The sequence below is a fragment of the Paenibacillus daejeonensis DSM 15491 genome, assembly GCF_000378385.1.
In the GTDB taxonomy this organism is placed as follows: Bacteria; Bacillota; Bacilli; order Paenibacillales; family Paenibacillaceae; genus Paenibacillus_D; species Paenibacillus_D daejeonensis.
In genome coordinates this window covers 461,371-576,192 of the sequence record NZ_KB899660.1, presented here as the reverse complement: position 1 = coordinate 576,192, position 114,822 = coordinate 461,371, and the positions used below count along the sequence as shown (strand labels likewise).

Sequence of the window (114,822 nt, the reverse complement as noted above, 5' to 3'; positions counted from 1 at the left end):
GGCATCCCTACGTTGCCTTGGGAACCTTGCGCTATCCAATGGCAGTGGGTGAGCAAGCGAGTGTAAAGGCCAAACTGGTGGCCACCGATCCGACATCCATTGACTATGCGCTGGGACACCGCGGCAGACTGGAGTATTACATGGAGGAAGATCTGATAGGAGCTGTGCCGCTCAAGGAGAGTCCTCCTCCCGAATCCCGTGCATCGGGGAGCAGGACGACCGATGCGGCTCAGACGGTATCCTCTAGCCGTCAACAGACGGAATCGTTCATGTTCTCGCTCTACCGTGTGCTGCTTAGCGTCTTCGGAGCGGGGGGAGAGCGATGGTAAACTGGATTTGGCTGCTGCTGATGACTATCAGTGTCGTATTCGCCGCTTTCACAGGCAAGCTGGAGGCTGTAACGCAGGCCGCTTTTGAAGGTGCCAAAACAGGTGTAACGGTCAGCTTCGGCCTCATAAGCGTGCTGGTGTTCTGGATGGGGATCATGCGGATTGGGGAGGACGCAGGCCTGCTGCGCAAGCTAGCGACGCTGCTTAGTCCACTCGTCCGCTTCCTCTTCCCTGATGTACCCAAGGGGCATCCCGCATTAGGATACATTATGACCAACATGAGCGCCAATATTTTGGGGTTGGGCAATGCTGCCACCCCAATGGGGATCAAGGCGATGCAGGAGCTGCAGAAGCTCAATCCCGACAAAGAAACAGCTACACCGGCCATGTGTACCCTGCTGGCGCTCAACACCTCCAGCATTACACTTGTTCCGACCACGCTGATTGCTATCCGTATGAATTATGGCTCTGCACATCCTGCGGAAATCGTAGGGACGACCTTGCTCGCTACAGCCATTGCAACGGTCGCCGCCATCCTGGCGGACCGTTGGTACCGCAAGCGAGCCATGCGGCCGCCAACCTTGACACACCAAGGAACAGACAAGCGGCCGCCGCATACGTCGGAAGGTGCCTCGATACCGCCGGCGGCCAATGGCACAGCTTCCTAGCAGCTCGATCAGGTGGGGGGGTAGCAGATGTATGATCTGATTACAACGTTATCGATTTGGCTTATTCCTGCTCTTATTGTATTTATTCCGCTATACGCAGCCTTTCGTAAAGTCCCCGTCTATGAGTCATTTGTAGATGGGGCCAAAGGAGGCTTTGATACTGCCATCGCCATTATTCCTCACCTGGTTGGGATGATGGTGGCAATCAACATGTTTCGCGCCTCCGGTGCAATGGAGCTGATGGTACAAGCGCTGCAGCCGCTCATGGCGGGCATCGGCATTCCGAGTGAAGTGCTGCCGCTAGGTATGCTTCGGCCGCTTACCGGAGCAGGTTCGCTGGCGTACACGACGCATCTAATTGAGAACTACGGGCCTGACTCCATGATCGGAAGAATTGCTTCAACCATTCAGGGCAGTACGGATACCACGTTATATGTACTCACGGTTTATTTTGGTGCTATCGGCATCCGCCGCACGCGATATGCCCTCAAGGTCGGACTGTTCTCGGATGTGGTGGGGTTTGTGGCCGCCGTCTTTATTTGTCTGTATATCTTCGGTTAGAAGCTAGGTAAACCGCAGGCTTTTGCCTCATGCGCATGCTTGTGCTTTGGCCAAGCTGTGGTATGATGTGAATGAGGTGAAACAATTGGAACGTTTACAGAAGATATTAGCCCAGGCGGGAGTCGCCTCCCGTCGCAAATGTGAAGAACTTATCCTCTCCGGTTCGGTCCAGGTCAATGGCGAAACGGTGACGACACTCGGTGTCAAGGCAGACCCGGCAGAGGACAGCATTACGGTGAACGGCAAACCGATCAAGAGCGAGAGCAAGCTCTACCTGATGCTTAACAAACCCAAAGGAGTCATCACAAGCGCCACGGACCCAAAAGGCCGCAAAGTGGTGGGTGATTATCTGCCGGGTATCAAAGAGCGTGTGTATCCCGTTGGACGATTGGATTACGATACCGAGGGGCTGCTGCTCCTTACGAATGATGGTGAATTTGCCAACCTGCTGACCCACCCCAAGCACCATGTGCCCAAGACCTATCTAGCCACAGTCAAAGGGGTACCACACGGTTCGCTCCTGGATAAACTGGCCAAAGGCATCCAACTCGAGGATGGCATGACCGCTCCTGCCCAGGTGGAATACCAGGATGTTGATGAGGAGAAGAAACAGGCTGTGATTACCATCACCATCCATGAAGGGCGCAACCGTCAGGTGCGTCGGATGTTCGAAGCAATCGGTCATCCGGTCACCCGTCTGAAGCGTGTGCGGTTCGGGGAGCTGGGGCTTCTCAACCTGCAGCGCGGCAAGTTCAGACATCTGTCACCTAAGGAGGTTCAGGAGCTTCTGGGACTGGCTCGCAAGTCACATAATGTTCATAAAAAGTGAACTCTGCCCCGGTTTTTAAAGTTCCGTTATTCGCTATAATGTAACTATCATGCATTGTAGCCTAGGTGGTGTATAGCGATGAGAAACTCGCGCAAGAAGATTCAAATTGTTGTTCTACTAGGCGTCTTGCTGATCGGCGGATATGCGATCGGCAAGACGCTGTTTGCAGATGATAACCCGATTCCACGTGCGGGTGACCGGGCGCCAGATTTTTCACTGCTCGGTGCGGACGGCGAGGTCCATCACTTGTCCGATTACAAGGGCAAGGCGTTGGTCATCAACTTTTGGGGGACGTTTTGTCCACCCTGCGTAAAGGAGATGCCCGAGTTCCAGAAGCAGCATGAGAAATGGGAGGATTCTGAGTTCGAGATCCTTGCTATTAATCTCAGCGAGACGGATCTGGTCGTGTCCAGCTTCCTGCGGCAATTTGATCTGGAGTACCCCATACTCCGGGATCAGAAGCGGGCGACGGAGCGGATGTATGGCCTCCGTTCCTATCCTACGACGTTCTTCGTGAAGCCGGATGGCAAGATCATGGAGGTATTCGTCGGAGGCATGACCGAGGAGCAGATCAATGAACGTGTCGAACGACTGCTTCAGACATAATGGAACAAGGAGGCCTCCACATTGATTCACAACACCAAATGCGAGTGCGGACATCAAAATTATGTGGGCACGGTGCTCTGCGAATCCTGCGGCAAACCACTTGGTGAGGACATGCACTCCCAAGAGCCGCTCGAGATGCGGTATGACGGCGTAGCCCGACGCTCGCAAAAAAGCAATCCCAATTGGATTGACCGGATCTGGAACTTTTTCTCATCGGTCAAAATTGCCGTCTATCTGATCATCATTACCTTGATAGGCTCGATCTTCGGAACCATTCTTCCCCAGGAAAATACGTTTATCAGCGGCAATCCCGCCGATTATTACGGTCCGAACCATGGCTGGTTTGGTGAAGTCTACTATCAGCTGGGCTTCTCCCGCACTTACGAATCCTGGTGGTTCATTACTCTGCTTGTCATGATCGGCACCTCGCTGGTCATCTGTAGTCTCGACCGAGTGCTCCCGCTCTACCGCGCACTCAAGAAACAACAGATCCGCAAGCATCTCAGCTTCATTACAAGACAAAAGGTTGTCTACACCCGGGAGCTGGATGTCCCGGGTGAAACATTTGCCCGCGAGATGGAAGGCCAACTGAAACGCAGACGTTTCCGTGTCCATCGTGACGGGGACGCCCTGCTGGCTGAGAAAAACCGTTTTAGCCGCTGGGGACCCTACATCAACCATATCGGCCTGATTATTTTCCTACTTGCCGTGCTGGCACGCAGTATCCCGGGTTGGTACATGGACGAGTACGTAACGATCCCCGAAGGGGAAACCGTCCCTATCGAGAATACGAATTACTACCTTAAGAATGAACAGTTCACGGTAGAGTATTATACCGATGATGAGATGCCTGCCGAGATGGCGGGCCAGCTCCGGGCCAAGCTGTATCAAACCAAAGCCGTACTCTATGAATGTACAGCCAATTGCCACGATCTTGTGGAGGAGCCGGTGCTGGAGGAAGTCAAACGACATGACATCATCGTTAATAGTCCGTTGACCTATCAGGGCTTGCATGCCTATCAGTTTGACTTTGACGATACACCCAAGCTCGCTGCAGTTGAACCATCCCTGATTAACAAAGAGACCGGCGAAAACTACGGCTCCTTCGATCTGCGGATGATCAACCCCGACCTGCATTATGAGGTGGGACCCTACGAGCTGGAGCTGCGTTCGCAATACATGGAGTTTGCCATCGGCGAAGACGGCAATCCAACCTCGCTTTCAAGAGATCCCAATGCCCCTGCTTTCTTTTTCATCATCAAAGGGCCGGGACTTGCAGAGGAAGGCGAGACCTATCTGTACTTTCCACGTCAAGTGGACAAGCAGCGCTTCAGTCAGGACCAAATCAACAGCCACATCTCCGATCGATTGGAGTTGTCCGTTGGTTCCATGGAGGGTGTGACGTTTGCGGGTGCAACGACATTCCTGAACATCCGCGTAGATACGGCAATGCCTTATGTATGGGTTGGAGCTGGGATTTCCATGTTGGGCTTGATTATGGGATTCTATTGGAATCACCGGCGCATCTGGCTGCGTGTCGATAACGGCAAATTGTCGCTGGGTGCACACACCAACAAGAATTGGTACGGCATGCGAGGTGATGTCGCCTCGGCCTTGAAGAAGGTAGGCATCGAGGTCGATCCGAAGTCACTGGATAACGGAGGGAAAAACTAGTGAACTGGGTAGAATTTAGCAGTGACGCGTTTATCGCAGCGTTTTTCTTGTATTGTTTTGGTTTCTTGTTCTATGTGATTGCTGTTGCCGGCAAAAAATGGAGCAACCGTGATCCGGAGCTCCATGCCAAGCGCTGGTCGAGGATCGCATTTGTCGTATCCGCTCTTGGCCTGGCAGCGCATCTGACCTTCTTCTTTACTCGATGGTTTGGCTCTGGCCAGATTCCAACGAGTAATATGTACGAATTCATGACGTTCCTTGGCATGGCAATTATGATTGCTTTTGTCATCGTCAATGCGATTTACCGCAAGCCGGTGCTCGGTATGTTTGCACTGCCACTGGTTGTGCTGATTGTTGCCTATGCATCGGTATTCCCGCAGGAGGTGCAGCCGCTTGTTCCGGCGCTGAACTCCATCTGGCTCAAGATTCACGTCACGACTGCAGCCCTTGGTGAAGCCTTCTTCGCCGTCGCGTTTGCATCCGGTCTGATGTATCTGCTTCGGGTCGTTGACTTTAAGGGTAAAAGCAAGAAAGCCCGTCGCGCACAGCGCTGGGTGGAATTCACTTTGTATGTCATCGTCGTCATCATTGCCTTTATCGCCACGGTCTTTATCTTCCGCGGGATGGGCTACCAAGCCAGCTTCACTCAGGAACTGGTCAATATTGATGCCAGAGGCGTAGAGACGACGACAGTCGAGAATGTAGATTACAGCATGCCGCCGATCTTCAAGCCTTACAACAGCGAAGTTGTAGAAATGGACAGCTTCCTTGGCTTGAACAAGCCGCTCTTGGAAACACCGGGCTGGATGGATGGCGTCAATGCGGGACGCAAATTGAATACCATTGCCTGGTCGATCCTGATGGGCTCCTTACTATATGGACTTCTGCGACTGGCGTTGCGCAAGCCGCTTGGTGCAATTATCCATCCGTTGATGGATGGCATTGATCCGGAGGATCTGGATGAGATAACGTATCGGGCGATTGCGATCGGTTTCCCTATCTTTACATTGGGAGCACTGATATTTGCGATGATTTGGGCTAACATAGCCTGGTCCAGATTCTGGGGCTGGGATCCCAAGGAAGTATGGGCACTGATTACTTGGCTGTTCTATAGTGCTTATCTTCACTTGCGATTGTCGCGGGGCTGGCAGGGACAGCCTTCGGCATGGCTGGCTGTTATCGGGTTTGTCATTGTCATGTTCACGCTGATTGGCGTCAATCTGGTTATTGCCGGCCTGCACTCCTATGCCGGTGTAAGCTAGATTCTACAACTGAAGCAGAGGGGAGAGGCGCAAGATGTCAGAGCAATTGCAGCGTATTCTAGTCGTAGATGATGAAGAACGAATTCGCCGTCTCTTAAAGATGTATCTTGAAAAAGAAGGCTATGTCATTGAAGAAGCAGAAGATGGGGAAAATGCGCTGCGCATGGCAACCTCTTCGGATTTCGATCTGGTGCTGCTCGATGTAATGCTGCCGGGAATCGACGGAATCGAGGTCTGTACCCGGCTCCGTCAGGTGAAATCCACGCCGGTTATCATGTTGACTGCCAAGGGAGAAGAGATGAACCGGGTGCAGGGCTTTGAGGTAGGCGCAGACGATTATGTCGTGAAGCCATTCAGCCCGCGTGAGGTGATCTACCGGGTCAAAGCCATTCTCCGTCGCTCTTCGGCAACGGCTTACCTGACCAAGGAAGCCAATTCAAGCAATAACATCGTATTTCCTCATCTCGTCATCGAGCATGATGCACACCGGGTGTCTGCTGGCGGTCAGGAGGTCAGCCTGACACCGAAGGAGTATGAGCTGCTTCACTATTTGGCAGTCTCCCCGGACAAGGTGTTTAGCCGGGAGGAGCTGCTGAAGGATGTGTGGAATTACGAGTTTTTCGGTGATTTGAGAACGGTCGATACCCACGTCAAACGGCTGCGTGAGAAACTGAACAAGGTATCGCCAGATGCTGCTGCCATGATTACAACCGTCTGGGGCGTTGGCTATAAACTTGAGGTACCGAAGTAAATGCTGCTCTGGAAAAGTGTAGTCGGCAAGCTCTGGATCACGATTATTCTATTGGTAGCCGTTGTGCTGCTCACCTTGGGGCTGTTCTTGCTCCTTTATGTGGATATTGAATTCGAGAACTCTCATGATATTAAAGTGCTCTTTAGTATCGTCGGGGTTATCGGTTTTCTATTGACGACGTTTTTTGCTTTCTTCCTGATCACGAAGATTACGCAGCCGCTGACACAGCTGAAAAAGGCAGCGGACTTGATTGCCCAGGGCGATTACCGCTCCCGGGTCCAGATTCGTTCCTCGGATGAGATTGGTGATCTGTCGCATACCTTTAACCATATGGCAGAGGAAGTCGATACCTTGATCAAGGATCTCTCGCATGAGAAGGATCACTTGTCGAGCGTGCTTCGGAGTATGGCGGATGCCGTCATCACCTTTGACGCTGCGGGCAAGGTGATCCTGACGAATCCACAGGGGCAGCGTCTGATGGAGCAGTGGAGCAATCTGGACTGGTCCAACGAATCAGCTACCTTCGTAACGTACGGAGATGTGCCTGCACCGCTCTATGATCTCTACCGCAGAGTAGTCAGGGAGGGGCATGATCAGAGCGCAAAGGTCAATGTGATGAACAGTGTCTGGTCTGTTGTCATGGCGCCTCTCAAGTCCAACAGTCATGTTCGCGGCGCGGTGGCAGTGATGCGGAATGTGACAGAGGAATTCAGACTGGAGAAGCTGCGTCGAGACTTCGTGGCCAATGTTTCTCATGAAATCAGAACGCCGCTGTCGATGCTGCAGGGCTATAGTGAGGCGTTGATGGATGATATCGCAGCTTCGCCGGAGGAACGGCAAGAGCTCGTGCAGGTTATCCATGACGAGTCATTGCGGATGGGCAGGCTGGTCAAGGACCTGCTCGATCTGGCCCGGATGGAAGCCGGTCATTTGCAGATGAACATGCAGCAGGTAGACGTGCAAGGCTTGATAACCCGAGTCCACCGCAAGTTTCAGGTTTATGCCAAGGAACAGGGCATTCGTCTGCATTATGAATGTCCGGACCAGCCTCTGGAGCTGAAGCTCGCGGACGAGGATCGCCTGGAGCAGGTGTTAACCAACCTGTTGGATAATGCACTCCGTCATACGCCGGAGGAAGCAGCAATTACCATTCAGGCCGAGACCGTCCGTCACGAGGGCAATCCCTACGTTCAACTAGTCGTGAAGGATGAAGGGCAAGGCATTCCAGCAGAGGATCTGCCCTTTATCTTTGAACGCTTCTACAAAGCTGACAAAGCCAGGACTAGAGCGACATCATCAGGCACGGGCCTGGGGCTCGCGATTGTCAAGAATATCGTAGAATCCCATCGCGGAACCATTCGCGTGGAGAGCACAGTGGGCGAAGGTACGGCATTTACCGTGCTGCTTCCTGTCGAAGCGCACTAACTCTTGTCTGAGGTTGGCGTCTAATCTTGTTGTACGTGAAACAATAAAACACGCGGTAGGCCCTAAGGTCTACCGCGTGTTTTGTTTATTGTTCATGTTCATAATGCAGAGATTAGAACAAAATGATTTCTTTCGCTTTGTTGATATCGGACAAATTGGCCAACTCATCGATGACGTTCTTAGTTGGGGCTTTGTCTACTGTAAGCACCATGATGGCTGCGCCGCCGACAAGCTCACGTCCAACCTGCATTGTAGCGATGTTCACATCGTTAGTGCCCAGCAGCGAGCCGACGCGACCGATAATGCCCGGCTTGTCATTATGGGAGATCAGAATCAGATTGCCGCTTGGCGTAACGTCCACCGGGAACTTATCAATTTGTACGATCCGCGAGCCATAGCCGCTTAATAGCGTGCCGGCCACATGGCGCTCTTTGTCCTTCGTCTTGAGCGTCACAGACACGAGGTTCGTGAAGCCTTTGGCTTCAGGCGACTTCTGTACGACGACGTTCACGCCGCGCAGCTTGGCCAGATGCATCGAGTTGACAATATTAACTTGTTCCAGTCCGAGATGGAAGGCAAGCACGCCTTTGACGATGTGACGCGTCAGCGGCTGGGTATCGACCTCTGCCAGTTCACCGGAGAAGCTGACCACGATCTCGGATACAGCGCCCTGGGATAACTGAGCGACAAAGCTGCCGAGCTTCTCGCCCAGCGAGAAGTAAGGCTGGAGTTTGTTGAGCAGCTCTCCCGGAATCGGCGGCATGTTGACTGCATTGGCGAATGGCTCGTTGCGCAGAATATGCAGCACTTGCTCAGATACGTCAATAGCCACGTTCTCCTGCGCCTCAACCGTGGAAGCGCCAAGATGCGGGGTCACGATAACCTTCGGATGCTTGAGGAACGGGTGGTCGTCTGCCGGAGGCTCGACTTCGAATACGTCGAATGCAGCACCCGCTACGATACCTTGATCAATCGCTTCAACCAGCGCCTGCTCATCAATAATGCCGCCGCGCGCACAGTTGATGATGCGCATGCCAGGCTTCATCACTTCGAATTGAGCTTTGCCAATCATATGACGCGTCTCTGGGGTCAGCGGAGTATGCACCGTCATGAAATCGGCATTACGCACAATCTCATCAATGGTTGCCAGCTTGATGCCGAGCTTCGCTGCGCGATCTTCTGTAAGGAACGGATCATATCCCATAATGTCCATACCGAATGCTTTGGCGCGTGCGGCAACTTCACTGCCGATCCGGCCCATGCCCATGACGCCGAGCGTTTTGTTGCGAAGTTCTACACCAAGGAACGATTTGCGGTCCCACACGCCATTGACGGTTTTCATGTAGGCTTGCGGAATATGACGGGCAAGGCTCATCATCATCGCAAACGTATGCTCGCAAGTCGTAATCGTGTTGCCGTCAGGCGCGTTAATAACGATAATACCACGTGCAGTAGCTGCCTGAAGATCAATATTGTCTACGCCGACACCGGCTCTGCCTACAACCTTGAGCTGCTTGCCCGCTTCCATAACCTTCTCGGTGACGCGTGTCTGACTGCGTACGAGGAGCGCATCATAGTCTCCGATGATGGCGATCAGCTCATCCTCGCTTAGGCCGGGCTTCTTGTCTACAGCCACATCGGCAGCCTCCACGAGCTGTTGAATTCCAAGATCGCTAATCGGATCCGATACTAGCACTTTGAACATGTGGGTTAAACCTCCTAATGATAATCACTTCTGTATACATTTGAAAAACCCCGGTACCCGGCACCGTGTGCAACTGCGGGACTAGGGTTGATTCCGCCGATTTTATAACCTCTACTATTTTATAGCAACCCGGTGGTAGATTGCAATGACAAAACTTGAACAAATAGCTGAATTTAAGTTATGATGCAAGCAAGCGACCGGGTTCGGACGCATAATAAAAGCCGTGCTGCCGCCTAAGGCGGACGGGCTGCGGCGTGAGGGAGAGAGAGACTTGAGCAACTGGGATACGATGGATGCTGCAGCCTTGAAGGAGCAATTGTCATCTGGCAAGCTGACTGCCGAGCAGATTATCGACGTGCGTGAGCCGGCAGAATGGGAGTATTACCATATCGACGGATCGCGACATGTGCCGATGAATACCATTCCAGGGCGTTTGGACGAGCTGGATGCGGAGCAGCCGTTATATATCGTTTGCGCGCACGGCGTACGTAGCGAGAAGGTGTGTCGTTACCTTGCCGAGCAGGGTTATGACAAGCTGACCAACATTGCAGGCGGCATGGCTGCAGTATCTGCACTAGAGGGGTTCCAGTACGATTAATGCGTCAGACCCGGGTGCGGACGCTTGGTATCAGGCGCCCGACTCGGGGAAGAAGAACGGGAGCTGCGGGAGCAGCTCTTCGCTGTATAGGGTAGATTTGCTAGCAGCAAAGTCTCCGCTGCGTACAGCCTTGGTTCCCAGAAGCAAGTCCACGACGGCTGTGACAGTCCGGATTTTCATACGGGCTGCCTCACCGGTTGCGATAAATTCATCGACACGAGTGCTCAGGTCTTGCGGATAATATACAGGCAGGATACTACGGGCAGCCAGCTGGTCTGCCATCAGCTTGTTCTTGATGGTGAGTGGCAGCTGCTTCCAGACACTGATCTCCATAACCTGGGGCATCTCGTAATTGGCCGGAATCTCCGTATTGACCGAAGCGCTCCATTTCAGCATGGCATCATAATATTCCTGTTGGGCAAGACTGGCATGCTGTACGGCTTGCTGATAAAAGGCATCCCCCGAAAGCTCCTTCAATAGAAGCTGGGCTTGCTTGTTGTCCGCTGCTGCAGCCATGCGGCCCGCAGTCTGTTCGAACAGTTTGAGACTTTTGAGCAAGTTGACCTGCCCTTGAGCAAGGAGCGGAGAGATGGCGGGCACTGCGGCTTCAGCCGCTTGGCTGTATTTCTTGGCTGCTAGCTTCTCCAGATCCTTGAAAGTGGATTTGGGCTGGGATGCCTGCTGAGACCGGATTCGGTTCAGGGCAGCCTGCCATTCATTCTGGAATTCACGATGAGGCAGAAATACGGTATGATAAAAGGATACGAGATCTTGCTGCTGGTAGGCAGTTACCGTACCGGCATCACCCTGCAGCAAGTTCATGGGCTGGTATTTGGTCTCCGTTTTCTCGGCACCCACCTTAACGCCGTAGAAAAAAGCAGCCACTGCCACTACGAGCATGAATAAAAAACCAAGACTGAACATCATTTCTGTGCGTGAAAGTCGTTTCTCCATCCGAAAATCTCCTTCATGTGCTATGTATGGTTCTATATTGTAAGCTGCATCGGTTACGGGATCAATAATAATCAACAGGCGGTTACTTATGAGAAAATTCAACTGGCGCAAGATTAAAATCAGACCGGTCTCGGCTGATCAGCTTGACGATCGAATGCTTTTGATTAATTTATACGTCTCGCAAGCCCTTATCTTTGTTATCGGTCTTGTATGGATTTTATTACAGCATCAGAATATAATTTCAGTATTGGCTCCTCCGTCAACCGCGGAATTCTTGCTGTGGGGATTCGGTCTGGCCGCAGTTGTCGTGATTGTTGATTTGACGATTTCCCGCTGGGTCCCGGAGGAAGCAGCGGACGACGGAGGCGTGAACAACAAAATCTTTCGCAATCGTCCAATCTGGCATATTGTTCTCATCTGCCTTGTTGTCTCGTTCTGCGAGGAGCTGTTGTTCCGTGGAGCGATTCAATTTGCCATCGGTCCCTATTGGACCAGTATCGTCTTTGCAGCAATCCATGTACGTTATCTGAAGCATTGGGTTCCGACCGGACTGGTATTCTGCATCAGTTACGGATTGGGCTGGATTTATATTCAGACCGGCACCCTGTGGGCGCCGATTGCCGCACACTTTGCAATTGATCTGGTGATGGGACTCATTATTCGCTATCGGAGGGAATCATGAGCAGAGTAGAGAAATACCGCAACAAAAAAACGAAACGAGGGCAGACGGAGCAGGAGACAGGTGCAACAGTGCAAGGCATGCCGTCCAGAAAATCCAAGTACCCCTCAAGCCGCAACAAGATGACACAGCTGTTCTACAGACTGCTAATCGTACTATTTGTGGCCTTGGTTGCTGTCTTGCTGTTCTACGGCAAGAACGCCCTCGACCAGGTGACATAATAAGAAAAGGTGATTAGATTGTGGTGGATTATAGGAGCGGCCGCGGCCGCTGCGGTTGGGATGGCCGCATGGATGGTGGTGGAGGCTTACCGGTGCAGGGTGATTCGGGAAGAGGTCCATTTGACCCGGCTGCCTCTTTCCTTTGATGGTCTGCGCCTGTTGTTTATTAGTGATATTCACCGTCGTACCATACCTGAGCGTCTGGTGAATGCTATCCTTGAGGCTGGCGGAGCAGACCTGGTCTGTATTGGTGGAGATCTCAAGGAAGGTGGCGTTCCTCTGGAGAGGAGCAGAGCGAATGTCCGAATGCTCAGCCGCATTGGTCCCGTGTATGCCGTATACGGCAATCATGATTATGATGAACCGAGAGGCCCGCTCGATGCCTTGCTGCGGGAAGAGGGCGTACGTCCGCTAGTGAATGAATTCATCATGTTAAGCCGCCCAGACGGCAGTCATATCAAGCTGTGCGGGTTGGATGATCCGATTACCGGAAGAGCCAGGCTGGCTCAGGCGCTACATAAAGGCCAAGGGAACGGCGAAGCTCCGTTCACCTTGCTGCTGTCGCATGATCCCAATATCCTAAGCCGGCTCAAGGGAGCAGATGTTGACCTTATTCTTGCCGGACATACCCATGGTGGGCAGATCACACTTCCGATATACGGACCTCTGCTTCGGTCTCCCGAGATTCTGACGTATTTGAGCGGCTGGCACGAGGCCGTGAACGAGCAAACGTCCCTCACCACTAGGCTCTATGTTAGCACGGGCTTCGGTACATCCAAATTGCCAATCCGATTTGGAGCCCCTGCCGAATCAAAGCTATTCATTCTGCGCTCGGCAGATCATCCGGGAGCTTAATCGTCTCTGGATTAATGAAGCCATAGCCCTCGGCGCTGAGTGTCGTGAGGAGATCATCCAGCGCATCAGCCGTCCAGGGCAGCTCATGCATGAGTATATTAGCCCCGGGATGGAGCTGTTCTATGACGTAGCGAATGACTTCGTCCGGTTTGTCTTTTGTGACGCTTTCCCAGTCCCGGGAGCCGTTGGACCATGTCATATAGAGCAACCCTTGCTCCGCAGCAATCGTTTTGACAGCATCACCGCCTGAACCGAAGGGCGGCCGGAAAAAGCGTGGCGCTTCGCCCGTCACGTCTCGCACGATCGTTTGCACAGCCTGGATTTGACGCTTTGCTTCGGCAGGGTCTGCCTTTCTCAGATCAATATGGTCCCACGAATGGTTGCCAATCGTCTGATCATGATCTGCAATGAGCTGCAAGAGCTCCGGATGCTGCTCCACACGGTATCCATTTACGAAGAAGATGGCTTTGGCCTCATGCTCATCCAGCGTGGCGAGCATTCGCTCCAGCAGCTCTTTTTCTTTGGGGCCATCGTCGAAGGTCAGCAGAACCGCCTTATCGTCGGTTGACTCACGCAAGGGTGTGAAGCGATACGTTGTAGCATTCATTTCATATAACAGCTCCAGCGGCTCCTCTGGCGGAGTGGACTGTGCCGGTTGTTCAGCGGGAGGCTCCGTCTCAGGCTGCTCGTCAGGTTCTTGTTCGCTTGGCTCATTCAGCTCACTCAGCTCTGCGTTGCTGTCAGCAGGCTGGGCCTGCGTTGCTTCCTGTTGTTCAGGCGGGTTGCTGTTGTCCGGACTCTCGTTCGTGCCGGTGGAATTGGAGCATCCGGAGAGCAGGGCCAGACTAATGAAGGTAGCTGCTGCCACTTGTCCATAACGGTACATGGTTATTTCCCCCATCCAGGCTAGATTCGTTCCTTATTGTACCATACCCGTTCATCCAGGTTTGGACTCGCTGCATGTCACGGCGCGGGTAAGGGCAAGCTACTTGGTGCAAGCCAACTGAGCGAAGGAGGAATTCGTATGAAATGGGGATCGTTAATCGCAGGCGGAGTGATCGGAATCGCTGCGGCGGCGGTAATCGCCAGACGCCGTCCGGGAGCATTGCATCTGGTAGGCGACGCGACCTGCGCACTCTGGAGAGGGATTCAGCATCGTGCGATGGCAAACATGTTCAAGAAGGATATTGCTGAGGAATTATCCACTTCAGCTCCAGCGCCCACCCGCACAGCTAATGGTGGCGCGTCTGCAGCAGGCATATCCACATTGGAACAACTGGTAGCCACAGATCCGGTAGCCCGTCGCGAAACGGAAAAGATTCTGGACGATAATGGCTTGAATCATCCTTAATTGACCGGGTCAGCATCGTCATCCGCTCTAAACCTAACCAAGGGGGAGAGCGGATGATTTATTTTTGTTCCCGGTAGTGCAATCCATAGTCAAAAATGATAACATAGTTACATATAATGATTTTGTTCACATATTATATGTTGCTTCATAATCTGTTATAACTTGATGCTGCAAAGGAGGATCCTGTCATGAAGATCGAGCGATTGAGTCAGGACAAGATCAGGATTTTCCTGACGTTCGACGACCTGCTGGAGCGTGGGATCCAGAAGGACGACATGTGGCGCGAAATTCCAAAGGTGCACGAACTGTTCAGTGAAATGATGGACCAAGCATACAGTGAATTAGGATTTGATGCCAGCGGCCCTCTGGCCGTCGAAGTATTTGCGCTGCCGGCGCAAGGGATGGTTGTGATTGTTACCAGAGGCAAGGCTGAGGCACAGATTCATGAGCGCGCAGACAGCGATGAAGACAATGATGAAGATGTCTATGAGATGGAGGTCACCCTCGAGCAAAGCGACGTCATGATGTATTCCTACCGGGATTTCGAAGATGTCATCTCTGTCAGCAAGCAGTTGCTGGCCGCAGAGCTCTCGGAGGATGGCCGACTTTATTCGTATAAAGGTCGATGGATTCTCGCTTTTGACCCCAGTGGTCTGGAAACGGCTCAGTATCACGCCATCATTGCTCTGCTGGCAGAGTATGGCGAGGCCACTTCCGTAACAGCGGCAGTGCTCGAAGAATACGGCAAGGTTGTGATTGCAGCCGGTGCCGTCCCAGAGATTTGCCGCCATTTTAAATAAAGAACAGAAAGAGCATCGACAGTCGCATGCCTGCTGTGAGATGCTCTTTTTGCTACCGTGCTGTCCTGCAGGATGAGCCGCATAGTTCATCCAGATCCCGCCCATATTAGAACCGTGTACCATAAGCGGTTACTGCAAACAGGGTGGTGTAATGGATGATAGCTGAGCACGAGGCAGTCGATGTGCTGAAATCAACACAGGTGGTAATTGAACAGGCGCTGCGCAAGCTCGGATATGGCGACGAGATGATTGAGCTGCTTAAAGAGCCGATGCGGATGATGACCGTCCGTATTCCGATTCGAATGGATAGCGGGGAAACCCAAGTGTTTACCGGCTTTCGAGCCCAGCACAATGATGCAGTCGGTCCGACCAAAGGGGGCGTTCGCTTCCATCCCGAGGTGAATGCGGATGAAGTGAAGGCTCTTTCAATCTGGATGAGCCTGAAATGCGGCATTGCCGATCTTCCCTATGGCGGAGGTAAAGGCGGCATTATCTGCGATCCAAGAGGCATGTCCTTTCGGGAGCTGGAACGTCTGAGTCGGGGCTATGTGCGAGCAATCAGTCAGCTGGTCGGACCTACCAAAGATATCCCTGCGCCGGATGTCATGACGAACTCACAGATTATGGCGTGGATGCTGGATGAATACAGCCGCATTCGCGAGTTCGATTCACCCGGATTCATTACGGGCAAGCCATTGGTGCTGGGTGGCTCACGCGGGAGAGAAACCGCCACCGCCCGCGGCGTTGCCATTATGATCCACGAAGCACTGCGGACGCGGGGAGTCGCTCTGCATGATGCACGCGTCATTATTCAAGGGTTCGGCAATGCCGGCAGCTTTCTTGCCAAATTCATGCATGAGGCAGGGGCAAGCGTGGTAGGGATATCTGACGTGCATGGCGCATTGTATAATGAAGAGGGTCTCGACATTGAACATTTGCTTGATCGCAGAGATTCGTTCGGGGCTGTAACCAATTTGTTCACTAGTACGATCAGCAACGCCGAACTGCTGGAGAAACCATGCGATGTATTGGTCCCTGCTGCGACACAGAACCAGATCACAGCGGAGAATGCACCACGGATTCAAGCGGGAATCGTCGTCGAGGCAGCCAATGGACCAACGACGTTGGAGGCGACGGAAATCTTGACCAAACGCGGTGTATTAATTGTACCCGATGTGTTAGCGAGCAGTGGCGGTGTCATTGTTTCCTACTTCGAGTGGGTGCAGAACAACCAGGGTTATTACTGGAGCGAGGCTGAAGTGGACCACAAGCTCCGAGAAATGATGATTGCCGGTTATCAGCAGGTCTATGAGCTTCATCTCAGTCGGGCAGTCGATATGCGGCTAGCTGCGTATATGACCGGCGTGCGTCGACTGGCCGAAGCGGTACGATACCGCGGGTGGGTTTAGAATGAAATTACGGGGAGGGTGGATGACAGATGGTGCTATTGTTCTCAATATTGATGGCTGCAGTGGCACCTGGCGTCTCCTTGCTGACCTATATCTATCTGAAGGATCGTTACCATTCAGAGCCGATTGCCATGGTTCTGAAGCTTTTTTTCCTTGGCGCAATTGTCGTGTTCCCGATCATGATTATTCAGCGCGGCCTGCTGCTCTGGCTGGGTGAATCGCCGCTCGTTTTCTCCTTCATCATCTCCTCAGGCGTAGAGGAGGGACTGAAGTGGTTCGTGCTATATCATATCATCTATAATCATACGGAGTTCGATGAGCCGTACGATGGCATTGTTTATGCCACAGCGATTTCGCTCGGCTTTGCTACCTTTGAGAATGTCCTGTATGCCTTTCTGGTTCCGTCTTCGTTTGGCGGCTTGCTCATGAGAGCGCTGCTCCCGGTATCCGGACACGCGCTGTTCGGTATTATGATGGGGTATTATCTTGGCAAGGCGAAGTTCAAGCCCGGACCGAATACCCGTAAATTTATCATTCTATCGTTGGCTATGCCGTTATTCTGGCACGGCTTGTATGACTGGATCATGATGACACTCACAACCAATTGGTTCGTCATCATTGTGCCTCTCATGGCTTTCCTGTGGATTCGTGGATTGCGCAAAATTCAACGCGCGAATAACAACTCGCCTTTCCGACTCCTAAAACGCGAGGATGAGATTAAATTCTAGCCTTTCCGTCAACACTGCCAAGTAACAGGCAAGCAGCAGTGACAGGAGGTGCGAGGATGGAAGAGGCGAGAATCAAGATACGGATTCGCTGCCGGCAGTGCGGCGAGAAGTTCGTGCTTCGCGGACGGCGAGACAAAGGTCAGATCAATACAGGCTTTAAGCAATGTCTGTGCAGCAATATCGACGATTTTGAGATTGAGGAAAACCTGTAAGCTCCCCCTTACCCATGAACATCTTTCATAAAATGTATAAAGCTCCTTCGTGCAATCCACACTAACACCAGGTATTGCACCTTCGAAAGGAGCTTTTGTCTATGTATAAACGTCTAAGCGCCGTACTTTTTCCGATTGCGGCCTTGCTGCTGGTAGGGGCGGCTTACTGGGGTTATCAAGAGCATCAAGACAAAAATGCGGTGCTGATCAAGGCAGAGAACCAGTATCAGCGCGCATTTCACGATTTGAGTTTTCACATGCAGCAAATTCACAAGCAGTTGGGGCATACGCTCGCAGTTAACTCGGCCTCGAGTGGACAGCATCGTAAAGGTCTTGTGAATGTATGGCGGATGACAAGCCAGGCCCAAAATGAAATCAGCCAGCTGCCGCTTAACATGCTGCCATTTAGCAAAGCTGAGGATTTTCTCTCTCACGTAGCCAGCTTGGCGTATCGAACGTCGATTCGTGATTTGACGAAGGAACCGTTATCGGACAAGGAGTATGTCACGCTAAAAACACTCTATGAAAAATCCGATGAGCTGACGAAGGACCTGCAGAACATGCAAAATGAAGTCATGGCGAACAGCCTGCGCTGGATGGACGTCGAGATTGCACTGGCTGCCAAGCAGCAATCGGGGAACAACGTCATCATTGACGGCTTTCGTTCCATGGAAGACAAGGTAGGTCAGTACCCCGAGATTGATTGGGGGCCAACAGTAGCGGCTGTATTCGAGAGACAGACGCTCCGTGCACTCTCCGCGGATGCCGTAGGTCCCGAGGAAATCCAAAAGAAAGCCGCTCAGTTCCTGGGGCTCGAAGACGCAGGAGCAGTGGAAGTAGTCGAGAACGGTTCGGGTACGGAATACGAGTCGTATACCGCCACTGTAAATGTCGGTGGCGGAGAACCGGTTAGGCTGGACTATACCAAGCGTGGCGGCGAGTTAATCTCGTTCTACAATCCACGGGAGATTGGCGAGAAGCAAATCGATGTGCAAACTGCTGAACAAAGCACGATCCAATTTCTTGAGCAGCATGGATACTCGGGCATGCAGGCGGTCAGTTATGATGACTACGGCCGCAGCGGGAACTTTACATTAGTGGGAACCCAGGACGATGTACTCATCTACCCCGATCGGATCACCGTACAAGCGGCTCTGGACGACGGTAAGCCTGTTTCCATGCAAGCTTCGGATTATGTGTATGAACACAAAGAGCGCAAGCTGCCGAAGCCGCAGCTGACGGAGCAGGAGGCCCGCGAGTCCCTGAATTCGGAGTTCGAGGTGCGTACCGCCAAACGGGCGTTAATCCATAACGAACGTAAGGAAGAGGTTCTATGCTACGAGTTCCTGGGACGGATTAACGGCTCCCTGTATCGAATTTACATCAATGCCGATACTGGCGAGGAAGAATCGATTGAAGAAATTCCCGGCATGAACGGCGATGTTCCGCAGGCATCCGCCTAATGAACCGATAGTAGTCACAAGACGCCTTTGCTCACAAGCAAGGCGTCTTTGTGTGCGCGAATAGCAGCAATTGTTGGATGGCTCCTGCCGGGCGGACGTGCTATAATTGGGAGATATGAGGGGGGAGCCAAGTTGTTGCCGAGTGTGAATCAAGTGTTGTACCTGCAAGTAGCCTCGCCCGACGAGACAGAAGCGCAGATTGAGTACAAGTCAAGGATAGCTGATAGCGGGGATGGTAACTTGCTTATCGAAATTCCTTTAAATGAATCGACAGGTCGCTATAAGAAACTGTATTTAGGCGACGAGCTGTCGGCTTTTTTTGTGGCCGAAGGTGGAGTCAAGCATTATTTCAATTCGCATGTTATCGGATTCAAAGAGGATGTCGTGCGATTGGTTGCTATACATAAGCCCGATCCTGAACAGATTACCAAGATCCAACGACGCAGCTTTCTGCGCGTGGCAGCGGAGCTGGAGCTCGCCGTCAGACTGACCGAGGGCATCAAATTTGTAGCTTTGACCGATGATGTGGGAGGCGGGGGCATTTCCTTTGTGTGCGATGGCAAATGGAAACTCAAATTCGGCGACGTTCTGGATTGTTGGCTGCTGATTCCGTACAAGAACGGTTCGCTGGAACATGCCAATTTCAAGTCAGAGGTTGTGCGCGTGAAGCAGTTTGAATCCGGCCGGAGCCAGCTGATGTGCAAGTTCTCGGAAATTTCGGATGGAGAACGCCAGAAAATCATCCGCTTTTGCTTTGAGAGGCAGCTGGATCTACGTAAAAGATAGCATAGTCCGTTCTGTACCTGCGCATACTAATTGGCAATCTTTCTCTGGTAGAAACGAGAGTCAACAGCAGCGCAAGTAAAGGATGGTTCACACGATGAAAAAGTCGGCAAAACGGCAAGAGCAGAACCGGGATAATCAGCACTTGAAAACCGATGGGCTATCGATTGAGCGGCTGGATGAGATTGGGATCCTGCTGGCTAAGCTGGCTATTTTGCTGGTGATTTTGCTGTTGCTCACACAGTTCGCCTTGCAATTCGGCCCGGTTCGTCAGCTTGTAACGGGAATCGACAGAGCAGAGGGCGAGCCCCTAACCTTGCTGCTTGTTTTTTTGCATCTTGGTTCATAGTGTGGTATAATTTTCACGTTCGCAGGCAGAGCCTGCTTTTTTATTGATACTTAGGCTTTACACTTCGCAAGGGGGATTTGCCGTTGAGCATTCAGCATCGAGACGGGAGCGACCGGATCAATATCGCTATCGACGGGCCTGCAGGCGCGGGGAAGAGCACAGTGGCCAGAACGGTCGCCGAGCGTCTAGGCTACATCTATATTGATACCGGAGCTATGTATCGTGCTGTAACGCTGGGTATCTGCCGGAACGGAATCGATGTAAACAGTCACGCCGATGTTGCCGCCGCCGCCGCTTCGTTTGATATTGTTATCCGGAACGATGAAGGCAAGCAGGAGGTTCTGCTGGACGGTGAACAGGTGACGGAGGAGATTCGTTCACGCGAAGTCAATCTGCTTGTGTCCCAAGTAGCTGCAAACCCGGCTGTCAGAGAACTGCTGGTGGACAAGCAGCGCAGGCTTGCCTTGGACAAAGGCGTAGTCATGGATGGCAGGGATATCGGTACGAAGGTCCTTCCAGAAGCTGACCTGAAGATTTTTTTGACAGCAAGCGTGGAGATTCGGGCTGAACGCCGTTTTCTAGAGGCTGGCACTACGCAGCAGATTACGCTGGAACAGCTTCGACAAGAAATTGCTGCTCGCGACAAGATGGATCAGGAACGAGCCGTTTCACCACTCACTCGTGCATCTGATGCACTTGTGGTGGATAGCTCCCATCTCAGCATTGAACAAGTCGTCGAACATATTATTGATTTAGGCCGAACCAAATTGGCGGGGGCGAAGTAAACTATGATGTATCGTTTTTGTCAGACCCTGCTGCGTGCCATTTTTGCTACCTTATTCCCATTAAAGGCCGAGGGCTTGGGCAACATACCGTCCACTGGACCTGTATTGCTCTGCTCCAATCATATCAGTAATATCGACCCGACTACCGTTGGTGTCAAAGTTCGTCGAAAAGTCCATTACATGGCCAAAGCTGAATTATTCAGCACAAAGCTTTCGAATGCATTTCTGCGATCGCTAGGCGCTTTTCCCGTCAAACGTGGAGGCGTAAGCAAGGAGTCGATTCGACTCTCGATCCAGATGCTCAAGGAAGGAAATGTGGTGGGAATATTTCCGGAAGGTACTCGCAAGAGTTCTGAGGACAATATGGGTAAGAAAGGCGCCGCTATGATGGCTCTACGCAGCGGAGCAACAGTGGTTCCTGTAGCGATTATCGGCCCCTACAAGCCGTTCCGAAGAATGCGAATCAAGTATGGCAAGCCCATCGATATGCAGGATTTTATTGATCATCCTTCATCCGATGTACTGGACCGCGCCACAGAGCGTATCATGAGCCGCATTCGAGAAATGGTTCGAGAAGGCTGACCGGCTACATTGTAATTTTCATTGTTTTAAATCCTGCCGTCGTAATTTGAGCTTGACTCGGCGATCAGGTTTAAATAAAGTTGGGGTATGAACTGAGGAGGTTATTTCAAATGTCAGAAGAAACAAAAATCCAGGATACAACGGTAGAAGAAACAGTCAGCCAAGATGAGGCTGCTGCCGAAGCGGAAAACCAGGAGGCAATGGACAATCTGGTTACTTTGAAGAAAGGCGATACCGTTAAAGGTTCTATCGTCAAAATCGAAGATAACCAAGTTACTGTCAGCCTTGGATATAAATATGACGGTGTTATTCCGCTCCGCGAACTGTCCGCAGTACAAATCGACAGCGCGAACGGCTTGGTTGAGCTTGGTCAAGAGATCGAGCTGAAAGTAGTCAGCATTGACGACGACAAGGAGAAGCTTGTGCTTTCCAAACGTCTGATTGATGGCGAAAATGCTTGGGATTCGCTCCAAGAAAACTTTGACAACGGCAACGTATTCGAAATTACTGTTGCAGACGTAGTCAAAGGCGGTCTGGTAGCTGACGTAGGCGTACGCGGCTTTATCCCAGCCTCCATGGTAGAGCGTCACTTCGTTGAAGATTTCAGTGATTACAAAGGCCGCACGCTGCGTGTCAAAGTAAAAGAACTGGATCGCGAGAACAACAAAGTTATTCTCTCCGCCAAGGAAGTTCTTGACGCAGAGTTCGAAGAAAACAAAACACGCGTGATGGAGTCGCTTGAAGTGGGCCAAGAAATTGAAGGCACAGTTCAACGCCTGACACCATTTGGCGCATTTGTCGACATCGGTGGTGTTGACGGCCTGGTTCACGTATCCGAGCTGTCCTGGCAGCACGTAGCTCATCCGAAGGATGTTGTATCCGAGGGTGACACGGTTCGTGTTAAAGTGCTGAAAGTTGATCCATCTGTGGGCAAAATCAGCCTCAGTATTAAAGCGGCTCAGCCAGGTCCTTGGGACTCAGCTGCAGGTCAATTTAATACAGGTGACATCGTGACAGGTACTGTTCGTCGCCTCGTGAACTTCGGCGCATTCGTCGAAATCGCTCCTGGCGTAGAGGGTCTGGTACACATTTCCCAGATTGCTCATCGTCATGTTGCGACACCATTTGAGGTACTGCAGGAAGGTCAAGAAGTCAAAGCGAAAATCTTGGACTTCAATCCTGGCGAGAAGCGCGTAAGCCTGAGCATCAAGGAAACCGAAGAAGCTCCTGAGCAAGCGCCTCGTTCCGAGCGTCCGGAGAGATCCGACCGCGGACCACGTGTATCCAAAGAGGATCTTAACAATCCAAACGTAAGCTTGAACAAAGAAGGCATGAGCTTCACGCTGGCTGAGCGCTTCGGCGACAAGCTGAGCAAATTCAAGTAAGTTGCAATCCTGAAACAGCCCCTCTGGGGCTGTTTTTTTGTGTATCCCACTTTGTGGGGTTCTTTTTGTCCCTATTATGCGTTTTATTTGGGCCTGCGGCACATAATAGGGGCAATGGAGGGATGTGTATGAATGCAGGAATTCTCACGGTCTGGGTTATAACTGTTCTTGCCATTCTCGTTTCAACGGGCTGGCGGACGTGGCTGATAGGAGAGATAACCACGAACAGGCTGCTGTTTTTGGCGGTGGGAGCCGGAGTAGCCCTGCCTTTTACGTTCTCGCTTTCACAGGATATTCAGTTGCATGCTTCAACATGTTGGGTCATCTGTTGGACGGCAGCGGCCATCCGTCAGGCCCCACGAAGCCTGGGACAAGCAATGCTGCTGTTATGCGGGTGTGTCCTGGCAACGTTAGGCTGGTATGTGATTGAGAGAATGTATCAGCTGGATCCGGTCTTCGTGGTGATGCATCCTGCCTGGGATGGAATACTAGTTGCTGGTGTATTCGCAGGGCTATTGACCTGGCGCTTCGAGGAACAGCTGTTCTTGCTGATCCTCTCGTTGCTGGCAGCCGATATTGCGCTGACCTTGGTTCACCCAAGAGCCACACCTTTCGTCCTCGGTAGTTGGAGCTGGTGGGACCGGTTATTGTCAGCACTTATTATTGCCAGACTAACAGGGGCGGCGTGCCAGCTCATGGGATATATGAGAGCCCGCTGGCAGGGCAAGCAGCTTCATAATCAGGGAGGCAGCCGAACATGATTGCTTATCTGACAGCAAACCAGTTAACTGTCGGTATCGTTCTTGGGGTTGTATTTGGCCTGTTAGCGAGATTATTGCTGTTGCGAACGGATTATCGTCAATATCCGACTTACCCGCACGGACAGATCATTCATATCTCGCTTGGTGTCATTGCGGCCGCGCTCGGTGCAGTAGCAGTCCCCGCTTTATTGGATAAAGATTATACAGCCATCACATTTTTGACGCTGGCAGCTCAGCAATTTAGAGATGTTCGCAAGATGGAACGAGAAACCTTAACCAAGCTGGATGAGATGGAGCTGGTATCCCGAGGCTCGACATACATCGAAGGGATCGCCATGGTTTTTGAAGGCCGCAACTATCTCGTCATTCTAACGGCTTTTCTCACCAGCTTGTTCGCCATTTTGACGACCTGGTACTGGGGAGCGCTGGCAGGAGCAGTTACGCTGGTCATGGTGCACAAGCTGCGTTCAGGCAAAACGGTGTCCCATATCGCTTCAGCCGATATAGCGGAGATCCGATTGGAAGGGCCGGACTTGTATGTGGGCGATATCTATATGATGAACGTTGGTCTCTCTGCTGATCAGGAGTTGATCATTAAGCGAGGTCTCGGCATCATCCTGACGCCCAATGACGCGAATAGCAAAGTCACTCTGGCCAATCTGGGTCAGCGGCAAGCCATTCTCTATGACATGTCGACAATTCTGGGGGTTTTTCGTGACAGTGGCGAGCCCGCACTCGTGCCGTTAGCCAAGCTGGATATGGAAGATGGGCGTCTTGGCGTCTTCCTGCTGCCCCAGGAGCATAACGCAACCAAAGCTGTAGCTGTTGCTCGCAATGTACCGGTATTGGAGTCTGCCGTGAGGATGCCGACAGAAGCAAGTGTCAATACTGGGAAAGGAGCGGGTTAACATGCCGGAGATTCGGGCTGTAGTAACGCTGAATCGTGAGCAGCATGGCGGCGGTGCGCCAATTTTTATAGTCGATACGGAAGCGCAATTGCAAGAAATCGCTTTTTTGCTGGAAAAAATACTAGACACGAGTGCACATGATCTAAAAAACGGTACATTTATTCTGGTGGAGCGTTAAATCAATGTTAGCCAAGCCAGCCGTTTTTTGCTATGATGAGATACGTGAGAATTTTAGTGGGGAGTGGAACAGAATGGCAAGACCCGTTATCGCAATTGTCGGGCGGCCAAATGTGGGTAAATCGACGATATTCAACCGGATCATAGGTGATCGGCTGGCCATCGTTGAAGACAAACCGGGCATCACGCGCGACCGACTCTACGGCACCAGCGAGTGGAGCGGCAAAGCGTTCAGTATCATCGATACAGGTGGGATCGAGATCGATGGTGAGGACGAGATCATGAAGTCGGTTCGCATGCAAGCCGAACTGGCCATTGAAGAAGCCGACGTGATTATTTTTATGGTTGATGCCAAGACCGGTTTGACTCATGCGGATGAGGAAGTGGCACAAATGCTGTTCCGATCCCGCAAGCCCGTAGTTGTGGCTGTCAATAAAGTGGATAATTTAAACCGCATGGAAGATATTTATGAATTTTACAGCCTCGGATTCGGCGACCCGGTCGCAATCTCGGGCGCCCATGGCCTGGGGATTGGCGACCTGTTGGAGGCTTCGGTAGGCAAGCTTCCTGAGCCCCAGGAAGACGAGTATGATGAGGATATTATACGGGTAGCGTTAATCGGACGTCCCAACGTAGGCAAATCCTCCCTTGTTAACGCTTTGCTCGGTGAAGAGCGGGTCATCGTGAGCAATATTGCCGGTACAACCCGTGATGCGATCGATACGCCTTTTGAGCGTGATGGACAGCGTTATGTCCTGATTGACACGGCGGGCATGCGCAAGCGCGGCAAGGTATACGAGAACACTGAGAAGTACAGCGTGATGCGGGCAATGAAGGCGATTGAACGGACAGATGTGGTGCTGATTCTCATTAACGGCGAAGAAGGCATCATTGATCAGGACAAGCATATTGCTGGCTATGCACATGAAGCGGGCAAAGCTTGTGTATTCGTCGTCAACAAATGGGATACGGTGGAGAAGGATGAGAAGACGATGCAGCAGTTCACGCAGAACGTGCGGGATCACTTCTTGTTTATGGCTTATGCACCCATTGTTTTCCTATCCGCCAAAACGAAACAGCGCTTGCAAAAGCTGCTGCCTGTCGTCAATTATGTCTCGGAGCAGCATGCATTGCGCATACAGACCCACTTGCTTAATGATGTAGTGGCCGATGCAGTGGCCATGAATCCGCCGCCTTCCGACAAAGGCAAGCGTCTGAAAATCAATTACGTCACACAAGTTGCTGTCAAACCGCCGACGATCGTTATCTTTGCCAATGATCCAGAGCTGATGCACTTCTCGTATCAGCGATACTTGGAGAACAAGATACGTGCGGCATTTAATTTTGAGGGGACGCCGGTGAGGATATTTACTCGTCGGAAGTCCGAGGAAGATTAGGGGAGAATGAGTTTGGAAGCCGTTCTTGGGGTTGTTATCAGTTATTTGTTAGGCTCGATTGCTTTCAGTATTGTGATTGCAAAGTGGGTAAAAGGTATTGATATCCGGCAGCATGGAAGCGGAAATGCGGGGGCTACCAACACGCTGCGTGTCCTGGGCAAGGGTCCAGCCGTACTCGTATTGCTATTAGATGCGGCCAAGGGAATCGCTGCCGTCTTGATTGGATGCTGGCTCGGCGGTGAGAATCCGGAGTGGGTGGCTGCTCTCTGCGGACTGGCTGCCGTGCTCGGGCACAATTGGCCGATCTGGTTCCGCTTTAAGGGAGGCAAGGGCATTGCTACGACGATCGGCGTCATGGCCACGCTGGCCTTTTTGCCCTCGCTGCTCGCAGGAGTGCTGGCCATTCTAATCATTGCTTTAACCAGGTATGTCTCGGTTGGATCGCTGGTATTTGCGATTATGACGCCGGTATTTATTCTATTGTTTCAAGCGGGCATGCCTTCCTTTTGGGCAGGGTTCGTTGTTGCTGCGCTGGCAGTTATTCGCCACCGCAAGAACATTGCCAACCTGATGCAAGGAACGGAGAACAAGCTTGGTGCCAAGAAAGGAGTGCCGCATGGCAAATCGTAAAGTCGCTGTTTTGGTCGCAGGCAGCTGGGGAACTGCCCTGGCGGCCGTGCTGGCCGATAATGGGCATGAGGTCTGTCTATGGACCCGGCATGCTCACCAAGCCGAGGAGATTAACCGCACGCGTGTCAATTCCCGCTATCTGCCGGATGCCCGTCTGCCGGAGAAGCTCCGGGCGACAGTCGATTTGGGCGAAGCGGTTACGGGTGCCGACGCGGTCCTCTTTGTCGCGCCTTCTGCAGCACTTCGCGAGGTGGCGCGGGCGGCCGCTCCATTCCTTAGCGAGCAGACCCTGGTCATTCATGCCGTCAAGGGCTTTGAAATGAACAGTCTCAAGCGGATGTCCAGTGTCCTTGCCGAGGAGCTGCCACTCCCGGCGGAGCGTTTAGTCGTTCTCTCGGGTCCTAGTCATGCGGAAGAGGTCGTTCGCAAGCAGCCGACAACTGTCGTCGTTGCAGCTGTCGATCAGACGGCCGCGGAACAGGCCCAGGATTTTTTCATCAATTCTTATTTTCGGGTGTACACGAATTCGGATGTGATTGGCGTTGAGGTCGCAGGCGCCATCAAGAATATTATTGCGCTGGGGGCGGGTCTCTCTGATGGGCTCGGATTTGGGGATAATGCCAAGGCCGCACTCATCACCAGGGGACTGGCTGAGATCGGCAGACTCGGCGAAGCCATGGGCGCCAATATGCTCACGTTTGCGGGTCTCGCTGGCGTTGGCGATCTGATTGTTACCTGTACCAGCCAGCACAGCCGTAACTGGCGCGCCGGCTCCCTGCTGGCGCAAGGGCTGACGGTCGACGAGGTGCTGGAGCGGATGGGCATGGTCGTTGAAGGTGTCCGTACAACCTCTGCTGCGCATGCGCTGGCCAGTCGGTACCATGTGCAGATGCCGATTACAGAGCAACTGTATGCGGTCCTGTTTGCGGGCAAAGAACCTCGGCTTGCTGTTGAGCATTTGATGGCGCGCGGCCGTACACAGGAAATGGACAAGTGAGAAGCAGCCTACACCATTCCCGTCCTCCCATCATAAGATGAAGCAGATGCAGGCGGCCGCCGCTGAGGCGACTGTTCTGCCGGATGCCGTATTTTTGATGAGGAGGAATTATGGCCAAATTGCCCAAAAACATCTCCAAGGACGTCTTGCAGGCTGTGAGCAAAAAAACCGGCAAGCCGATTACGGAGCAAGCGGTCAACAAGCTGGCTAGCGGTGTAACGCCGCAGACAATGAACAGCGAAGCCGAGCTGCGCAAGCTGATCAAGCAAGTGTCTGCTATGGCTAAGGTTCCAGTGTCGGAAGAGACGATCAATGACATCGTTGGTGTCGTCAAAAAGACCGGCAACATGAATAATATGGAATCTCTGGTTAAAATGATGATGAAAAAGTGACAAGTACGTGGACAAAAGCTTCAGGCGGCCGCAATTTCCTGTGTGTCGGCTGCTCAGCTTTTGTCCTTTTTTTGTTCTGATGCTATAATAATTGAGATTATAGCAACGGCAGGAGAAGTGAATCAATGGAAACAATGGATCCAATGACAAAAATGTGGGTTTCTTTTATCGGGATCGGCTTAATGGCTTTCGCAGCTTTGCTCATAACGGTAGCTCGAACCAAGACAAAAGGGGTCGTCCGACTGGTATTGTCGATTGTCGCTTTCGTCCTTTTGTTATTAGGCATGATCTACAGTTTTATATCCATTATATAATAAGAATCGTTAGAAGGGGAGGGAGTCAACATGATCGAATTAAAAGGGCGCACCATTCAGGCCGAGGTTGAACCCATTAGCGGTCAGTCCCTGCTCGATCTCGCACTCAAGCATAAGGTTGACTGGGGCTTTTCCTGTACGCGTGGCACTTGTGCTCGTTGCCGGTGTCTTGTTCTGGAGGGAATGGAGTATCTGGAGGAGATTACAGATGCAGAATGGGACAGGCTTGATGAAGACGAGATGGAGGAAGGGTATCGCTTGGGTTGCCAGGCCATTGTGAAGCCGGGGGCTGGCACCATTCGAGCGGTAAACAAAACCTATTTTTGAATGACCTATTGTAAAAGGATGTGTCCGTCATCATGTGTGCGGAAGTAAGTATAGTCCAAAGCCTGGCTGAGATCGCCCGACTTACCGAAGCCGCCGACGCGGCATGGGTCGTGGGCGGCAGTGCCGGGCTGCTGCTGCGCGGCCTGGCACTCGAGCGCCCGCCCAGTGATCTTGATCTGTATGCGGACGAGCAGGATGCCGCCCGCATACACGAGGTGTTGTCCTTGTATGCTACGGACAAGCCTGAACGAAGCCGGACATCGCTCTATGATTCGGTTCTTAGCCATTACCGGATCGGTACCGTACAGGTTGAACTGGTCGGTGGATTTTGCATTTCTCAGCCAGCTGGCAACTACCGGACAGAGATTCGCGAGCTGTTGTTTCCTGCTGCTCCACACATGGAGGTAGAGGGCAGGACAATTGCACTTGTACCGCTTGTGCATGAACTCCTGTTCAATGCACTCCGTGAGCGTTCGGATCGCACGTCGTTAATTGCTGCAGCGATCCAGGCAGCCCCCGACAACTCTGAGCATGTGAGGCTGTTGAATACGATTGCCCAGCGTAATAAGCTATCTCCGGCCCTACTGATGCAGATGGAGGCCTGGATAGAGGCAGACAGGGACGGTGAGTGAAGATGAAGGTAACGGTGACATTTTTACCTGATGATCGTTCCATTGAGGTTGCAAAAGGGACAACGGTTATGGATGCAGCGAGACGGGCGGGCATTGCGATCCGTTCGCGCTGTGGCTTTAAGGCGGGTTGTCTCATGTGCAAAGTGACGGATCGCAGCCCATCAGGAGAAGGATTGGCACCAGCTGCTGAATTGGAACGACGCAAGCTTGCGGGACAGCTGACGGAAGGCATCCGATTGTCGTGTCAGGCTCGTGTTGCAGGTGATGCAAGAATCGAAGTGCCGGAAGATCCGCTGAAAGCGGCCATCAGACGAAGGCTGGCCGAGGCGCAGCAAGAGGATGAATTGTGGTAAGCAAGGAGTGAACAGGATGAAACCAAGGACAAGTTGGCGGACGGTATTGCTGATGGCGCTGATGACCGTATTACTGAGCGGCTGTATGTATCCGCGGGAGAATCTGGCGCAAAATCAGGGCGGTGTCCGTGAAGCTGTACGAAACATGCAAAGTGTAATCGAGGAATACCAGGAGCGCACCGGCTTGCTGCCCATTCTTAACAGTGATGCCGAGACGCCAACCTATGAGAAATACCGCATCGACATGAAGCGGCTGCAAGAGCTTGGGTATATCGGAGAGATTCCATCGCTTTCGTTCGAAAAAGGTGGAAACTACTACTTCATGATTATTAACGAGACCACCGAGCCGGCTGTGAAGCTCATGGATCTGGTTCTTTTTCAACGCATCAATGAAATTGAGCGAGCCATCAGTGAGCATAGAACGATAGGTGGAGGTGGGCTGCCGGTTGGCGAAGAGGCCTATCCAGGCTTCTACAGAATTGATTACAGTCAATTGACGATACAAGAGCCGCAGCTGCGGAGCGTGTTTTCGGGCAGCTACATTACGGCTATGATTGATGAAGAGGGCGTAGTTTATGCCGATTATGGGATGGATATTGCCAGATTGATCCGGGAGGGCGACGTGAATGCTGGGCCGGAGGAAGATTTGCGAGCGTTGCTTGCCGAACAGTCAGACTATGTCCCGGTGAAGGCGCCAGTGTATCAAATGGTTGATGGTGAAGTGCAAGCGGCAGCGAATGTGCAGCCCTAACAATTAATCCGGTTACGCCCAAGGCGTCACCGGTTTTTTTATTTCGAAGAAAAGGCTCCACTTTGTGGGGATGTATTAGGCATACCTGATCCTCCACATACATATATCCTTTCTTGGAAGGTGCAACGTGTTCTTGTCCAAGGTTCCGAATGATTCAAGAAAACAACCTGTACGGAATCGGAATAAAACACGATCTGCCACATATGATGTTACTAGTCCAAATTGATGTACGAGTTACTGTTGCTTGCCAATGCACCGCAAGTGACCTGAGCGGCGAGCCCTGGCGACTATCGTCACCAACCAACACAGGTAGCCAAAGTCGCAGCACCTTGTACTCCGAAATTTCATTGGGAGGGGATATTCAGTGGAGAAAGTGGACATTTTCAAAGACATTGCCGAGCGAACTGGTGGGGATATTTACCTCGGTGTCGTCGGTGCGGTCCGCACAGGCAAATCGACATTCATTAAACGTTTTATGGAGACTGTTGTATTACCGAACATAACGAGCGAATCTGACCGCGTCCGCGCTGTCGATGAGCTTCCACAGAGCGCAGCAGGCAAGACGATCATGACGACAGAGCCCAAATTTGTCCCGAATCAAGCCGTACAAATCAATGTAGCGGAAGGACTCGAGGTCAATGTTCGGTTAGTCGACTGTGTCGGTTATGCTGTAGAAGGCGCTAAAGGATATGAGGACGAGAATGGTCCGCGCATGATCTCTACACCATGGTTCGAAGAGCCGATTCCATTCCAGGAAGCCGCGGAGATCGGAACGCGTAAGGTGATCCAGGAGCATTCGACGCTCGGCGTTGTCATTACGACGGACGGCTCGATCGCTGAAATCTCCAGGAATTCGTACGTTGAAGCCGAGGAGCGCGTGATTAATGAACTGAAGGAAGTAGGCAAACCCTTCGTGCTGATTGTCAATTCAACGAAGCCGAAGGGTGAGGAAGCACTGCAACTGCGGAATGAACTGCAAACCAAATATGACATTCCCGTCATGACCATGAGCGTCGCTACGATGGGGGAAGACGAAGTGATGTCGGTACTGCGGGAAGTGCTCTATGAGTTCCCGGTGCATGAGGTCAATGTCAACCTGCCAAGCTGGGTCATGGTGCTGCAAGAGAACCATTGGGTTCGCAGCAACTATGAGAATTCGGTTCGGGATACCGTAAAGGATATTCGCCGCCTGCGCGACGTCGACCGGGTGGTTGATCAGTTTATGGAATATGAATTTATCGCAAGAGCTGGTCTGAGCGGTATGAATATGGGGCAAGGCGTGGCAGAGATTGATCTGTACGCTCCTGATGAGCTCTATGACCAGATTCTGATGGAAGTGGTCGGTGTTGAAATTCGCGGCAAGGATCATCTCCTGCAGCTGATGCAAGAGTTCTCGCACGCCAAGCGGGAGTACGATCGGTTTGCAGAGGCACTGGAGATGGTCAAAACGACGGGCTACGGCATCGCGGCACCTACGCTTGCAGAGATGGCACTGGATGACCCAGAGCTGATTCGTCAGGGCTCACGCTTCGGCGTCCGTCTCAAAGCAACCGCACCTTCGATTCACATGATTCGGGTTGATGTGGAGTCGGAGTTCGCACCAATCATCGGCACGGAGAAGCAAAGTGAAGAGCTGGTACGCTATCTGATGCAGGACTTCGAGAACGATCCTATCAAAATCTGGGAGTCTGATATCTTCGGTCGCTCGCTTCATTCCATCGTGCGAGAGGGCATTCAAGGCAAGATTGCCATGATGCCGGACAATGCTCGATACAAGCTGCAGGAGACGCTCGGACGGATCATCAACGAGGGCTCTGGTGGCCTGATCGCTATCATTCTCTAGTAAAAAAATAAGGCTGTGTGTTCGCTGCAAATAGCGAACACACCGCCTTTTTTCTTAAGAAATGTCAGTAAAATCGGGCGTTTAGCGGTTTTTCTGTGAAAACTTCTTAATCTACTTGAAATTCCGAAACGGCTGTATTACTATAAATTTGTTGTGAATCAAGGTATAAAAACGATTGATTCGGTTAAACAGAATGATATTGGAAGCGACCAACGTTGCCGTCAGAGGAGGTGAACACATGAATAAAACAGACTTGATTGCTAAAGTAGCTGAAACAACTGAACTTTCCAAGAAGGATGCGACAAAAGCGGTAGATGCTGTTTTTGATGCCATCTCTGATGCGCTGCAAAGCGGAGACAAGGTTCAACTGGTTGGCTTTGGTAACTTCGAGGTACGTGAGCGTTCCGCCCGTAAAGGCCGTAACCCGCAAACCGGTGAAGAGATCGAGATCGCTGCAAGCAAAATGCCAGCGTTCAAACCAGGTAAATCCCTGAAGGATCTGGTTTCCAACTAATCCTGACCCAGCGACGTCCGAATGATCCTGTTCGGACGTTTTTTTAACTTCCCGGGCTTGCAATCTTTCTATTGACTTTTGAAACGAATTTCGGTAGACTCGATTTTGCAACTTACAGTGGCAACTCAGCGTTACTTCGTGATCAAAAGCGTTCGGACGCTTTTCAGCACCGAGAAGGTTGGAGGCAGGAGGAAATGAGGAGCGGAGCGTAGGTGGGCCTACGTGAGCACCTAAGAGTTTCCGGAGGAAACTGGCTTCGTAAGCATCCTCTTAGTTCCGACTGCATTCAAGATTCAACGTCGAATCAGCATCCTGAGACACTTCGTGATCAAAAGCATTTTCTTCGGGGTATGGCGCAGCCTGGTAGCGCGCACCCTTGGGGTGGGTGAGGTCGCAGGTTCAAATCCTGTTACTCCGACCAGTTACATAATTTGCAGACTGCCTTCCTAATGTCCGGTTCCCGGTGGGAAGGCCGTTTTTTTGAAAAAACGGATTATCAGATCAGAGGAGGGCTCAGTCAATGGACGCGACACACGGCGATTATATTGTAGTGAAGGCCAAGGAGCAGGGCGTACAGGTCATCGGTTTGACACGCGGGCTGGATACGAAATTTCACCACACGGAGAAGCTGGACCGGGGAGAAGTTCTGATTGCCCAATTTACGGACCATACCTCTGCGATCAAAATTCGGGGCAAAGCAACGGTTATGACCAAATACGGTTCCGTCGACACCGATTAAGCAGGCATAGCCTGCTTTTTTTGTTATACACTGTAGTATGGAGCTTGGCTTGAATGTTCACCTTGCCGAGCGCCAAATCCGGTGTAAGGGGCGCTCTCATGCGGGTCTGGAAGCAGTTACTGCTCTCGTCTGTTATGGCCGTACTTGTCACCTCTCTTCTTGTGCTTCTGCCGCTGGGTCCCGTTCAGCGACAAGACGCTTCTGTTTTCCAGCCAGAGGACCCAACGAGATTAGGGTTATATAATCTTGTGGATGTAATGGATAGCGAGGCCTGGCAGAGCAAGCTCGGGCGAGTCAACTGGAACCAAGGCGAACTAGCCGTTGATTATCTGGTTCCTCGTCACGTGCAACCGGAGGCACTAAGCAGAGATTTACTCATGCTGCTCCAGTTGGCCTTTATCAAGAAGTCAAACATTGACCGGCTGCTCGTCCGTTTTCTGGAACCGGTCGGCGAGGAAAACTCTGCTACTCGTGTCAATGAAGACCAGGCTATTAGGACAACGGAGCATCCCGGTTTGTTAATGGCTGCAGACATCCGCAGGTCAGATGGTGAATTGGCCCGTTACCTGGAGAGAATGATGCCGAGCGACATTTTGCAGCCGCAGTGGAGAGAACATTTTCGGATCACCGTCACACCACGCTGGTTCAGGCGCTTCGGAGCATGGCCGGATTAAATGCGGGGCGGGTCAAAGTGCTTCAGACTGGACACACTTTTGATATACTTCTGATTTTGGATTGTGCTATAATAATTTAGATATTGGTTCAAAAAGAGGATGACAGCTGTTCGGAGGCTTGACCGATGAAACCCTACAGAATACCTGAGATGGCTACAAAATATATCGCATACGATATGATCCACCGTTATACCGGTCTACCGGCATTTGCTGAGGCAAGGACTCGTTTGCTCTATGCTGCGCTTGCCAGTCAACCGGCTACATCGAAGCACAGTGAATTGTACGCGCTGGTTGCTGGACTGCTTCAGCTAGGACTCGACACGCACGACTGGATCGACACTGACCGGTCAATCGGTTCCGAAGCGGATATGCGCGCCAGACAGCTCAAGGTGCTGGGCGGCGATTATTTTAGCGGGCGTTTTTATCATTTGCTTGCGCAAGCTGGTGAATTGGCAGCAATACAAAAGCTTAGCGCGGCTGCCTATGAGATTAACCGGCTAAAGATGGATCAGTATATGGAGATGCAGCAGGAGCAATTGGACGGTGAGCGCTATGTCGACTTCGGCGTGGCGCAGCGAGCTGAGCTGCTGCTTGCGTTCACGAGCTTGCTGGATGAAGAATTGGCGGCTAACTGGCACTTGCTTGCTGAGACGGTTAGCCGTGCCGAGCTGCTGGCTGCCGAGCTGGACAGGTTGCACGATCCAGCTGGCTTTCACTGGAGCCTAGGCTATTGGCTCTTGCAGCAGGAAGCCCAGGCTTCACGAGCGGATATTCACGATCGGCTCACGGAGGAGCTGAAGCAGAGTGTATCGCAATTGTATGATTATGCGGAGACGCTGGGTGCCAGTATGGCAGCCGAAGTGCGGGGGATTGGGGACGCTTTGCTGTCCGCGCCTCATATTTTTGCTCCTGCATTCAACGAGACGAGGTGACACAGATGGACCCACAGGCCAAGGAGCAGCATGTGCACTCGGTGTTTGAGAGTATTGCGCCCAAATACGATATGATGAATGATCTAATCAGCTTTGGCAGACATAAAGCCTGGCGGAAATTCACGATGCGCAAGATGGCTATGAAACCAGGCGATACGGCAATTGATCTATGCTGTGGAACGTGCGATTGGACCATTGATATTGCACATACGAGCAAGAAGGGTGGAATCGTAGGATTGGATTTCAGCCAAGCGATGCTAGATGTCGGGAAGGGCAAAGTGGCCAAGCTCGGTCTTGCGGACCAGATTTCGCTCGTCCAGGGCAATGCGATGGACCTGCCTTTTCCAGATAATCATTTCGATTATGCGACGATCGGGTTTGGTCTTCGTAATGTCCCTGACCTTGTGAAGGTGCTTCAAGAAATGCAGCGGGTCGTCAAACCAGGCGGTCAAGTCGTATGCCTTGAGATGTCCAAGCCGGGCTGGCAGCCATTCAAATTTTTCTACTATCTTTATTTTCAACAGATTATGCCGCTCATTGGCAAGTTTGTGGCCAAGCGGCACGAACAATACAAGTGGCTCCCTGAATCGCTGGTTCATTTTCCAGACCGGGAACGGCTGGCTGAGATTTATCGCGAGATCGGCTTGCAACAGGTGAAGGCCTACTCGTTTGCCGGCGGCGTAGCTGCCCTTCATATGGGAACGAAGGGAACGGATAAGGCATGATTCGCAAAACACGCATCTTCCTGGAAATGATTAAATTTGAACATACGATCTTTGCCTTGCCATTCGCGTTTGTCGGTGCCATTCTGGGTGCTGTCACGATGCAAGATCGATTGCCCGCATGGTCGGAAATCGGCTGGGTCATCCTTGCGATGATTGGTGCGCGGAGTGCGGCAATGGGATTGAATCGGCTGATCGACAAAGCGATTGACCTGCGTAATCCCCGGACGGAGAAGCGGGCCTTGCCTGCAGGGCTTTTGCGTTCTGGCGAGGTGCTGGCCTTCATTATCATTTCATTCGCTTTGTTATTTTTCGCAGCTTTTCAGCTCAACCCGCTGTCTGTCACGCTGCTGCCGCTCGCAGTGTTCATGCTCGTCATTTATTCCTACACCAAGCGGTTTACCTGGCTCTGTCATGTCGTGCTTGGACTGACGATTGGACTGGCTCCGCTGGGCGGCTGGGTCGCGGTAACGGGTGCAGTGGATGGAACAGCCATTTTGCTATATCTCTCTGTTGCACTTTGGACAGCCGGGTTTGATATCATTTATGCGTGTCAGGACTTTGAATACGATCGGAAGGTCCGCTTACATTCGATTCCTGCCCGCTTCGGCTTGGCCAAGGCATTGGGCATTGCACGCGTCTTTCATGCTTGCACTGGCGCTGGACTGATTGCACTGTACTGGCTTACAGATTTGGGCCTGGGGTATCTGATTGGCTTGCTGGTGGCGTTATTCATTCTGTTCTACCAGCATCGCTTGGTCAAGCCTCATGACCTGACCAGACTGGACACGGCCTTCTTCACCATGAACGGCACGCTTAGCATGGTTGTGTTCATCTTTACCCTGCTTGACCTGGTGGTGCTGCATCAATGGTAGATCCATATCGTACTGGAGCCCCGCGATGGATCGTCGGTATAACCGGCGCCAGCGGGGCCGTCTACGGCATACGACTCTGTGAGGAGTTGCTGGCTGCCGGCGTCAGTCTGCATCTGGTTATAACCGATGCAGGTTGGCGAGTAATCAAGGAAGAGCTTGGTTGGAATGTGACCAAACGGCAGGAAACGCTGGAGCAGCACTTTGGCGAGATGGCCGGGAGCAGCCTTCATTATTATGATAACCGGGATATTGGAGCAGCGATTGCGAGCGGCTCATTTCTAACCGAAGGCATGGTCATCATGCCATGCTCGATGGGTTCGCTCTCGAGTATAGCCCATGGTTCCTCGGGTAATCTGCTTGCACGTGCGGCAGACGTGATGCTGAAGGAAGGCCGCAAGCTGCTGCTTGTGCCTCGGGAGACACCGCTGCATGCGATTCATTTGGAAAATATGCTGACTCTGTCCAGATTGGGCGTCAAGCTCATTCCGGCTATGCCGGCTTTTTATTACAAGCCTCAGTCGATGGAGGAAATGGTCAATTTTCTGGTCGGCAAGGTAATGGACAACATGCCGCTAGCGCACAATCTGTACAGAAGATGGGGGGAAGAGCAACATGGAGAGCACACACCCGATAACCCTCGGACGGATTGACTATGCCAACGCATGGCCGATTTTTTTTCATTTTAGGGAAGAGCATCTAGGCGGGAGAGTACGACTCTCCACACAAGTACCGGCCCGTCTTAATGAAGCCTTGAAAAAACGGGAGCTGGATGTGGCTGCCGTCTCATCCTTTGCTTATGCGCAGAACAGCGAAGATTATGTGCTGCTTCCCGGTCTGTCTGTTAGCGCAGAGGACCGGGTCAACTCCATTCTGTTGTTTCTGAAGCGGCCGCTTGAAGAGGTGCTGCGGGGAACGATTGCCATGACCGACACATCGGCGACCTCAGTAAACCTGCTGCGAATTCTGATGCATGAATATTATGGCGCTTCGCCGCAGTACAAGACAATGGCGCCTTCCCTCGATGAGATGCTGGAGAGCGCCGATGCCGCACTATTAATTGGGGATACCGCAATTAAGGCATCCTGGCGCCAGACCGGCTGCGAGGTGATTGATCTCGGAGCATTGTGGCGGAGCTGGACCGGCCACGGTATGACGTTCGCTGTCGTAGCAGCACGCAAGGACATCGCGAGCAGTCAAGGCAGCCTGCTTAGCGAGCTGCACGAAGCCTTGCTTGAGAGTAAGCGCCGAAGTCTGCAGGACCTAACTCCGCTGATTGCCAAAGCCTGCAACGAGCTGGGGGGAGAGGCAGATTATTGGCAAAGGTACTTTCAGGAGTTGAATTATGACTTCGGTCCAAGCCAGCAGGCTGGACTGGCCTTGTACCTTCGTTATGCAAGAAAGCTTGGATTACTGAAGCAGGATGTACGGATGCAATATTTGAACCATCAATCTTTGTCGCACGGGTGAACGAATGAAACTACTGGAATTATACGCAAAACTGAAAACTGACCTGCAGGTGATCGAGCGCGAGCTGGAATCGGTTGTGAGCTCCAATCACGAGCTGCTTAGCGAGACCTCGCTGCATTTGCTCAAAGCGGGAGGCAAACGGCTGCGTCCAGCCTTTGTACTGCTGGCCGGCAAGTTCGGGGATTACCGGCTGGATCGTCTGAAGCGCATTGCCGTGCCTCTGGAGCTGATTCACATGGCCTCGCTTGTGCATGACGATGTCATTGATAATGCGGAGACCAGACGTGGCAAGCTGACCGTAAAATCCAAATGGGATAACCGGATTGCCATGTACACGGGGGACTATATCTATGCCAAAGCGCTCATGATCGTCACGGAACTGGATAACCCGGAGATCCACCGCGTGCTCTCACGGGCCATTCTCCAGATGTCGATCGGCGAAATGGAGCAAATCCGGGATTTCTTCAATACCTCCCAGTCCATTCGCAACTATATGCGGCGCATCCGCCGTAAAACCGCGCTCCTGATAGCCGTCAGCTGCCAACTCGGCGCCATTGCAGCAGATAGTGACCGACAGCATGCGCTGAGGTTATACCGGTTCGGCTACAATGTGGGCATGGCGTTCCAGATTCGCGACGATGTGCTGGACATCTGCGGCACCGAGAAGCAGATTGGCAAGCCTCCCGGCTCCGATATTACTCAGGGGAATATTACGCTCCCCGTGTTATTGGCTCTGCAGGATCCCAAGATCGGTGAGGAGCTGCGTGAGGAGATTGCCAGCATTCGCGATTTGGGCTCGTCTGCCGACATTACGCGTACGCTTAAGATGATCCGCAACAGCGATGGCATTGCCCGTTCAGAGCAATTGGCTGACCGGTATATTAATAAAGCGATCGCTGCGCTAGAAGGCTTGCCTGATCTAACGGCCAAGCAGCATTTGATGGATATTGCGCGATTTGTGGCCAAGCGTAATTTCTAAATATACGACTTTTTATCTCTGAAGGAGGCTTATGTTATGGAACAAACCTTTCTGATGATTAAGCCGGACGGCGTGCAGCGGGGACTGATCGGAGAGATCGTCAGCAGGTTCGAGAAAAAGGGCCTGCAGCTTGCAGCAGCCAAATTCATTCGACTGGACCGTAAGCTGGCAGAAGCGCATTATGCGGAACATGTCGGCAGGCCTTATTACGATCCTCTGATCGATTTTATTACGTCCGGACCGGTTTTTGCGATGGTGTGGCGGGGCGACGGCGTTATTGCACTTTCCCGGGCGCTGATTGGCAAGACAGATGCTCTGCAGGCTGCACCAGGAACGATCCGTTCCGATTATGCTGTACATACGAATTTTAATTTGATTCATGGTTCGGATTCAGTCGACAATGCCGAACGTGAGATCAACCTGTACTTCTCGCCAGAGGAGCTCGTTGATTATGAGCATACGATCCAGCGCTGGATCTAAGGCTCTGCTAGGGTTAGCCATCTAAGTCAGACGAGGGGGAGCATCTGTTGGAGGATCAGGATTTTAGTTTGTTCATCAAGCGGATCAAGGAGAAAACGGCGATTGATTTATCGCAGTACAAGGAAGCGCAGATGAAGCGTCGACTAACGACACTTCGTACCAAACACGGATTCACAACCTTTCATACCTATATGGATGCGCTTCAGAAGGATCCGCAGCTGATGAATGAGTTTTTGGACCGGATGACGATCAATGTCTCCGAGTTTTGGCGTAACCCCAACCGGTGGCAAGCGTTGGAACAACGGTTTTTGCCTGAACTCATGAAGGAATCCCCCCGACTGAGGATCTGGAGTGCGGCTTGCTCGACTGGTGAGGAGCCTTACACCCTTGCAATGATTTTGGATCATCTGAGCGTATTGGACCGCTCGTCGATTCTGGCGACCGATTTGGATCACAAGGTACTGGAGAAAGCCCAAAGCGGCAACTACCTGGACCGGTCGATCCGGGATGTGCCCCCTGCCTATATTAAGCGTTATTTCACGATGAGCGATGATCTGTACGCTGTTCAAGGATTACTTAAAAAGGCCGTCAAGTTCAAGCAGCATAACCTGTTGCATGATCGGTTCGAAGGGCCGTTTGATCTGATCGTTTGCCGCAATGTGATGATCTATTTCACTGAAGAGGCCAAGCAGCAGCTCTATCGGAAGTTCTCCCAAGCCCTGCGTCCCGGCGGTGTGCTGTTTGTTGGCAGTACGGAACAAATCTTCTCACCGGCCCAGTACGATCTGGAGACGGTAGAGACGTTTTTCTACCGCAAGCGCAGAGGATGAATAGTCCAGCCCATCTTCTCCAATACTAGAGCTACTGACCATTTCTTGGAGGGAAGCTTACATGGATAAGGTGAAGGTCATCACCGCCTACCGCTGCGGGATGATCACGATACAGGAATGTGCCCAGATTCTAGGTGTGGAAGGCCGGCATTTGACAGGGATTCTTAATGATCCCAAGTTAACCTATGAACCGGCTGCAAGACTTGTAAGACATACGGTCACCGGCTAAACGCTGACTGTGCGACGAAGCCCGTCTCCATGGAGACGGGCTTCGTGCTGTTCATGGGATGAAGGCGCTATTTCTTGTCAAACCTGCAGGCCTATACTATAATTAGCAAAGATGTCGGGCGGGCTGGCGATGCCCGCCCGTAGCGAGACTATGCGCGTATGATTCGCATCCTGCATGCGGATTTTGGAAACCTGGAGGAGGAACCAAAGTGAGTTTGCGATATTTGACAGCAGGGGAGACACACGGCCCCCAGCTTACGGCCATTATTGAGGGATTGCCCAGCAATTTGACCCTGGATTTTGAAGAGCTGAACTTTCAACTGCAGCGTCGCCAGAAGGGCCATGGCCGAGGCCGTCGCATGCAGATTGAAAAGGATACGGCAGAAATTGTCGGTGGCGTTCGCCATGGTCGAACAACCGGAGCGCCGATTGCCCTTGTCGTTGCCAACAATGACTGGAAGCACTGGACCAAGGTGATGAATATTGAGCCGATTGAAGGCGGTGACGAGGAGAAGCGCCGTGTACATCGGCCGCGTCCCGGTCATGCCGACTTGAACGGTGGTCTCAAATATAATCTGAAAGATCTGCGCAACGTGCTGGAGCGCTCGAGCGCCCGTGAGACAGCTGCACGCGTAGCGATTGGTGCCGTAGCAAGGCAACTGCTGGCAGAGTTCGGCATTAAGGTGGCTGGACAAGTTATCCGTATCGGCGAGATTGAAGCGCCGGCCAATCAGCTCCCCGTAGATGAGCTGATTGCGCGCACCGAGGAATCCCCGGTACGGGTCGTGGATAAGGAAACAGAAGAAAAAATGATGGCTCATATCGACCAGGTCAAAGCCGAAGGTGACTCCATCGGCGGTATCGTCGAGTGTGTCATCGAAGGGGTGCCCGTTGGTTTGGGCAGTCATGTGCAGTGGGACCGTAAGCTTGATGCGAGAATCGCTCAGGCTGTTGTGTCCATTAACGCATTCAAGGGCTGCGAGATTGGTATTGGTTTTGAGGCGGCCGGCATGCGGGGCTTCAAGGTCCATGACGAAATCCTGTACACGGAGGAGCTGGGGTATCATCGCGCTTCCAATCGTGCAGGAGGATTCGAGGGCGGCATGACGACAGGTGAGCAGATTGTTGTACGCGGCGTTATGAAGCCAATCCCCACATTGTACAAGCCTCTGCGGAGTGTGGATATTGATACCAAAGAACCGTTTACCGCCCAAGTCGAACGTTCAGACAGCTGTGCAGTCCCTGCTGCAAGCGTCGTAATGGAGCATGTTGTCACGTGGGAGGTTGCCCGTGCGTTCATGGAGAAGTTCGGCGGCGATTCCATCGACGAGATTCGTGCCAATGTTGCATCCTATCTTGAGCAAGTGAAGGAGTACTAAGATGAGAGAGTTAACTGTTGATCTTGGCGAACGTTCGTATCCGATATACATTGGTGAGGGGCTCCTGCAGCGAGCAGGCGAGCTGTTCACCCGGCATGGAATCGTGAAACAATCTCCGGTATTGATTGTGTCCGATACACAGGTGGCGCCGCATTATCTCGCTCCTCTGACCGAGCAATTGGAGCAGGCAGGCTATGAGGTCGTTTCCTACGTTGTACCGTCCGGCGAATCCTCCAAGTCGCTAGAAATGTTTGAGCAGATTATGACGCAGGCGCTGCAGGCGGGACTTGATCGTAAATCTGCCGTTGTAGCCCTTGGCGGCGGTGTTGTCGGGGATCTTGCAGGCTACGTGGCGGCCGCTTATATGCGCGGCATCCGGTTCATTCAGGTGCCGACGACGATTCTAGCGCATGATAGCAGTGTCGGTGGTAAGGTTGCTGTCAACCACAGACTGGCCAAGAACGTCATTGGTGCCTTTCACCAGCCGGAACTGGTGCTGTATGATCTCAGCACACTACAATCCCTTCCGCCCCGGGATGTTCGCTCCGGCTTGTCCGAAGTGGTCAAGCATGGTTTAATCTGGGATGCGGAGTTTGTCGATTGGGTAGATGAACATGCAGACAAACTGCTTGCTCTGGATAGCGATGCGCTAGGTTATGCGCTATACAAAGGCTGCAGCGTTAAAGCGTCTGTCGTTTCCCAGGACGAGCGGGAGAGCAGCCTGCGGGCGATCCTGAATCTGGGTCACACCATCGGGCATGCCCTGGAGGCAGTCGGCCATTATGGCGAGCTGCCGCACGGTGAAGCCATCTCCATCGGCATGGTCGGCGCGGCCCGTTTAGGCGTTGAACTCGGCGCGCCGGAGGAGGTCTACACCGTAACCAAGCGGGTACTGCAGCGCTGCGGCCTGCCAGTAAGGCTGCCAGAGCATTACGATGTGGATGCCATTATAGAGGCCATGATGTTTGACAAGAAATTTGTTGAGGGCCGGATGGTATTTATCGTGCCAACAGCCATCGGCAAGGTAGAAATTAATCACAGGATTGAAGCAGATCAAGTGCGGGCGATTGTGGAGCAGTTGAAGAAGGAGGACATATAGAGATGAATGTTCGCGGAATTCGCGGGGCGATCACAGTAGACGCCAATGAAGAACAGCAGATTCTTGATGCTACCGCTCAGATGCTGGATGCGATGATTCAAGAGAATCAATTGGTGCCAGATCAGGTAGGCAGTATTTTTATAACCGTTACCCACGACCTGGATGCAGCTTTTCCAGCTGTTGCGATCCGGCGTTTGCCGGGTTGGGATCTGGTACCGCTGATGTGCTCACTCGAGGTGCCGGTCAAAGGCAGTTTGCAGCACTGCATCCGTTTGATGGTGATGGTCAACACGGACCGCGGCCAGGACGAAATTCGGCATATTTACCTCGGCGGGGCAAGGGCGCTTCGTCCGGATCTGGCAGCCAAGAATTGACGAATGTTGCGGGCTGATGTATAGTGGTGAATAGTATTAGTTAGCTGGTAACCATTCCAGGATGAGTGTAGTAGTCGTTAGAGTTGAGACGAGCAGAGCATAGCCTAGTGAGAGAAGAGCTGAGTTGAGTAGAGAATGCTTTTTAGGACAGATGCAGGATGAGATTAGGTGAGGTAGGTTTAGTTTGTCATGCCTATCATCTTTTCTGTTACGCTGCCTTCCTTTTGCATTCCAGATTCAGGCCTAATCGATCACATGCTCCTGCTGTCCGCAGGGGCTTTTTTATTGTTATGGCAGATGGAGCCATCCCCGCTGATGCAAGGAATTTTATTAGATGAAGGAAGGGATTGCTTATGACCACTGAATTACAGCACGTCATTGCTTTAGCCCGGCAGTACAATCTGATCCCGATCGCACGTCATGCCCTGGCGGACACAGAAACGCCGATCCGCCTGTTTCAGCACTTCAGCAAGGAGAGACATGCCTTTCTGCTGGAGAGTGTGGAGGGAGGCGTGAAATGGGCCCGGTATTCGTATATCGGAACAGACCCGTTCATGTTGGTATCCGGTAAAAACGGCGAGATGACGATTGAAGACAAGCAGGGGAAACAGACAGTGAGCGAACAGCCGCTGGAGCTCTTGAAGGCTAGACTCAGGAGCTATCGCAGTCCGGCCATGCCGGGTTTGCCCTCCTTCACCGGCGGCGCCATCGGTTTCTTCGGGTATGATTTGCTTCAGTATTATGAGAAACTTCCTGCTCACCGCATCGATGATTTGGATATGAATGATCTGCAATTCATGTTTTGCGATCAGATTATTGTGTTTGACCACGTCAAGCAGCAGATTCAGGTCATTGGTAATGTGCATGTTCCAGAAGGGGCAACAGACGCTGTTATTGCAGAAGTATATGAAGCGACACTCGCAAGGATCGATGCGACGATTGCCAGACTCCAGCAGCCATTGACTGTACCGATGATGACAAGCGCCGGGATGCCTTCCGATCCCGAGCTTGGCGAGGTGAACTCCAATGTGACCGAGGAGCAATTTATCAATAATGTGCATCAAGCCAAAGAGTACATCCGGGCAGGGGATATTTTTCAGGTCGTGCTCTCGCAGCGCTTCAGCATAGACACCGAGGTTGACCCATTGCATGTCTATCGGGTGCTGCGGACCATGAACCCGTCCCCCTATATGTACTATCTCAAGATGGATGACGAGATTATCGTCGGGACTTCGCCTGAAGCATTGGTCAAGGTAGATGGCGAACGGGTTGAGACCCGTCCGATCGCTGGTACGCGTCCACGCGGCAAGACGGAGGAAGAGGATCTGGCCTTGGAGCAAGAGCTGCTGGCAGACGAAAAAGAACGCGCGGAGCATTTGATGCTCGTGGACCTGGGACGCAACGATATCGGCCGTGTCGCCGAGTTCGGCTCCGTGCATTGTGACTCTTATATGGAAATTGAGCGGTATTCGCATGTAATGCACATCGTCTCCAACGTATCCGGCAAGCTTCGTCAAGACAAGGACTTCTTCGATGCCTTTGTATCTTGCATGCCAGCTGGTACAGTGTCCGGCGCGCCGAAGCTGCGGGCAATGGAGATCATCGCCGAACTGGAGAACGAGGCTAGGGGCGCATATGCGGGAGCGATCGGATACCTCGGATTTGGGGGCAGCCTCAATACCTGTATCACGATTCGCACAATTATTTTCAAGCACGGCAAAGCGTACGTTCAAGCAGGGGCAGGTATCGTGTGGGATTCGGTGCCAGAGAAAGAATACGAAGAGACGGTTAACAAGGCAAAGGCAAGTCTCAAGGCGATTCGCGCAGCGGAAGCGATGTTTCCAACCACCGGGCATCAACCGCCGGTAGGTGCCGTCAATAGGGATTACTATATACAAACATAGGGGGAAGCTGAGATGACGACGCAGACAATGACCATGCAGCTGGCCTTGTCCCGTTTGATCGAAGGACTGGATCTGACGCGCGCCGAGGCAGCAGCTACAATGGATATTATAATGAGCGGAGAGGCAACGCCGGCCCAGATTGCCGGAGTTGTCACCGCTCTGCGAATGAAAGGCGAGACGATTGACGAGATTACGGGGTTTGCAGAAGTCATGCGCAGCCGTTCGAACCGTGTACTGACGGAGCAGACGGGTTTGCTGGACACATGCGGAACCGGAGGCTCTGGCATCCATAAATTCAATATCTCAACTGCTTCGGCGATTATTGCTGCAGCTGCTGGCGTCCGGGTTGCCAAGCACGGTAATCGGGCCATGTCCGGCAAAGCGGGAAGTGCCGATGTACTGGAAGCGCTGGGCGTGGACATTACGCTCACCGCGGAACAGGCGGGGGAATGTCTGGACCGGATCGGAATCTGTTTCATGTTCGCCCAGTTGTTCCATCCATCGATGCGGCATGCGGCAGTGCCGCGCAAGGAGTTGGGCGTCCGCACGATATTCAACATGCTGGGGCCACTTACGAATCCGGCTGGAGCAGACAGGCAGCTGCTGGGCATTTATGACCGTTCACGAACCGAGACGGTAGCTGGCGTCCTCGGCCGTCTGGGACTGCAGCGGGCGATGGTGGTAAGCAGCCATGACGGACTGGATGAGATCAGTATCTCTGCCCCGACTCAAATCTCCGAGCTCAAAGACGGTCAATTAAGCACGTATGATATTACGCCAGAAGAGCTTGGTTTACAGACCTATCCGCTGGGCGAAGTCATGGGTGGAGACGCGCTAACCAATGCGGGATTGATTCGGCAGGTGTTGAGTGGCGAAGAACAGCGCGCGTACCGGGCAATCGTAGCGGCTAATGCCGGCGCATGCATTTACGTGGGTGGTGGTGCAGCCAGTTTGCAGGATGGAGTGGCCATCGCGCAGCAAACCATAGATAACGGCAATGCAGCCGCCAAGCTGGAGCAACTGATTCAAACGACAGGAGAGTGCGCACATGTTTCTTGATACAATCGTTGCAACGAAGCGGCGTGAAGTGGAGCTTTTGAGCAGCCAATTCGTGCTTGAGGAGTATGAACGACGGATTGCGCATCTGCAGCCGTGCCGCGGATTTGAGAAGGCATTGACAGAACGTCGGCAGCGGCCGCTCGGTTTAATTGCAGAAGTCAAGAAAGCATCGCCTTCCAAAGGTTTGATTCGGGAGGATTTTGATCCGGTGGCCTTGGCTCAGATCTATGAGGCGGCTGGTGCGGACTGTATTTCGGTCTTGACTGATGTAGATTATTTTCAAGGCTCGCCTGCTTATTTGACTGCCGTAAGCGAGGCTGTGAAGCTACCCTTGCTGCGCAAGGATTTTATTATCGATTATCGTCAAGTCTATGAAGCGCGGACCATGGGGGCGGATGCGGTACTGCTGATTGCGGCGATTCTGACTGCCGAGCAATTGTCTGAATACGATACGCTTGCCCGTTCGCTCGGCATGGATGTGCTGGTAGAGGTGCATGATGAGCAGGAATTGACCACCGTACTGGAGATTGGTCAGGCTACGCTAATTGGCGTAAACAACCGTGATCTCCGTTCGTTTGTTACAGATTTGAAGACGACCGAGCGCTTAATCGGCATGATGCCGAAGCAGGCCACAGTTATTAGCGAGAGCGGCATCGCTTCTCCGGATGATATTGACTATTTGTCAGGCATTGGTGCGCATGGGGTACTCATCGGCGAATCATTTATGAGGCAGCCTGATGTGCGTCAGGCAGTCAATACGATTATGGGCGAGACTGAACGCCGATGAGCACGCGTGTAAAGGTTTGCGGGCTGCGTGATGTCGACACGCTGCGGGCGATGGATGGCCTAGGTATGGATGAGATTGGATTTGTTTTTGCCAAGAGCCGCAGGCAGGTAACGCCTCCGCAGGCGGCTGAGCTGATCCGGCAGACCTCCGCGCTGCGCAATGCGCGGGGTGTGGCGCCCCGTACGGTGGGCGTCTTCGTCAATCCGACTTTTGCTGAGCTGCAAGAGCTGCTTGTAGTGGCACCACTCGATGTCATCCAGCTGCATGGCGAAGAGTCTCCCGAGCTGTGTCGTGAGGTTCGGGACAGCCTGGGTCGGGAAGTATGGAAAGTGCAATCCGTTGGCGACGAAGGGGAGGAGCCCTCCACCCGGTTGGCGCCTTATGCAGGCTCGGTTGATGCCCTGTTGATCGATACAGCAGGCGGCGGCACGGGACGGACGTTCCGGTGGGATCTGATCCCCGCATATGCGGAGGTGGCCCGTCAGTATCATTTGCCTTTATATGTAGCAGGAGGCTTGCATCCCGGCAATGTACAAGAGCTGATCCGAGGGTATGCACCGGATGGCATCGATGTGTCCAGCGGTGTGGAAAAGGACGGCGTCAAGGATATTGCCTTAATCAAGAAGTTCATTGAAAGGGTGGAGAAAGCATGAAGCAAGTGCCAGATAGCAGCGGCCGATACGGCATCTTCGGCGGGCGTTATGTCCCCGAGACGTTAATGAATGCTTTGTTTGAATTGGAAGAGGCTTATGCCCATTATGCGAAGGATCCCGACTTTGTCGCCGAGGTCCGTTACTGGCTCAAAAAATACTCCGGCCGGCCAACCTCGCTGTACTACGCGGAGCGTCTGACCGAGCATCTGGGCGGAGCCAAGATCTATCTGAAGCGGGAGGACCTGAATCACACGGGTGCTCATAAAATTAACAATACTCTCGGTCAAGGCGTATTGGCCAAGCGTATGGGAAAAACCAAAATCATTGCGGAAACGGGAGCAGGCCAGCACGGCGTAGCATCGGCTACCGTAGCGGCACTTTTGGGACTAGAGTGCAAGGTATTTATGGGTGAAGAAGATACGAAGCGCCAGCAGCTTAATGTATTCCGCATGAATCTGCTGGGAGCTGAGGTTGTACCGGTCACTTCGGGTACCCGAACCCTTAAGGATGCCTGTAATGAGACGCTTCGCTACTGGGTCAGCCATGTAGACGATACCTATTATATTCTAGGTTCTGTAACTGGGCCGCATCCTTACCCGATGATTGTCCGCGATTTTCAGCGGATTATCGGAGATGAGGCAAGAGCGCAGATGCTGGAAGAGCATGGGGCCTTGCCCGATTATGTCGTGGCGGCAGTCGGCGGCGGCAGTAATGCCATCGGGATTTTCTATCCTTTCATTGAGGATGAGTCCGTGCAGTTGATTGGCGTCGAGGCCGCTGGCAGAGGCGTGGATACGGATGAGCACGCGGCTACCATGACCAAGGGCAGCCATGGGGTATTCCAAGGCTCCATGAGCTACGTGCTGCAAGACGAGTATGGACAGGTACAACCGGCGCATTCTATCTCGGCTGGTCTTGACTACCCGGGCATTGGGCCGGAGCATGCGTATCTGAAAGATTCGGGAAGAGCAAGCTACGTGCCGGTGACGGATGCCGAGGCGCTGGAGGCGCTGCAACTGCTCTCCCGCAAGGAAGGCATTATTCCCGCCTTGGAATCGGCACATGCGATTGCCCAGACGATGAAGCTGGCGCCTACGCTGGGCCCGGACAAAACCATCATCGTCAGCCTCTCCGGTCGTGGCGACAAAGACGTAGAATCGATCATGGGTTATTTGGGAGGGTCTGAACATGAATCGAATTGATGAAACCTTCCAGCAGCTGAAGCAGCGCAAGGAGACGGCGCTGATCCCGTTTATTACGGTAGGCGATCCTGATCTGGAGACGACGGTGGAGATCATTCGCACGCTGGAGGAAGCCGGTGCGGACATGATCGAACTCGGCGTTCCTTATTCAGATCCGCTTGCTGACGGTCCAGTCATTCAACGAGCCTCTGGACGTGCGCTTCAGCATCGGATCACCGTAGAGAATTGCATCGGCGTTGCATCGGCGGCTAGGTCTGCTGGCGTGAAGCTGCCATTTATCCTGTTCTCTTACTTTAACCCTATCTTGCGTATGGGCCTTGACCGCTTCTTCGAGCTTGTTACCGAGCACGGAATCAGCGGCTTGATTATCCCGGATCTGCCGATTGAAGAAGACAGCGAAGTGCGTGCAATGGCGGAGGCGGCTAACGTGCACTTGATCCCGCTTGTCGCTCCGACCTCCAATGATCGAGTAAAACGGATTGCGGAGCAAGCCAGAGGATTTGTATATTGCGTTTCCTCATTGGGCGTAACCGGCGTACGTGCTGATTTCCACCATGGCATCGATGAGTTTCTCCAGACGGTACGTTCGGCAACCGATACGCCGATCGCAGTCGGGTTCGGCATTTCCAGCAGGGAGCAAGTGCTACGTTTCGCTGGACAGACAGACGGCGTTATTGTGGGGAGTGCCATTGTACGTCGGATCGAAGAATCGATTCCCAAGCTTCAAGATCCTTCTCTTCGGGAAGAGGGCTTGCGTGAAATATCTGACTATGTCCGTCAACTGAAGGTTTAAATCCACCTCAACTTATGAGACAATAGGTTTCATAAAGGTAAGTTGAACTTCTTATACAATTGTCGATGAGGTGACCCTATTGAAGCCAAAGCAAAATATAACTCACTTGCCCGTCTACCAGCCAGGCAAGCCGGTCGAGGACGTAAAACGGGAGCTGGGACTGACCGAGGTCATTAAGCTGGCCTCCAATGAAAACCCTTATGGCTGTTCAGAACAAGCCAAGGCTGCTATCACGGCGGAGCTGTCCAAAACCAGTATTTATCCGGATGGCGCAAGTGTAGCATTGACCCAGGATATCGCGACGCGTCTGAGCGTCTCCACGGATCAACTGATCTTCGGAGCCGGCTCGGACGAGGTCATTCTGATGCTCGCACGGGCGTATATCGTCCCAGGCGACGAGACGATTATAGCGGATGAGACCTTCCCGCAATACAAGCATAACGCCGAGATTGAGAATGCGGTCGTTATTGAGGTCCCCCTCAAGGACGGCAAGCATGATTTGGAAGCCATGCTGGAGCGTGTAACCGACAAAACCAAGATCGTATGGATTTGTAATCCCAATAATCCGACAGGCACGATTGTGACCCATGACGAAGTGGAAAACTTCCTAACGCGTGTACCAGATTCGGTTCTTGTTGTCCTGGACGAAGCCTACTGCGAGTATATTGAAGGCTCTGCATATCCGGATGGTCTGGCACTGCTTAAGAAGCATCCGAACCTGGTGCTGCTTCGCACGTTTTCCAAAATCTATGGACTGGCTTCTCTTCGTATCGGTTACGGAATCGGAAGCGCTGACGTCATCCGGTCCATTAATCAGGTCCGTGAGCCCTTCAACACGACAAGGTTTGCGCAGACCGCAGCGCGTGCAGCACTGGCCGATGAAGACTTTATCCGCATGTGCCGTGAGAGCAACACGACGGGAATCCGCTATCTGACAGGGGAATTCGATCGTCTGGGACTGCCGTACTTCCCGGCGTATGGGAACTTCATCATGTTTGATGCCAAGCATCCGTCGCAGCAGGTGTTTGACGGACTGCTTCGCAAAGGCATTATCGCCAGGGCCCGCTGGTCCTATTACCCTACGCATATTCGGATTACCGTAGGCAACCAGGAGCAAAACGAGAAATTTATCGCTGCCCTGGAGGAAGTGCTGCAGGAACTTGCAGTGCAAGTGTAGCCGATGACCAAAATTGCAATTTTTGGTGTAGGGCTGATGGGCGGCTCGTTAGCTCTGTGCTTCAAAGGCAAGCCGGATCTCTACGTCGTAGGCCATTCGGTTCGGGAGTCGTCGGTAGCCAAGTATATGGAGCATGGCGTCGTTGACCACGCCACGACCTCGATGGAGGAAGCGGCTGCGGATGCCGATTTCATCTTCTTGTGCGTACCGGTCGGCTCATTGTCCGAGTATGTGGAGGCGCTCAGCCGACTCCCGCTCAAGCCAGGCTGCATAATTACCGATGTTGGCAGCACCAAGGCTTCTGTTGCGGCTTGTGCCCGGGAGGTTCAGCTTGGTGAGGCGATCTTCATTGGCGGGCATCCGATGGCCGGCTCGGAGCGGTCGGGCGTTGAAGCAGCTACACCGTATCTCTATGAGAATGCTTTTTACGTCTTGACCCCAGAGCCAGGGACGCCGCAGGATGCACTGAACAGGCTGCAAGAGCTGCTCGTCTATACCAGAGCCAAGATTGTTAGCGTCGACCCGGAACTTCATGACGAGATTGTCGGCGCGATCAGTCATCTCCCGCATATTATCGCGGTGGCTTTGGTCAATCAAGTCCGCGGCTATCACGAGAACAACGATCTCTATGGCATGTTGGCTGCCGGAGGATTCCGAGACATCACGCGAATCGCAGCCAGCGAACCGGTGGTATGGCGTGATATTCTGCTCGGCAACAAGCAGGTACTGCTCCAGCTGTTGAAGGACTGGCAGCAGGAGACCGAGCGATTCGTGGCATTGCTCGAGCAAGAGAACGGCGATGGGATAGAGGAAGCCTTCCGGCTCGCCGGAGCCTTCCGCAACCAGTTGCCGGAGCGTCGCAAGGGCATGATTCACTCCTTGTATGAATGTTACGTCGATGTCCCGGATCATCCGGGAATCATCGGCAAGATTGCAACCCTGCTGGGGGACCAGCGGATCAACCTCAGCAACTTGCAGATCATTGAGAGCCGGGAGGATGTGCCGGGAATCTTGCGGCTTTCCTTCCGCGAACAAGCCGATCTCGATGCGGCCAGGGACTTGCTGGAATCACTCGGTTATACGGTGCATTAAATGTAATGTACGGAGGCATGGGCTACCTGTTGGCCCATGCTTTTTTGTTGCTTGTTTTCTACAACACTTTTAGTTTTTCGCAAAAAAAATGAAAACGCTTATTGACAAATTGAAAACGGATACATATAATAAGAACTACAGTATGGTTTCTCTCCACTCCTATCCAAAACTGTTTGCCTCGAGAATAGGCAAGGACCACTCATTGAGTGGTCTTTTTTTTGTTGTTTTGGAATTTGTGATTTTCTGCGTGCTATAGATACGGTGTCCCCACCAACCGTGGGCTGTAAGCCACCTTTCTTCCTTTATTCGCTCGCAGAACCGCCAACCGCAGGCAGTAAGACACCTTTTTTCCTCTATTCACTCGTAGATCCTCAACCGTGGGCTGTAAGACACCTTTCTTCCTCTATTCGCTAGCAGATCCGCCAACCGTCGAGTGTTTTGGCGCTGCGAGCTTCGTGGTCGTAGAACCGTGAGAATTTTGTTGGACTTTTGCGTCAATCTCAGAATCAACGCCAATCTTTAGAAAAGATTTGGAACGCTCCCAAACTACATGTGGTAAAATAAAGCTATATTTTTTGCGGCAATATGGCGGATGCTTCCAATCGGTTCAGATCGGTTAATAATAGATTCGCACTTTTTTTGTTGCTAACCGCAACTTTTTCCTTCCGGTTCGGTACTAACTTATAATGAGAGATCTGGCAAGTCGATTATCAAGAAATGCCAAGACCAATGATCTCCAGTTGTAATCCGGGCACGGGATGATCACTCCGAAGGCCAAGGAGGGTCGCTTGTATGACGGATTCCCAATTAATCAAAGCTATCAAAGACGGTAATGTTCAGCTGTACTCGGATCTGATGCGTCGATACCAGCGCAAGATCCTCGCTTTTATCTACCACATGCTCAAAGGTGCAGGCATGGAGATCTTGGCCGAGGATTTGTGCTCGGAGACATTCTACAAGGCGTATCGGAGCCTGCATTCGTTTCGTGAGGTAGACGCCTCCTTCTCCACGTGGCTCTATACGATCGCCCGCAACACGGTACTTAGTGAACTGCGCAAGCAAAAGTCAGGGAACATCTCCCTGGATGAATCAGGATACATACCGGTTGCACCCATCGAGACAGTACCCGAGCAGCAGCTGCTGCTCAATGAACGGATGTCGCTCGTGCGACAAGCCATTAACAATCTGCCCGAGAAGCAACGCTCCGCGCTTATCCTTCGCGAGTATGACCAGCTGGAATACCAGGAGATCGCCGAGATTCTCGGGCAATCGGTCAGTTCCGTCAAATCGTTACTGTTTCGGGCAAGAGCGAGTGTCAAATCGCAGCTGGAGCCCTATTTTGGAGAGACAAGTACGATAGTGGAATACGAAGGGATGAAGTTCAGATGACATGTGAAGAAGCGCAAGAAACATTCGCATGGTATTGGGATCTGGCAGCCGATGACCCCGCCCGTCAGGCGGTTGATCAACACGCTTTTCATTGTGTGTGCTGCCAGGAAGAATTACGTTTGTGGGAAGAGAGCAGGAGCTTGGTGCGTGCTCTTGGGGCTGAGCAGGAATTTAGGGCGGATACCCTAAATGGCATCAACCATCAGGTCATGGACCGGATTAACCGGGAGCAGTCCTGGCTGACGCCACTGCGAAGAAAAAGCCGTGCATTCACTGGCAAGCTTCGCCGCAAGACTGTCGCTGCGACGGCATGTGCGATGCTTTTCTTTCTAGCAGGATTGTTCTACCTGATAACCGGGGGGACAACCCAGCATCCAGCCGAGCAGATTATTCAGATGCCGGGCATACTGGATGGCAGTGGGGCGACCACGGTGAGTGCCAAGTTTTATGAGAACGTGCCGATGGCGAGCATTAGTGATCCAATTATGTTGCATGGATCGCCGTCGATATCGCCTTATCTGGTAGCGATGTCGCTCGCCGCGTTACTTATGACGCTCCTTGCTATGAATTGGCTGCTCCGCACACGAACATGACGAAGCTCTCCAGCGTATGGTGCTGGAGAGTTTCATTATTTCTGAGAAGAAGTTTGACTACGATAAAGGGGATGACTGTACGTGCGAATGGGATGGGTACGCCATGGAAGAACATCTTGGAATGCGGAAGGCAAAATACAAGGACAAACGGATATACCGCTGAATGAAGAGGGGCGCTCGCAAGCCCATAAGCTTGCCGAGCGGCTGGCAAAGGACGAGATGAAGTGGGATGCCGTCGTGAGCAGTGATCTGCAGCGGGCTCGTGAAACCGGGCGGGTCATTGCCGATCAACTCAGCATTCCGCTGCTGGCAGCGGATGTGCGGCTGCGGGAGCGGGGCTTCGGCGAAATTGAAGGCACAACGGAAGCTGAGCGACTGGAGCGTTGGGGGGCCGCTTGGCGCACGACATATGAAGGCCAGGAGTCGAATACCGACGTGACAGCCAGGGGGATGGCTTTCATTCAGGACATGATGAGCTTGCATCCGCATCTTAACCTGCTTGTTGTGACCCATGGCAGCTTTCTCAGTCAAATGCTGCACTCCCTATGCGAGAATCTGGACGATAGTTATATCGGTAATATGTCGTACTCAATATTGGAACTGCGAGAGGGAGCGTGGAGCTCTTTACTGCACAACTGTTCATTACATCTGCAGGAATAGCTTGAGACACGTTTAATTTTTATCTTTTTTCCTATACTGGTAGTAACAGCGCCAGGGAGGGATTAGGATGAAACTTGCCGAGATGTTGGGTTATGCGGATATCGAGCAGCTAAACCGGATTGCGGATCAATATCAGCTGCAGTGCAACAGTCACTCCAAGAATGAACTGATCCAGACCATCCTCTCCGCCATTCAGCGCAAAGAGGCGGTCAAGCAACAACTGGCGAGCCTAACCATTGCCGAACGCCGCTTTATGAGCTCATTGTTGTTCGACAGTCAGCATGCGTTCAGTCAGGAAGAGCTCATCGCCCGTGTCCAGCAAGGCCGCTTCGACGAAGCGCCGACAAGTCACGCAGGCGGAGCCAATGCCAACCGACTGCCTTCAGCCAAGAGCAACAACAGCAAGTCCCGCAGCCGCAAAGCCACACCGGCCGAACCTCCTGGACCGCGCTCGACCATTATCAAGTTCAAACAGTCCGGTTGGCTGTTCAATGGCTTTACCGGCGCTTCCCGCTATCTGTTTCATGTACCAACAGATCTAAGGGACCGCTTCCGGGACGAAATGGCAGCATCATTCCGGAATCAGTTGCGCTATATCGACGAACCCGACGGTTTCCGAGATGAGCAACAGCTGCTGGCTGAGGATGTGCTCACCCTGCTTCGTTATATTCAGCAGTATGAGCCCACAATCACAGCCGAGGGGTATATGTATAAGCGCAACATTCAGCAAGTACTGGAGGCCATGCACATTCTTGAAGAGCCTCCAGCTAGAGGGGCATGGCGATTCGGCTATGGCAAACGGATGAAGGATTATCCAAACCGGATGTCGTTCATCTACGATTACGGCTATTACCAGAAGCTGCTGCTTGAGGACAATGGTCGTCTAGTGCTTTCGCCACAAGGGGAGATTGTCCTGTCGGACCGGACGCTGCCTGAGCCGACCCAGCTCTACCGGTTCTGGCTGCGCTTGTACAAGGGAGCAATCCCCAATATTCTGACATTGGCCAACTGGCTGCATACGCTGGCTGACCGCTGGGTAACGACAGCCTCGCTTGCTGAGCAGCTGATGCCTTACATCAAGCCCTTCTACTATGATTGTGCGCAAGATGTGATGGAGAAGCGGATACTGGGCATGATGATGCACCTGGGATTGCTCCGGATCGGAGAGCATCATGAGTTTGGACAGGTCGTGCGAATGACCAAAATCGGCCATGCCGTCGTAGCTGGGGTCTATGTTGCGGAGCAGGACCGCATTGAGCTCGGATCGCCAGTCTGATGATTGACAGAAGCTTGCGGCCCCTGGTAGAATGTCCTCCATTATAATTGCGTTCAGAACAGGAGGAAGAATTCATGTTGATTCCCTACCAAGGTATCCTGCCGCAAACTGATTCCCCCGTATACATAGCAGAGGGAGCCAAGTTAATCGGAGATGTCCGGATCGGCGCCTACAGCACGGTATGGTTTAATGCGGTGCTACGGGGCGATCTGGCGCCCATTCGAATTGGTAACCGCTGCAATATTCAAGACAGCGTTGTTGGTCATGTGAACACCAATCAGCCTTTGCTGCTCGAGGATGAGGTGTCTGTCGGACATGGAGCGATTATCCATGGCTGCAAGATAGGCAAGGGCACATTAATCGGTATGGGGGCCATCGTACTCAACGGTGCCGAGATTGGTGAATATGCTTTAATAGGGGCAGGTTCAATCGTCACGGAAAACCGCGTCATCCCCCCCTATACGCTCGCCCTCGGCTCGCCTGCGAAGGTCGTCAGGGAGTTGAACGAGGCTGATCTGAAGCGGATGAAGACGACGATGGAGAGTTATGTCCGCAAAGGTGAGGAATACACAGGCAGTTCATATCCGGCCCAATAGTAATCTGGCTTAAGCCCCGTCTGGAGGTGCATGTATCCTATGGACAAAATGAAACTTACGTATGAGGCAATGTTGGGACTCGCTGCAGAAATGGTACTGGATGATGCGGTTCGGCGCTTCAACAAGGAAAGGATTCAGGTGGCCATTGATCAATCGCTGGCGGCAGGGGACGAGGATACGTTTCGCCGGCTCGCTGAGCAGTGGAACGCACTGAGCCAGGACTAACAAAAAGGAAGGCGCCGCATGCGCGTCCAGGCTTGCACACGGTTTCTCCAGACGAACAAGGAGAAACCGGTGCAAGCCTGATTTGCTTTTGCCATGTTTGTCCCATCGTGATACGATGGTTGAAAAACAGACAGGAGTACGAAGCATGAAATTCAGTGAACTGACAGAAGAGCAATGGACGGAGAACAGCAAGTACTTTGACACCTGCGTATTGCCGCTGACAGGCTTGTCGGGGCGCGAGAACCCGATCGCCACAACGGCCGCTCTGGAGCGTTTGGCTGATGTCATTGATTTGGTGGAGCTGCCGTTCAAGGGCAGGGTGGTTATCTATCCTGCCTGCCACTACCCGGGGGACAAGCAGACGCTGGAGGGGCTGTGCAAGGAGCTAAAGGACGGGGAAGCGGGGTTCAAGCATGTATTCGTGGTCAGTGCAGCCCACCGCAAGGACCTGCCGACCGAGCATGCGGATCTGATTATCATGCCGGATCCGGAAGGCAACCTGCCAACTGTAGCGACGGTCAGAGAGCAAGTCATGCAGCGCTGGGCTCGCAAATGAATCTTGTAATCGAACCGGTAGGTATAAAGTCAACTAAGTGTGGGATCATATATTCCAGAGAAGGCCAATTGTGACAAAACGTCAACAAATTCAGAGCGGATAATTGTTCATCGACTTAAATCGACCGCCTCATTCTTGACGCTCATGTGGACCTGAGCTATTATAAGTAATGTCCTAGTTCGTTGTGTTTTGTCCAGCTGCAGAACACAAGATACGGTTGCCAAAGGGGGTAGAACAGAAGATGGAAGAAAAGGAACGCACATATATGCCAGATGAAGAGCGTCAACGTGAGGCTACGCATCAACCTGTACGTCGCAGAGAGATGTCGCGGCGTCAGTTTCTGTCATATACACTGGGTGGCGCAACGGCATTCATGGGTGTCGGAGCAGTACTCCCGATGATTCGTTTTGCCGTGGATCCGTTATTGATGCCGCAGGCGGAAGGGACATTCGTCAAGGTAGTCGAGGAGAGCAGCGTGACGGACGAGCCGCAAGAATTCCGCTTTCAGATCAATCAGATCGATGGTTGGTATGAGAGTCAACCGGAGCTGACCGCTTGGATTTCCAAGGGCTCGGATGGAACAATCTTCGCGCTCTCACCAATCTGTAAGCATCTCGGCTGTACAATCAACTGGAATACGCAGAACGACAATCAGTACTTTTGTCCATGTCATGACGCCAAGTATGACAAGGATGGCAAGAACCTTGCGGTTGCTCCGAATCCGCTCGACGAGTATGAAGTCGAGATTCGCGAGGGCGTCGTATACCTCGGTCCACTGAAGCCGAACACAAGAGTGTAAAGGAGGGCGTACAATCAGATGTTTAAAGGCATATACAACTGGATCGACGATCGTCTTGATATAACGCCTATGTGGAGGGACGTAGCGGACCATGAGGTACCCGAGCACGTTAACCCGGCTCACCACTTCTCCGCCTTTGTGTATTGCTTCGGCGGACTGACGTTTTTCATCACCATCATCCAGATCCTCTCCGGGATGTTCCTGACGATGTACTACGTGCCGGATATCATCAATGCTTATGCAAGCGTTGACTACCTCCAGCACAAAGTCGCTTTCGGCGCCATTGTACGGGGGATGCATCACTGGGGCGCTAGTCTCGTTATCGTTATGATGTTCCTACATACCCTCCGGGTTTTCTTCACAGGCTCTTACAAGGCGCCTCGCGAGATGAACTGGGTTGTAGGCATGCTGATCTTCTTCATTATGCTTGGCTTGGGCTTTACCGGCTACCTGCTGCCTTGGGATAACAAAGCTTACTTTGCAACCAAGGTCGGCATGCAGATTGCGGAGTCCGTTCCTTATATCGGCGTCTATCTCAAGGAGCTCATGCAGGGTGGAGAGATCGTCGGCGCCCAGACGCTGACACGATTCTTCGCAATTCACGTATTCTTCCTGCCTGGCGCTCTGCTGGCAATGCTGGCGGCGCACTTTATCATGATCCGCAGACAGGGCATTTCCGGACCACTATAGACGAAAGGAGGGTTCCTCATGGCGCATGGCCACAAATCCACAGAAAAAGTTGTGTACGTTGGCGATTCCCGCGTCCGCAAGGGCACGATGCCGAATACGCCAGTTGACTACACGGCTTTTCCTGGGAAGTCCGAGGCATTCATCCCGAACTTTCTGCTGAAGGAATGGATGGTCGGTGTAGTTGCCCTGGTCGGCTTCCTGGCGCTTACCATTGCGCATCCGGCGCCGCTTGGCTATCCGGCTGATCCGACGAATGCAAGCTTTATCCCGATGCCGGACTGGTACTTCCTGTTCCTGTATCAACTACTTAAATATCCATACGTTTCGGGCGACTTTGTTGTCCTGGGCACCGTAGGTGTCCCTGGCGTGGCTTTCGGAGCACTCCTGCTGGCGCCGTTCCTGGACACAGGCAAGGAGCGTCGTTTCTACAAAAGACCGATTGCATCAGGATTGCTGATCCTATCCATTCTGGCTTGTGTATACTTAACCAAGGTTTCTTGGGATCATTATCAGCACCAGCTCGAGATCAACCATGTCACTCCTGAGCATATTGATCGTGCCAACAAGGCTAGAGAAGCCTACGAGGCAGGTCAGCCGCGGCCGAATCCGATTCAGCAGCAAGGTGCGGCAGAGGTGCCGATCGTCGATGCCGATGATCCGGCCATGGAGCTCGCAGCTACTTGTCTCAGCTGTCACGGAACCGATATGAAAGGCCAAGGCAGCATCCCTTCCCTTAGAGGGGTAGGCGATCGACTCTCCGAAGAGCAGATCGCTGATATTATTACCAATGGTCAAGGGGCTATGCCATCGCAAGCGGATCAGCATACGCCGGAAGAAATTGATCAAATTGCAGCTTGGCTGGCCAAGCAAAAGGCCGAAGCCGCAGAATAACAACATACCAAGAACCTGACTCGCAAAGCTGCGGTCAGGTTCTTCTTGTGAACGATAGATTTGAAGGAGCGTGGTGACTTGTCGTTATCGTTTTTCTGGAGCCGGGCTTTGCTGACAAGCCGCCCTTTCCTCTGGTTATTATTTGTCGTGAATCTGCTTGGAACGATTTATGGTTACATCTGGTACGGCAATCAACTTGTGTATACGGCTAATAATCACCCCTTGTGGCAGTTGATTTTCGTTCCTGACAGCCCCACAGCAAGCTTGTTCTTCACGATCGTCCTGCTCTATCTGCTATTCCCGCCTCGTCAGCCCTCCAGGCTGGCGAGAGGTGTTCGAATGCTTATTGAAGCGCTGGCTGCCGCAACCTCCGTGAAATATGGCATATGGGCCGTAGCAATGATCTTCGCAGGTTATGCTCAGGGGAACACGCTGGGATGGCAGGATTGGATGCTCGTCGGTTCTCATCTTGGCATGGCTGCGGAAGTGCTGCTCTATGTTCGGTTCATGACCTTTGGTCGTGCGGCCTTGGCTGCAGCGGGCGGGTGGCTGCTGCTGAATGACTCACTGGACTACACGTATGGCATTTATCCATGGCTGCCACGGGTGCTGGAAGATGATCTGACAGCCATTCAATGGTTTACCGTTGGGCTCTCTGTGTTCAGTGTTTTGCTCGTCTGGCTGACCTGGCTAGTCAAGCGGCAACTCTCTGACAGGGATAAGCTCTCTAACCAGTCATAATCTTCTTCATCCCCCCATAGGATGGTATGGGGGGATGTCCTATGAGAAGACAAGGCCGGGGATGGATCGGATGGTTAGCGGTTGTGCTAATTGTCATAACGGGGACGGGGATCTACGCTTCGACTGACATTTGGGCGACAACACCAGAGCCAGAGCCGTTACCTGACCATCTGTCGAAGGCTTCGCAGGCGTTGTATCGTTCCGCTGCCGAAGGCAACCGCCAGGTTGTCTACCAGCAAGTACAACAGCTAAGGCAAAAAGCCGCCCATCCACAAATCCGAAGCAAAGGACAAGCTGAGGGCTGGAAAGAAGTCGATGTGATGCTCGGTGAGCTCACAGCAGGGCTTCAAGGGGCAAGCAGCGTGCATGAGCTGCGGCTGGCCAGTGCCCGGTTATCGCTCGCTTTCGATGCGCTTAGCGGCGGACACGAAGCGGCCTGGCGCTCGTATTACCCGCTCATCCGTGAAGATCTCAGCAGACTCGCGAAGGCCTGGCACCGACAGACAGCCGACTATGCTACAGCGGCCCTGGCGGTTACACGCGGAATGAGAGAGCATTACCAGATGATTGAAGCGGCTGCCCTCTTTCAACAAAACCCTGGTCTGGTTCGTGAACTGGATACCTCTTTACAATATATAGCCGTGCAGTTGGAGACCGCCGAGCGTGATCAGCAGCGCTACGCGTCCGTCACCCGATCGATTCAGTCGCTCTCTGGTACCGTGGACCGTCTCTTTCAAACGCCGGTAGACAGTATGCCTGATCCAGCCATCATCATAGACAGAGGGAAAATGCCGCTACGTTTTATTTTTATGCTAGCTTTTCTTATCGTCGCCGTCTTGCTCTATGCAGGCTGGCAGCGATTCAAGTATGACCGCGAGCGATTTACAAAAGCTTGAACGTCCAGGCATAAAAGCAGCTCCATCAGGTCGATTTAGCCCTGGGGGAGCTGCTTTTTTTGATAGGAGGCCTTCTAATGAGGACGGAAGCCTTCACCGACCACATCTTGCACATCATGGACGACAATGAAGGCTGCGGGATCTGCATCACGTATGACCCGTTTCATCTTGCGGATTTCGTGCCTCGCGACGACACAGTAGACCATCATTCGAGACTGGCCAGAGAATCCGCCTACCGCAGGCATCAAGGTCACACCACGCTCCAAACCCGAAGCTACGGCTGCGGCTACGGCATCGCCCTTTGCAGTGATGACTGAGAAGGCCCGCGCCGCATACGCGCCCTCCTGAATAAAATCAATCAGCTTGGAAGCAATGAAAACAGCGACCAGGGTATACAGCACTTTTTCCTTTGGAATATAGAGCAGCGATAGTCCAATAATCATAACATCCAGCAGCAGAATAATCTGTCCCATGCTCCAGCCTAGCTTGGCTGAAACGATCCGGGCGATGATGTCTGCGCCGCCAGTTGTTCCGCCGAACCGAAACACAATGCCTAAACCAAGCCCAATGGTCACCCCGGCATAGAGAGAGGCCAGCATATAATCCGTTGAAGTGACAAAGGGGGAGAGCCAGCCGGCTTCAACCATCCACTCGATCAAGGCCAGAGAACCTGAAAGCGAGAGTGCGCCGATAATCGTGTAGACCATCTGCCGCCAGCCAAGCACATAGGTCCCGAGGACAAATAGAGGAATGTTCAACAGCAAGGTGGAGACAGACAGCCGCCAGCCAAAAGCATAGTTGAACAGAACGGCGATGCCTGTAACGCCGCCTTCCATCAATTGATTCGGCAAAATAAAATAATGCAATCCGAACGCATAGACCGCTGCCCCGCATACAATAGGAACAACGGTACCGGTAATTCTTGCCCAACGCTGAACCATCGTTAACCTCCTCTCTACCGGAATGTGGCAATGGTAGTAGTATGTGCAGCGCCAGCTTTATCCTATGCGATGTATCGTGCCGGGATGGGAAGCGGGCTATTGTCTTCAAGCTGGCTTTACGATAACATATGGAGTGATACTGTTCGAAAGCAGGAGGAAAGCCCATGGCAGAGAAATCGCTGGCGGCGATTCAAAAGGAAGTTGACGATTATATCTCTCAGTTCAAAGAAGGTTACTTCAGTCCACTAGCCATGTTGGCCCGAATGAGTGAAGAGGTTGGCGAGCTGGCTAGAGAAGTGAATCATACGTACGGAGAGAAGCCCAAAAAAAGCGATGAAGCAGACAATTCAATTGAGATGGAGCTAGGGGATATCCTCTTCATTCTTGCTTGCTTTGCCAACTCGCTAGGTATAGATCTCGCGGAAGCGCACGATAAGGTCATGCATAAATTCAATACGCGTGATGCGGCCCGCTGGACGAGAAAAGACGAACCGTAAGCGAGCGCCGTACATATGCTGTATCATCCCTGTGTACAAGGAGGATGGGCGTATGAACGGCGACGATGCAATTAAAAAAGCTTACGAATCCATCCTGGGCGGCGACTTCGAGCAGGCGGTGACATGGTTCGAACAGGCGATTGCTGCGAATCCGCAGCGGGCCGACTATCACTACCGGTGCTCGATTACTTGCGCTCGCAGCGCGAAGTGGGGCAAGGCCAGACACCATGCTCAAGAGGCTGTCAGACTGGGTGGAGACCATCAGGAATACAAGTATCATCTGGATACGGTAATGGCAAGGATAATGGCGACTGAGGCGGTACATCTGCTGGAAAGCGGGCGACAGCCAGCCGAAGATGCGGTCCACATGCTCCAGCACGCGCTAGAGCTGGACCCGCTTTACGGTGAAGCCTATCTTCTGTTGGGAGCCGCGCAAGCAGAGGCGGGACAGTATGAGGAGGCGGCAGCGAGCATCAAACGGCTGTTAGAGCTCGATCCACAGCATGATCCAGGCCGCCGGCTGTATGCCGAATACAGACGCAAGAGAAGGACTGCACTCCCTCGGGCAGGCAGACCAATACGACGAAGGAACAGGTGAATAAGCACATGACAGAACCAATCAAAGTAGCAGTAACCGGAGCAGGCGGCAGAATGGGCCGTGAAGTCGTAAAAATGGTATTGGAGGACGAAGCACTGACACTGGCAGCAGCGGTGGATCCGTCTGCTGGCCCGATCGATGCCGGCTCGCTAGTAGGCAAGCCGGCTACCGGTGTGCTCGTAACTGATAATCTCGCGGAGGCGCTTCGCAATTCCGGAGCTCAGGTACTGGTGGACTTTACAGTGCCGCATGCCGCATATGGCAATACCGTCACGGCTATTGAGCATGGCGTACGCCCCGTGGTTGGGACAACCGGCTTCTCAACGGAGCAAATCGAAGCGCTGGACAAGCTGTGCCGCGATGCGGAAATCGGCGGCCTGATTGCTCCGAATTTCTCGATTGGTGCACTGTTAATGATGAAATTTGCAGCCGAGGCTGCAAAATATATGCCTCATGTCGAAATCATCGAGTATCATGGTGACCAGAAGCTGGATGCGCCTTCGGGAACCTCAATCAAGACGGCTGAAATGATTGCCGAGACACGTCAGGAATTGCGTCAGGGCAATCCGAAGGAAGAGGAAATTATTGAAGGCTCCCGTGGTGGGTACTACAATGGATTCCGTATTCACAGTGTACGTTTGCCGGGTGTATTTGCCCAGCAAGAGGTTATCTTCGGCGGTCATGGCCAGACGCTCAAGATTCGTCATGATTCCTATGAACGGGCGGGTTACATGCCTGGTGTGAACGTAGCAGTCAAGAAAGTAATCGGCTATACCGGCATGATTTACGGCTTCGAGCATTTGATGGACTAACCGACTATCCAGGGACAGCTACGGGGGAGAGAGAGCACATGAACATCGCTTTTATCGCGCATGACCGCAAGAAGGAAGAGATGGTGAACTTCGTCATTGCTTACGAGCCGGTCTTCAGCCAGCAACACACGTTGTATTCGACCGGTACGACCGGTACACGCATCATGGAGCAGACATCACTGAAGATTCATCGGTTTATGTCAGGTCCGCTTGGAGGCGACCAACAGATTGGCGCTATGGTAGCTCAAAATGAGATGGACCTGATCATCTTCCTGCGGGATCCGCTGATGGCCCAACCACATGAGCCAGATATTATTGCTCTGCTTCGCCTTTGCGACGTACAGGGGATACCGGTAGCCACCAATGTGGCGACGGCGGAACTGCTGGTGAAAGCTCTGCAGCGTGGAGATTTTGCATGGCGTGAGCTTGTCCACAAGTACAAGCCGGGCGAGGATCTGGCATGACCGGCCAGACGCTGGATATCCTTGCTTTTGGCGCACATCCGGATGATGTCGAGATCGGGATGGCCGGTACCATCGCCAAGCAGGTGGAGGCAGGCAGCAGGGTCGGCATCTGCGATCTGACCCGCGCAGAGATGTCTTCCAATGGCACCGTGGAGCTAAGGCAGCAGGAAGCTGCCGCAGCCTCCGCGGTGCTTGGTCTATCCGCACGATCTTGCCTAGCGCTCCCCGACAGGGGACTGACAGGATCGGAGGAGCAAGTGGCGGCAGTCACAGCCGAGATTCGCCGGCACCGGCCGAGGATCGTCTTTGCACCTTTCTGGAAGGACCGTCACCCTGACCATATCGCTTGCAGCGCATTGATCGAACAGGCGGTATTCAACGCCAAGCTGCGCCGCTACATGCCAGAGCTGCCCGCCGTCACCGTCGAGCAGTTGATATTCTACTACATTAATGATGTTGAATCCGTTGATCTGATGGTGGATGTGAGCCAGCATTACGAGCAAAAGAGACAAGCCCTCCGCTGCTATGCCTCGCAGTTCCAGGCGGCGGCGCCGGGAGAGGACCGGGTAGCTACTCCGTTAACCGGGGCCTATGTGGACAATGTAGAAGCTCGCGACCGCCTGCTCGGCGCCCAACGCATTTGGGCATTCGCAGAAGGTTTCGCGGTCAAACGGCCGCACCCGATTCATTTATTTTAAGAACAGCCAATATATATCTATCTGTACTTAGTATTGTGGTGAAGGGCAGAAGTGGGCGGAATCGTTCTGGAGATTAGCGTATGCTTTCGAAGTCGCTTTCTTGCAGAAAGCGTTGAAGTGTTCGCCTTTGTCCCCGGATTTCCCCCTCTGAAGGGGTAATAATTCAAGAAATCCGGGTACAACAGCGATCGGAGGAACGATCCGACCCACTTAGGCTCCGTGTTGACCACTGTATAAACAGAAGCGTAAATGGGGTGTACACACGAATGGCGAAGCCGCTCAAAATCGGCATCACCTGCTATCCCACACTGGGAGGCTCTGGTGTAGTAGCAACAGAACTGGGCAAACTGCTGGCCGAGCGAGGCCATGAGATTCATTTCATCACGCACAGCATCCCGTTCCGGCTCGGCAAATTCCGTAAAAACATTTATTACCATGAAGTGGAAGTCAATGATTATTACGTTTTCCGCTATCCGCCGTATGATCTGTCGCTTGCAAGCAAAATGGCCCAAGTCGCCAAGATGCAAAATCTGGATCTGCTGCATGTCCATTATGCGGTTCCCCATGCGATCTGTGCCTTTCTGGCCAAGCAAATGACAGGCAATGGACTCAAGACGGTGACAACGCTTCATGGAACTGACATTACCGTGCTTGCTCAGGATGAATCCCTGAAAGACATGATCCGTCTGGGTATCCTGCAGAGTGATGCCGTCACGGCCGTGTCAGCTGATCTGATCAACGAGACGAAGGAGCTGCTGGACATTACGCAGCCCATCGATCTGACCTATAACTTTGTCGATAAGCGCATCTATTACCCCCGTGATATTCGCACGCTTCGGACCGACTATGCCAAGCCGGAAGAGAAGATTTTGATGCATATCTCCAATTTCCGTCCAGTGAAGCGGGTCGGCGACGTCATCGAAATCTTTGCCCAAGTCCAGGAATCGGTGCCCGCCAAGCTCCTGCTTGTCGGTGAGGGTCCGGATCTGACCCGCATCCAGTGCAAAGTCAAGGAGATGGGCCTCGAAGGGAAAGTCCATTACTTGGGCAAGCAGGACGATGTGGCACAAGTGATTTCGTTGGCCGATCTGATGCTGCTGCCTTCGGAGAAGGAAAGCTTCGGCCTGGTGGCTCTTGAAGCGATGGCGTGCGGTGTACCAACAATTGGATCCATGGCAGGCGGTATTCCAGAGCTTGTGACCCATGGTGAGACAGGATATCTCTCCACGATCGGTGATGTGACCGATATGGCGGCTAACAGTGTCCGGTTGCTGAGTCAGCCAGCATTGTATGAGCAATTCCGAGAAGCCTGTCTGCACCGGGCACGCACCCGTTTTTGCAATGATCGGATAACGTCCGAATATGAGCAAATCTACTACCGGGTTCTAGGCATTGAGGCACCGGTACCCATGACACTATGTAACGATTAATGGCAGGAGGCGAGTCCATGATCACTCATGAGCCCATGAAATCGGCGCTGCCAGTTCTGGACCGTCTGTGCGAGTCATATGAAGCAGTATTCGTCGGCGGCTGCGTCCGCGATGCGTTGCTTGGGGATGAGGTAACCGATGTCGACATTGCGACATCTGCTTTGCCGGAGCAGGTAATGAAGCTGTTTACGCGCACATTGCCGACCGGACTGCAGCATGGCACGGTCACAGTCATCACGGAACAGGGCCACTTTGAGGTAACGACGTATCGGAAGGAGTCGGCCTACGAGGGGTTCCGCAGACCGAGCAAGGTAGAGTATATTCCGAGCCTGACCGAGGATCTGCGCCGACGGGATTTTACGATCAATGCCATGGCAATGGACCGGGAGGGGCGAATGATTGACCCCTTCGGCGGCCAGCAGGATTTGGAGCAGCGCGTTATCCGCTGTGTAGGGGATCCAGATGCCAGACTACAGGAAGATGCACTTCGGATGCTGCGGGGCATTCGCTTTGCAGCGCGTCTGCATGCGCGAATGGAAACCGGAACTTGGGAGGCCGTGTTGCATCATCGGGCTTTGCTGCGCCATATCGCCATGGAGCGCGTTGGCGTAGAATTGGACAAAATGATCGGCGGACCTGATCCGGACCGGGCCTGCGCTTTGCTGTCAGAGAGTGAATTGCTGCATCATACGCGCGAACCGCTTGCACTCTCAGCCAAGCTCGACCATTCCAAGATTGAGGGACTCAGCAGATTACCTGATCGGGATGCCAGATGGGTTGCACTCAGTATTCTAGCCGGGATGAGCAGCAAGGAAGCGGGCGCGATGCTGCGCAGTTTGCGTTATGCGACCCGACGTGCGGACGGGATTAGCGCCGCTGTTGCTTTTCACCAACGGATGATAGCTTCTGTTGAGGAGGAGACGACAGAGACAACCGATCGGGAAAGATGGACCCGTGTGATTGTCGAGCATGGCCGGGAACCGGCTGCACGCTGGCTGGAAGTGTTGGCCAGCGGAATGCTTCCTCTGCCATCATTTACTGTGAAGGGGCCTCCACAACAGTTGCAGCAATGGCTGGACGAGTTGAGTCCCGCTACACTGCAGGAGCTGGCAGTGAGCGGTCATGAGATCCAGAAGCTGCTTGACCGCCGGCCCGGCCCCTGGATGAAGCCTCTGCTCCAGCAGTTGTTGTTGGAGGCAGCGCTGGGACGGGTTGATAATACCAGGGAGGCTCTCGAACAGCGGGCGATTTCCCTGAATGCAAAGGAGCAAGCATGAGCGATAAATTAGTGCAGCTGTTGTCCCGGCAGGCTGGTGAATATGTATCCGGTGAGGCCATCAGCCGTGAGCTCGAAGTTAGCCGAACCGCTGTCTGGAAGCAGATTAAGAAGCTTGAAAGCAAAGGATATGTGTTTGAGGCCGCTCCGCGGCTCGGGTATCGGCTAATCTCTGCACCGGACAAGCTGGACTATGATACACTGCATACCCAGTTGGCAGGAGGAAGATACGGCAAATCCGTCTATTGGTACGAAACGATTGATTCCACACAAAACCGTGCTCGCGAACTTGCCGAGCAGGGGGCAGAGGACGGGACGCTGGTCATATCGGATCAGCAGGTGCAGGGCAGAGGGAGGTTGGGACGCAGCTTTGTCTCACCGCCAGGCAAGGGAATCTGGATGAGTCTCATCCTGCGTCCAGAAATTCCGCTCCCCTATACCCCACAATTAACCCTGTTGACCGCGGTAGCTCTGTGCCGCGCGCTCCGGAGGGTGACAGAGCTGGAGATTGGCATCAAATGGCCCAATGATCTGTTGGTGGAGGGCCGCAAGCTGAGCGGTATTCTACTGGAGTCGACGGCTGAAGAGGATCGGTTACGATATGTCATCGCTGGAATTGGGATTAGCGTCAATCTGGAAGCGGATGACTTTCCCGAAGCCATTCGGGAGAGGACGGTATCCCTGCGGATGGCCGGGAATCGCGTCTGGAGCCGATCGGAGATTGTCCATACATTTCTCCAGGAGCTCGAAGCCCTCATGGGACTGTACGAAGTTCAAGGCTTTGAGCCCATTCGCTTGCTCTGGGAGGCGCTCAGCGTATCGCTAGGGCAACCTGCTTTGCTGCTAACGCCCCAAGGGGAGCGGCGGGGCACGCCAGTCGGACTCAGCCCTCAGGGAGCATTACTGCTTCAAGAAGCAGACGGCAGTATTCAACCGATTTATTCGGCAGAGATGGCATAATCGGACAGGCACGGCGGCCGTTCATAGACGGCTGCCTTTTTGGTGTGGTATACTACAGGTGCATGCACCAGATGTTCGGGACGGCATTCGCCAAGCGGAGTTGTACCCGGCGGCATCGGTGCGATGTATCATTGTAGCAAGTCACGCACTCTGCTCTGAGCCGTAGGGACCGAGACAGAAGGAAGCAAGTTTAGATGTTCCTTTTTGGTTTGGGGACCTTTTTAGTCACGGCTAAAAGGTTTTTTTGTTGTGTGCATCCTAACCAGGGAGGTTGTTGAAGATGGCATCACTTACTGTGACAAAGATGAAGCAAATGAAGAAGCAAGGTCAGCCGATCTCGTTTATAACCGCCTATGATTACCCATCAGCCAGATTGGCGGAGCAAGCAGGGATCGATGCTATATTAGTAGGCGATTCGCTGGGGAATGTAGTACTCGGCTATCATACAACGGTACCGGTAACCATCGATGATATGGTATACCATACGCGGGCGGTGGCGCGCGGAGCGACGTCCACCTTTATTTTGGCGGATATGCCTTTTATGTCTTATCACACTGGTATGGAAACCACGCTGCGCAACGCGGCGCGGCTGATGCAGGAAGGTCTGGCCCATGCAGTCAAGCTGGAGGGCGGCGAAGAAATTGCCGAGGAAGTAAGAGGGTGTGTCCGTGGCGGGATTCCGGTGGTTGGCCATCTAGGACTGACGCCGCAATCCGTGCATCAGCTTGGTGGCTATCGCGTGCAGGGCAAGCAAGAGCAAGATGCCAAGCGTTTGCTGGCGGATGCCATCGCGCTGGAACAAGCTGGCGCAAGTGCAATTGTTCTGGAGATGGTAGTATCTTCTGTCGCAGAGGAGATTACCTCAGCGGTCTCTATTCCAACGATTGGTATTGGTGCAGGAAAGGGCTGTGATGGGCAGGTGCTGGTCTATCACGACATTCTACAGTACGATGCTGATTACAAGAAGAAAAAATTTGTTCAGACGTATGCCGATATCGGTACTACGATCAGGGAAGCGATTGGCCGCTATGCCTCGGATGTCAAATCCGGGAGCTTCCCAACAGAAGAACACAGTTTTGCTGGAGATTCGCCAGCGCCTGCCGCAGTCTATGGCAGCGGGAAGGAGCAGGACAAGGGATGAGAGTTGTCACTAAGATTTCAGAGCTTAGGGATGAGATCCAGACCTTCCGCTCTACTCATTCCGATGCCAAGGTAGGTCTCGTGCCGACGATGGGGTTTCTTCATGAAGGACACGCCAGTCTAATTCGTCGCTCGGTCACAGAATGCGGCCTGACGGTTGTCAGCATTTTCGTCAATCCGTTGCAGTTCGGTCCCGGTGAGGATTTTGAGCGCTACCCGCGGGATGCGGAGCGGGATACGGCTTTGGCTGAAGCGGCAGGAGCGAATCTTGTGTTTATGCCAGCAGTAGCAGAAATGTATCCCAGGCCGTTGGCCACCCGGGTGCTGGTGTCTGGCGTAACCGATCGGCTGTGCGGCGCATCCCGGCCCGGCCACTTTGATGGCGTGGGTACGGTGGTGAGCAAGCTGTTCCATATTGCAATGCCGGATCGGGCTTACTTTGGCATGAAGGATGCTCAGCAAGTTGCAGTCATTACGACCATGGTTCAGGATCTCGACATGCCGGTTGAAATTGTCCCTTGTGAGACCGTTCGTGAGCCGGACGGCTTGGCTCTGAGTTCGCGGAACGTTTACCTCAATGAGGAGGAGCGCGTTCAGGCACTGGCGCTATCCCGGACGCTATCCCGGGTCAAGGGGTGGCTGGATGACGGTCTGAGCGCACAAGAGACCGCTGAGCGGATGAGACAGCAGATCAACGATGTCCCGCTGGCAGAGCTCGATTATGCTGAAATTTTAACCTTTCCCGAACTGACGGTACCCGAAGGGCAATTAACAAGCGGTACGCGTTGGATTGCAGCTTTGGCGGTACGTTTTGGCCGGACCCGGTTAATTGATAACCGGATATTCTCAGGAGACGAGGTGTCTGCACATGTTTAGGACAATGATGAAATCCAAGCTCCACCGGGCAACGGTAACGGAAGCTAACCTTAACTATGTGGGCAGTATTACAATAGATGAAGATTTGATGGAGTTTACCGATATTTGGGCCAATGAAAAGGTTCAAATCGTCAATAATAATAACGGTGCCCGCTTCGAAACGTATGTCATTCCCGGCCCTCGCGGCTCAGGCGTGATCTGTCTGAACGGCGCTGCGGCCCGGCTCGTACAGCCTGGCGATCAGGTCATCATTATCTCCTACGCGATGATGAGCGATGAACAGGCACGGACTCACAAGCCCAAAGTGGCCATCATGGACGCTGCCAACCGTGTAGTTGAAACCATGAACGAAGAAGTTCATGCAACGATTGTCTGATCCATGCAGTGGATCACTGTCAGCCCTATGTAACGACTGGCATAGGGAATGAAACAGCCCCCCTTGACAAAGAATGATCATACAACCGCGAGCGGGCGGCGGGCGTTCATTCTTATCGTAAAGGCGGGGGCGGGTTATGATTACTCATTTGTTTGCCACGATGCACGAGAAGCTGGACGATCTAATGGAGCGCTGCCCTGACGGCGTCCTGACGGATGAAGATCAAGCTCAGCTGGCAACGCTTATGACGCTCAGTGACCAGGTTATGGATCATTGGGTACAATTCGAGGAAAAGCTGAGCTTGTTCCGCCAGGGGATGGAAGGTGAGCCAGCGGAACAAGAAGAGGCGGAAGAGCTTACGACCGGCTTTGATGAAGGGCAATCCTGGCTGAGCCGTGGACAAGGTTACTTCAAGCTGTTCATGTTCCGCCAGGCGGCGGATGCGCTGGAGCGGGCTGTCGGCTCGATGCCGGAGTGTAATCTCTCCCGGATGTTTCTGGCGATGACGTATATGCACCTGCAGCAATGGCTGGAGGCTCAGCGACTGTTCCAGATGGTCGTGGCATTGACCGATCACCCCAAATGGAAGGCGCTCAGCTTCAATGCGCTGGGCTGCATTCAAGCGGTTCGATTGAACCTGGACGAGGCAGAAGCTTATTTTATGCGAGCGCATCAGGCTGACCCCACGTTCTCGGACCCGCTGAACAATTTGAACAGCTGCAGAAAAAGAGCAGGCCATTTATCCTTATATTTTGGAAGTGGAGAGCTCAGCTGTTTGTGAGAGGATCGAACCGGATGAACTATGCCGTACTTGATTTTGAAACGACCGGTCACGGAAGCGATGACCAGATTATCCAAGTGGGACTGGTGGTCTTGAACGAAGAGCTGGAGGCTGTTGACAGCTACAGCTCTTTCGTCAAGCCTACCATTCCCATTCCTGCGTTTATCACATCATTGACCGGGATTCATGAAGAAATGGTCGCTTCAGCACCGCCAATTGAGGAAGTGCTGCTAGCGCTGATTCCCAAGCTTGAAGACGCTGTGCTGGTTGCCCACAATGTAGGCTTTGACGCAGGGTTTCTGAATGAGTGGCTGGATCGCTGCGGTTACATGCCGTTTGCAGGTCGACGTCTGGATACGATCTTGCTGTTGCGTGTGCTGTATCCCTCTCTGACCACGTACCAGCTGGGTGCAGTGACAGAGCTCTTCGGCATTCCTCATGAGCGCCAGCATCAGGCCGACAGCGATGCCCAAGCGACCGCGGATTTATTTGCTGCAACGGTGCACAAGCTTCGTGAGCTGCCGTTATTGACACTGCAAAGGCTCTCAGGCCTGCTGACTGATCATCAAGACCTGCATTGGCTTGTGCTCGATGCACTGGAGCGCAAAGAAAGCGGTACCTCAATTGATGAAGATGTGTTCTCTTATTTCCGCCAGTTCACACTCAAAGTAGCGGACTGGACGGAGGAAGAGCCACCTCGCACCGAGTTGGAGCAGCAGGCGCTCCTTGAAGGACTGACTTTCGAAGACTTTTTGGAACAGCTCAAAGAAACGTTTCGTTCACAAGTGTCCGGCTATGAAGAGCGAGATGCTCAAAACCAAATGTTCCAGGAAGTTTATGATTCCCTATCCCAAGGCAGACATCTGTTGATCGAAGCCGGTACAGGGACAGGTAAATCTCTGGGTTATCTCATTCCATCCTTGTTCTATGGTGTCCAGCAAGAGCAAAAGATACTCGTAAGTACCCATACAATCAATCTCCAGGAGCAGCTGAGAGAGCGGGATATCCCCCTCTTGCAGCGTGCGCTTCCATTCCCATTTAAAGCGGCGGTGTTCAAGGGACGGAGCAACTATCTGTGCTTGCGTAAATTTGAGGGCAAAGTCAACACGTCAGATTTTGTTAGTCTCATGGATGACGCATTGACTGCTGCACAGATGGTAGTATGGCTCGGGGAAACCGATCGAGGAGACCAGGAAGAGCTTCATCTAGGCAATAAAGGCGGCGAATTCTGGGATACAGTGGCTAGCGATACGGATTCCTGTCTTAATCGGGCCTGTCCGTGGTTCAAACGATGCTTCTATCACAGGGCCAAGCAGGAAGCCAATCTTGCAGATGTGGTAATTACGAATCACTCCATGCTCTTTACAGATATCCGGGCTGAGCATCGTCTGCTTCCTGCCTACGAACATTTAATCGTCGATGAAGCCCATCATCTCGAGGAGGTAGCCGGCAAGCATCTCGGCATTCAGCTCTCTTATTTCACGCTGCATCATCCTCTGCTGCGAATGCACAAGGATGCCCGCACCGGGCTAATCCATCAGCTTCGCGGCAAGCTGGAGTTTGAAGGGGAAGAGCATAGTGAAGCTTGGCGTGAGACCGTCGACGACTTGATACCTGTCTTCACTGAGGTTCGGGAGTCTTGGGAGCGGCTGGTGGAGCTCCTCTATGCCACCACAAGCGGCGGGGCTGAGGCGCCGGCGTCATCGGCTGAATCTGTAGCCACGGTGTCCAGACTGCGACCTCAGACGCCTCCTGAGGGGTGGGAAACGGCACAGGAGGCTGAAGGCCATTTATTCGGTCATCTGAATCGGCTGGTGAAGGGTTTGGACAAACTGTTGACGGATATTAAGGATCGCAGCGACGACAGCGGACTGCAAGCTTTAGTGATTGATATGAATGGCAGTGTCAAAGACTTAGGCCGTGCTCGCGACGATCTGCATCATTTCATGAAGCTTGAGCACCAGACGGAAGTGTATTGGATTGAGGCTAACCCCAATTTCAGGGCGAAGTCCGTGCATCTCTATGCGGTCCCCGCCGATGTGAGCCGTCAGCTGCAATCCTACTTCTTCGAAACCAAGGAAAGCATCGTGCTGACGTCTGCTACATTGTCTGTGCAAAAATCGTTCCAATACGCGAGCGAGCAGCTCGGGCTTGAAGGGCAGGAGGAGAGTGGCAGACTCAAGACGGTTCAATTGCCTTCTCCCTTTAATTATCGTGAACAAGCGCTGGTCATTATCCCTCGCAATTTTCCCAGTGTCAAGGGAACCGTCGGTGATCCAATGTTCATCGGGAAGCTGGTTGAGTCGCTGGCAGAGGCGGCTGTCGAGACACAGGGACGCATGCTGGTTCTATTCACATCCTATCGGATGCTGCGACAGGTGTATGAGCCACTCAAGGCCGCGCTGGCCGGGTCGGGCATTCAGGTGCTTGGGCAGGGGATTGATAGCGGCAACCGGACCAAGCTGACCCGCCGCTTCCAGCAACAATCGACGTCCGTGCTGCTCGGTACGAGCAGCTTCTGGGAAGGCGTTGACCTGCCGGGTGAAGCGCTGGTCTGTCTTGCCATTGTGAGGCTGCCTTTCCAGCCGCCGAACCATCCGCTTGTCGAGGCCAAATCTGAACTGATTCAGCAGCAAAAGCAAAATCCGTTCATGAAGCTGTCCATTCCACAAGCGGTGATTCGCTTCAAACAGGGATTTGGCCGGTTGGTTCGCAGTGCACAAGACCGTGGCATTGTGCTCATTTATGACACAAGAGTCATTGAAACGTATTATGGCAAGCATTTTCTGTACTCGTTGCCCGGTCCCAAGATCGAGCATATGCATCTGGACCAGATCGTGCCGCGAATGCGGGAATGGCTGCAAGCCGATCAAAAGGAGGCGAAGGATGAAGCCCATCAAAATATCTGAAGCTGTTGTACGGAGGCTGCCAATCTACCTGCAATATTTGAATGAGTTGTCCAGACGAGAAGTGCAAACCGTGTCTTCACAGGATCTGGGCCAAAAGCTTGACCTGAATCCCGCGCAAATTCGTAAAGACCTCGCTTATTTCGGTGAATTCGGCCGTAAGGGAATCGGATATGACGTAGCTTACCTGATTGAGAAAATCAGAGGTATTCTCAAGCTTGACCAGACCTTGAATGTTGCATTGGTCGGGGCAGGTAATCTGGGTCACGCCTTGTGCAACTACAACACGTACATCAAAGACAATATGCGCATCGTGGCGGTATTTGACGCACAGGAATCCAAGGTGGGCACAGCCATTAATAGCATGCTGGTACAGCCGATGCAAGAGCTCAACAAAACCGTACGGGACCTAGATATTCGCATCGGTATTATTACTGTCCCTGCTATGGAAGCGCAAAATGTCGCCAACCAGTTCATTGATGCAGGGATTGAAGGGATTCTTAATTTTGCTCCTGTCATCTTGCGCGTGCCTGAGCCTATCCGTATTCACCATGCGGATTTCACGACGGAGCTGCTAAGTCTGGCGTATTATTTGGAGAATCGGGAAGAGGGAGAGAAGGAAGATGAGCCAGCTTTGGATTGACCGTGGGCAATTTGTAACAATGGACGGTCCTCAAGAGGTGTTTGAAGGACATATGCTGATCGAGCAGGACCGTATTATTTATATCGGAGAACAGCCGCCTGAACACGTAGCGCCCGATGCCCAGCGTATATCTGGGAAGGGATTGTTGTTCATGCCGGGGCTGATTAACACACATGGTCATGCCGCTATGTCGCTGCTGCGCGGCTATTCGGATGATCAAGTGCTGCAGGTGTGGCTGGAACAGAAAATGTGGCCGATGGAAGGTCGTTATGAGCAAGAGGACACGAAGGTAGGCACTGAGCTTGCGATCCTCGAAATGCTGAAAAGCGGCACAACAACCTTCGTCGATATGTATGACCGGATGGATACTGTGGCAGAAGCCGTCGAGCGTTCCGGTATGCGGGCATGGCTTGCTCGTGGTGTCATTGGACTCTGTTCTGAGCAAGAGCAGCTGGAGAAGTTGGAGGAAGCCAAACGATTCGCTGAACAATGGAACGGACGGGGAGAAGGCCGTATTCATACGATGCTGTCGCCCCATGCACCGTATACCTGCCCGCCTGCCTTCATTGAACAATTCGTCAAAGCTGCTCATGATCTGAATGTCATGCTGCATACGCATATGTCGGAGACCGCAGCTGAGGTCGAACAGAATGTTCGTGACTATGGCTGCCGCCCGCCAGAGCATCTAGACAAGCTGGGCTTTTTCTCAATGCCGTCCTTTGTCGCACATGCAGTACATTTAAACGATGAAGAAATCGCTTTGCTGGCAGAACGGGGTGTAGCTGTATCTCATAATCCTGCAAGCAACCTGAAACTGGCGAGCGGTGTCGCCCGAGTGCCGGAGCTGCTCCAAGCCGGCGTTCATGTATCGCTTGGAACCGACAGCGCCGCCAGCAACAACAATTTGGATTTGTTTGATGAGATTCGTCTCGCTGCTCTTATTCACAAGGGAGTCTCGGGTGATCCGACCGCCGTTCCGGCAATTGCTGCCTTGGAGCTCGCTACTCTTGGAGGAGCGGCCACGTTAGGGCAGAGCCAGTCCTTGGGAAGGCTTCAGGCAGGGATGAAGGCAGATTTCATCGCCATCGATATTGATCAACCGCATTTTTATCCAAGAACCAGTCTCGTCTCTCATCTGGTATACGCCGCATCGGGCCGCGACGTACGGCATGTATGGGTAGATGGCAAGCAGATTGTGAAAGACCAGATCTGTCTGCAACTGGATGAGGAGCGGATTCTGGCTGAGGCGCAGCAGCGGTTCGACGCGCTGCTGGCAAAATAGCGAATGCGTCTTCGGAGCCGCAGGCCCGCGCTCATGACGCCGATGCGGTGGGTTGTGCTAATTACAGCGCTGCTGCTGCTCTGCTTTTTGTTCTTCAATATGTGGTACCGCTCCATCCATGCGACGGTTTGGGCAGAGGAGCGGGAGATTACGCAAGCGGCCGCAGAAGCCGCACAGCTCGTCGAAATTGATCATGTCGACAAACATGTATGGAATGCGACGACCTGGGTTGTTCAAGGACGGGATAGCGAGGATAATCCCTTGCTGGTGTGGATGACAGATGATGCAGTTGAAGTGACGAATGCAGCGGATGGGGTGACCCAGGAGACACTGCGTGCGCAGCTTGCTGCGGACAATCCGGATATGGACATCATCCGGATCATGCCTGGAAGACTTGACGGTCAGAAGGCGTGGGAGGTCTATTATCGAATTGACGGTTCACCGACCCGATACTTTTACCGTTTTTACCGTTTCGACAACGGTCAACTCATCACAACCTACAATTTGCCTAATCGGTTTGCCGGAAGTATCCATGAGGATTCCGAATGATGCACGCCAAGATGGAGCCTCACCCTTGAATGGTACTATTTACAGCCTCCTTCGTATAGATGGCTATGATATACTTTGATAGAGATGTTTTGTCTATCATTAAGACTATCATAGCTGACGAAGGAGGCTTTTCTTCATGAGACTGCGACTGTTTCCCATAGCATTAACTGCCATCCTCGCTGCGGCTTTGCTGCTGGGCGGCTGGTCTCTTTACAACAGCATGGCGGTGAAGCAGCCGTTAAACGGCGTGTTGAAGGAAATTCCCGGCGTTCGCTCGGCAGATTCAACCGTTGACCGCAGCCATGTCCAGATTACTCTGGAGCTTGAAAAAGGCGCGGGACTCCGGGAAGTCTATCAAACCATACGGAGCAACGGCTCTACTTATATCGGCAATAGAACGCTCCAGCTCGAGGTGGCGCAGACATCGGATGAGCAGCTGGAAGAGCTGTGGTCGCATGTGCTGTTCGGCATTGCGCAGGCCATGGAAACACGCCATTATGGCGACATTCCGCAGGCGCTTCAGCAGTTGGAGATGACTCACGAGGGTCTGACCGCGACGACAGAGATGGATGCCGACAATGTATATATTACGCTGGAAACCAAGCAAGCGGCCAAATATATCATTCTACCACGAGTGCCGACGGAGCTGGGGGTGTGGGGCCATGTCTAAGTATTGGAAGGAACTACTGATTGGCGGAGGGATAGCCACGTTGGGCTTTCTGGCTTACATCGGCTATAACATTGTTCCTGTGTTGATTGCCATTGCCATTGGAACGCTGCTGTTCTTTGCCATTAAGAGCCGCGGCAACCTGGCAACGGCAGGTGGCGATCGCCATGCCCGAGGACGTGTCCCGCTGGAGCTTTCCTTTGATGAAATCGGGGGTCAGGAGCGGGCCAAGCAGGAGCTGATCGAGGCACTGGACTTTCTAGTGAAGCAGGATGAGATTGCACGCTTTGGCATCCGGCCGTTGAAGGGGATTCTGCTGACAGGTCCACCTGGAACTGGCAAGACCCTGCTTGCCAAGGCTGCTGCGCGTTATACGGATTCCGTTTATGTGGCGGCATCGGGCAGTGAGTTTGTTGAGATGTATGTCGGAGTTGGCGCCGGCCGGATTCGGGATATGTTCAAGAATGCCAGGCAAAAGGCGGCGAAGGCCGGCAAGAGCAGTGCGGTTGTTTTCATCGACGAAATTGATGTGATTGGTGGCAAGCGGGACGGCGGCCAGCATCGGGAGTATGATCAGACGCTTAATCAGCTACTTACCGAAATGGACGGCATTCACACGTCGGAGTCGCCGCGTATTCTCATCATGGCTGCAACCAACCGCAAGGAAATGCTGGACCCGGCGCTGATCCGGCCAGGACGCTTTGACCGTCATATTGGCGTTGAGCTGCCGGACAAGAAAGGCAGAGAGCACATCCTGGGTATTCATGCACGCAATAAGCCTCTGCATGCTTCGGTTGAATTAAGCCGTGTGGCGGAAGAATCCTTCGGCTTCTCCGGCGCTCAGCTGGAGAGCGTGATGAACGAAGCTGCCATCTACGCCATGCGCGAGCAGCAGCAGGAGATCAGTCACGCGCATCTGTCGTCCGCCATTGACAAGGTGATGATGGGGGAGAAGACAGATCGCGAAGCGACCCGTGAAGAACGCGAGCGGGTAGCCATTCATGAGCTGGGACACGCGATATCCGCGGAGCTTGTTCGCCCCGGCAGCGTTTCGACCGTGGCCTTGTCGCCTAGAGGACAGGCGCTCGGTTATGTCCGTCATCATCCCCAGCAGGACCAGTATCTTTACACACGCGAGTTTCTGGAGGGGCAGATCATCATCGCGCTCAGCGGAGCGGCAGCTGAGGAGATGTTCTACGGGAGCCGTAGTACGGGGTCCCGCGGCGATTTTGACCAAGCCATGAATATTGTCCGCACGATGGTCGAGTCAGGCTTGACCGAGCTTGGCATTATCGACAGCTCGATGATGACGCCAGACAGCTGGGCCAAGATCAGCTCTTCTATGCTGGAGAGGCTGATGGAACGGACCAAGGACGTGCTGAACGGCCACCGTCAGCTGTTCCTCAGCTCGCTGGATATTCTGCTCACCGAGGAGACGCTCAGCGGTGAGCGGTTCCGTGAGTTGATGCGGGAGGATTTGCAGAGCGCATAATTACTATCAAAGTGCTGTTCCCATTTGATCGGGAGCAGTGCTTTTTGCGTGACACGATTTAAATCACGGCTGCTTATCCAGACTTGTTACTATAGCGTCACAAATCGTACCGAAATTATGCAAACAGCTGTTCCTTTTGCTTGCGCCGGGCATCGGTGGATGTGTAGAATAGGAGATAGCGGCAAGGAGCCGCCGGAATAAAAAACCATACTGCAACTATAGAGAAATGGGTGGAGAGCATGAAAGTAAGGAAGGTAGGCGTAGTCGGCATGGGCACGATGGGCCAAGGCATCGCAGAGATGCTGGCGTTCAAAGGGCTTGAAGTGCTGGCCATTGAGAAGTCAGATGAAAAAATAACGCAAGCCATACGCATGATTGAGCATAGCCTAGATAAGCAAATAGAGAAATGGGCACTGACGCAGACAGAGAAAAAACTGGTCATGAACCGGATTCATCCCATAAACAACTATGCTGAGCTGGCAGAGTGCGAGCTCGTCATTGAGACAGTATCCGAGGATCTGGACACCAAGCTGCAGATTATTGCCGAGATCGACAAGAACTGCCCGCCGGAGGTTATCCTGGCCAGTAATACGTCCACGCTCAGTTTGACGGAGCTAGCCAGTGCTTCCAGTCATCCCGAGCGGGTGATCGGCATGCACTTTATCCATCCGGTCTTCAAAATTGATCTTGTGGAGATCGTTCGCGGCTTGAAAACGTCGGAGGATACATTCCAGCGTACGAAGCACTTCATTGAAGAAACCATCGACAAGAAGGGCATCATGGTGTTCGAGTCTCCTGGATTCGTAACGACGCGCCTGATCTGTCTTCATATTAATGAGGCGTTGCATGTACTTGAGGAAGGCGTGGCCACGGCAGAGGATATCGACAGTGCCATGCGGATCGGCTACTCGTTCCAGCATGGTCCGTTTGAGATGGCTGACCGGTTCGGTCTGGACTCGGTATTGGCGGCTCTGGAAATCATGTTCCGCGACTACGGCGAGCTGAAGTACCGGCCTTCCATCGTCCTTAAGAAGATGGTGCGTGCCGGACAGCTTGGCGTGAAGACAGGCGTCGGCTTTTTCAACTACAACGAGGATGGAGAGCGGATATGAAAGTACTCGTGATTAATGCGGGGAGCTCCTCGCTCAAATATCAGCTGTATAACATGCAGAATGAAACCGTCCTTGCCAGCGGCAGCGTCGAGCGGATCGGCATGGATTCGTCCATCGTAACGCAGGAAGTGCCAGGTCGGGATGAGACACGCGATGTCAGCGAAATTCTCGATCATGTGACAGCGATCAAACGGGTAGTTGACATGTTGACCCATGCAGAGCACGGCGTTCTGGAGCGGATCGAAGAGATCGAAGCGGTCGGTCATCGGGTCGTCCACGGCGGTGAGGTGTTCAAGCAATCGGTACTCGTCACTGACGAGGTAAAGCTGGAGATTCGTCGCCTGTTCGATCTGGCACCGCTGCATAACCCAGCTCACATGATGGGCATTACCGCTGTTGAGTCCAATCTTCCGGGCGTTCCGCAGGTCGTTGTCTTCGATACGGCGTTTCACCAGAGCATGCCGAAGGAATCCTATCTGTACCCGATTCCTACAGTGCTGTACCGCCGTCATAAGATTCGCCGTTACGGCTTCCACGGCACGTCCCATCACTATGTAAGTGATCAGGCGGCTGCTTTTCTTGAACAGCCACTTGAATCGCTCAAGATGGTTACCTGCCACATCGGCAACGGCGCTAGCTGCACGGCAATCAAGGATGGCAAATCCTTTGACACCAGTATGGGGCTGACGCCGCTGGAGGGCCTGATGATGGGTACGCGCAGCGGTGACTTGGATCCTGCGATCGTACCGTTTACGATGAACAAGGAGGAACTGCTGCTCAGCGAGGTGAACTCCATGCTGAACAAGCACTCCGGCCTGATGGCCGTCTCCGGCATTAGCAGCGACATGCGCGAGATCGTGGAAGCGATGGAGGACGGCGACAAGAATGCGAAGCTGGCTTTTGACATGTATACGTACCGGCTGCGTAAGTATATTGGTGCCTATGCAGCTGCCATGAATGGGCTGGATGTACTCGTCTTCACAGCAGGCGTCGGCGAGAATTCTACCCATGTCCGTGCCGCGGCTTGTGAAGGCTTGACCTTCCTCGGTCTGGAGCTGGATCATGAGCGCAATGCGGTCCGCTCGCGCCAGACGCGCCGGATTTCAACAGATAACTCGCGGATCACCGTGCTGGTGGTACCTACCAATGAAGAGCTCCTGATTGCACGCGATACATTCTCAATCGTTCAGGATAAATAAGAATAGATGTGATAAAGGGGAGTCGGTAGCATGGAAGAGTTGACGGTCATTGCGGCGGTGGCGAATGCCGCCGGGCAGCAAGTGAGAATGGGCTGCTGGCTGCACGGCAAGCGCTCCAGCGGCAAGATCCAGTTCCTGCAGCTGCGGGACGGAACAGGCTATATTCAAGGCGTCCTGGTAAAAAGCGAGACGACGCCGGAGACATGGGAAGCCGCGCAGAAGCTGACGCAGGAGAGTTCACTGTATGTCACAGGCACCGTCAGGGAGGAGCCCCGCAGTCCGTCAGGCTACGAGTTGACTGTCACAGGGATTGAGATCATCCAGCTGACGGAAGACTACCCGATTACGCCCAAGGAGCATGGCGTCGACTTCCTGATGGATCGCCGGCATCTGTGGCTGCGCACGCCCAAGCAGCGTGCCGTCTTGATCGTACGGGCGGAAATCATTCGCAGCATCCAGCAGTTTTTTGACGAGCGCGGTTTCACACTCGTTGACCCGCCGCTGCTGACGCCCTCTTCCTGCGAGGGAACGACCAACCTTTTTCATACCAAATATTTTGATGAGGATGCCTATTTGACCCAGAGCGGCCAGCTCTATATGGAGGCTGCGGCAATGGCACTGGGCAAGGTATATTCATTCGGTCCTACGTTCCGGGCGGAGAAGTCCAAGACGAGACGGCATCTCATCGAGTTTTGGATGATTGAGCCGGAGATGGCGTTTGTTGACCATGAGCAGAGTTTGCGCGTCCAGGAGCAGTTTGTCTCCTATGTGGTGGACAACGTGCTGGCGCGGTGCCGTCCGGAGCTTGATACGCTCGGTCGTAACGTGGCGAAGCTGGAGGCCATCAAAGGCCCATTCCCGCGTATCACCTACGACGAAGCAATCGCTACGCTGCAGCGGGAAGGGCATGAAATTGCTTGGGGCGAGGACTTCGGGGCGCCGCACGAAACGGCGCTGGCGGCTGCATATGACCGCCCATTGTTCATTACGAACTATCCGACGGCGATTAAGGCATTCTACATGAAGCCTGATCCAACCCGGCCAGAGGTCGTGCTGTGCGCGGATATGATTGCTCCGGAAGGCTACGGCGAGATTATCGGAGGCTCCCAGCGGATCGACGATCCGGAGCTGCTAGCCGAGCGCTTCGAGGAGCATGAGTTGTCTGTGGAAGCCTATCAATGGTATTTGGATCTGCGCAAGTACGGAACGGTCCCGCATTCAGGATTTGGCTTGGGCCTGGAGCGCACGGTAGCCTGGATCTGCGGACTCGACCATGTGCGGGAGACGATTCCGTTTCCTAGGACACTGTACCGGTTATACCCTTAATATGCTGGACATGTACTGTGCCGCCGATGAACAGCTTGAGTAGTAAGGAATGAAGGAGGAACGGCGTTGAATGCATGGCAGGAAGGCAAGATGGCAGGAATGACGGCAGCATTGTCCGAGGGCGGTGTGTTCGTTCCAGGCATCCTGCTGCGAACATATCGGGAGGTAGGCTTATCTGATGCAGAGGCAATGCTGATGCTGCAGCTGATGTCCTACCGCCAGGCGGAGGGCAATGAGTTCCCGACACCTGAGCAGTTAGCTGCACGAATGGGAGTTACCTCCCAAGTAATCGGACAATTACTGCAGCGCCTCATGAAGAACGGATTTCTCATGATTGACGAACGGATCGATGAGTCCTCGGGCATCCAGTATGAACGCTATAACTGGCAGGGCTGGCTGATGCAAGCAGTGGCTGCTCTGGAGGACAAAGATGCTGCCGCGGAGGTATTGGGTGGAGCCACGCAGTCGCAATCCACGCCAGAGCAACATGAGCAGCAGGGTTCCCACCAAGCGGCCCAGATCCCTAATCTGTTCAAGCTGTTCGAACGTGAATTCGGACGACCGCTTTCGCCGATGGAGTGCGAGACGATCAGCAGCTGGTTGGACCAGGATCATTACCCGGACGAGCTGATCCGCTTCGCGCTCAAGGAGGCGGTGTTTGCAGGCAAGCTGCATCTGCGCTACATTGATCGGATTCTGATCGAATGGAGCCGTAATCGCGTGACCAATCCCGACGAAGCGCGGGAGCATTCCCGCCGTTTTCGCGGTGGAGGATAGATAATGGAGCTGACCCCAGGAGGGGGTCAGCTCCTGTTTGTTGTTCCTGCGGGGGCAAGAATTCGGCAAGTTAAGAGATGTGAATGGCAATATTACCGAATTGCTTTCCTTGCTGCATACGCTCGAAGGCCAGTGTTGTTTCTTCTAGCGGATAGATGCGATCTACTACAGGCTTTATCTGATGGCGCTCGATCCACTCCAACATTTGAATGAACTCTTCCCTGCTACCCATAGAGGTGCCTAACATACTGATTTGCGGGAAGAAAATCGCTCGAATGGGAAGCTGCAGCTGATCACCAGAACTTGCGCCATACATCACAACACGGCCTCCTGGTCGCAAAACATCTAGATATTGATTAAACATAGCTTGTCCAATACTATCCATAATCAGGTCTACACTTGGAGCATGATCACCTATGTGCCAATCTGTATAGCTGTCCAAAGCATGAAATGCTCCCAATTGCATGGCCTGAGCCCGTTTGGCTTCACTACGAGAAGTAACAGTCACCTTAGCTTCTGCAGCAACCGCAAAAAGCATGGCATACGTAGCAACGCCGCCTCCAATGCCTGGAATCAGTACATGCTCGCCCGGTTTCAGTTTCCCGCGTGTGAAGAGGGCACGATAAGCAGTAAGAGCTGATAGTGACAACACTCCGGCTTCTTCCCATGTAAGATGAGAGGGTTTAGGTAAGATGTTATCAGCAGGTAACGTGATATACTCCGCAAGTGTGCCATCGGTTGGCCCACCGACTATATCAGGGACTTCAGGAACCTCAGAAGCTGTAGGCCACCCCAGAGTAGGATGAATTATGACTTCATCACCAATCTTGAAACCTTTTACCTCCTTGTCTATTTGCGTGATGATTCCTGCTCCGTCGGAGCCTAGGATGAGTGGAGCATCATTAGAACTGCGAGCGGACATAACAAATAGATCCCGATGGTTCAGTCCCGCTGACTTTAATCGTACCTGCACTTCTCCCTTATTGACGGGCTTGGCGGGTGATGTACCTAATTGTAGGCCGGAAATCCCACTCCTGGTTGCATGGACCATTGCTTTCATCATATGAACCTCCTGACTGATAGTAATGTAACTAGGCATAATTTTAACGTGAGTATCCTGTTCCGTAAAATGAACAAAACAGAAAGCAGCATTCGTTTTTATTGATATTATGGCATTACAAGTTAGGAGAGAGGGTGTGCAATTTGGATACTGGGGAACTGAGGATATTTCAAGCGGTTGCCAGGGAAGGAAGTATCAATAAAGCAGCATTCAAACTGAATTATGTCCAGTCCAATGTTTCAACACGAATCAAGCAGCTCGAAGAGAAGCTGGAAGTGCCACTATTTTATCGCTCTCACCAAGGCATGAGTGTAACTCCGGCTGGAGAGCGATTGCTGGAGTATGCAGACCACATTCTGTCTCTCCTGGATGAAGCGGAACAAGCGACTGTTGATGCTGGAAATGGGCAGATAAAGCTGCGTTTAGGGGCAATTGAATCCTGCTCATGGAGTAAACTTGCACCGATATTACTGCAGCAGAGCACATGGAACCCGGAGCTTAAGATAGAATTTGTGACGGGTGAGAATCATGCGTTGATTGAACAGGTGAAACAGGATAATTTGGACGGGGCTCTAATTTATGGACCACTGAATGAAAAACAATTCACTTATGTTAAGTTGTACGATGATGAGTTGGTCCTGGTGACCAAGGGGGATCTAAATACAAGTTGGAGAGAGATGTTGCTGCGGCCATTGTTATTCTTTGAGGTGGGTTGTACTCACCTTGATAGCGTGAACAAACTTCTGCAGGAGCAAGGGATTGATCGACCGAATATAACGGAGTTCGGAACACTGAATACAATTATCAACGGTGTAGCCGCGGGCCTCGGCATTTCATTGCTGCCGCGATCCGCTGTGACCAAGGCTCAGGAGCGGGGGGAGCTAGAAATCATGTCTCTCCCCGTCGCCTACCGCAAGTTGGAGGTTGGTTTCATATGCAAATCCAACCTAGCGCCTAACAAACCTATGCAAAATCTGATGCGAAGTGTGAAATCATAATCTTTCAGATTTTGCTTCCGGCTCTTGCATGAATCAACATAACCGCACTGCTTAGCAGTGTTATATCGTAATTCATCCCGGATTCTTGAAACCAATTGATAAGCGATGTTTTTATAAGCGGGTGCCAGAGAGGAGCTTTATTATTCGCCTGTATGGGTGATGAGTTCAGACCGGCTATACACACTCTGCCATTACGCTTTAGAACTCGCCCAATCTCCCTCAGTGCCAGCCGCTGCTGCTCGGGGGTCAAGTGATGCAGCGCGAAGCTGCAGGTTATGAAGTCCGCGGTGGCATCGGCAAAAGGCAGCGCCAACAGATTGCCTTGCCGTACTGGCAGCTGAGGATGGCGGCGGCGGCACGCCCGCAGCATCTCGGTCGATTGCTCGACGCCGATGACCTCGGCTCCCGTCGCAGCGAGCCGCCAAGCCAGATTGCCCAGCCCCGTGCCCAGATCTAGTCCGCGCTCCCCAGGCTGAGGCGAAATGGCTGCAGTAACGGCATCCAACGTGCGCGCATACAGGTCATCAGAGAGACCGTCAGCTGAGAAAGCGAGTGGCAATCCCACTTCGCCGTCATCCATCCGCTGCGCCAGTCGGTCATAGTCCCAGCGATCCTGCCACGATTCACGCAGCAGCCTGCTTTCACGCAGATGAGAGGCCGCACTCAACATTTCCTGGAGCGGCACCTCGCGGGTGCGCTCCAGCGCAGACATGACTCCATCAAGCGCCTGCAATCCCTGGGCAGCAGCCAGGTGCTGGCGGTATAAGGAGGCTCTGGCCGCCTCCAATTGTTCTGCCCACACCTCCGGTTGTCCACGGACAGACAAGAGCCCGGCTATCGTCTCCAGAGACAAGCCGAGCTCTCGCAGAGCCAGGATCCATTGCAGTTGCTCGATATGCGCCGTTTCATAATGGCGATATCCGTTGTCCTCGTCCTTGCCTGGCTGCAGAAGGCCTTTTTGTTCATACAGCCGAATGGCGCGAGCCGTCGTGCCGAGCAGGTCAGCAACCTCCTGAATACGCATGACTAGCGGCGTGTTGCTTTGAGCAGCTCATACCGGTAGGCATACTCAAACAAGTATTCAAACGCCTCCAGATGCCGCTTCGCTTCAAAGCCGTTGGCTCCCCAAGCATAAATGCCATGCTTGCGCAGCAGGATGCCGGGAATCTGCTGATTCATGACGCGTGTTACCTCGGGTACGATGCGGGGGATATCCGCATAGTTCGGTACAATCGGTACATCAATAACCGCTTCCTCATCCCAAATGTTAAACGCTTTGATCAGTTCTACACCTTCGATCGGCACAGCTCCGCGCTCGTTAAACCACTCTGAGACCAGATTATTGAAAACGGTATGCACATGATAAATCGCGCCGCAGCCTGTCAGTCGATAAATCTCGCAATGAATCAGTGTCTCTGCAGAAGGCTTGAGCCGAGTGTTCTCCACAGGCTTGCCTTGCTGGTCGACAAAGAGAAAGTCCTCCGGCGTGCGCTGGGACTTATCCTTGCCACTGGCGGTAATCGCGAAATGGAACTGCTCCGGGTCAAATTCGCCTACCCGCATCGACAGGTTGCCGCTGGTACCCGCAAACCATCCGCGATCTGCGAACAGCTGCTTGGCATCGGCTAGCTCTGAGAGCGCACGCTGCTTGTCCTCAAGAGCAATGGCTGAAAAAGTCATCGTTGGCTCGTCCTTTCTTTCTTCAAAGTATCTGTTACTTCATGGAATGTCTCATAAGGGACGAATGGCAACCCCAACTCGCGGCATTTCTCCGAGAGATGAGAGCGCGAGAAAACCAGGTCGGCCAGTTTGGCCCCTTCAAAATCTGTCACGCTATCGCCGATCAAAATCCGCTCATACTGCTCTGGCGGGAAGCGTCGCATAATGGTTGTTTTACACATCCCGCAGTTGCGTTCGCAATGCTCATCACAGGGATGAGGCCAGGTGATCTCGATAGCCGCGCCTTCGAAATTGCTGCCGTTGCAGTAGATGTGCTCCACAGGAATATCGAATCGGGACAGGATGGGATAGACGAAAAAGTCAATCCCGCCGCTGGTCACATAGAACGGAATCTGCTCGGCCTTGCAGTAAGCGAGCAGCTCCTCGAATCCCTCGCGAATCTCCGCATTGTTAATCGCGTAATCAACGACTTCCTGCTGGCGTGAAGTCGGCAGCAGCGAAAACAGCTTGCCGACACCTTCCTGAATAGAGATGCGCTGCCGGATGATATCGTCGACAATCGTTTCCCAACCTGCGGGATTGAAGTGACGGATAATAGCGATAATGTTGTCATTCTTGGTGATGGTTCCGTCAAAGTCGCAGAAGATGACCCGTTGGCGTTGCGTCATTCCTTGTTCCCCCACAGTTCGAGTGCGGTCCGCAGCTCTTCATGGTCGACAGCAGCATCGCTCAGCTTGCGACCAGCTGTAGCCGCCTCAATCGCCTGACGGAAGGCGCGTCCGCCGGCTGCCGTGCCTTGGGGGTGACCGTGAATTCCGCCACCTGCATTGACGACAACCTCTTGACCGAAGTCCCGGAGAATGAGTGATACCAAGCCGGGATGAATACCGGCCGAAGGCACAGGCATGCTAGCTGCCACAGGCAACTCATCCGAGAGCAAGGCATCACGGACAGCCAGGTTCTCTTCCTTGGGCATGACGACCGAGCCATAAGGAGAAGGGAAGAGAGACAGATCCGCGCCGGCAATCCGCATCAGTTTGCCAAGCAGCAATGGCGCGGCAATCCCATAGTGAGGAGAGGGGTACAACGCACCTGCCATCGCTGGATGTGCCGCAATTGGTACGGAGATGGCAGGATCCTTACTCAGCTCATGCAGCACATCAAAGCCATAGGCCAGTACGTTGAAGAGCAGTGCATTGGCTCCTGCATCGACAGCTTTTTTGGCTTGCTCGGCGAGACGCGAGGTCGGTCCCGTCAGATTGACGGCATAGAGCAGCTTCTGACCGGTCTCCTGCTCTGCACGACGGGCAGCGGCCATGCAGACCTCAACCCGCCGTTCCAGAGGCGTGAGCGGATTTTCGAACAAAATCTCATCATCCTTGATCAGATCGACGCCACCCAGCGCCTGCTGATAGAACTGTTCCTCCAGTCCTTGCAGATCATGACCGATGACAGATTTGAAAATACTCATCAGCAGCGGGCGATTATGCACGCCGAGCTGTTCGCGGATCCCTTTAATGCCGTACTTTGGACCGGGGAATGCGGACAGGAAGGTCTCCGACAGATGCAAATCGATTAATTTGATGCGTCCGTCCATCGAGAGCTTGCCGAAGACGGTAACGAGCAAAGCTGGAATGTCCCGGCTGAAGTTGATCTCCGGATAAGCGATATGCAGATCGGCATACCGGGTGCCGGGCGCGCCGTTCTCCGCTTCATGAATCTCAACCCCGACTACTTGGCCGAGATGTTTTTCCATGGCGGCTTTTTTGGCCTCGGGCAGATCGGTCCAGCTGCCGACGGTCAGGCCGACAGCAATCGATTGCGCTTTTTTATGAAAATCAGCTTTATCATCATAGCAACGGTAACTGGCAATGCACATGCCTGGTTGAGGTTTCATTTAATCGTACTCCTTTCAATCATGGCGCCAAGCTCACCCGCGCGTTGTGTCGCGCGTGAAACGGCTTTGACGACGGAATCTGTAAACCGGTGCTGCTCCAGTGTCTCAATTGCTGCCTGGGTTGTACCGCCGGGAGAGGTAACCTTGCGACGCAGGTCCGCCGGCTCTTCACCAGTGATTTGTACCATCCGCGCAGCGCCTAGCACCGTCTGTACGGTCAGTTTGCGGGCGTCGGCTTCCTCGAGACCCAGGGCGTGACCGGCTTGAATCATCGCTTCCATCATATAATAGATGTAGGCAGGTCCGGTTCCAGACAGCCCGGTTACAGTATCCAGCAGAGGCTCTTCGACTACGATAGTAATACCGAGACTGTGAAAAATCTCGATCGCGATATCCTGCTGTGCCTGCGTCACCTTCTCCGAGAAGCTGATGCCAGTTGCGCCAAGGCCGATTGTACTGGAGGTGTTAGGCATCGTTCGTACAATGGAGACTGGTTTGTCGAGCAATTGCTCCATCGTCAAGATCGACAAGCCGGCGATGACGGAGATCACCATCTGGCCGCTTCGCACGGTATTCCGCAGCTTAAGAATCGCTTCCTGCGCGTCCTTGGGTTTGACAGCCAGAAAAATAATATCTGCCTCATGCAGCTGAGTCAGCTTGTCATCTTCGGTAGTAGGGGTAACAACGCCATAACGTCCGCGCAGCTCTTCCAGTCGAGCCTCGTTGCTGCGGTTGATCATGATCAGCTGATCAGGGGTAGTGAGACGGCGGTCCAGCATGCCCTTGGCAATCGCCTCGGCCATCGAGCCGGAGCCGTAGAAAGCAATCTTGCGGCCCGTGATTTCAATGGCCGGTGACTCATATTGCGACATGTCTCTCTTCCTTCCTTAAGGTCAACTGCGGATCTGGCCGCTGCCGACGATCTGGTATTTGGTGGAGGTCAGAGCTGGCAATCCCATAGGACCACGGGCGTGCAGCTTCTGGGTACTAATGCCGATCTCAGCGCCGAAACCGAATTCGAAGCCGTCGGTGAAGCGAGTCGATGCATTATGGTAGACAGCCGCGCTGTCCACATCCTGCAGGAAGCGCTGGGCATTATCTTCACGGTTCGTTACGATACATTCACTGTGGCTCGTGCCAAAGGCAGCAATATGGTTCAGGGCAACATCGATATCATCGACAATACGCAGATTTAGAATGTAATCATTATACTCGGTCGCATAGTCATCATCCGTAGCCTGACGGATGCCTGATCCGAGCAGCGCCTGGGTGCGCTCGCAGCCACGCAGTTCCACATCGGCTTCGGTCAAGCGGGCAGTGATGGCCCGTAATTGATCCACAGGGAAATCCTGATGGATAAGCAGTGTTTCAATGGCGTTGCAGACCGAAGGACGCTGAACCTTGGCGTTGAAGACAATGTCCGATGCCATATCTGCATCAGCATCGGCGTCGATGAAGACATGACAGATGCCGGCGCCGGTTTCAATGACAGGAACGATGGCATTCTCCACCACGTTATTGATTAACGAGGCGCCGCCGCGTGGAATCACGACGTCCAGTACACCTTTGAGCTTGAGCATCTCATCCACTGAGGAACGATTGGCATCCTCAATCAACTGCAGGGCCTCTGCAGGCATGTCAGTCGTAGCCAATGCCTCGTGCAGAACCTCCACAATGCGTCGGTTGGAGGAAAGTGCAGCCGATCCTCCTCGCAAAACCACCGCATTCCCCGTTTTTAGGCAAAGTCCGGCAGCATCGACCGTAACATTGGGACGGGCTTCATAGATCATTCCAATCACTCCAAGCGGCACCCGGAGCTGACGAATATGCAACCCGTTCGGACGATTAATTTCTGCGAGCTGCTCACCTACTGGATCAGGCAGCTCAGCGATCTGGCGCAGGCCTTCGGCAATACCGCCAATCCGTTTCTCGTCCAGCGCAAGCCGGTCGAGCAGGGAGGAACTGGTGCCATTCTCTCGGCCACGCTGCAAATCTTCGGCATTGGCCTCTATAATAGATGCTTGCTCACGGACCAGCGCATCGGCCATGACACGCAGCGCTTCATTTTTCTGAGCTGTGGTCAGACGGTTCATGACGGCTGTTGTCTGGCCAGCTCTCAGTGCTTTTTCACGAACTTCACTCATAGGATAGGACCTCCTTGATAATCAATACTCAATTCTACATCGGCACCCATTCATCCCGATGGATGACTTCGATCCGGACAACATCCAGACGCTGGCGTACTTCATCCGAGCTGAGTCCAGCGGCTGCTTGAACCTGCCAGGCTTCATAATTGACGACGCCTCGCCCGATCGTCTCCTGGCGGATATTGCGAACCTCGACGACATCGCCGGAGTGGTAGTCGCCAGTACTGCCGCGGATGCCTGCCGGCAGCAAGCTCTTGCCTCCTGTCAGCAGCGCGGTCTCGGCTCCTTCATCAACCGTAATACTGCCCTGCGGCTGCGAGTGAAAGCTGACCCACTGCTTCTTCATCGGTAACGTATGAAGCTTGGTATCGAAATACGTGCCTTTGCCGTTCCCGGCAACCGCCTCCGACAAATCTCCTTGCTCCACAATGCGTCCAATAAAGGCAGGGATACCGCCGCGCATTGCAATGCGTGCCGCTTCGATCTTGGAACGCATCCCGCCGGTGCCCACATTGGAGCCTGAGCCACCGGCAATTTGCTCAATTTCTGCTGAGATCTGCTCAACCCGTTCGAGCTTCTTGGCAAGCGGGTTTTTGCGTGGATCCTCGGTATAGAGCCCGTCGGTATCCGTTAGCATCAGCAGTTGACCTGCTTTGACGAGGTTAGCAACAAGAGCGGACAAGGTGTCATTGTCACCGAACTTGAGCTCTGCGGTGGCGACTGTATCATTCTCATTAATAATGGGGATGACACGCTGCTTCAGCAGCTCATCGATCGTCCGCTGGGCATTCTGGATTCTCCTTCGGTTGGAGAAGTCAGAGCGTGTAAGCAACACTTGAGCGACCGCGACACCGCTGCGTCCAAAAGCCTCCTGGTAGGCTTGCATCAGCAGAGCCTGACCAACGGCGGCAGCGGCTTGTTTCTCGTGAACCAGCCGAGGTCTCGCGGTGTATCCAATTCGGCGGAATCCGGCGGCTACCGCGCCGGAGGTCACCAGCAGCACCTGGTAGCCTTGCTGGTGGAGAGCGGCCAGTTCATCAGCGAAATAGTCAATTCGCTCACGGTGCAGTCCGCCTGTCTCCTCCGAGGTCAAGGAGCTGCTCCCGATTTTAATGACGATACAATCTCCCATAAACTTCATACATCCCTTTCCTGTAAAGACCCAAAAAACACAAAAAACTCCCGTCCAAAAAGGACGAAAGTCTGGACTTCCGCGGTACCACCTTCGTTGATGAAGGCATGCGTATCTCATGCTTCATCCTGCTCGGACCTGATAACAGCAGGCACTGTGCGGCTCATCGCCGTCCGTTCGGGGGTGGGGGCATACCAGCAATCGCGGTAAATTCTTGCAGCCTGGAAATTTACTCTCTGGACACGATTGAGTTGTGGCACGCGGTTCCCGTCATCACGTTTGGATCTTTGATTGCAACAAGCATATCATGTTATGTGAACAAATTCAATCGTCCGATCCGCTGTACAGCCTCTTCAAGCCGCGCTTCATCGGCCAGCAGTCCCAGCCTGACATAGCCTTCGCCATGGGTACCGAAGCCGGCACCGGGAGCGACAACGACATCGGCTTCTTCCAGCAGTCGATCCGCAAATGCAACTGAGGTCGTGCCGGCGGGAATGGGAAGCCAGCAGAAGAAAGAGCCTCCGGGACGTTCAGCTTGCCAGCCGATGCTGCCAAGAGCATTAAATAAGGCATGCATCCGCGACTCGTAAGTCGCATTCAGGTCACGGACGCATTGCTGCGGACCGGTCAAGGCAGTCGCGGCCGCTTCTTGAATACCGCCAAACAAACTGCAATAGTAATGATCCTGAATGAGATTAATCAGTCCGATCAGCTCCGCATTACCGACTGCAAAGCCGACCCGCCAGCCTGCCATATTATAGCTCTTGGACAGCGTGTAGATTTCGAAGCCGACATCCTTGGCTCCAGGTGTCTGCAGGAAGCTCACCGGACGATCTCCTCCGAATCCAATGGCTCCGTATGCGAAATCACTGACGACGGCGATTCCATGCCGTTCGGCAAATGCCACCGTATCCTGATAGAAGTTGCTATCTGCTACTGCTCCGGTTGGATTGTTTGGATAATTGATGAACATCAGCTTGGCCCTGTCAGCATCGGAAGAGGCGATCGCGCTATAATCGGGAAGGAAATTGTTGTCCGCTCTCAAAGGCATCAGCGACATCCGGGCGCCAGCCAGTGCAATCCCAGACCAGTAGTCAGGATAGCCGGGATCAGGCACGAGAGCCACATCGCCAGGATCAAGCAGACATTGGCTGATTTCAATCAAGCCGGTTTTGCCCCCGAAGAGGACAGCCACTTCCGTATCTGGGTCGAGCTCCACATTATAGTCTTCTTTATAACGCTTGGCGACAGCCTGTTTCAGAAAGGGAAAGCCGCCAAAGGGCGGGTATTTGTGATACTGCGGCTTAGCGGCAGCTTCCTGTAGTGAAGCGACAATGTGAGGGGGTGTCGGCTGGTCCGGGTTACCTTGTCCTAGATTGATAATATCCCGGCCCTTGACAGCTTGTGCATTCGCCTTTGCGACCAGCCGGGCAAAAAATTGCTCGGGCAGTCCCTGCATGCGCTTGGCCGGTTGAAAGATTCGTTTTGTATTGGTGAGGTCCATTAAGTAATCCACTCCATTTTGTCGGGCTTAGTGCCGAAATCGTATCCCTAATGTAGCAGATTCACAGGTATGTGTCGAGGGGAAGAGGGCACTATGCCGGGTGTAAAAAATCAGGCACCGGTGCGTGAAGCAGCCGGTGCCTGAGTGGTACGGGTATGTCTTTACGCGTCCGGTGAGCCGATCTTTTTCAGGAAAGGTTGGAGATTGGCCTTGAACGATAAGAGATGCGGCTTCTTCTGGGCATCAAAAACAAGCAATACGGAGGGCTTGTCTGGACAATGGAACAGAAACACATCATCGGTTTGAAACGTCAGCTTGCCTGCCTTGACAGTGGCAGGCTGCTCGAGCGGAATACGGTAGACGTGACCGCATTTTTCATCCGGCTTCAGCTGTGGCGACAAACCCGTGACTGATTCCAGCCAGCCTTTGGCATATTGCTGATATTCTGCATTATTCTCTACCGTTTTGACGACTTTGCCTGCCGCGACATCAAATACCTGAACCGGCTTGGCAGTTGCAGCAGCAAGCGCAGCAGGCGAGAGCAGTGCGACAAGAATCGCGGCCAGCAAGCACAGGCTTAGCGAACGTTTGAACATGGGAACGACCTCCTTGGAAAGCATGGATAACTGTGTGCTGCAAGCTGTACTAATGTTCCCAACTTGACAGCTTTCCATGACACGTTATGATTATTGGAAGACAGGAGGCCTGAAGGATGACAGAAAAGCTGAATCTTGCCATTGTGCAAATGTATATTGAAGCGGGCTCGCCGGATCGTAATTTTGCCCGACTGGAGGAGCGTTTGGAGCAGGCTGCGGCACTAACGCCCAAGCCAGACCTTATTTTATTCCCAGAGATGTGGAACACTGGCTATGCGCTGGATGAAATTGAAGCCTTGGCTGATGAGAACGGCAATCGCACGAAAGCGCTGATCAGTGCGTTCAGCAAACGGCACGGGATTCATGTGCTGGCGGGATCGATCGCTGAGAAACGTGCAGACGGCGTTTACAATACAACTTATGCCTTTGACCGGAGTGGTCAACTCCAAGCTGAATATTCAAAAATTCACTTGTTCCGTCTAATGGATGAAGAGAAGCATCTCCAAGCAGGAAACGCACCAGGTGTGTTGGATATTGACGGTTCTCGGGCAGCATCCATGATCTGCTACGATATCCGTTTCCCTGAACTCGCCAGACGGCTAGCCCTGGATGGCGCCAAGCTGCTGTTCGTGCCAGCGGAATGGCCGAATCCTCGCCTTCACCATTGGCGCACGTTGTTAACGGCCAGAGCGATTGAAAACCAGATGTTTGTCGTGGCTTGCAACCGTACTGGAAGCAGCGGCAGCACGTCGTTTTTTGGTCACTCTATGGTTATTGATCCCTGGGGCGAGATCGTGGCCGAAGCGGGAGAGGACGAGACCATTCTGCAGGCGACGATTGATATGGCGCTGGTTGACGATGTGCGCACCCGGATTCCAGTCTTCGAGGACAGGAGGCCCGGCCTCTATTAATAGCTGTTTCATTTAAATCAGGATTGATAATGTTCGGAGATCGCTTCCTTCATGGTCTCAATAAAAGCCTCCGCAGCTTTGGACAGATAGCGGCCCCGCCTGCTGGCAACAACAAGCGTCCGCGAGGGCCGGGGATCGGACAGAGAGAGATAGACAGGTGCTAGCGAAGTATTCGGGGAACGGGTGACCATCATCGGTACAAAGGCGATCCCCATGCCCGCAGCTACAAGGGACTGGACGGTTTCGATATTGCCGCTTTCGAAGACGATTCGGGGGCTGAAGCCCGCTTCGGCACAGAGGTCGAAGGCGATCTGGCGGAAGCCCTGACCCCGCTTGAGCAGGATGAACGGTTCATCTGCAAGATCCGCGATACTAGCATCGTTAAGCCGGCCCGCTGCATTTTCCCGGGCCAGCCGGTGCTGGGGAGGGACGGCAAGCTTAATTTCTTCCTCAATTAGCGGTTCCCAGGTGAGGGAGGGTTCAAGCAGCGGCAGCGAGAGCAGACTGAGGTCGGTCTGGCCGCTCGCGGTCAACTGTTCCAATCGACTGGTGCTGTCCTCGAGCAGAACAATATCAATCTCGGGATAACGAGCCTGAAATACAGGGAGGACGACTGGCAGGATATGCGAGCCGGTGGTAGGCAGACTGCCTACCACAAGCCGACCCCGACGCATTTGGCCAAGATCGTCCATCTCCTGCTTCAGTTGCTCCACAGCGTCGAGGATGACGCTTGCCTTCGTTACGAACACATCGCCCGCATGTGTCAGCTCTACCGAGTTGGTCGTGCGTCGAAACAGCTGCTGCCCCAGCTCCTTTTCCAGCTTGGCAAGCTGCTGGCTAAGCGAGGGCTGAGCGATATGCAGCTTCTCCGCTGCCCGAGAAAAATTCTTGTCAGCAGCAATCTGCACGACATATTGCAATTGTCTAAGTTCCATAGATTTAATCCCCTTCTTTCTTTAGTAGTACCAAATGTGAGGAATCGATTCTGCAGAAGCGAAGCGTTCGCCTTTGTCCCCGGATTTATACCTATAAAGAAGTTATATAATCAAAAAATCTGGGGACAAGAGCGATCGAAAGAACGATCCTCACTCCCCTTATAGGTATTTCCTATTGTCGTTATAGATATTATATCTTGGAACAATGAAGAATGTCATGGTATGATACAACTATACTATTTTTGAGAACCTATTAATTTATGAGGTGAAAGAAATGACTACAAAGAAAACCATGTTCGAAAAGATCTGGGACAACCACGTCATCCATCAGGAAGAAGGCAAGCCGAGCGTTATTTATATCGACTTGCACCTGGTTCATGAGGTAACGTCGCCTCAAGCCTTTGAGGGACTGCGCTTGTCCGGACGCCAAGTGCGCCGGCCTGATCTGACTTTTGCAACAATGGACCACAACGTTCCAACCAAAGACCGTTTCAACATTAAGGATCCGATCTCGAAGCAGCAGATCGATACGCTGACCAAGAACTGCGAAGACTTCGGCGTAACCTTGTATGACCTGAACAGCCTTGACCAAGGTGTCGTTCACGTTATGGGACCGGAGCTTGGCTTGACTCACCCTGGCAAAACGATTGTGTGCGGCGACAGCCACACTTCCACACATGGTGCATTCGGCGCGCTCGCGTTCGGTATCGGTACCAGTGAGGTAGAGCATGTCATGGCTACCCAATGTCTGCAGCAATCCAAAGCAAAAACAATGGAAATTCGCTTCAATGGCAAACGCAAGCCTGGCGTAACAGCCAAGGACTTGATCCTCGGGGTTATTGCTCAATACGGCACGGACTTTGCTACTGGTTATGTGTTGGAGTACACTGGCGAAGCTATCAGCAGCCTGTCCATGGAAGAGCGGATGACGGTCTGCAACATGTCGATTGAAGCTGGCGCGCGTGCGGGTCTTATCGCACCTGACCAGACGACATTTGATTACCTGCGCGGCCGCGAATATGCGCCACAAGGCGAGAAATTCGAAGAAGCCGTAGCAGTATGGAGCCAACTGACTACTGACGAAGGCGCAGAGTACGATACCGTGCTGGAATTTGACGTCGACAGCCTGATTCCACAAGTGACCTGGGGCACTAGCCCGGGCATGGGAACCGACATCACGTCGGCTGTTCCAGTGCCGGCTGAGCTGCCTACCGAGAATGAGCGCAAGGCTGCCGAGAAAGCATTGGAGTACATGGGTCTGACCCCAGGCACGCCAATGACGGAAATCGACATTGACTATGTCTTCATCGGTTCTTGTACCAATGGCCGGATTGAGGATCTGCGTGCAGCTGCCGAGGTTGCCCAGGGTCATACGGTTAGCGACCGTGTTACAGCCATCGTTGTTCCTGGCTCCGGACGCGTCAAGATTCAAGCTGAGCAAGAAGGCCTGGATAAGATCTTCACAGAAGCTGGATTCGAATGGCGCGATGCCGGTTGCTCGATGTGTCTGGCCATGAACCCGGACGTATTGGAGCCTGGCCAACGCTGCGCTTCGACCTCCAACCGTAACTTCGAAGGTCGCCAAGGACGCGGCGGACGCACACATCTCGTGTCGCCTGCTATGGCCGCTGCAGCAGCCATCAAAGGCCGCTTCACGGATGTCCGCGACTGGGAATTCAAAACGGCTGTAGCCCACTGATAACACCGATTGAGAGGAGCACTACTTAACATGGAAGCATTCACTAAATTAACGGGCATTGTTGCACCTGTGGACCGGGTCAACGTAGATACCGATGCTATTATTCCTAAACAATTTTTGAAGCGCATCGAGCGCAGCGGCTTTGGCCAATTTTTGTTCTACGAATGGCGTTTTCATGAGAGTGGCGAGGTGAACAAGGATTTCGCGCCAAACCAGGAGCGTTACCAGGGATCCTCGATCCTGATCTCCCGTGCCAACTTTGGCTGCGGCTCCTCCCGTGAGCACGCGCCATGGGCGATTCTGGATTACGGCTTCAAGGTCATCATTGCGCCTTCGTACGCTGACATTTTCTACAACAACTGCTTCAAGAATGGCATCCTGCCAATCAAGCTGTCCGAAGCACAAGTCGAGGATCTGTTCCAGCGCACTGCGGCTAATGACGGATATCAGCTGACTGTGGATCTTGAGAACAAGAAAATCTCGGATTCGCTCGGCCTGGAGATTGACTTCGACCTGGATGAGCACCGCCGTCAATTCCTGCTCCAAGGTCTGGATGATATCGGTCTGACTCTGCAGCATGAAGACAAAATTACCGCTTACGAAGCCAATCGCGTGGCATTCTAAACGGACCAACCAACAGAACCCGAATGTATCGCTTCACCGCGAGGCGTTCGGGTTTTTCCATTACTGCGCAGCAGGCAGTGCGGAATTGAAACGTTAAAATTTACCTCGAAACGCAACTTTTTATGTCGGTCTGCGTCTAATGTTCGTCTGGCGTTATTCGGATGCGACGGTTCGGATGTCATCAGCCAACTATTCAGTCTTCGAGGTGAATGATGAAAAAGTTAGTATCCATGCTGTTGATGTTGTCGGTCATGCTTATCCTGACGGCTAACCCGGGACAAGCCGCTGCCGTGCCCAAATTGTTTCTGAACGGGAATGCCCTTGCTTCGGATGTGGAGCCCCGTCTCGTAAACAACTACACGATGGTACCCATTGCGGTCGTCGCAGGAGGGTTGGGCTACCAAGTAAGCTGGGATCAGGCGACCAAGTCGGCTAGCATACATAATGGTCAGACCCAGATGACTCTGACCGTAGGCAAAAGTACCGCACTGGTGAATGGTCAGCAAGTCAAACTGGAAGCGCCTCCCATGATTGACAAGGGGCGTACAATGTTACCACTGCGATTCGTCGGCTCGCAGCTTGGACTGGACGTCCAATGGGACAATGTAAGTAAATCAGTACACATGAAAGAGCAGAACCCTTCGCAGCCTGGTGAGGGCGGGGGCAATCCGTCTCTGCCACCTGCAAGTGGACAAATTCAGGGCATTACGTATGACGGAATCAGTCGTTTCTCGATCGATTACGACGGTGTGATTTCGCCGAATGCGATGCTGGTCCTGACAGGTCCTGATCGCTTGGTCCTGGATCTTCCGAATACGTCTTTTGGATCGCTGTTTGAACCGGGCACACCATCCGGTGAAGCCTCCTATGAAGTTGACGGTCATCCGGCACTTAGCGGCATCCGGTATTCGGCACATGCGGACAAGCCGGTTCGAATCGTATTTGACCTATCGCTGCCAACAACGTATGAAGTAACTCAGAGCAACGGACAGCTGAATATTGATGTGAAATATCCTGAGCCTGGCGCTGTCCCTTCTCCCGGCCCTGACAGCGGCGGCAACAAGATCTACAAAGTTGTCATCGATGCTGGTCACGGCGGCAAGGATCCAGGTGCAATCAGCATCACCAAGCGACAGGAAAAAGAATTCAACCTGGCTGTTGCCTTGAAGATCAAAGCGCTGCTCGATAAAGAGCCGCGGATTCAGCCTTATATGACTAGAAGCAACGATACCTTTGTGGAGCTGGCTGATCGCGCCAACTTTGCGAATAACCTAGGTGCGGACTTGTTTCTCTCCATTCATGCCAACAGCTTCAGGCCGGATGTGACGGGAGTGGAGACGTACTATAATCGGGAGAGCAGCCGTGCCTTTGCGGACGTCATGCACAAGCATTTGGTCAAGGCTACAGGGCTGCCAGACCGCAAAGTAAGACAAGCCAATTTTGCTGTCATTCGCCGAACAACGATGCCAGCCATCCTGATCGAAGCAGGCTATCTGTCCAACCGACATGATGATAGTGTGCTCGCCAAGGAGGAAGTACGGGATCGGATCGCGAAAGAAATGGTGGACGGGATGAAATCTTATTTGAAATTGTCTTAGTAGATCGGAGGGATAAGTCTTGCGCGGAGTCAAAAAATTGCTGCTTGTAACAGCAGCTGTTCTGGTGCTTGCAGGTTGCGGAGCAAAAGAAGAGCCGCTCACGAATACACCTGCGGCACCGGACGTAGAAGTTAACGCTCCAGTTGACAATGAAGCGACCCCTGAAGAACCGGAGGTCGAAGAGGAACCGCCGGTGGAGGAGCCTGAACCACAGGACGAGGGCAGTAATGCCGAAACGCCTGTCAGCAGCGAAGGGGAAGACGACCCGGTAGTAGCGGTTCCAGAGGAAAGAACGATTAAGGTTTATCGTACGGATGACCAGTTAATGGAGCTGGTCGAAACCGAGGAAGTCATTACCTACACGAATGAGCAAGAGATGCTGGAGGCTGCTCTGGCTCAACTGCAGGAAGATGGTAATGTGGGCACCCTCTCGCTATGGGGTTCGATTCAAATGAATGACATTTCCGTTCAAAACGGTGATGTTGTGATTGATCTGACGATTCCGGATGAAGCCAATATGGGTGCAGGCGGAGAGAGCTTTGCAATTGATGCCATGACATCCACCGTGTTTCAGTTCGAAGCATTCAATACCTTGCAACTCCTGATTGATGGCGAGCAAGCGGAATCGCTGATGGGACACGTGACACTGGAGCATCCTTTCGTCAAGTAATTATTCATCATTCATATTTATCGCGACTATGCGCTGTGAATCATTCACAGCGCATAAAGTCCGAATGGAGGCGTTTTTGGAATGACACGAAAGTCGTCCTGGCAAAAGAAGCTAGCACTCGCACTTGTTGTATCACTGACCGCCGGAACAACCGGCACCGTACTCCCTGCCGCTTATGCGGAGGAAACTGCAGCTCCGGTCAAAGCGACCCCTTATGTCGATGTAGTGGCAGGTCACTGGGCGGAGAAGCATATCGCCAAGCTTACCCTTCAAGGCATTGTCCAGGGCTATGGCGCAGATGGTCGTTATGGAACCAATGAAGGGGTAAACCGTGAGGATGCCGTTATTATGGCCATCCGCTTTCTCGGTCTTCAAGATGAAGTAGATTTAAATACCACGGCAGTATTTCCCGAGGATTTTGGCGTCCGAGATTATGCGAAGCCTTATGTTATTTATGCCATGCAAAACGGGCTTCTTGACCGTGATCAGGAACTCGAGCTGGCCGAGGAGATGTCGGAGAATTGGGGGACCAGCAAAGCTAGTCGTGAGTGGGTAACCCGTCTGATGATCCGCACCATTGCCGAGACTGAGCTGGCGGAGCAACTGTCTAACCGATCCTCCACATTTACGGACCGTAACGAAATTGATGCGGATTACCGTGGATTCGTCAATGCGGCAGTCGAACTCAAGCTCATGAACGGGGTTACAGCCGACAAATTCGAGCCGAAGACAACGGTAACTCGTGCGATGCTGGCGACACTGCTGAGTCGTGCGCAAGGCCAGTTTGCCGTGGAATATCCGTCCCAGGTCAAAGGTCTGGTGAGCGAGCTGACGGACAGCTCAATTACGCTCTTTGATGCCGAGACCCAACAGTCCCGGACATTTGAACTGGACAACCGTTCGATTTTCTATCGCTTCGACTCCGAGAGCCAGTCTGCAGCGGACAAGCTGACGCGCTTCGCCGAAGCCATCGTATTGGCAGAGGGTGGTAAGGCCCGCTTTATCGAAGGCACAAGCGACGAGGCTCAAGTAGAAACGCTGAAAGGCGAAATTGCCCGTGTCGTTCCAGCTGAGAACAAAATCTGGCTGTCGATTGGTACGGACTTCTTGGAAGTTAATTATGACAGCACGTTGCTCGTTCATAATAATGCCGGTCAACGATTGGAAGTCGCGGATCTGGTAGTGGGCAGTACAGTGGAGGTCGCGCGTGACACCTTCCGCAGTCAACCGCTTGCTGTGTCCGTTACGGTACAAGGGGCACCGGTCAATAAAACGGCTTCCGGTACTATTCAGGCTGTCGGCAGCAGCTCCATTACTGTTCTCAACTCTGGCAGCAATGAAGCGGAGACATGGGAAGTGGCGGGCAATGCGCTCATTACATTGAACGACCAAGTCAAACAATTGAGTGATGTTACCGTAGGCAGCACGGTATCGTATGATGTGACGAACAGTCAGATTACAGCGATCCGCATGTCTCAGACCGGCGGATATACAGTGACGGGTCAACTCTATGAGGATATCAGGGAAGACGCCCGGACCATCACCTATACAGCGAATGGCAAACTGGAAGTCAATGTGATCGCCAATAATGTTCAGGTTATCATTGAAGGTCTGAGCAATCCGACCGTCGCTGACCTTGTGCAAGGAGACCGGGTAGAGCTGACCATCAACGCGCAGAGTGCGGTTACGGCCATCAAAGTAGCCGACCGCCAAGTCGAGTACCTGAATGGCGCCCAGATCGTCTCCTATGATCAGGAGCGCAAAATTCTGACTGTGCTGGATGACCGAGGCCGGGCGGAGGCAATTGCCATCACGCCAAGAACCCGCATCACCTATAATGGAACGGTCTATCCGCAGCAAGCAGCGGAAGCACTGCTGACACGCAATAAGAAGATCACGATCGGCTATACGGACCGTACAGCGGTATCGATCGAGCTGGTGCTTAATTACACCGGCCAGCTAACGAATATTAACCAGACGACAAACCGGATTACATTGGCCCTGCCAAACGGATCTACAACTGTTCTGGAATACCAGAATGTAGGAGTTGACCTGTATGGACGGACGAGCGCAACGATTAGTGATCTGAAAATCGGCGACACAGTATCGGCATTGCTTGGCGCAGACCAAACTCGCGTTGTTGCTCTGCAAGTCCACTCTGTTGTTCAACAGGAAATTGTCTCTGTAGACCAGACTGGCAAGCGGATTAGACTCCGTGCCGAAGACGGAAGTGTGACAGACTGGTTCGTAACAGCGAACTGGCAGCTCCACTCCTCAACCAATCAGCCGATTGCTCTGACCAATTTGACAGCAGGTCAACTGGTTAATGTCACGTTTGTCGGCAAGCAGCCGTCTGCGGTGAAGGTAGTTGATGTGAAGGCGGGCAAGCTGGCATCCATCAGCTCGGACCGGGTGACTCTGAACGACTACAGCGGCGGCAGCAGTGAAGTTGTGCTGGGCAGCACGTTCCGCGTCGAGAAGAACGGAGCCGTCAGCAGTAGTACGGCGGTCCTGGCTGCGGGGGATCATGTGGAAATCCGCAAGAATGCTCAGGATCAACTGGTCATCTCGGTTAAGAATGGCATGAGCCGCACTTTCTGGCGTCATGATGCAGCCGCAGGAGAGCTGCACGTCATGCGTAATGGAGTGAATGACAATAACTATCGGTTTGCATTGACCGCAGACACGAAGATTTATGTCAATGGCGTGCTCAGCAGCATCGATGCACTGAAGAATGGTGACAGCTTGACCCTTTATATTGTGAATGGCAAGCTGGTTGAAGTCGTGAAATAACAGCTGTCTCAAGCAGAAGCTGCAGTGCAGATTCACAAGGGTCGTCCTCCAGGACGACCCTTTCGTCCGTTAGCACACCTGTATATTTTCTCTGAAAACGGCTCAGAAATCCGCTGCTTCGTATTCTACAAAATATTGTTGCAACTTCATGCGGAATAGGCTTGCGTACCGCGACATTTTTCGCTACACTTTGAAACGAAGCCCATAATTGGGGAGCGTAATAGAAATGAACAAAAAACAAATGAGAGAGATTCTGGATCATATCGGCGAGATGTTTCCAAACGCTCATTGCGAGTTGAATCATAGCAACGCTTTTGAATTGACAATCGCTGTACTGCTGTCCGCCCAGTGTACGGATGAGACGGTTAACCGGGTGACGGCAGACCTGTTTCGCAAATACAAGCGGCCGGAAGACTACCTTGCGGTGCCGCTCGAAGAGCTGCAGCAGGATATTCGCCGGATTGGCTTGTTTCGCAACAAGGCTAACCATATCCAAAAGCTGTGCCGTATGTTGATTGAGAAGTACGAAGGCGAGGTGCCCCGAACCCACGCAGAGCTCACCGAGCTGCCTGGCGTGGGGCGCAAGACGGCCAATGTAGTCGTATCCAACGCGTTCGGTGTTCCTGCAATCGCCGTGGACACTCATGTCGAGCGGGTGTCCAAGCGTCTGTCAATCGCAGGGCCTGACGATTCTGTCCTTGAGGTAGAGAAGAAGCTGATGAAGCTTGTTCCAGAGGAAGAGTGGACCGAGACCCATCACCGACTCATCTTTTTTGGGCGATACCATTGCAAAGCGCAGCATCCCGGATGTTCGGTTTGCGAGCTGCTGGACCGGTGCAAAGAAGGCAAACGGCGTATGAAGCCGGTCGCAGTCAGGAAAGATAAGGCAAAGAAAAAACCATTACCCAGTAAAGGATGAGGAACCATGAAATGCATTTCCGTCTATACAAACAATTTTGAACTGTTCTCGGACATCTATCCGGACATCATCGCAGCTCCACCTGCGGACAACGAGGAAGTGATCCTGGAAGGCGTGACAGTCAGCGGCGCAGGCGAAGTGCCGGATCAGTATTTGGAGCGTATGCGTGTCAAGCCTGAAGTCGTCGTTATGCGCGAGAAGAAACGTGGCATTACTATTCTGCAGCATGGCAATGTATTCGAGATCTGCATGCCGGACAGCAGCGATGAAGGCAAGGTTGAATAAAGGCCAGTCACGTACAACCAAATCAAGGTAAGGATATGAGGAGATCAGACATATGAGCAGTATGACTCAGAGCGCAGCGGAGCCGGTCTCCTCTGCGCTCTTGCAGATTGCGGAGCACATGACCTCTGCAAGGGATGACCGGCATGCGGAGCGGCTGCGTGAAGTGAGCGGCAAACTGACGGATGAACAACTGATTGTTGCGTTCTGCGGTCACTTCTCCGCAGGGAAATCGACCTTGATCAACCGGCTGTGCGGTGCGCAGCTGCTGCCGTCCAGTCCCATTCCAACTAGCGCCAATGTCGTTTCCATTGCCGACGGTGAGCCTTGTGCTCGCATTGAGCGTCAGAGCGGCGGCAAGCGTACGTATATCGAAGCGCCACCCGAGGAGCTGGAAGCCTATTGCGTCAATGGCGAGGACTTCACCTCGGTTGCCATCACGTATCCGATTCCTCGTCTGGGCGGGCACACGGTGCTGCTGGATACGCCGGGCATTGATTCCACGGACGACGCCCACCGGATGGCGACCGAATCGGCGCTGCATTTGGCAGACGTCGTTTTTTATGTGATGGACTATAATCACGTGCAGTCCGAGATTAACTTTGCATTTGCCAAGCAGCTTAAGGACTGGGGCAAACCGCTGTATCTCATCGTGAACCAAATTGATAAGCATCGCGACCAGGAGCTGCCATTTGCCGAGTATAAACGAAGCGTAGAAGAAGCGTTTGCCGGCTGGCATCTGGAGCCGGCCGGTATCCTGTACCTCTCCATGCGCGAGCCTGATCATCCGCATCAGCAATGGGATACGCTGACGGAGCTGCTCACGGAGCTGGCAGCCATTCGCCAGCCGCTGAGCCGCGTCAGCGTAGAAGCATCGGCAAGACATCTACTGGTCGAGCACGAGCGTTGGCTGTCGGAGCAGCGTGAGCCGGAGCGTGAGGGGCTGATGGCCCAGGCTGGAGGCGAGGCTGGCCTGGCAGAAGTGCGAGGCGAACTGGAGAGTTTGGCGGCGCTTGAACGGGCAAGGCAGGAGGCGCCTGACCGATTGCGCGTCTCCCTGCGTCAAGACGTACAATCTCTCTTGGATAACGCCAATATTATGCCGGCGGCAACAAGGGACCTTGCCCATGCCTTTCTAGAGAGTCGCAGGCCGGGCTTTCGGATGGGTCTGCTATTTGCCGGAGCGAAGACAGCCGCTGAGCAAGAGCGGAGACTGGAGCAGTTCTACACCGAGCTGCAGTCCGGAATCCGCTCGGGCATTGAATGGCATCTGATGGATCTGTTCCGCAAGGAGGCTGCCAAGCTGGGCTGGCAAGAGGAAGCGCTGGAGGAGCGGCTGGCAGCTGAATTGACAGGTTTGGTCGAGCCTGAGATGCTTGAGGCCGAGATTAAGCCTGGGGCCGCCTTCAGCAATGAGGCGACGATGAATTATTGTCAATCGCTGGCGGGCTCCATCAAAGGTCGTTATCGCAAACACGCAGCAGATTGGACGGATGAGCTTGCACAGCTGGCGGCCCGATTGGCAGACCAGCAGGCGGCAGAGCAATCCGGACGACGTGAGGAGCTGGCACAGCAAGCAGAGGCCGTGACACGGCTGGAGGCGATAGATAGGGAGGCAGCAGCGTACACGCGGACGCTCGCTGAGCTCTTGCCGTCCGCTCAAGCCGTTCCGAAGCTTCCGGTACCTCGGATAACTCCCCCTGCTGAGGGAGCGCAGCAGGCAGTCTCTGCCGAGCAGGCACCAGAGACCAGCTCGGGCAGCCAACTGGTGATGCCGTTGGCCGGATCAGCTGGTGCAGGGCTAGCAAAGGCAGCAGCTACCGAGGCGGGAGCCAGCGGAGCCCTGGCGTCTGCTACTGTACTGGCTCCGCAGCGTATGGCTGCTGAGCGTCTGCGGCGTGCCGCGGACCTGCTCGATCCGACAGCAGCACTTGCTTCCGCAGCCACAGCGATGCGGAGCAAGGCGGACCGGCTGCAGCGCAACCGGTTTACCATCGCATTGTTCGGTGCGTTTAGCGCCGGCAAATCGTCATTCGCCAATGCTCTGATTGGTGAACCAGTGCTGCCTGTCTCGCCCAACCCGACGACTGCAGCCATTAACCGCATCGTCCCGCCCTCTGCGGATCATCCTCACGGCTCGGCAAGAATTATCATGAAATCCGAGGCGGCCATGCTGGACGATTTGCAATTCTCCATGAAGCTGTTGGGTGAGGAAGTCGAAGGCCTCTCCGCCTCACAGTTGATGGAGAAAATTGGCCAGCTGACCCCTGATGCGCTACATCCTGGCGGCAGACCGCACTACAGCTTCCTCAAGGCAGCCGCTAAGGGCTGGGAGGAGCTACAGGAGCATCTGGACGGTGAACTGCTGGTGGATACGGCAGGGTACCGCCAGTATGTTGCCGAGGAATGGCGTTCCTGTTTTGTACGCGAGATTGAGCTGTTCTATGATTGTCCGTTGACCGCGCAAGGGATTGTTCTTGTCGACACGCCGGGCGCAGATTCGGTCAATGCCCGTCATACTGGCGTGGCCTTCAATTATATTAAAAATGCGGATGCTATCCTATTTGTTACGTACTATAACCATGCTTTCTCGCAAGCGGACCGTCAATTTCTGCTCCAGCTGGGCCGCGTGAAGGATCAATTTGAGCTGGACAAAATGTTCTTTATCGTGAATGCTGCAGATTTGGCGGCCGATGAAGCGGAGCTAAACGGTGTGGTGGAGCACGTAGAGCGTAATCTGCTCCAGCACGGGATCCGTTTCCCGCGCCTACATCCTCTGGCTTCCCTGGCGGCTCTTGACGCCAAGCAGCGAGGGGACGAGGCGGCAATGGCTGCCTCCGGCATTCAAGCCTTTGAAGATGCCTTCCTGCGCTTCACGTCCACCGAGCTCGGACAGTTAGCTGTCGATTCGGCAACAGAAGAAATAGCCAGAAGCGCCAAAACAATCGGCAGCTGGCTGCAGGCGGCGCGAGGTGACGAGCTGAGCCGTCAGGCCCAGCGTGAACAGTTGACCGTGCGAATTGATGAAGCGCTCCAAACCGCCTCTGGCTTCCGGGGCAGGTTGTCGTTCGAACCGATCCGGCAAGAGCTGCAGGAGCTGCTGCACTATGTGCTGCAGCGGGTGCAGTTCCGGTTTGGCGAGCATTACAACCTGGCGTTCAATCCTTCCACCTTGCAGGAGGATGGTCGCGATTTGCGTAAAATGCTGTGGACCTCCTGGCTGGAGCTGCAGCGGCTGCTGCAAAGCGAGCTGTCCGAGGAGCTGCTCGCGACTACGCTCCGGATGGAAGGCGCGCTGAAGCGGCAGGTTGCAGCCCAGTATGCTGCTGTAGCGGAGGACCTTGGTGTGCGTCTCGACAGCTTCACTGCGGCGGCCTACGAGCCGCCGGAGCTTGCGCAGCCTGACATGTTGGCGCCGTGGCAAACCGAAACCGTGGACCGCAAGCTGTTGTGGTCGCGATTCAAATCGGCCCGGCACTTTTTCGAAGGGGAAGGCAAGGGGCAGCTCCGGCAAGAACTTGAGCATCTCCTCAGTACGCCCCTGCAGCACTATGCCGATGCTACGGCAGAGGCTTGGCTGGCTCATTACGAATCGCAGTGGCGCCAGCTGGTGGAAATCACGGAAACCAAGCTTCAATCGGAAATTCGAACCTATGGGGACAGTACGATGGCTTCATTGACCGAGCATACCGACCCAGCCGAGCTGGAACGTCTGCTGGCACAGATCGAGGCGATCGTTGCCGAGAGCCGTCCACAGGCTGTCTGACGTGAATGAGGCACATTAGCGGTGACACGGCGTGTGCCGGGATCATGCAGTTTAACTGCATGGTCCTTTTTTTTGCGCCGCTGCGCCAACCAACGCCTGCTGTAACGCACCTTTCTTCCTCTACAGGTCTGCACATAGGCCACCTTTGGGCTCGCTATGGGGATGGTTGTCCGTCCAGCCAAGGGGCCGCCGCAGAATCGCGTCAATAAGTGGAACTGTGATCGCTAGACGCTGAGGGAGATCGGCTATATGGAGAGGGCGGACAAGCCGACATTTTGCGGGCACACAGAAGGTCAGAGGCCCGAATTTTCAAAAAGGGAGCAATCCGATGCTCCGGCGGATGAAAACCGACCATTCAAGAGAATACCCCCCTCATATATTCCCATTTGTGAACAAACGATGACACAGTCTAAAATATGGTGCGAAGCACGGTTTGCCGTCTACGGGGGATGCTGGTAATATTCATTCATGCTTATAAAAATGGTCAAAGGGAGAGAAAATGCGTGAATGTGTTCAGGCAACTTAAGGATTTTTACTGGCCCGAACGAAAGCTGTTGTACATCTCGATTATTTGCTTGATGTGTGCAACAGCGCTTGGGTTGGTCTATCCTAACCTGCTGCGGGTTCTGCTTGATGATGTGATTGAACTGGGACGCTACGAGCTGGTGCCAGCCTTGTCGCTAACAGTTGTAGGCGTTATCACGCTCAAGGCATGCCTGCAGTTTTTGCATGGTTTTTTTGGCGGACGCTTGGGCAACAAAGTAGCTTATCGGCTGCGTGACGGTAGCTACAGAAAGCTGCAAGACCTATCTTTCCCTTACTATGACACGGCCAAGACCGGCGACCTGATGTCCAGGTTGACGGCAGATTTGGAAGCGATCCGGATGTTTATAGGCTTCGGCTTCGCCCAGATCCTGAACATGTTCTTGATGGTGCTGTTCGGTGGTGCGATGATGATGACGATCAACTGGCAGCTGACGCTGTACACGTTCATCTCCATTCCGCTTCTTGTCTTGGTTGCACTGAAGTTTGAGCGCAGGATTCATCCCGCATTCCAAGAAATGCGCCTGGCGATGAGCCACCTCACGACAGCCGTACAGGAGAATATTATGGGTGTGCGGACCGTCAAATCTTTTGCACGCGAACCGCATGAGGTTGACAAATTCTCGATTCGCAGTAATGAGTACCGGAATAACCAGGTCCGGGCCGCCAAGATCTGGGGCAACTACTTCCCGGTCATGGAACTTCTGGCAAGCTTGTGTGTGGTGACGCTGCTGGTCGTTGGAGGCCGGCTGGTTATCAGCGGATCGCTGTCGATCGGCGAACTGGTTGCGTTTTTCAGTCTGATCTGGTTCATCATCCAGCCAATGTGGCAACTAGGGTTCCATATTAACAACTACACGCAATCCAAAGCATCAGGCGAGCGTGTACTGGAGCTGCTCAATCAGTATGTACATGTGAAAAATCCCGAGCAAGCGATTGTACTGGATGAGCATAAAGCTCAGGGGCATATCCGGTTTGAAGGGGTAACCTTTAACTATGCAGACAAGAAACCGGCGCTTACGGACTTGTCGCTGGAAGCGCCTCCCGGCAAGGTCATCGGCTTCCTGGGGGGAACCGGATCCGGCAAGTCTACAGTCATCCAACTCTTGATGCGTGCTTACAACGTCAAGCAAGGCCGAATCAGCTTCGATGGTATTGATATTAACAAGCTGGATGTCAAAAGCTTGCGTCGCCAAATTGCACCCGTGTTTCAGGAGACGTTTCTATTCTCGGCCTCGATTCGCGATAACATTGCATATGGTGTAGGCGATGTGTCGGATGAAGAAATTATCCGGGCCTGTCAGCTAGCCAAAGCACATGAGTTTATTATGGAACTGCCGCTGGGCTACGACACGATAGTGGGCGAGCGCGGCCTGGGACTCTCAGGTGGGCAAAAGCAGCGGATTGCCATCGCACGGGCGCTGATCAAGAATCCTCGGATTCTCGTACTGGATGACTCTACGAGTGCAGTGGACATGGAGACGGAGCATGAGATTCAGGCGGGATTCCGTGAGGTGATGAAGGGCAGAACGACCTTCATTATTGCCCACCGCATCTCCTCGCTGCGTCAGGCGGATGAAATTATTGTTCTCGATGAGGGCGTTGTCGTGCAGCGTGGTACCCATGAAGAGCTGATTGCTGTGCAGGGTCCTTACCTCGACACATACAATATTCAATATGCTGATCGGCCGACCGACGAGCCGGCCAAGGAAAGAAGGGTGTCAAGTTGAGCGAGCAAGCCTCCAAAACAAGCGACAAACGATCGCGCTTCGTCTATCAGGATGACGAGCTGATCGAAAAGCCGTTTAACTGGGTACAGATGGGCCGGCTGGTCCATTACATGAAGCCCTATCGCAAGCAGCTGATTCCGATCATTGTGCTCATGATGATTATTGGTACAGCCACGAAACTGGCGATTCCAGCGATTATCGCTTTGGCAATTGACTCCGCCATTTTTCCGGAAGATGGCGCAGGCAGCTATGAGAAGCTGTATACGTACGCGAGCTGGATGCTGGGATTGTATATTATTCAATGGGCAGCTAATACGTTCCGAATCCGCTTTACGAACATTATCGGCCAGCAGATCATTTATGATCTGCGCAAAGATTTGTTCCGGCATATTCAGAAGCTTTCATTCCGGTTCTTCGACAAACGGCCAGCGGGATCAGTGCTGGTACGGGTGACGAATGATATTAACGCCATGCAGGATCTGTTCACCAACGGCGTCGTCAATCTGATGATGGATTGTGTTCAGCTGGTGGGTATCGTCGTTATTCTGCTCTTGCTTAATTTTCAACTCGGCTTGGCAGTTATGATTACTGTGCCGCTGATGTTCCTGGTATCCGGCGCGCTTCGGCGGAGAATCAGGTTAGCCTGGCAAGGTGTACGTATGAATCAATCGCGTATTAATGCTCATCTGAACGAGAGCATCCAGGGCATCAAGGTGACTCAAGCTTATGTACAAGAGCAAAACAATATCGCTTATTTTGAAAATATGAATCAGAGCAACGTCAAAGCATGGAACAAAGCTTCTGCATTGAATCAAGCGTTCGGACCGGTCATTGAGATCACCTCGGCGATTGGCATGCTGATCCTGTTCTGGTATGGCTCGTATCTGATTCAAACAGAGGTTCTCACGATTGGCTTGCTCGTTGCATTCGCGCAGTATATCGGCAACTTCTGGGATCCGATCAACCGGCTGGGCCAGATGTATTCGCAGCTCCTGATTGCCATGGCTTCCTCAGAGCGGATTTTCGAGTTCATGGATGAGAAGCCTAACGTGGCTGAACTGGAATCCGCCAAGGAACTGACTGAGATTCGAGGCGACGTAAGCTTCGAGAACATCGTATTTGAATACGAGAAGGGACGTCCGGCGCTCAAGAACATCAGCCTGGATGTCAAGGCGGGCCAGTCGATTGCACTTGTTGGTCATACGGGCTCAGGCAAAAGTACAATCATTAATCTGCTCTGCCGTTTCTATGACCCGGTAGAGGGTCGCGTTCTGATTGACGGCCAAGATATCCGAGATGTGACGATTGAGTCGTTGCGCTCCCAAGTAGGCATTGTGCTCCAGGATACGTTCATCTTCTCCGGCTCGATTCGCGATAATATCCGTTACGGACGCTTGGACGCAACGGACCATGAGGTCGTGCTGGCCGCGCAGGCTGTCGGTGCCCATGACTTTATCATGGATCTGCCGGATGGCTACGATACCGAAGTGCAGGAGCGGGGCAACATCCTCTCCATGGGTCAACGGCAGCTGCTGTCGTTCGCCAGAGCGTTGCTGGCCGATCCGCGCGTCTTGATCCTCGATGAGGCGACGGCCAGCATCGATACGGAGACGGAGCTGAAAATTCAGGAAGCGCTCAAGACGCTGTTGTTCGGCCGTACGTCATTCATCATTGCCCACCGTCTCTCGACGATCCGCCATGCCGACAACATTGTCGTTCTGGATCACGGGGTCATTATGGAGCAGGGCAACCACGATGAATTGATGGCCAGAGGCGGAATTTATCATGGGCTCATCGAAGCACAGTATCGTTTCCTATCTGCATAAGCTTGCAGGTTTCACTTGACTTCTGATCAGACAAACCTCCACAATGGAAGAAAAACCAGCGGCTTGTCCGCTGCTTCCAGGAGGTTTTTTCTGTTGAATTACGGATCGCCGCTTTCCCCGCAAGCCACTAAAATCATGCTGCTCGGTTCCGGGGAGTTGGGCAAGGAGGTCGTGCTTGAGGCGCAGCGTCTTGGCATCGAGACCGTTGCTGTCGACCGCTACGCCAATGCTCCCGCCATGCAGGTTGCGCATCGCTCGCATGTCATTGACATGCTGGACGAGGCTGCGTTGCGGCAGCTGATCGAGCAGGAGCAACCGGACTTGATCGTTCCGGAGATTGAAGCGATTGCAACATCGGTGTTGGTGGAGCTGGAGGAAGCCGGCCAGCGAGTGATTCCGACGGCACGGGCGGCGCAGCTGACGATGGACCGCGAGGGCATTCGCCGTCTGGCTGCCGAAACGCTGGGGCTGCCTACCGCGCCTTACCGCTTCGCCGACAGCCTGGATGAGCTGCGTGCAGCAGTCTTGGAGCTGGGTACGCCTTGCGTCATTAAGCCGATTATGAGCTCCTCGGGCAAAGGCCAGAGCGTCTGCCGCTCCGAAGCAGAAATCGAGGGTTGCTGGCAGCTCGCAATGGACGGTGGACGAGCCAAGCGGCAGCGCGTGATCGTGGAGGGATTTGTCCATTTTGAATCGGAAATTACACTGCTGACTGTCCGCTCTGTGTCAGGTACTGCCTACTGTGCGCCGATTGGCCATGTCCAGCAGGACGGCGATTATATCGAGTCGTGGCAGCCACATGACGTGTCGGCCGAGGATCGTCGTCAGGCCGAGGCGATTGCCAGCAAGATTACGGAAGCGCTGGGCGGCTGGGGGATCTACGGTGTGGAGCTGTTCCTGACGCAGGATGGGGTGCTGTTCAGCGAAGTCTCGCCGCGCCCGCATGATACAGGCATGGTGACGATGGTGACGCAGGATCTGTCGGAGTTCGCG

General features: G+C 53.2%; 122 protein-coding genes and 1 tRNA gene (2 of these 123 cut by a window edge). 108 read left to right on the top strand and 15 right to left on the bottom strand.

Features of this window, described 5'->3' with window-relative positions:
• The 9 genes from F556_RS0109600 to F556_RS0109560 all read left to right on the top strand — a co-directional run.
• Positions 1-329: the end of a D-alanyl-D-alanine carboxypeptidase family protein gene (locus tag F556_RS0109600; RefSeq protein ID WP_020616726.1), read on the top strand. It extends 856 nt beyond the left edge of the window; only the last 329 of its 1,185 coding nucleotides appear in the window; the start codon falls outside the window, past its left edge; it ends in the stop codon at positions 327-329.
• Positions 323-997: a nucleoside recognition domain-containing protein gene (locus tag F556_RS0109595; protein WP_020616725.1), complete on the top strand. Its 675-nt coding sequence runs from the start codon at positions 323-325 to the stop codon at positions 995-997. The genes F556_RS0109600 and F556_RS0109595 overlap by 7 nt, the downstream gene beginning before the upstream one ends.
• A gap of 27 nt (positions 998-1,024) precedes the next feature.
• On the top strand, positions 1,025-1,558 hold the full coding sequence (locus tag F556_RS0109590) for a spore maturation protein (RefSeq protein ID WP_020616724.1): 534 nt from the start codon (positions 1,025-1,027) through the stop codon (positions 1,556-1,558).
• Positions 1,559-1,643: 85 nt separating this feature from the next.
• On the top strand, positions 1,644-2,387 hold the full coding sequence (locus tag F556_RS0109585) for a pseudouridine synthase (RefSeq protein WP_026297206.1): 744 nt from the start codon (positions 1,644-1,646) through the stop codon (positions 2,385-2,387).
• 78 nt (positions 2,388-2,465) lie between these two features.
• Entirely contained in the window at positions 2,466-2,993 is a 528-nt protein-coding gene (locus tag F556_RS0109580; RefSeq protein WP_020616722.1) for a redoxin domain-containing protein, read from the top strand.
• Between the two features lie 21 nt (positions 2,994-3,014).
• Positions 3,015-4,667, top strand: a complete 1,653-nt coding sequence (resB, locus tag F556_RS0109575) for a cytochrome c biogenesis protein ResB (RefSeq protein WP_020616721.1) — start codon at positions 3,015-3,017, stop codon at positions 4,665-4,667.
• Complete coding sequence (gene ccsA, locus F556_RS0109570; protein ID WP_020616720.1) at positions 4,667-5,929, top strand: cytochrome c biogenesis protein CcsA; 1,263 nt, start codon at positions 4,667-4,669, stop codon at positions 5,927-5,929. Before resB ends, ccsA begins: the two co-directional genes overlap by 1 nt.
• Before the next feature lie 34 nt (positions 5,930-5,963).
• A complete protein-coding gene (locus tag F556_RS0109565; RefSeq protein ID WP_020616719.1) occupies positions 5,964-6,680 on the top strand; it encodes a response regulator transcription factor in 717 nt (238 codons plus the stop codon).
• A complete protein-coding gene (locus F556_RS0109560; protein WP_020616718.1) occupies positions 6,681-8,105 on the top strand; it encodes a HAMP domain-containing sensor histidine kinase in 1,425 nt (474 codons plus the stop codon).
• A gap of 112 nt (positions 8,106-8,217) precedes the next feature.
• Here F556_RS0109560 and serA read toward each other — a convergent pair whose 3' ends face one another.
• A complete protein-coding gene (gene serA / locus F556_RS0109555) occupies positions 8,218-9,810 on the bottom strand; it encodes a phosphoglycerate dehydrogenase (protein WP_020616717.1) in 1,593 nt (530 codons plus the stop codon).
• A 271-nt stretch (positions 9,811-10,081) separates the two neighbouring features.
• Here serA and F556_RS0109550 point away from each other — a divergent pair, with 271 nt between their 5' ends.
• Positions 10,082-10,408: a rhodanese-like domain-containing protein gene (locus F556_RS0109550; RefSeq protein WP_020616716.1), complete on the top strand. Its 327-nt coding sequence runs from the start codon at positions 10,082-10,084 to the stop codon at positions 10,406-10,408.
• Between the two features lie 30 nt (positions 10,409-10,438).
• Here F556_RS0109550 and F556_RS0109545 read toward each other — a convergent pair whose 3' ends face one another.
• Entirely contained in the window at positions 10,439-11,362 is a 924-nt protein-coding gene (locus tag F556_RS0109545) for a hypothetical protein (protein ID WP_020616715.1), read from the bottom strand.
• An 88-nt stretch (positions 11,363-11,450) separates the two neighbouring features.
• On the opposite strand from F556_RS0109545, the gene F556_RS0109540 reads away from it, so the two are divergent.
• Genes F556_RS0109540 through F556_RS0109530 form a run of 3 tightly spaced genes read left to right on the top strand, consistent with a single transcriptional unit; the run spans position 11,451 to position 13,117 of the window.
• Positions 11,451-12,044, top strand: a complete 594-nt coding sequence (locus F556_RS0109540; protein ID WP_020616714.1) for a CPBP family intramembrane glutamic endopeptidase — start codon at positions 11,451-11,453, stop codon at positions 12,042-12,044.
• Positions 12,041-12,262, top strand: a complete 222-nt coding sequence (locus F556_RS0109535; protein ID WP_020616713.1) for a hypothetical protein — start codon at positions 12,041-12,043, stop codon at positions 12,260-12,262. Before F556_RS0109540 ends, F556_RS0109535 begins: the two co-directional genes overlap by 4 nt.
• Positions 12,263-12,271: 9 nt before the next feature.
• Positions 12,272-13,117 (top strand): metallophosphoesterase, encoded by an 846-nt coding sequence (locus tag F556_RS0109530; RefSeq protein ID WP_157272690.1) that lies wholly within the window; start codon positions 12,272-12,274, stop codon positions 13,115-13,117.
• Here F556_RS0109530 and F556_RS0109525 read toward each other — a convergent pair.
• Positions 13,083-14,003, bottom strand: coding sequence for a polysaccharide deacetylase family protein (locus tag F556_RS0109525; protein ID WP_020616711.1), 921 nt, complete (start codon positions 14,001-14,003; stop codon positions 13,083-13,085). The two genes, F556_RS0109530 and F556_RS0109525, sit on opposite strands and share 35 nt — an antisense overlap.
• 138 nt (positions 14,004-14,141) lie before the next feature.
• Here F556_RS0109525 and F556_RS0109520 point away from each other — a divergent pair, with 138 nt between their 5' ends.
• From F556_RS0109520 to F556_RS0109225, 60 genes are all read left to right on the top strand, one after another.
• Complete coding sequence (locus F556_RS0109520) at positions 14,142-14,468, top strand: hypothetical protein (protein WP_020616710.1); 327 nt, start codon at positions 14,142-14,144, stop codon at positions 14,466-14,468.
• Positions 14,469-14,656: 188 nt separating this feature from the next.
• Positions 14,657-15,268, top strand: coding sequence for a genetic competence negative regulator (locus tag F556_RS0109515; protein WP_020616709.1), 612 nt, complete (start codon positions 14,657-14,659; stop codon positions 15,266-15,268).
• Positions 15,269-15,423: 155 nt separating this feature from the next.
• Positions 15,424-16,677, top strand: coding sequence for a Glu/Leu/Phe/Val family dehydrogenase (locus F556_RS0109510; RefSeq protein WP_020616708.1), 1,254 nt, complete (start codon positions 15,424-15,426; stop codon positions 16,675-16,677).
• Positions 16,678-16,709: 32 nt separating this feature from the next.
• A complete protein-coding gene (gene prsW, locus F556_RS0109505; protein WP_026297203.1) occupies positions 16,710-17,405 on the top strand; it encodes a glutamic-type intramembrane protease PrsW in 696 nt (231 codons plus the stop codon).
• A 56-nt stretch (positions 17,406-17,461) separates the two neighbouring features.
• Positions 17,462-17,617, top strand: a complete 156-nt coding sequence (locus tag F556_RS38325; protein ID WP_020616706.1) for a hypothetical protein — start codon at positions 17,462-17,464, stop codon at positions 17,615-17,617.
• Between the two features lie 101 nt (positions 17,618-17,718).
• The gene (ypeB, locus tag F556_RS0109495; protein ID WP_020616705.1) at positions 17,719-19,080 is read left to right on the top strand and encodes a germination protein YpeB; all 1,362 of its coding nucleotides are present in this window, start codon (positions 17,719-17,721) and stop codon (positions 19,078-19,080) included.
• 132 nt (positions 19,081-19,212) lie between these two features.
• The gene (locus F556_RS0109490; RefSeq protein ID WP_020616704.1) at positions 19,213-19,866 is read left to right on the top strand and encodes a flagellar brake protein; all 654 of its coding nucleotides are present in this window, start codon (positions 19,213-19,215) and stop codon (positions 19,864-19,866) included.
• A 94-nt stretch (positions 19,867-19,960) separates the two neighbouring features.
• Entirely contained in the window at positions 19,961-20,212 is a 252-nt protein-coding gene (locus tag F556_RS0109485) for a hypothetical protein (RefSeq protein ID WP_020616703.1), read from the top strand.
• An 83-nt stretch (positions 20,213-20,295) separates the two neighbouring features.
• Positions 20,296-20,997, top strand: a complete 702-nt coding sequence (cmk, locus tag F556_RS0109480; RefSeq protein WP_020616702.1) for a (d)CMP kinase — start codon at positions 20,296-20,298, stop codon at positions 20,995-20,997.
• 3 nt (positions 20,998-21,000) lie between these two features.
• Positions 21,001-21,579 (top strand): lysophospholipid acyltransferase family protein, encoded by a 579-nt coding sequence (locus F556_RS0109475; RefSeq protein ID WP_020616701.1) that lies wholly within the window; start codon positions 21,001-21,003, stop codon positions 21,577-21,579.
• A 110-nt stretch (positions 21,580-21,689) separates the two neighbouring features.
• Positions 21,690-22,964, top strand: coding sequence for a 30S ribosomal protein S1 (rpsA, locus tag F556_RS0109470; protein WP_020616700.1), 1,275 nt, complete (start codon positions 21,690-21,692; stop codon positions 22,962-22,964).
• Positions 22,965-23,092: 128 nt separating this feature from the next.
• A complete protein-coding gene (locus F556_RS0109465) occupies positions 23,093-23,725 on the top strand; it encodes a YphA family membrane protein (protein ID WP_020616699.1) in 633 nt (210 codons plus the stop codon).
• Positions 23,722-24,633 carry a YIEGIA family protein gene (locus tag F556_RS0109460; RefSeq protein ID WP_020616698.1) on the top strand — a complete coding sequence of 304 codons (912 nt, stop codon included), beginning with the start codon at positions 23,722-23,724 and terminating at the stop codon, positions 24,631-24,633. The genes F556_RS0109465 and F556_RS0109460 overlap by 4 nt, the downstream gene beginning before the upstream one ends.
• Before the next feature lies 1 nt (position 24,634).
• The gene (locus F556_RS38320) at positions 24,635-24,811 is read left to right on the top strand and encodes a capping complex subunit for YIEGIA (protein WP_020616697.1); all 177 of its coding nucleotides are present in this window, start codon (positions 24,635-24,637) and stop codon (positions 24,809-24,811) included.
• Between the two features lie 73 nt (positions 24,812-24,884).
• Entirely contained in the window at positions 24,885-26,207 is a 1,323-nt protein-coding gene (gene der, locus F556_RS0109450; protein WP_020616696.1) for a ribosome biogenesis GTPase Der, read from the top strand.
• Between the two features lie 6 nt (positions 26,208-26,213).
• Positions 26,214-26,837 (top strand): glycerol-3-phosphate 1-O-acyltransferase PlsY, encoded by a 624-nt coding sequence (gene plsY, locus F556_RS0109445; protein WP_020616695.1) that lies wholly within the window; start codon positions 26,214-26,216, stop codon positions 26,835-26,837.
• A complete protein-coding gene (locus F556_RS0109440) occupies positions 26,824-27,834 on the top strand; it encodes an NAD(P)H-dependent glycerol-3-phosphate dehydrogenase (protein ID WP_020616694.1) in 1,011 nt (336 codons plus the stop codon). Before plsY ends, F556_RS0109440 begins: the two co-directional genes overlap by 14 nt.
• A gap of 119 nt (positions 27,835-27,953) precedes the next feature.
• Entirely contained in the window at positions 27,954-28,226 is a 273-nt protein-coding gene (locus tag F556_RS0109435; protein ID WP_026297202.1) for a stage VI sporulation protein F, read from the top strand.
• A 125-nt stretch (positions 28,227-28,351) separates the two neighbouring features.
• A complete protein-coding gene (locus F556_RS0109430; RefSeq protein WP_020616692.1) occupies positions 28,352-28,540 on the top strand; it encodes a DUF2768 family protein in 189 nt (62 codons plus the stop codon).
• 30 nt (positions 28,541-28,570) lie between these two features.
• Positions 28,571-28,867, top strand: coding sequence for a 2Fe-2S iron-sulfur cluster-binding protein (locus F556_RS0109425; protein WP_020616691.1), 297 nt, complete (start codon positions 28,571-28,573; stop codon positions 28,865-28,867).
• A 32-nt stretch (positions 28,868-28,899) separates the two neighbouring features.
• Positions 28,900-29,499 (top strand): nucleotidyltransferase domain-containing protein, encoded by a 600-nt coding sequence (locus tag F556_RS33625; protein WP_020616690.1) that lies wholly within the window; start codon positions 28,900-28,902, stop codon positions 29,497-29,499.
• A 2-nt stretch (positions 29,500-29,501) separates the two neighbouring features.
• Positions 29,502-29,852, top strand: coding sequence for a 2Fe-2S iron-sulfur cluster-binding protein (locus tag F556_RS0109415; RefSeq protein ID WP_026297199.1), 351 nt, complete (start codon positions 29,502-29,504; stop codon positions 29,850-29,852).
• Between the two features lie 16 nt (positions 29,853-29,868).
• Positions 29,869-30,603 carry a hypothetical protein gene (locus F556_RS0109410; RefSeq protein WP_020616688.1) on the top strand — a complete coding sequence of 245 codons (735 nt, stop codon included), beginning with the start codon at positions 29,869-29,871 and terminating at the stop codon, positions 30,601-30,603.
• Positions 30,604-30,967: 364 nt separating this feature from the next.
• Positions 30,968-32,446 (top strand): stage IV sporulation protein A, encoded by a 1,479-nt coding sequence (gene spoIVA / locus F556_RS0109405; RefSeq protein ID WP_020616687.1) that lies wholly within the window; start codon positions 30,968-30,970, stop codon positions 32,444-32,446.
• Positions 32,447-32,684: 238 nt separating this feature from the next.
• Positions 32,685-32,960: an HU family DNA-binding protein gene (locus F556_RS0109400; RefSeq protein ID WP_020616686.1), complete on the top strand. Its 276-nt coding sequence runs from the start codon at positions 32,685-32,687 to the stop codon at positions 32,958-32,960.
• Positions 32,961-33,304: 344 nt separating this feature from the next.
• Positions 33,305-33,381, top strand: a tRNA-Pro gene (locus tag F556_RS0109395).
• A 99-nt stretch (positions 33,382-33,480) separates the two neighbouring features.
• A complete protein-coding gene (gene mtrB, locus F556_RS0109390) occupies positions 33,481-33,699 on the top strand; it encodes a trp RNA-binding attenuation protein MtrB (RefSeq protein WP_020616685.1) in 219 nt (72 codons plus the stop codon).
• Positions 33,700-33,752: 53 nt separating this feature from the next.
• A complete protein-coding gene (locus tag F556_RS0109385) occupies positions 33,753-34,373 on the top strand; it encodes a hypothetical protein (RefSeq protein ID WP_020616684.1) in 621 nt (206 codons plus the stop codon).
• A 125-nt stretch (positions 34,374-34,498) separates the two neighbouring features.
• Positions 34,499-35,305 carry a heptaprenyl diphosphate synthase component 1 gene (locus F556_RS33620; protein WP_020616683.1) on the top strand — a complete coding sequence of 269 codons (807 nt, stop codon included), beginning with the start codon at positions 34,499-34,501 and terminating at the stop codon, positions 35,303-35,305.
• Between the two features lie 5 nt (positions 35,306-35,310).
• Positions 35,311-36,030: a demethylmenaquinone methyltransferase gene (locus F556_RS0109375; RefSeq protein WP_020616682.1), complete on the top strand. Its 720-nt coding sequence runs from the start codon at positions 35,311-35,313 to the stop codon at positions 36,028-36,030.
• On the top strand, positions 36,027-36,902 hold the full coding sequence (locus F556_RS0109370; RefSeq protein WP_020616681.1) for a UbiA-like polyprenyltransferase: 876 nt from the start codon (positions 36,027-36,029) through the stop codon (positions 36,900-36,902). The genes F556_RS0109375 and F556_RS0109370 overlap by 4 nt, the downstream gene beginning before the upstream one ends.
• Positions 36,896-37,552, top strand: a complete 657-nt coding sequence (locus F556_RS0109365) for a UbiX family flavin prenyltransferase (protein ID WP_020616680.1) — start codon at positions 36,896-36,898, stop codon at positions 37,550-37,552. The genes F556_RS0109370 and F556_RS0109365 overlap by 7 nt, the downstream gene beginning before the upstream one ends.
• Positions 37,515-38,369 carry a menaquinone biosynthetic enzyme MqnA/MqnD family protein gene (locus tag F556_RS0109360; RefSeq protein ID WP_020616679.1) on the top strand — a complete coding sequence of 285 codons (855 nt, stop codon included), beginning with the start codon at positions 37,515-37,517 and terminating at the stop codon, positions 38,367-38,369. The genes F556_RS0109365 and F556_RS0109360 overlap by 38 nt, the downstream gene beginning before the upstream one ends.
• A gap of 4 nt (positions 38,370-38,373) precedes the next feature.
• Positions 38,374-39,348, top strand: coding sequence for a heptaprenyl diphosphate synthase component II (hepT, locus tag F556_RS0109355; RefSeq protein WP_020616678.1), 975 nt, complete (start codon positions 38,374-38,376; stop codon positions 39,346-39,348).
• 36 nt (positions 39,349-39,384) lie between these two features.
• The gene (gene ndk, locus F556_RS0109350; RefSeq protein ID WP_020616677.1) at positions 39,385-39,828 is read left to right on the top strand and encodes a nucleoside-diphosphate kinase; all 444 of its coding nucleotides are present in this window, start codon (positions 39,385-39,387) and stop codon (positions 39,826-39,828) included.
• A 47-nt stretch (positions 39,829-39,875) separates the two neighbouring features.
• Positions 39,876-40,658 carry a CheR family methyltransferase gene (locus F556_RS0109345; protein ID WP_020616676.1) on the top strand — a complete coding sequence of 261 codons (783 nt, stop codon included), beginning with the start codon at positions 39,876-39,878 and terminating at the stop codon, positions 40,656-40,658.
• Positions 40,659-40,719: 61 nt separating this feature from the next.
• On the top strand, positions 40,720-40,887 hold the full coding sequence (locus tag F556_RS38315) for a hypothetical protein (protein ID WP_020616675.1): 168 nt from the start codon (positions 40,720-40,722) through the stop codon (positions 40,885-40,887).
• A 208-nt stretch (positions 40,888-41,095) separates the two neighbouring features.
• Positions 41,096-42,265 carry a chorismate synthase gene (aroC, locus tag F556_RS0109335; RefSeq protein ID WP_020616674.1) on the top strand — a complete coding sequence of 390 codons (1,170 nt, stop codon included), beginning with the start codon at positions 41,096-41,098 and terminating at the stop codon, positions 42,263-42,265.
• A gap of 1 nt (position 42,266) precedes the next feature.
• Entirely contained in the window at positions 42,267-43,364 is a 1,098-nt protein-coding gene (gene aroB, locus F556_RS0109330; protein ID WP_020616673.1) for a 3-dehydroquinate synthase, read from the top strand.
• A gap of 2 nt (positions 43,365-43,366) precedes the next feature.
• Complete coding sequence (gene aroH / locus F556_RS0109325; RefSeq protein WP_020616672.1) at positions 43,367-43,738, top strand: chorismate mutase; 372 nt, start codon at positions 43,367-43,369, stop codon at positions 43,736-43,738.
• Positions 43,739-44,091: 353 nt separating this feature from the next.
• A complete protein-coding gene (gene trpE / locus F556_RS0109320) occupies positions 44,092-45,642 on the top strand; it encodes an anthranilate synthase component I (RefSeq protein ID WP_020616671.1) in 1,551 nt (516 codons plus the stop codon).
• A 12-nt stretch (positions 45,643-45,654) separates the two neighbouring features.
• Positions 45,655-46,701 carry an anthranilate phosphoribosyltransferase gene (gene trpD / locus F556_RS0109315; RefSeq protein WP_020616670.1) on the top strand — a complete coding sequence of 349 codons (1,047 nt, stop codon included), beginning with the start codon at positions 45,655-45,657 and terminating at the stop codon, positions 46,699-46,701.
• The gene (gene trpC / locus F556_RS0109310; RefSeq protein WP_020616669.1) at positions 46,691-47,488 is read left to right on the top strand and encodes an indole-3-glycerol phosphate synthase TrpC; all 798 of its coding nucleotides are present in this window, start codon (positions 46,691-46,693) and stop codon (positions 47,486-47,488) included. The genes trpD and trpC overlap by 11 nt, the downstream gene beginning before the upstream one ends.
• Positions 47,485-48,141 carry a phosphoribosylanthranilate isomerase gene (locus F556_RS0109305; protein WP_026297197.1) on the top strand — a complete coding sequence of 219 codons (657 nt, stop codon included), beginning with the start codon at positions 47,485-47,487 and terminating at the stop codon, positions 48,139-48,141. The genes trpC and F556_RS0109305 overlap by 4 nt, the downstream gene beginning before the upstream one ends.
• On the top strand, positions 48,138-49,343 hold the full coding sequence (gene trpB, locus F556_RS0109300) for a tryptophan synthase subunit beta (RefSeq protein ID WP_020616667.1): 1,206 nt from the start codon (positions 48,138-48,140) through the stop codon (positions 49,341-49,343). Before F556_RS0109305 ends, trpB begins: the two co-directional genes overlap by 4 nt.
• A complete protein-coding gene (gene trpA, locus F556_RS0109295; protein ID WP_020616666.1) occupies positions 49,330-50,136 on the top strand; it encodes a tryptophan synthase subunit alpha in 807 nt (268 codons plus the stop codon). Before trpB ends, trpA begins: the two co-directional genes overlap by 14 nt.
• A 79-nt stretch (positions 50,137-50,215) precedes the next feature.
• The gene (hisC, locus tag F556_RS0109290) at positions 50,216-51,313 is read left to right on the top strand and encodes a histidinol-phosphate transaminase (RefSeq protein WP_020616665.1); all 1,098 of its coding nucleotides are present in this window, start codon (positions 50,216-50,218) and stop codon (positions 51,311-51,313) included.
• Between the two features lie 3 nt (positions 51,314-51,316).
• A complete protein-coding gene (locus tag F556_RS0109285; protein WP_020616664.1) occupies positions 51,317-52,405 on the top strand; it encodes a prephenate dehydrogenase in 1,089 nt (362 codons plus the stop codon).
• 792 nt (positions 52,406-53,197) lie between these two features.
• Positions 53,198-53,794 carry an RNA polymerase sigma factor gene (locus F556_RS0109280; protein WP_020616663.1) on the top strand — a complete coding sequence of 199 codons (597 nt, stop codon included), beginning with the start codon at positions 53,198-53,200 and terminating at the stop codon, positions 53,792-53,794.
• Positions 53,791-54,387, top strand: a complete 597-nt coding sequence (locus F556_RS0109275) for an anti-sigma factor (protein WP_020616662.1) — start codon at positions 53,791-53,793, stop codon at positions 54,385-54,387. Before F556_RS0109280 ends, F556_RS0109275 begins: the two co-directional genes overlap by 4 nt.
• A gap of 87 nt (positions 54,388-54,474) precedes the next feature.
• Positions 54,475-55,047 carry a histidine phosphatase family protein gene (locus F556_RS0109270; RefSeq protein WP_020616661.1) on the top strand — a complete coding sequence of 191 codons (573 nt, stop codon included), beginning with the start codon at positions 54,475-54,477 and terminating at the stop codon, positions 55,045-55,047.
• Positions 55,048-55,114: 67 nt separating this feature from the next.
• Positions 55,115-56,323, top strand: coding sequence for a hypothetical protein (locus tag F556_RS0109265; protein WP_020616660.1), 1,209 nt, complete (start codon positions 55,115-55,117; stop codon positions 56,321-56,323).
• A gap of 74 nt (positions 56,324-56,397) precedes the next feature.
• Entirely contained in the window at positions 56,398-56,919 is a 522-nt protein-coding gene (locus tag F556_RS0109260; protein ID WP_020616659.1) for a gamma carbonic anhydrase family protein, read from the top strand.
• Between the two features lie 39 nt (positions 56,920-56,958).
• Positions 56,959-57,144 (top strand): IDEAL domain-containing protein, encoded by a 186-nt coding sequence (locus tag F556_RS0109255; RefSeq protein ID WP_020616658.1) that lies wholly within the window; start codon positions 56,959-56,961, stop codon positions 57,142-57,144.
• Between the two features lie 145 nt (positions 57,145-57,289).
• Complete coding sequence (locus F556_RS0109250; RefSeq protein WP_020616657.1) at positions 57,290-57,700, top strand: DUF2487 family protein; 411 nt, start codon at positions 57,290-57,292, stop codon at positions 57,698-57,700.
• Positions 57,701-57,941: 241 nt separating this feature from the next.
• A complete protein-coding gene (locus F556_RS0109245) occupies positions 57,942-58,499 on the top strand; it encodes a Rieske (2Fe-2S) protein (protein ID WP_020616656.1) in 558 nt (185 codons plus the stop codon).
• An 18-nt stretch (positions 58,500-58,517) separates the two neighbouring features.
• Positions 58,518-59,189: a menaquinol-cytochrome c reductase cytochrome b subunit gene (gene qcrB, locus F556_RS0109240; RefSeq protein WP_020616655.1), complete on the top strand. Its 672-nt coding sequence runs from the start codon at positions 58,518-58,520 to the stop codon at positions 59,187-59,189.
• Positions 59,190-59,207: 18 nt separating this feature from the next.
• A complete protein-coding gene (locus tag F556_RS0109235) occupies positions 59,208-60,080 on the top strand; it encodes a menaquinol-cytochrome c reductase cytochrome b/c subunit (RefSeq protein WP_020616654.1) in 873 nt (290 codons plus the stop codon).
• A 78-nt stretch (positions 60,081-60,158) separates the two neighbouring features.
• The gene (locus F556_RS0109230) at positions 60,159-60,821 is read left to right on the top strand and encodes a DUF1405 domain-containing protein (RefSeq protein ID WP_020616653.1); all 663 of its coding nucleotides are present in this window, start codon (positions 60,159-60,161) and stop codon (positions 60,819-60,821) included.
• Between the two features lie 41 nt (positions 60,822-60,862).
• A complete protein-coding gene (locus tag F556_RS0109225) occupies positions 60,863-61,717 on the top strand; it encodes a sporulation protein YpjB (protein WP_020616652.1) in 855 nt (284 codons plus the stop codon).
• Positions 61,718-61,791: 74 nt separating this feature from the next.
• Here F556_RS0109225 and F556_RS0109220 read toward each other — a convergent pair whose 3' ends face one another.
• On the bottom strand, positions 61,792-62,658 hold the full coding sequence (locus F556_RS0109220; RefSeq protein ID WP_020616651.1) for a YitT family protein: 867 nt from the start codon (positions 62,656-62,658) through the stop codon (positions 61,792-61,794).
• A gap of 164 nt (positions 62,659-62,822) precedes the next feature.
• Between F556_RS0109220 and F556_RS0109215 the strand changes: the two genes are divergently transcribed.
• From F556_RS0109215 to F556_RS0109110, 22 genes are all read left to right on the top strand, one after another.
• Positions 62,823-63,155: a nucleotide pyrophosphohydrolase gene (locus tag F556_RS0109215; RefSeq protein WP_020616650.1), complete on the top strand. Its 333-nt coding sequence runs from the start codon at positions 62,823-62,825 to the stop codon at positions 63,153-63,155.
• 52 nt (positions 63,156-63,207) lie between these two features.
• A complete protein-coding gene (locus tag F556_RS33615; protein WP_020616649.1) occupies positions 63,208-63,753 on the top strand; it encodes a tetratricopeptide repeat protein in 546 nt (181 codons plus the stop codon).
• A gap of 8 nt (positions 63,754-63,761) precedes the next feature.
• Positions 63,762-64,565: a 4-hydroxy-tetrahydrodipicolinate reductase gene (gene dapB, locus F556_RS0109205; protein ID WP_020616648.1), complete on the top strand. Its 804-nt coding sequence runs from the start codon at positions 63,762-63,764 to the stop codon at positions 64,563-64,565.
• A gap of 38 nt (positions 64,566-64,603) precedes the next feature.
• Complete coding sequence (locus tag F556_RS0109200; protein ID WP_020616647.1) at positions 64,604-65,029, top strand: methylglyoxal synthase; 426 nt, start codon at positions 64,604-64,606, stop codon at positions 65,027-65,029.
• Positions 65,026-65,727, top strand: coding sequence for a bacillithiol biosynthesis deacetylase BshB1 (gene bshB1, locus F556_RS0109195; protein ID WP_020616646.1), 702 nt, complete (start codon positions 65,026-65,028; stop codon positions 65,725-65,727). The genes F556_RS0109200 and bshB1 overlap by 4 nt, the downstream gene beginning before the upstream one ends.
• Before the next feature lie 266 nt (positions 65,728-65,993).
• Complete coding sequence (gene bshA / locus F556_RS0109190; protein WP_020616645.1) at positions 65,994-67,157, top strand: N-acetyl-alpha-D-glucosaminyl L-malate synthase BshA; 1,164 nt, start codon at positions 65,994-65,996, stop codon at positions 67,155-67,157.
• A gap of 17 nt (positions 67,158-67,174) precedes the next feature.
• On the top strand, positions 67,175-68,434 hold the full coding sequence (locus tag F556_RS0109185; RefSeq protein WP_020616644.1) for a CCA tRNA nucleotidyltransferase: 1,260 nt from the start codon (positions 67,175-67,177) through the stop codon (positions 68,432-68,434).
• Entirely contained in the window at positions 68,431-69,393 is a 963-nt protein-coding gene (locus tag F556_RS0109180) for a biotin--[acetyl-CoA-carboxylase] ligase (protein WP_020616643.1), read from the top strand. Before F556_RS0109185 ends, F556_RS0109180 begins: the two co-directional genes overlap by 4 nt.
• Positions 69,394-69,673: 280 nt before the next feature.
• Positions 69,674-70,534: a 3-methyl-2-oxobutanoate hydroxymethyltransferase gene (gene panB, locus F556_RS0109175; protein ID WP_020616642.1), complete on the top strand. Its 861-nt coding sequence runs from the start codon at positions 69,674-69,676 to the stop codon at positions 70,532-70,534.
• Positions 70,531-71,409, top strand: a complete 879-nt coding sequence (gene panC / locus F556_RS0109170) for a pantoate--beta-alanine ligase (RefSeq protein ID WP_020616641.1) — start codon at positions 70,531-70,533, stop codon at positions 71,407-71,409. The genes panB and panC overlap by 4 nt, the downstream gene beginning before the upstream one ends.
• Positions 71,402-71,785, top strand: a complete 384-nt coding sequence (gene panD / locus F556_RS0109165; protein WP_026297193.1) for an aspartate 1-decarboxylase — start codon at positions 71,402-71,404, stop codon at positions 71,783-71,785. Before panC ends, panD begins: the two co-directional genes overlap by 8 nt.
• Before the next feature lie 136 nt (positions 71,786-71,921).
• On the top strand, positions 71,922-72,566 hold the full coding sequence (locus F556_RS33610) for a tetratricopeptide repeat protein (RefSeq protein WP_020616639.1): 645 nt from the start codon (positions 71,922-71,924) through the stop codon (positions 72,564-72,566).
• 14 nt (positions 72,567-72,580) lie between these two features.
• Positions 72,581-75,475, top strand: coding sequence for an ATP-dependent DNA helicase DinG (gene dinG, locus F556_RS0109155; protein ID WP_020616638.1), 2,895 nt, complete (start codon positions 72,581-72,583; stop codon positions 75,473-75,475).
• The gene (locus tag F556_RS0109150; RefSeq protein WP_020616637.1) at positions 75,453-76,115 is read left to right on the top strand and encodes a redox-sensing transcriptional repressor Rex; all 663 of its coding nucleotides are present in this window, start codon (positions 75,453-75,455) and stop codon (positions 76,113-76,115) included. The genes dinG and F556_RS0109150 overlap by 23 nt, the downstream gene beginning before the upstream one ends.
• Positions 76,096-77,397, top strand: a complete 1,302-nt coding sequence (locus tag F556_RS0109145) for an amidohydrolase (RefSeq protein WP_020616636.1) — start codon at positions 76,096-76,098, stop codon at positions 77,395-77,397. The genes F556_RS0109150 and F556_RS0109145 overlap by 20 nt, the downstream gene beginning before the upstream one ends.
• Before the next feature lie 3 nt (positions 77,398-77,400).
• Positions 77,401-77,946 (top strand): cell wall elongation regulator TseB-like domain-containing protein, encoded by a 546-nt coding sequence (locus F556_RS0109140; RefSeq protein WP_157272689.1) that lies wholly within the window; start codon positions 77,401-77,403, stop codon positions 77,944-77,946.
• A 136-nt stretch (positions 77,947-78,082) separates the two neighbouring features.
• Positions 78,083-78,616, top strand: a complete 534-nt coding sequence (locus F556_RS0109135; RefSeq protein ID WP_020616634.1) for a hypothetical protein — start codon at positions 78,083-78,085, stop codon at positions 78,614-78,616.
• Positions 78,609-80,105, top strand: coding sequence for an AAA family ATPase (locus F556_RS0109130; protein WP_020616633.1), 1,497 nt, complete (start codon positions 78,609-78,611; stop codon positions 80,103-80,105). Before F556_RS0109135 ends, F556_RS0109130 begins: the two co-directional genes overlap by 8 nt.
• 239 nt (positions 80,106-80,344) lie before the next feature.
• The gene (locus F556_RS0109125; protein WP_026297192.1) at positions 80,345-81,217 is read left to right on the top strand and encodes a 3-hydroxyacyl-CoA dehydrogenase family protein; all 873 of its coding nucleotides are present in this window, start codon (positions 80,345-80,347) and stop codon (positions 81,215-81,217) included.
• On the top strand, positions 81,214-82,416 hold the full coding sequence (locus F556_RS0109120) for an acetate kinase (protein ID WP_020616631.1): 1,203 nt from the start codon (positions 81,214-81,216) through the stop codon (positions 82,414-82,416). Before F556_RS0109125 ends, F556_RS0109120 begins: the two co-directional genes overlap by 4 nt.
• Positions 82,417-82,446: 30 nt before the next feature.
• Positions 82,447-83,742, top strand: a complete 1,296-nt coding sequence (gene asnS / locus F556_RS0109115; RefSeq protein ID WP_020616630.1) for an asparagine--tRNA ligase — start codon at positions 82,447-82,449, stop codon at positions 83,740-83,742.
• Between the two features lie 66 nt (positions 83,743-83,808).
• Positions 83,809-84,519 (top strand): DnaD domain protein, encoded by a 711-nt coding sequence (locus F556_RS0109110; protein WP_020616629.1) that lies wholly within the window; start codon positions 83,809-83,811, stop codon positions 84,517-84,519.
• Positions 84,520-84,589: 70 nt separating this feature from the next.
• Here F556_RS0109110 and F556_RS0109105 read toward each other — a convergent pair whose 3' ends face one another.
• Positions 84,590-85,579, bottom strand: coding sequence for a zinc-binding dehydrogenase (locus F556_RS0109105; RefSeq protein ID WP_020616628.1), 990 nt, complete (start codon positions 85,577-85,579; stop codon positions 84,590-84,592).
• A 134-nt stretch (positions 85,580-85,713) separates the two neighbouring features.
• Between F556_RS0109105 and F556_RS0109100 the strand changes: the two genes are divergently transcribed.
• Positions 85,714-86,577 (top strand): LysR family transcriptional regulator, encoded by an 864-nt coding sequence (locus F556_RS0109100; protein ID WP_211222556.1) that lies wholly within the window; start codon positions 85,714-85,716, stop codon positions 86,575-86,577.
• Between the two features lie 4 nt (positions 86,578-86,581).
• Here the strand turns inward: F556_RS0109100 and F556_RS33605 are convergent, their stop codons facing one another.
• The 9 genes from F556_RS33605 to F556_RS0109055 form a co-directional block, all read right to left on the bottom strand.
• Positions 86,582-87,601, bottom strand: coding sequence for a MerR family transcriptional regulator (locus F556_RS33605; protein ID WP_020616626.1), 1,020 nt, complete (start codon positions 87,599-87,601; stop codon positions 86,582-86,584).
• Between the two features lie 2 nt (positions 87,602-87,603).
• Positions 87,604-88,257 carry a methylthioribulose 1-phosphate dehydratase gene (gene mtnB / locus F556_RS0109090; RefSeq protein ID WP_020616625.1) on the bottom strand — a complete coding sequence of 218 codons (654 nt, stop codon included), beginning with the start codon at positions 88,255-88,257 and terminating at the stop codon, positions 87,604-87,606.
• Positions 88,254-88,925, bottom strand: a complete 672-nt coding sequence (locus F556_RS0109085) for a 2-hydroxy-3-keto-5-methylthiopentenyl-1-phosphate phosphatase (RefSeq protein WP_020616624.1) — start codon at positions 88,923-88,925, stop codon at positions 88,254-88,256. The genes mtnB and F556_RS0109085 overlap by 4 nt, the downstream gene beginning before the upstream one ends.
• Positions 88,922-90,154, bottom strand: a complete 1,233-nt coding sequence (locus tag F556_RS0109080) for a 2,3-diketo-5-methylthiopentyl-1-phosphate enolase (protein ID WP_020616623.1) — start codon at positions 90,152-90,154, stop codon at positions 88,922-88,924. Before F556_RS0109080 ends, F556_RS0109085 begins: the two co-directional genes overlap by 4 nt.
• Positions 90,151-91,026 carry a pyrroline-5-carboxylate reductase gene (proC, locus tag F556_RS0109075; protein WP_020616622.1) on the bottom strand — a complete coding sequence of 292 codons (876 nt, stop codon included), beginning with the start codon at positions 91,024-91,026 and terminating at the stop codon, positions 90,151-90,153. Before proC ends, F556_RS0109080 begins: the two co-directional genes overlap by 4 nt.
• Positions 91,027-91,047: 21 nt before the next feature.
• Complete coding sequence (locus F556_RS0109070) at positions 91,048-92,298, bottom strand: glutamate-5-semialdehyde dehydrogenase (RefSeq protein WP_020616621.1); 1,251 nt, start codon at positions 92,296-92,298, stop codon at positions 91,048-91,050.
• 34 nt (positions 92,299-92,332) lie between these two features.
• Positions 92,333-93,433: a glutamate 5-kinase gene (proB, locus tag F556_RS0109065; protein ID WP_026297191.1), complete on the bottom strand. Its 1,101-nt coding sequence runs from the start codon at positions 93,431-93,433 to the stop codon at positions 92,333-92,335.
• Between the two features lie 310 nt (positions 93,434-93,743).
• Positions 93,744-94,937: a pyridoxal phosphate-dependent aminotransferase gene (locus F556_RS0109060; RefSeq protein WP_020616619.1), complete on the bottom strand. Its 1,194-nt coding sequence runs from the start codon at positions 94,935-94,937 to the stop codon at positions 93,744-93,746.
• A 161-nt stretch (positions 94,938-95,098) separates the two neighbouring features.
• Positions 95,099-95,533: a hypothetical protein gene (locus tag F556_RS0109055; protein WP_020616618.1), complete on the bottom strand. Its 435-nt coding sequence runs from the start codon at positions 95,531-95,533 to the stop codon at positions 95,099-95,101.
• 116 nt (positions 95,534-95,649) lie between these two features.
• Between F556_RS0109055 and F556_RS0109050 the strand changes: the two genes are divergently transcribed.
• Entirely contained in the window at positions 95,650-96,444 is a 795-nt protein-coding gene (locus tag F556_RS0109050; RefSeq protein WP_020616617.1) for a carbon-nitrogen family hydrolase, read from the top strand.
• A 17-nt stretch (positions 96,445-96,461) separates the two neighbouring features.
• On the opposite strand, the gene F556_RS0109045 is transcribed toward F556_RS0109050, so the two are convergent.
• Positions 96,462-97,379 carry a LysR family transcriptional regulator gene (locus tag F556_RS0109045; protein WP_020616616.1) on the bottom strand — a complete coding sequence of 306 codons (918 nt, stop codon included), beginning with the start codon at positions 97,377-97,379 and terminating at the stop codon, positions 96,462-96,464.
• Positions 97,380-97,653: 274 nt separating this feature from the next.
• Between F556_RS0109045 and leuC the strand changes: the two genes are divergently transcribed.
• The 11 genes from leuC to purT form a co-directional block, all read left to right on the top strand.
• The gene (gene leuC, locus F556_RS0109040; protein ID WP_020616615.1) at positions 97,654-99,078 is read left to right on the top strand and encodes a 3-isopropylmalate dehydratase large subunit; all 1,425 of its coding nucleotides are present in this window, start codon (positions 97,654-97,656) and stop codon (positions 99,076-99,078) included.
• A 30-nt stretch (positions 99,079-99,108) separates the two neighbouring features.
• A complete protein-coding gene (leuD, locus tag F556_RS0109035) occupies positions 99,109-99,702 on the top strand; it encodes a 3-isopropylmalate dehydratase small subunit (RefSeq protein WP_020616614.1) in 594 nt (197 codons plus the stop codon).
• A gap of 209 nt (positions 99,703-99,911) precedes the next feature.
• Positions 99,912-101,300, top strand: coding sequence for an N-acetylmuramoyl-L-alanine amidase family protein (locus F556_RS0109030; protein ID WP_083937937.1), 1,389 nt, complete (start codon positions 99,912-99,914; stop codon positions 101,298-101,300).
• Between the two features lie 19 nt (positions 101,301-101,319).
• Positions 101,320-101,970 (top strand): GerMN domain-containing protein, encoded by a 651-nt coding sequence (locus F556_RS0109025; protein ID WP_020616612.1) that lies wholly within the window; start codon positions 101,320-101,322, stop codon positions 101,968-101,970.
• Positions 101,971-102,051: 81 nt separating this feature from the next.
• Complete coding sequence (locus F556_RS0109020) at positions 102,052-104,763, top strand: S-layer homology domain-containing protein (protein ID WP_020616611.1); 2,712 nt, start codon at positions 102,052-102,054, stop codon at positions 104,761-104,763.
• Between the two features lie 226 nt (positions 104,764-104,989).
• The gene (gene nth / locus F556_RS0109015; protein WP_020616610.1) at positions 104,990-105,682 is read left to right on the top strand and encodes an endonuclease III; all 693 of its coding nucleotides are present in this window, start codon (positions 104,990-104,992) and stop codon (positions 105,680-105,682) included.
• Between the two features lie 6 nt (positions 105,683-105,688).
• On the top strand, positions 105,689-105,967 hold the full coding sequence (locus F556_RS0109010; RefSeq protein ID WP_020616609.1) for a hypothetical protein: 279 nt from the start codon (positions 105,689-105,691) through the stop codon (positions 105,965-105,967).
• Positions 105,968-106,019: 52 nt separating this feature from the next.
• The gene (locus tag F556_RS0109005) at positions 106,020-109,730 is read left to right on the top strand and encodes a dynamin family protein (protein WP_020616608.1); all 3,711 of its coding nucleotides are present in this window, start codon (positions 106,020-106,022) and stop codon (positions 109,728-109,730) included.
• A 503-nt stretch (positions 109,731-110,233) separates the two neighbouring features.
• A complete protein-coding gene (locus F556_RS0109000; protein WP_020616607.1) occupies positions 110,234-112,003 on the top strand; it encodes an ABC transporter ATP-binding protein in 1,770 nt (589 codons plus the stop codon).
• Complete coding sequence (locus F556_RS0108995; protein WP_020616606.1) at positions 112,000-113,829, top strand: ABC transporter ATP-binding protein; 1,830 nt, start codon at positions 112,000-112,002, stop codon at positions 113,827-113,829. The genes F556_RS0109000 and F556_RS0108995 overlap by 4 nt, the downstream gene beginning before the upstream one ends.
• A gap of 93 nt (positions 113,830-113,922) precedes the next feature.
• A protein-coding gene (purT, locus tag F556_RS0108990; protein WP_020616605.1) for a formate-dependent phosphoribosylglycinamide formyltransferase crosses the window boundary here: on the top strand, positions 113,923-114,822 show its 5' portion. Its footprint extends 285 nt past the window's final position; 900 of the gene's 1,185 nt are visible here — the first part of the coding sequence; it begins with the start codon at positions 113,923-113,925; its stop codon lies off the right edge, out of view.

What these genes read in the sequence shown, in the direction of transcription:
- F556_RS0109595 (WP_020616725.1), top strand. Translation starts at nt 323, where the DNA reads ATGGTAAACTGGATTTGGCTGCTGCTGATGACTATCAGTGTCGTATTC.
- F556_RS0109590 (WP_020616724.1), top strand. Translation starts at nt 1,025, where the DNA reads ATGTATGATCTGATTACAACGTTATCGATTTGGCTTATTCCTGCTCTT.
- F556_RS0109580 (WP_020616722.1), top strand. Translation starts at nt 2,466, where the DNA reads ATGAGAAACTCGCGCAAGAAGATTCAAATTGTTGTTCTACTAGGCGTC.
- F556_RS0109565 (WP_020616719.1), top strand. Translation starts at nt 5,964, where the DNA reads ATGTCAGAGCAATTGCAGCGTATTCTAGTCGTAGATGATGAAGAACGA.
- F556_RS0109560 (WP_020616718.1), top strand. Translation starts at nt 6,681, where the DNA reads ATGCTGCTCTGGAAAAGTGTAGTCGGCAAGCTCTGGATCACGATTATT.
- serA (WP_020616717.1), bottom strand. Translation starts at nt 9,810, where the DNA reads ATGTTCAAAGTGCTAGTATCGGATCCGATTAGCGATCTTGGAATTCAA.
- F556_RS0109545 (WP_020616715.1), bottom strand. Translation starts at nt 11,362, where the DNA reads ATGGAGAAACGACTTTCACGCACAGAAATGATGTTCAGTCTTGGTTTT.
- F556_RS0109540 (WP_020616714.1), top strand. Translation starts at nt 11,451, where the DNA reads ATGAGAAAATTCAACTGGCGCAAGATTAAAATCAGACCGGTCTCGGCT.
- F556_RS0109535 (WP_020616713.1), top strand. Translation starts at nt 12,041, where the DNA reads ATGAGCAGAGTAGAGAAATACCGCAACAAAAAAACGAAACGAGGGCAG.
- F556_RS0109525 (WP_020616711.1), bottom strand. Translation starts at nt 14,003, where the DNA reads ATGTACCGTTATGGACAAGTGGCAGCAGCTACCTTCATTAGTCTGGCC.
- F556_RS0109520 (WP_020616710.1), top strand. Translation starts at nt 14,142, where the DNA reads ATGAAATGGGGATCGTTAATCGCAGGCGGAGTGATCGGAATCGCTGCG.
- F556_RS0109515 (WP_020616709.1), top strand. Translation starts at nt 14,657, where the DNA reads ATGAAGATCGAGCGATTGAGTCAGGACAAGATCAGGATTTTCCTGACG.
- F556_RS0109510 (WP_020616708.1), top strand. Translation starts at nt 15,424, where the DNA reads ATGATAGCTGAGCACGAGGCAGTCGATGTGCTGAAATCAACACAGGTG.
- F556_RS38325 (WP_020616706.1), top strand. Translation starts at nt 17,462, where the DNA reads ATGGAAGAGGCGAGAATCAAGATACGGATTCGCTGCCGGCAGTGCGGC.
- ypeB (WP_020616705.1), top strand. Translation starts at nt 17,719, where the DNA reads ATGTATAAACGTCTAAGCGCCGTACTTTTTCCGATTGCGGCCTTGCTG.
- F556_RS0109485 (WP_020616703.1), top strand. Translation starts at nt 19,961, where the DNA reads ATGAAAAAGTCGGCAAAACGGCAAGAGCAGAACCGGGATAATCAGCAC.
- F556_RS0109475 (WP_020616701.1), top strand. Translation starts at nt 21,001, where the DNA reads ATGATGTATCGTTTTTGTCAGACCCTGCTGCGTGCCATTTTTGCTACC.
- rpsA (WP_020616700.1), top strand. Translation starts at nt 21,690, where the DNA reads ATGTCAGAAGAAACAAAAATCCAGGATACAACGGTAGAAGAAACAGTC.
- F556_RS0109465 (WP_020616699.1), top strand. Translation starts at nt 23,093, where the DNA reads ATGAATGCAGGAATTCTCACGGTCTGGGTTATAACTGTTCTTGCCATT.
- F556_RS0109460 (WP_020616698.1), top strand. Translation starts at nt 23,722, where the DNA reads ATGATTGCTTATCTGACAGCAAACCAGTTAACTGTCGGTATCGTTCTT.
- F556_RS38320 (WP_020616697.1), top strand. Translation starts at nt 24,635, where the DNA reads ATGCCGGAGATTCGGGCTGTAGTAACGCTGAATCGTGAGCAGCATGGC.
- der (WP_020616696.1), top strand. Translation starts at nt 24,885, where the DNA reads ATGGCAAGACCCGTTATCGCAATTGTCGGGCGGCCAAATGTGGGTAAA.
- plsY (WP_020616695.1), top strand. Translation starts at nt 26,214, where the DNA reads ATGAGTTTGGAAGCCGTTCTTGGGGTTGTTATCAGTTATTTGTTAGGC.
- F556_RS0109440 (WP_020616694.1), top strand. Translation starts at nt 26,824, where the DNA reads ATGGCAAATCGTAAAGTCGCTGTTTTGGTCGCAGGCAGCTGGGGAACT.
- F556_RS0109430 (WP_020616692.1), top strand. Translation starts at nt 28,352, where the DNA reads ATGGAAACAATGGATCCAATGACAAAAATGTGGGTTTCTTTTATCGGG.
- F556_RS0109425 (WP_020616691.1), top strand. Translation starts at nt 28,571, where the DNA reads ATGATCGAATTAAAAGGGCGCACCATTCAGGCCGAGGTTGAACCCATT.
- F556_RS33625 (WP_020616690.1), top strand. Translation starts at nt 28,900, where the DNA reads ATGTGTGCGGAAGTAAGTATAGTCCAAAGCCTGGCTGAGATCGCCCGA.
- F556_RS0109415 (WP_026297199.1), top strand. Translation starts at nt 29,502, where the DNA reads ATGAAGGTAACGGTGACATTTTTACCTGATGATCGTTCCATTGAGGTT.
- F556_RS0109410 (WP_020616688.1), top strand. Translation starts at nt 29,869, where the DNA reads ATGAAACCAAGGACAAGTTGGCGGACGGTATTGCTGATGGCGCTGATG.
- F556_RS0109400 (WP_020616686.1), top strand. Translation starts at nt 32,685, where the DNA reads ATGAATAAAACAGACTTGATTGCTAAAGTAGCTGAAACAACTGAACTT.
- mtrB (WP_020616685.1), top strand. Translation starts at nt 33,481, where the DNA reads ATGGACGCGACACACGGCGATTATATTGTAGTGAAGGCCAAGGAGCAG.
- F556_RS0109385 (WP_020616684.1), top strand. Translation starts at nt 33,753, where the DNA reads ATGTTCACCTTGCCGAGCGCCAAATCCGGTGTAAGGGGCGCTCTCATG.
- F556_RS33620 (WP_020616683.1), top strand. Translation starts at nt 34,499, where the DNA reads ATGAAACCCTACAGAATACCTGAGATGGCTACAAAATATATCGCATAC.
- F556_RS0109375 (WP_020616682.1), top strand. Translation starts at nt 35,311, where the DNA reads ATGGACCCACAGGCCAAGGAGCAGCATGTGCACTCGGTGTTTGAGAGT.
- F556_RS0109370 (WP_020616681.1), top strand. Translation starts at nt 36,027, where the DNA reads ATGATTCGCAAAACACGCATCTTCCTGGAAATGATTAAATTTGAACAT.
- F556_RS0109365 (WP_020616680.1), top strand. Translation starts at nt 36,896, where the DNA reads ATGGTAGATCCATATCGTACTGGAGCCCCGCGATGGATCGTCGGTATA.
- F556_RS0109360 (WP_020616679.1), top strand. Translation starts at nt 37,515, where the DNA reads ATGGAGAGCACACACCCGATAACCCTCGGACGGATTGACTATGCCAAC.
- hepT (WP_020616678.1), top strand. Translation starts at nt 38,374, where the DNA reads ATGAAACTACTGGAATTATACGCAAAACTGAAAACTGACCTGCAGGTG.
- ndk (WP_020616677.1), top strand. Translation starts at nt 39,385, where the DNA reads ATGGAACAAACCTTTCTGATGATTAAGCCGGACGGCGTGCAGCGGGGA.
- F556_RS38315 (WP_020616675.1), top strand. Translation starts at nt 40,720, where the DNA reads ATGGATAAGGTGAAGGTCATCACCGCCTACCGCTGCGGGATGATCACG.
- aroB (WP_020616673.1), top strand. Translation starts at nt 42,267, where the DNA reads ATGAGAGAGTTAACTGTTGATCTTGGCGAACGTTCGTATCCGATATAC.
- aroH (WP_020616672.1), top strand. Translation starts at nt 43,367, where the DNA reads ATGAATGTTCGCGGAATTCGCGGGGCGATCACAGTAGACGCCAATGAA.
- trpE (WP_020616671.1), top strand. Translation starts at nt 44,092, where the DNA reads ATGACCACTGAATTACAGCACGTCATTGCTTTAGCCCGGCAGTACAAT.
- trpD (WP_020616670.1), top strand. Translation starts at nt 45,655, where the DNA reads ATGACGACGCAGACAATGACCATGCAGCTGGCCTTGTCCCGTTTGATC.
- trpC (WP_020616669.1), top strand. Translation starts at nt 46,691, where the DNA reads ATGTTTCTTGATACAATCGTTGCAACGAAGCGGCGTGAAGTGGAGCTT.
- F556_RS0109305 (WP_026297197.1), top strand. Translation starts at nt 47,485, where the DNA reads ATGAGCACGCGTGTAAAGGTTTGCGGGCTGCGTGATGTCGACACGCTG.
- trpB (WP_020616667.1), top strand. Translation starts at nt 48,138, where the DNA reads ATGAAGCAAGTGCCAGATAGCAGCGGCCGATACGGCATCTTCGGCGGG.
- trpA (WP_020616666.1), top strand. Translation starts at nt 49,330, where the DNA reads ATGAATCGAATTGATGAAACCTTCCAGCAGCTGAAGCAGCGCAAGGAG.
- F556_RS0109285 (WP_020616664.1), top strand. Translation starts at nt 51,317, where the DNA reads ATGACCAAAATTGCAATTTTTGGTGTAGGGCTGATGGGCGGCTCGTTA.
- F556_RS0109280 (WP_020616663.1), top strand. Translation starts at nt 53,198, where the DNA reads ATGACGGATTCCCAATTAATCAAAGCTATCAAAGACGGTAATGTTCAG.
- F556_RS0109275 (WP_020616662.1), top strand. Translation starts at nt 53,791, where the DNA reads ATGACATGTGAAGAAGCGCAAGAAACATTCGCATGGTATTGGGATCTG.
- F556_RS0109270 (WP_020616661.1), top strand. Translation starts at nt 54,475, where the DNA reads ATGGGATGGGTACGCCATGGAAGAACATCTTGGAATGCGGAAGGCAAA.
- F556_RS0109265 (WP_020616660.1), top strand. Translation starts at nt 55,115, where the DNA reads ATGAAACTTGCCGAGATGTTGGGTTATGCGGATATCGAGCAGCTAAAC.
- F556_RS0109260 (WP_020616659.1), top strand. Translation starts at nt 56,398, where the DNA reads ATGTTGATTCCCTACCAAGGTATCCTGCCGCAAACTGATTCCCCCGTA.
- F556_RS0109255 (WP_020616658.1), top strand. Translation starts at nt 56,959, where the DNA reads ATGGACAAAATGAAACTTACGTATGAGGCAATGTTGGGACTCGCTGCA.
- F556_RS0109250 (WP_020616657.1), top strand. Translation starts at nt 57,290, where the DNA reads ATGAAATTCAGTGAACTGACAGAAGAGCAATGGACGGAGAACAGCAAG.
- F556_RS0109245 (WP_020616656.1), top strand. Translation starts at nt 57,942, where the DNA reads ATGGAAGAAAAGGAACGCACATATATGCCAGATGAAGAGCGTCAACGT.
- qcrB (WP_020616655.1), top strand. Translation starts at nt 58,518, where the DNA reads ATGTTTAAAGGCATATACAACTGGATCGACGATCGTCTTGATATAACG.
- F556_RS0109235 (WP_020616654.1), top strand. Translation starts at nt 59,208, where the DNA reads ATGGCGCATGGCCACAAATCCACAGAAAAAGTTGTGTACGTTGGCGAT.
- F556_RS0109225 (WP_020616652.1), top strand. Translation starts at nt 60,863, where the DNA reads ATGAGAAGACAAGGCCGGGGATGGATCGGATGGTTAGCGGTTGTGCTA.
- F556_RS0109220 (WP_020616651.1), bottom strand. Translation starts at nt 62,658, where the DNA reads ATGGTTCAGCGTTGGGCAAGAATTACCGGTACCGTTGTTCCTATTGTA.
- F556_RS0109215 (WP_020616650.1), top strand. Translation starts at nt 62,823, where the DNA reads ATGGCAGAGAAATCGCTGGCGGCGATTCAAAAGGAAGTTGACGATTAT.
- F556_RS33615 (WP_020616649.1), top strand. Translation starts at nt 63,208, where the DNA reads ATGAACGGCGACGATGCAATTAAAAAAGCTTACGAATCCATCCTGGGC.
- dapB (WP_020616648.1), top strand. Translation starts at nt 63,762, where the DNA reads ATGACAGAACCAATCAAAGTAGCAGTAACCGGAGCAGGCGGCAGAATG.
- F556_RS0109200 (WP_020616647.1), top strand. Translation starts at nt 64,604, where the DNA reads ATGAACATCGCTTTTATCGCGCATGACCGCAAGAAGGAAGAGATGGTG.
- bshB1 (WP_020616646.1), top strand. Translation starts at nt 65,026, where the DNA reads ATGACCGGCCAGACGCTGGATATCCTTGCTTTTGGCGCACATCCGGAT.
- bshA (WP_020616645.1), top strand. Translation starts at nt 65,994, where the DNA reads ATGGCGAAGCCGCTCAAAATCGGCATCACCTGCTATCCCACACTGGGA.
- F556_RS0109185 (WP_020616644.1), top strand. Translation starts at nt 67,175, where the DNA reads ATGATCACTCATGAGCCCATGAAATCGGCGCTGCCAGTTCTGGACCGT.
- F556_RS0109180 (WP_020616643.1), top strand. Translation starts at nt 68,431, where the DNA reads ATGAGCGATAAATTAGTGCAGCTGTTGTCCCGGCAGGCTGGTGAATAT.
- panB (WP_020616642.1), top strand. Translation starts at nt 69,674, where the DNA reads ATGGCATCACTTACTGTGACAAAGATGAAGCAAATGAAGAAGCAAGGT.
- panC (WP_020616641.1), top strand. Translation starts at nt 70,531, where the DNA reads ATGAGAGTTGTCACTAAGATTTCAGAGCTTAGGGATGAGATCCAGACC.
- panD (WP_026297193.1), top strand. Translation starts at nt 71,402, where the DNA reads ATGTTTAGGACAATGATGAAATCCAAGCTCCACCGGGCAACGGTAACG.
- F556_RS33610 (WP_020616639.1), top strand. Translation starts at nt 71,922, where the DNA reads ATGATTACTCATTTGTTTGCCACGATGCACGAGAAGCTGGACGATCTA.
- dinG (WP_020616638.1), top strand. Translation starts at nt 72,581, where the DNA reads ATGAACTATGCCGTACTTGATTTTGAAACGACCGGTCACGGAAGCGAT.
- F556_RS0109150 (WP_020616637.1), top strand. Translation starts at nt 75,453, where the DNA reads ATGAAGCCCATCAAAATATCTGAAGCTGTTGTACGGAGGCTGCCAATC.
- F556_RS0109145 (WP_020616636.1), top strand. Translation starts at nt 76,096, where the DNA reads ATGAGCCAGCTTTGGATTGACCGTGGGCAATTTGTAACAATGGACGGT.
- F556_RS0109140 (WP_157272689.1), top strand. Translation starts at nt 77,401, where the DNA reads ATGCGTCTTCGGAGCCGCAGGCCCGCGCTCATGACGCCGATGCGGTGG.
- F556_RS0109135 (WP_020616634.1), top strand. Translation starts at nt 78,083, where the DNA reads ATGAGACTGCGACTGTTTCCCATAGCATTAACTGCCATCCTCGCTGCG.
- F556_RS0109130 (WP_020616633.1), top strand. Translation starts at nt 78,609, where the DNA reads ATGTCTAAGTATTGGAAGGAACTACTGATTGGCGGAGGGATAGCCACG.
- F556_RS0109125 (WP_026297192.1), top strand. Translation starts at nt 80,345, where the DNA reads ATGAAAGTAAGGAAGGTAGGCGTAGTCGGCATGGGCACGATGGGCCAA.
- F556_RS0109120 (WP_020616631.1), top strand. Translation starts at nt 81,214, where the DNA reads ATGAAAGTACTCGTGATTAATGCGGGGAGCTCCTCGCTCAAATATCAG.
- asnS (WP_020616630.1), top strand. Translation starts at nt 82,447, where the DNA reads ATGGAAGAGTTGACGGTCATTGCGGCGGTGGCGAATGCCGCCGGGCAG.
- F556_RS0109105 (WP_020616628.1), bottom strand. Translation starts at nt 85,579, where the DNA reads ATGAAAGCAATGGTCCATGCAACCAGGAGTGGGATTTCCGGCCTACAA.
- F556_RS33605 (WP_020616626.1), bottom strand. Translation starts at nt 87,601, where the DNA reads ATGCGTATTCAGGAGGTTGCTGACCTGCTCGGCACGACGGCTCGCGCC.
- mtnB (WP_020616625.1), bottom strand. Translation starts at nt 88,257, where the DNA reads ATGACTTTTTCAGCCATTGCTCTTGAGGACAAGCAGCGTGCGCTCTCA.
- F556_RS0109085 (WP_020616624.1), bottom strand. Translation starts at nt 88,925, where the DNA reads ATGACGCAACGCCAACGGGTCATCTTCTGCGACTTTGACGGAACCATC.
- F556_RS0109080 (WP_020616623.1), bottom strand. Translation starts at nt 90,154, where the DNA reads ATGAAACCTCAACCAGGCATGTGCATTGCCAGTTACCGTTGCTATGAT.
- proC (WP_020616622.1), bottom strand. Translation starts at nt 91,026, where the DNA reads ATGTCGCAATATGAGTCACCGGCCATTGAAATCACGGGCCGCAAGATT.
- F556_RS0109070 (WP_020616621.1), bottom strand. Translation starts at nt 92,298, where the DNA reads ATGAGTGAAGTTCGTGAAAAAGCACTGAGAGCTGGCCAGACAACAGCC.
- proB (WP_026297191.1), bottom strand. Translation starts at nt 93,433, where the DNA reads ATGGGAGATTGTATCGTCATTAAAATCGGGAGCAGCTCCTTGACCTCG.
- F556_RS0109060 (WP_020616619.1), bottom strand. Translation starts at nt 94,937, where the DNA reads ATGGACCTCACCAATACAAAACGAATCTTTCAACCGGCCAAGCGCATG.
- F556_RS0109055 (WP_020616618.1), bottom strand. Translation starts at nt 95,533, where the DNA reads ATGTTCAAACGTTCGCTAAGCCTGTGCTTGCTGGCCGCGATTCTTGTC.
- F556_RS0109050 (WP_020616617.1), top strand. Translation starts at nt 95,650, where the DNA reads ATGACAGAAAAGCTGAATCTTGCCATTGTGCAAATGTATATTGAAGCG.
- F556_RS0109045 (WP_020616616.1), bottom strand. Translation starts at nt 97,379, where the DNA reads ATGGAACTTAGACAATTGCAATATGTCGTGCAGATTGCTGCTGACAAG.
- leuC (WP_020616615.1), top strand. Translation starts at nt 97,654, where the DNA reads ATGACTACAAAGAAAACCATGTTCGAAAAGATCTGGGACAACCACGTC.
- leuD (WP_020616614.1), top strand. Translation starts at nt 99,109, where the DNA reads ATGGAAGCATTCACTAAATTAACGGGCATTGTTGCACCTGTGGACCGG.
- F556_RS0109030 (WP_083937937.1), top strand. Translation starts at nt 99,912, where the DNA reads ATGATGAAAAAGTTAGTATCCATGCTGTTGATGTTGTCGGTCATGCTT.
- F556_RS0109020 (WP_020616611.1), top strand. Translation starts at nt 102,052, where the DNA reads ATGACACGAAAGTCGTCCTGGCAAAAGAAGCTAGCACTCGCACTTGTT.
- nth (WP_020616610.1), top strand. Translation starts at nt 104,990, where the DNA reads ATGAACAAAAAACAAATGAGAGAGATTCTGGATCATATCGGCGAGATG.
- F556_RS0109010 (WP_020616609.1), top strand. Translation starts at nt 105,689, where the DNA reads ATGAAATGCATTTCCGTCTATACAAACAATTTTGAACTGTTCTCGGAC.
- F556_RS0109005 (WP_020616608.1), top strand. Translation starts at nt 106,020, where the DNA reads ATGAGCAGTATGACTCAGAGCGCAGCGGAGCCGGTCTCCTCTGCGCTC.